The organism is Streptomyces sp. NPDC005533, from assembly GCF_042871845.1.
Lineage (GTDB): Bacteria > Actinomycetota > Actinomycetes > Streptomycetales > Streptomycetaceae > Streptomyces.
Genome location: NZ_JBIAJH010000015.1, coordinates 57,672 through 173,014, shown reverse-complemented (window position 1 = coordinate 173,014; position 115,343 = coordinate 57,672). Strand labels below are relative to the sequence as shown.

92 protein-coding genes and 4 tRNA genes (2 of these 96 cut by a window edge) are annotated in these 115,343 nt (G+C 72.2%); 51 read left to right on the top strand and 45 right to left on the bottom strand.

Annotated features, from left to right (window positions below; translation table 11 throughout):
• The 4 genes in view from iolC to ACFYP3_RS17915 are tightly spaced (at most 12 nt apart) and all read left to right on the top strand, a layout consistent with a single transcriptional unit that may run on beyond the window.
• Positions 1 to 174, top strand: partial view of a 5-dehydro-2-deoxygluconokinase gene (iolC, locus tag ACFYP3_RS17930; RefSeq protein ID WP_388833000.1) — the 3' end only. It extends 807 nt beyond the left edge of the window; the window shows 174 of its 981 coding nt (coding positions 808-981); its start codon lies beyond the left edge, outside the window; it ends in the stop codon at positions 172 to 174.
• Positions 175 to 181: 7 nt separating this feature from the next.
• The gene (gene iolB, locus ACFYP3_RS17925) at positions 182 to 1,093 is read left to right on the top strand and encodes a 5-deoxy-glucuronate isomerase (RefSeq protein WP_388833044.1); all 912 of its coding nucleotides are present in this window, start codon (positions 182 to 184) and stop codon (positions 1,091 to 1,093) included.
• Complete coding sequence (gene iolD, locus ACFYP3_RS17920; RefSeq protein ID WP_388832998.1) at positions 1,090 to 2,964, top strand: 3D-(3,5/4)-trihydroxycyclohexane-1,2-dione acylhydrolase (decyclizing); 1,875 nt, start codon at positions 1,090 to 1,092, stop codon at positions 2,962 to 2,964. The genes iolB and iolD overlap by 4 nt, the downstream gene beginning before the upstream one ends.
• A gap of 12 nt (positions 2,965 to 2,976) precedes the next feature.
• On the top strand, positions 2,977 to 4,476 hold the full coding sequence (locus ACFYP3_RS17915) for a CoA-acylating methylmalonate-semialdehyde dehydrogenase (protein WP_388832995.1): 1,500 nt from the start codon (positions 2,977 to 2,979) through the stop codon (positions 4,474 to 4,476).
• 120 nt (positions 4,477 to 4,596) lie between these two features.
• Here the strand turns inward: ACFYP3_RS17915 and ACFYP3_RS17910 are convergent, their stop codons facing one another.
• The 5 genes from ACFYP3_RS17910 to ACFYP3_RS17890 form a co-directional block, all read right to left on the bottom strand.
• Positions 4,597 to 5,787 (bottom strand): hypothetical protein, encoded by a 1,191-nt coding sequence (locus tag ACFYP3_RS17910; protein WP_388832992.1) that lies wholly within the window; start codon positions 5,785 to 5,787, stop codon positions 4,597 to 4,599.
• Positions 5,788 to 5,850: 63 nt separating this feature from the next.
• Positions 5,851 to 6,927 (bottom strand): WxL protein peptidoglycan domain-containing protein, encoded by a 1,077-nt coding sequence (locus tag ACFYP3_RS17905; protein ID WP_388832989.1) that lies wholly within the window; start codon positions 6,925 to 6,927, stop codon positions 5,851 to 5,853.
• Between the two features lie 85 nt (positions 6,928 to 7,012).
• Positions 7,013 to 8,305, bottom strand: a complete 1,293-nt coding sequence (locus ACFYP3_RS17900; RefSeq protein WP_388832986.1) for a hypothetical protein — start codon at positions 8,303 to 8,305, stop codon at positions 7,013 to 7,015.
• 232 nt (positions 8,306 to 8,537) lie between these two features.
• Entirely contained in the window at positions 8,538 to 9,803 is a 1,266-nt protein-coding gene (locus tag ACFYP3_RS17895) for a S8 family peptidase (RefSeq protein ID WP_388832983.1), read from the bottom strand.
• 78 nt (positions 9,804 to 9,881) lie between these two features.
• The gene (locus ACFYP3_RS17890; RefSeq protein ID WP_388832981.1) at positions 9,882 to 10,295 is read right to left on the bottom strand and encodes a GNAT family N-acetyltransferase; all 414 of its coding nucleotides are present in this window, start codon (positions 10,293 to 10,295) and stop codon (positions 9,882 to 9,884) included.
• 201 nt (positions 10,296 to 10,496) lie between these two features.
• Between ACFYP3_RS17890 and ACFYP3_RS17885 the strand changes: the two genes are divergently transcribed.
• Positions 10,497 to 11,267 carry an alpha/beta fold hydrolase gene (locus tag ACFYP3_RS17885; RefSeq protein ID WP_388832978.1) on the top strand — a complete coding sequence of 257 codons (771 nt, stop codon included), beginning with the start codon at positions 10,497 to 10,499 and terminating at the stop codon, positions 11,265 to 11,267.
• A gap of 46 nt (positions 11,268 to 11,313) precedes the next feature.
• Here the strand turns inward: ACFYP3_RS17885 and ACFYP3_RS17880 are convergent, their stop codons facing one another.
• A complete protein-coding gene (locus tag ACFYP3_RS17880; protein WP_388832975.1) occupies positions 11,314 to 11,796 on the bottom strand; it encodes a hypothetical protein in 483 nt (160 codons plus the stop codon).
• A 191-nt stretch (positions 11,797 to 11,987) separates the two neighbouring features.
• Here ACFYP3_RS17880 and ACFYP3_RS17875 point away from each other — a divergent pair, with 191 nt between their 5' ends.
• Positions 11,988 to 12,452 (top strand): phospholipase, encoded by a 465-nt coding sequence (locus ACFYP3_RS17875; RefSeq protein WP_388832972.1) that lies wholly within the window; start codon positions 11,988 to 11,990, stop codon positions 12,450 to 12,452.
• 229 nt (positions 12,453 to 12,681) lie between these two features.
• Here the strand turns inward: ACFYP3_RS17875 and ACFYP3_RS17870 are convergent, their stop codons facing one another.
• The 3 genes from ACFYP3_RS17870 to ACFYP3_RS17860 form a co-directional block, all read right to left on the bottom strand.
• Positions 12,682 to 13,998: a phosphoribosyltransferase family protein gene (locus ACFYP3_RS17870; protein WP_388833041.1), complete on the bottom strand. Its 1,317-nt coding sequence runs from the start codon at positions 13,996 to 13,998 to the stop codon at positions 12,682 to 12,684.
• Positions 13,999 to 14,146: 148 nt separating this feature from the next.
• Positions 14,147 to 14,222, bottom strand: a tRNA-Arg gene (locus ACFYP3_RS17865).
• 97 nt (positions 14,223 to 14,319) lie between these two features.
• On the bottom strand, positions 14,320 to 16,497 hold the full coding sequence (locus tag ACFYP3_RS17860) for a hypothetical protein (RefSeq protein WP_388832969.1): 2,178 nt from the start codon (positions 16,495 to 16,497) through the stop codon (positions 14,320 to 14,322).
• A gap of 657 nt (positions 16,498 to 17,154) precedes the next feature.
• Between ACFYP3_RS17860 and ACFYP3_RS17855 the strand changes: the two genes are divergently transcribed.
• From ACFYP3_RS17855 to ACFYP3_RS17840, 4 genes are all read left to right on the top strand, one after another.
• Positions 17,155 to 17,472 carry a helix-turn-helix transcriptional regulator gene (locus ACFYP3_RS17855; RefSeq protein ID WP_388832966.1) on the top strand — a complete coding sequence of 106 codons (318 nt, stop codon included), beginning with the start codon at positions 17,155 to 17,157 and terminating at the stop codon, positions 17,470 to 17,472.
• Positions 17,459 to 17,977 (top strand): ImmA/IrrE family metallo-endopeptidase, encoded by a 519-nt coding sequence (locus tag ACFYP3_RS17850; protein ID WP_388832963.1) that lies wholly within the window; start codon positions 17,459 to 17,461, stop codon positions 17,975 to 17,977. The genes ACFYP3_RS17855 and ACFYP3_RS17850 overlap by 14 nt, the downstream gene beginning before the upstream one ends.
• A gap of 639 nt (positions 17,978 to 18,616) precedes the next feature.
• Entirely contained in the window at positions 18,617 to 19,621 is a 1,005-nt protein-coding gene (locus ACFYP3_RS17845) for a cyclic GMP-AMP synthase DncV-like nucleotidyltransferase (RefSeq protein ID WP_388832959.1), read from the top strand.
• Positions 19,618 to 21,372, top strand: coding sequence for a ThiF family adenylyltransferase (locus ACFYP3_RS17840; protein ID WP_388832956.1), 1,755 nt, complete (start codon positions 19,618 to 19,620; stop codon positions 21,370 to 21,372). Before ACFYP3_RS17845 ends, ACFYP3_RS17840 begins: the two co-directional genes overlap by 4 nt.
• A 116-nt stretch (positions 21,373 to 21,488) precedes the next feature.
• On the opposite strand, the gene ACFYP3_RS17835 is transcribed toward ACFYP3_RS17840, so the two are convergent.
• Positions 21,489 to 22,622, bottom strand: a complete 1,134-nt coding sequence (locus tag ACFYP3_RS17835; RefSeq protein ID WP_388832953.1) for an SAVED domain-containing protein — start codon at positions 22,620 to 22,622, stop codon at positions 21,489 to 21,491.
• 129 nt (positions 22,623 to 22,751) lie between these two features.
• Entirely contained in the window at positions 22,752 to 23,777 is a 1,026-nt protein-coding gene (locus tag ACFYP3_RS17830; protein WP_388832950.1) for a tetratricopeptide repeat protein, read from the bottom strand.
• A gap of 564 nt (positions 23,778 to 24,341) precedes the next feature.
• Here ACFYP3_RS17830 and ACFYP3_RS17825 point away from each other — a divergent pair.
• From ACFYP3_RS17825 to ACFYP3_RS17805, 5 genes are all read left to right on the top strand, one after another.
• Positions 24,342 to 24,527 carry a hypothetical protein gene (locus ACFYP3_RS17825; RefSeq protein WP_388832947.1) on the top strand — a complete coding sequence of 62 codons (186 nt, stop codon included), beginning with the start codon at positions 24,342 to 24,344 and terminating at the stop codon, positions 24,525 to 24,527.
• A gap of 125 nt (positions 24,528 to 24,652) precedes the next feature.
• Positions 24,653 to 26,560, top strand: coding sequence for a nucleotidyltransferase domain-containing protein (locus ACFYP3_RS17820; RefSeq protein WP_388832944.1), 1,908 nt, complete (start codon positions 24,653 to 24,655; stop codon positions 26,558 to 26,560).
• Positions 26,557 to 27,681 (top strand): hypothetical protein, encoded by a 1,125-nt coding sequence (locus tag ACFYP3_RS17815; protein WP_388832941.1) that lies wholly within the window; start codon positions 26,557 to 26,559, stop codon positions 27,679 to 27,681. The genes ACFYP3_RS17820 and ACFYP3_RS17815 overlap by 4 nt, the downstream gene beginning before the upstream one ends.
• On the top strand, positions 27,662 to 28,453 hold the full coding sequence (locus ACFYP3_RS17810) for an SDR family NAD(P)-dependent oxidoreductase (RefSeq protein ID WP_388832938.1): 792 nt from the start codon (positions 27,662 to 27,664) through the stop codon (positions 28,451 to 28,453). Before ACFYP3_RS17815 ends, ACFYP3_RS17810 begins: the two co-directional genes overlap by 20 nt.
• Before the next feature lie 30 nt (positions 28,454 to 28,483).
• Positions 28,484 to 28,918 (top strand): NUDIX domain-containing protein, encoded by a 435-nt coding sequence (locus tag ACFYP3_RS17805; RefSeq protein WP_388832936.1) that lies wholly within the window; start codon positions 28,484 to 28,486, stop codon positions 28,916 to 28,918.
• A gap of 59 nt (positions 28,919 to 28,977) precedes the next feature.
• On the opposite strand, the gene ACFYP3_RS17800 is transcribed toward ACFYP3_RS17805, so the two are convergent.
• Entirely contained in the window at positions 28,978 to 30,018 is a 1,041-nt protein-coding gene (locus ACFYP3_RS17800) for a ParB N-terminal domain-containing protein (RefSeq protein ID WP_388832933.1), read from the bottom strand.
• A 2,103-nt stretch (positions 30,019 to 32,121) separates the two neighbouring features.
• Here ACFYP3_RS17800 and ACFYP3_RS17795 point away from each other — a divergent pair.
• On the top strand, positions 32,122 to 32,352 hold the full coding sequence (locus tag ACFYP3_RS17795) for a helix-turn-helix transcriptional regulator (protein ID WP_388832930.1): 231 nt from the start codon (positions 32,122 to 32,124) through the stop codon (positions 32,350 to 32,352).
• Positions 32,349 to 33,875 carry a tyrosine-type recombinase/integrase gene (locus ACFYP3_RS17790; RefSeq protein ID WP_388832927.1) on the top strand — a complete coding sequence of 509 codons (1,527 nt, stop codon included), beginning with the start codon at positions 32,349 to 32,351 and terminating at the stop codon, positions 33,873 to 33,875. Before ACFYP3_RS17795 ends, ACFYP3_RS17790 begins: the two co-directional genes overlap by 4 nt.
• Positions 33,876 to 33,937: 62 nt before the next feature.
• Here the strand turns inward: ACFYP3_RS17790 and ACFYP3_RS17785 are convergent.
• Positions 33,938 to 34,010 (bottom strand) — tRNA-Arg (locus ACFYP3_RS17785).
• A gap of 332 nt (positions 34,011 to 34,342) precedes the next feature.
• On the opposite strand from ACFYP3_RS17785, the gene ACFYP3_RS17780 reads away from it, so the two are divergent.
• The 8 genes from ACFYP3_RS17780 to ACFYP3_RS17745 all read left to right on the top strand — a co-directional run bounded on the left by ACFYP3_RS17780 (position 34,343) and on the right by ACFYP3_RS17745 (position 44,445).
• A complete protein-coding gene (locus ACFYP3_RS17780) occupies positions 34,343 to 35,959 on the top strand; it encodes a dynamin family protein (RefSeq protein WP_388832924.1) in 1,617 nt (538 codons plus the stop codon).
• A gap of 4 nt (positions 35,960 to 35,963) precedes the next feature.
• A complete protein-coding gene (locus ACFYP3_RS17775) occupies positions 35,964 to 37,844 on the top strand; it encodes a GTPase (protein WP_388832921.1) in 1,881 nt (626 codons plus the stop codon).
• A gap of 105 nt (positions 37,845 to 37,949) precedes the next feature.
• Positions 37,950 to 38,357 (top strand): single-stranded DNA-binding protein, encoded by a 408-nt coding sequence (locus ACFYP3_RS17770; protein ID WP_388832918.1) that lies wholly within the window; start codon positions 37,950 to 37,952, stop codon positions 38,355 to 38,357.
• A gap of 158 nt (positions 38,358 to 38,515) precedes the next feature.
• Positions 38,516 to 39,700 carry a thioester domain-containing protein gene (locus ACFYP3_RS17765; protein ID WP_388832916.1) on the top strand — a complete coding sequence of 395 codons (1,185 nt, stop codon included), beginning with the start codon at positions 38,516 to 38,518 and terminating at the stop codon, positions 39,698 to 39,700.
• A 128-nt stretch (positions 39,701 to 39,828) separates the two neighbouring features.
• Complete coding sequence (locus tag ACFYP3_RS17760; protein ID WP_388832913.1) at positions 39,829 to 41,316, top strand: bifunctional phosphatase PAP2/diacylglycerol kinase family protein; 1,488 nt, start codon at positions 39,829 to 39,831, stop codon at positions 41,314 to 41,316.
• 261 nt (positions 41,317 to 41,577) lie between these two features.
• The gene (ettA, locus tag ACFYP3_RS17755) at positions 41,578 to 43,242 is read left to right on the top strand and encodes an energy-dependent translational throttle protein EttA (protein ID WP_388832910.1); all 1,665 of its coding nucleotides are present in this window, start codon (positions 41,578 to 41,580) and stop codon (positions 43,240 to 43,242) included.
• A gap of 10 nt (positions 43,243 to 43,252) precedes the next feature.
• Positions 43,253 to 43,735 carry an acyl-CoA thioesterase gene (locus ACFYP3_RS17750; protein ID WP_388832907.1) on the top strand — a complete coding sequence of 161 codons (483 nt, stop codon included), beginning with the start codon at positions 43,253 to 43,255 and terminating at the stop codon, positions 43,733 to 43,735.
• Positions 43,732 to 44,445, top strand: a complete 714-nt coding sequence (locus tag ACFYP3_RS17745) for a hypothetical protein (protein WP_388832904.1) — start codon at positions 43,732 to 43,734, stop codon at positions 44,443 to 44,445. The genes ACFYP3_RS17750 and ACFYP3_RS17745 overlap by 4 nt, the downstream gene beginning before the upstream one ends.
• A gap of 45 nt (positions 44,446 to 44,490) precedes the next feature.
• Here the strand turns inward: ACFYP3_RS17745 and ACFYP3_RS17740 are convergent, their stop codons facing one another.
• Positions 44,491 to 44,895, bottom strand: a complete 405-nt coding sequence (locus ACFYP3_RS17740) for a globin (RefSeq protein WP_388832901.1) — start codon at positions 44,893 to 44,895, stop codon at positions 44,491 to 44,493.
• Positions 44,896 to 45,008: 113 nt separating this feature from the next.
• Here ACFYP3_RS17740 and ACFYP3_RS17735 point away from each other — a divergent pair, with 113 nt between their 5' ends.
• Positions 45,009 to 45,998, top strand: coding sequence for a methyltransferase domain-containing protein (locus tag ACFYP3_RS17735; RefSeq protein ID WP_388832898.1), 990 nt, complete (start codon positions 45,009 to 45,011; stop codon positions 45,996 to 45,998).
• On the opposite strand, the gene ACFYP3_RS17730 is transcribed toward ACFYP3_RS17735, so the two are convergent.
• The 14 genes from ACFYP3_RS17730 to ACFYP3_RS17665 all read right to left on the bottom strand — a co-directional run bounded on the left by ACFYP3_RS17730 (position 45,999) and on the right by ACFYP3_RS17665 (position 65,225).
• A complete protein-coding gene (locus ACFYP3_RS17730; protein WP_388832896.1) occupies positions 45,999 to 47,057 on the bottom strand; it encodes an FHA domain-containing protein in 1,059 nt (352 codons plus the stop codon).
• 44 nt (positions 47,058 to 47,101) lie between these two features.
• Complete coding sequence (locus ACFYP3_RS17725) at positions 47,102 to 48,427, bottom strand: VWA domain-containing protein (protein WP_388832893.1); 1,326 nt, start codon at positions 48,425 to 48,427, stop codon at positions 47,102 to 47,104.
• A gap of 33 nt (positions 48,428 to 48,460) precedes the next feature.
• Complete coding sequence (locus ACFYP3_RS17720; protein ID WP_388832890.1) at positions 48,461 to 49,915, bottom strand: protein phosphatase 2C domain-containing protein; 1,455 nt, start codon at positions 49,913 to 49,915, stop codon at positions 48,461 to 48,463.
• 132 nt (positions 49,916 to 50,047) lie between these two features.
• On the bottom strand, positions 50,048 to 53,137 hold the full coding sequence (locus ACFYP3_RS17715) for a tetratricopeptide repeat protein (protein ID WP_388832886.1): 3,090 nt from the start codon (positions 53,135 to 53,137) through the stop codon (positions 50,048 to 50,050).
• Positions 53,134 to 54,423: a hypothetical protein gene (locus tag ACFYP3_RS17710; RefSeq protein WP_388833038.1), complete on the bottom strand. Its 1,290-nt coding sequence runs from the start codon at positions 54,421 to 54,423 to the stop codon at positions 53,134 to 53,136. Before ACFYP3_RS17710 ends, ACFYP3_RS17715 begins: the two co-directional genes overlap by 4 nt.
• A gap of 125 nt (positions 54,424 to 54,548) precedes the next feature.
• Positions 54,549 to 55,661: a glutamate ABC transporter substrate-binding protein gene (locus ACFYP3_RS17705; RefSeq protein WP_388832883.1), complete on the bottom strand. Its 1,113-nt coding sequence runs from the start codon at positions 55,659 to 55,661 to the stop codon at positions 54,549 to 54,551.
• A gap of 5 nt (positions 55,662 to 55,666) precedes the next feature.
• Positions 55,667 to 57,076: a hypothetical protein gene (locus ACFYP3_RS17700; RefSeq protein WP_388832881.1), complete on the bottom strand. Its 1,410-nt coding sequence runs from the start codon at positions 57,074 to 57,076 to the stop codon at positions 55,667 to 55,669.
• Between the two features lie 207 nt (positions 57,077 to 57,283).
• Positions 57,284 to 58,279: an N-acetylglucosamine kinase gene (locus tag ACFYP3_RS17695; protein WP_388832878.1), complete on the bottom strand. Its 996-nt coding sequence runs from the start codon at positions 58,277 to 58,279 to the stop codon at positions 57,284 to 57,286.
• On the bottom strand, positions 58,270 to 59,535 hold the full coding sequence (locus ACFYP3_RS17690) for a 6-phospho-beta-glucosidase (protein WP_388832875.1): 1,266 nt from the start codon (positions 59,533 to 59,535) through the stop codon (positions 58,270 to 58,272). The genes ACFYP3_RS17695 and ACFYP3_RS17690 overlap by 10 nt, the downstream gene beginning before the upstream one ends.
• A gap of 5 nt (positions 59,536 to 59,540) precedes the next feature.
• On the bottom strand, positions 59,541 to 60,380 hold the full coding sequence (locus ACFYP3_RS17685; RefSeq protein WP_388832872.1) for a carbohydrate ABC transporter permease: 840 nt from the start codon (positions 60,378 to 60,380) through the stop codon (positions 59,541 to 59,543).
• A complete protein-coding gene (locus ACFYP3_RS17680; protein WP_388832869.1) occupies positions 60,377 to 61,327 on the bottom strand; it encodes a carbohydrate ABC transporter permease in 951 nt (316 codons plus the stop codon). The genes ACFYP3_RS17685 and ACFYP3_RS17680 overlap by 4 nt, the downstream gene beginning before the upstream one ends.
• 6 nt (positions 61,328 to 61,333) lie before the next feature.
• The gene (locus tag ACFYP3_RS17675; RefSeq protein WP_388832866.1) at positions 61,334 to 62,668 is read right to left on the bottom strand and encodes an ABC transporter substrate-binding protein; all 1,335 of its coding nucleotides are present in this window, start codon (positions 62,666 to 62,668) and stop codon (positions 61,334 to 61,336) included.
• Between the two features lie 102 nt (positions 62,669 to 62,770).
• Positions 62,771 to 64,006, bottom strand: coding sequence for an ROK family protein (locus ACFYP3_RS17670; RefSeq protein WP_388832863.1), 1,236 nt, complete (start codon positions 64,004 to 64,006; stop codon positions 62,771 to 62,773).
• A gap of 136 nt (positions 64,007 to 64,142) precedes the next feature.
• A complete protein-coding gene (locus ACFYP3_RS17665) occupies positions 64,143 to 65,225 on the bottom strand; it encodes a mechanosensitive ion channel family protein (protein WP_388832860.1) in 1,083 nt (360 codons plus the stop codon).
• A gap of 259 nt (positions 65,226 to 65,484) precedes the next feature.
• On the opposite strand from ACFYP3_RS17665, the gene ACFYP3_RS17660 reads away from it, so the two are divergent.
• Complete coding sequence (locus ACFYP3_RS17660; protein WP_030710765.1) at positions 65,485 to 66,021, top strand: HNH endonuclease; 537 nt, start codon at positions 65,485 to 65,487, stop codon at positions 66,019 to 66,021.
• A 45-nt stretch (positions 66,022 to 66,066) separates the two neighbouring features.
• Here the strand turns inward: ACFYP3_RS17660 and ACFYP3_RS17655 are convergent, their stop codons facing one another.
• Positions 66,067 to 69,090, bottom strand: a complete 3,024-nt coding sequence (locus tag ACFYP3_RS17655) for a beta-N-acetylglucosaminidase domain-containing protein (RefSeq protein ID WP_388832857.1) — start codon at positions 69,088 to 69,090, stop codon at positions 66,067 to 66,069.
• A 231-nt stretch (positions 69,091 to 69,321) separates the two neighbouring features.
• Here ACFYP3_RS17655 and ACFYP3_RS17650 point away from each other — a divergent pair, with 231 nt between their 5' ends.
• Both ACFYP3_RS17650 and ACFYP3_RS17645 read left to right on the top strand, forming a co-directional pair.
• Entirely contained in the window at positions 69,322 to 71,316 is a 1,995-nt protein-coding gene (locus tag ACFYP3_RS17650) for a 4-alpha-glucanotransferase (protein ID WP_388833035.1), read from the top strand.
• A gap of 20 nt (positions 71,317 to 71,336) precedes the next feature.
• Positions 71,337 to 71,576, top strand: a complete 240-nt coding sequence (locus tag ACFYP3_RS17645) for a hypothetical protein (RefSeq protein WP_388832854.1) — start codon at positions 71,337 to 71,339, stop codon at positions 71,574 to 71,576.
• Positions 71,577 to 71,700: 124 nt separating this feature from the next.
• On the opposite strand, the gene ACFYP3_RS17640 is transcribed toward ACFYP3_RS17645, so the two are convergent.
• Entirely contained in the window at positions 71,701 to 72,192 is a 492-nt protein-coding gene (locus tag ACFYP3_RS17640; RefSeq protein ID WP_388832850.1) for a MarR family winged helix-turn-helix transcriptional regulator, read from the bottom strand.
• 108 nt (positions 72,193 to 72,300) lie between these two features.
• On the opposite strand from ACFYP3_RS17640, the gene ACFYP3_RS17635 reads away from it, so the two are divergent.
• The 4 genes from ACFYP3_RS17635 to ACFYP3_RS17620 are packed head-to-tail and all read left to right on the top strand — an operon-like array spanning position 72,301 to position 76,481.
• Positions 72,301 to 73,620: an MFS transporter gene (locus tag ACFYP3_RS17635; protein ID WP_388832847.1), complete on the top strand. Its 1,320-nt coding sequence runs from the start codon at positions 72,301 to 72,303 to the stop codon at positions 73,618 to 73,620.
• A gap of 50 nt (positions 73,621 to 73,670) precedes the next feature.
• Positions 73,671 to 74,603, top strand: coding sequence for an EamA family transporter (locus ACFYP3_RS17630; RefSeq protein WP_388832844.1), 933 nt, complete (start codon positions 73,671 to 73,673; stop codon positions 74,601 to 74,603).
• Positions 74,604 to 74,644: 41 nt separating this feature from the next.
• On the top strand, positions 74,645 to 75,571 hold the full coding sequence (locus tag ACFYP3_RS17625) for a DMT family transporter (RefSeq protein WP_388832842.1): 927 nt from the start codon (positions 74,645 to 74,647) through the stop codon (positions 75,569 to 75,571).
• 10 nt (positions 75,572 to 75,581) lie between these two features.
• Positions 75,582 to 76,481, top strand: coding sequence for a LysR family transcriptional regulator (locus ACFYP3_RS17620; RefSeq protein ID WP_388832839.1), 900 nt, complete (start codon positions 75,582 to 75,584; stop codon positions 76,479 to 76,481).
• A 181-nt stretch (positions 76,482 to 76,662) separates the two neighbouring features.
• On the opposite strand, the gene pepN (ACFYP3_RS17615) is transcribed toward ACFYP3_RS17620, so the two are convergent.
• Both pepN (ACFYP3_RS17615) and ACFYP3_RS17610 read right to left on the bottom strand, forming a co-directional pair.
• Positions 76,663 to 79,251 (bottom strand): aminopeptidase N, encoded by a 2,589-nt coding sequence (gene pepN, locus ACFYP3_RS17615; RefSeq protein ID WP_388832836.1) that lies wholly within the window; start codon positions 79,249 to 79,251, stop codon positions 76,663 to 76,665.
• A gap of 164 nt (positions 79,252 to 79,415) precedes the next feature.
• Complete coding sequence (locus ACFYP3_RS17610) at positions 79,416 to 80,444, bottom strand: aspartate-semialdehyde dehydrogenase (RefSeq protein WP_388832833.1); 1,029 nt, start codon at positions 80,442 to 80,444, stop codon at positions 79,416 to 79,418.
• A gap of 261 nt (positions 80,445 to 80,705) precedes the next feature.
• On the opposite strand from ACFYP3_RS17610, the gene ACFYP3_RS17605 reads away from it, so the two are divergent.
• On the top strand, positions 80,706 to 82,199 hold the full coding sequence (locus tag ACFYP3_RS17605) for a M28 family metallopeptidase (RefSeq protein WP_388832830.1): 1,494 nt from the start codon (positions 80,706 to 80,708) through the stop codon (positions 82,197 to 82,199).
• Between the two features lie 93 nt (positions 82,200 to 82,292).
• Here ACFYP3_RS17605 and ACFYP3_RS17600 read toward each other — a convergent pair whose 3' ends face one another.
• Together ACFYP3_RS17600 and ACFYP3_RS17595 are read right to left on the bottom strand one after the other, a co-directional pair.
• Positions 82,293 to 85,616 carry a S8 family serine peptidase gene (locus ACFYP3_RS17600; protein ID WP_388832827.1) on the bottom strand — a complete coding sequence of 1,108 codons (3,324 nt, stop codon included), beginning with the start codon at positions 85,614 to 85,616 and terminating at the stop codon, positions 82,293 to 82,295.
• A gap of 262 nt (positions 85,617 to 85,878) precedes the next feature.
• Complete coding sequence (locus ACFYP3_RS17595) at positions 85,879 to 86,445, bottom strand: CGNR zinc finger domain-containing protein (protein WP_388832824.1); 567 nt, start codon at positions 86,443 to 86,445, stop codon at positions 85,879 to 85,881.
• Between the two features lie 130 nt (positions 86,446 to 86,575).
• Here ACFYP3_RS17595 and ACFYP3_RS17590 point away from each other — a divergent pair, with 130 nt between their 5' ends.
• Entirely contained in the window at positions 86,576 to 87,034 is a 459-nt protein-coding gene (locus ACFYP3_RS17590) for a VOC family protein (RefSeq protein WP_388832821.1), read from the top strand.
• 23 nt (positions 87,035 to 87,057) lie between these two features.
• Positions 87,058 to 87,942: a pyridoxamine 5'-phosphate oxidase family protein gene (locus tag ACFYP3_RS17585; protein WP_388832819.1), complete on the top strand. Its 885-nt coding sequence runs from the start codon at positions 87,058 to 87,060 to the stop codon at positions 87,940 to 87,942.
• On the opposite strand, the gene ACFYP3_RS17580 is transcribed toward ACFYP3_RS17585, so the two are convergent.
• Positions 87,918 to 88,880 (bottom strand): hypothetical protein, encoded by a 963-nt coding sequence (locus tag ACFYP3_RS17580; RefSeq protein WP_388832816.1) that lies wholly within the window; start codon positions 88,878 to 88,880, stop codon positions 87,918 to 87,920. The two genes, ACFYP3_RS17585 and ACFYP3_RS17580, sit on opposite strands and share 25 nt — an antisense overlap.
• A 166-nt stretch (positions 88,881 to 89,046) precedes the next feature.
• On the bottom strand, positions 89,047 to 91,602 hold the full coding sequence (pepN, locus tag ACFYP3_RS17575; RefSeq protein WP_388832813.1) for an aminopeptidase N: 2,556 nt from the start codon (positions 91,600 to 91,602) through the stop codon (positions 89,047 to 89,049).
• 139 nt (positions 91,603 to 91,741) lie between these two features.
• On the opposite strand from pepN (ACFYP3_RS17575), the gene ACFYP3_RS17570 reads away from it, so the two are divergent.
• Complete coding sequence (locus ACFYP3_RS17570; protein ID WP_388832810.1) at positions 91,742 to 92,386, top strand: DsbA family protein; 645 nt, start codon at positions 91,742 to 91,744, stop codon at positions 92,384 to 92,386.
• Between the two features lie 123 nt (positions 92,387 to 92,509).
• On the opposite strand, the gene ACFYP3_RS17565 is transcribed toward ACFYP3_RS17570, so the two are convergent.
• The 3 genes from ACFYP3_RS17565 to ACFYP3_RS17555 all read right to left on the bottom strand — a co-directional run bounded on the left by ACFYP3_RS17565 (position 92,510) and on the right by ACFYP3_RS17555 (position 96,429).
• Positions 92,510 to 93,166, bottom strand: a complete 657-nt coding sequence (locus tag ACFYP3_RS17565; protein WP_388832807.1) for a superoxide dismutase — start codon at positions 93,164 to 93,166, stop codon at positions 92,510 to 92,512.
• Positions 93,167 to 93,326: 160 nt separating this feature from the next.
• Complete coding sequence (locus ACFYP3_RS17560) at positions 93,327 to 94,742, bottom strand: amino acid permease (RefSeq protein ID WP_388832805.1); 1,416 nt, start codon at positions 94,740 to 94,742, stop codon at positions 93,327 to 93,329.
• A gap of 289 nt (positions 94,743 to 95,031) precedes the next feature.
• A complete protein-coding gene (locus tag ACFYP3_RS17555) occupies positions 95,032 to 96,429 on the bottom strand; it encodes an amino acid permease (protein ID WP_388832802.1) in 1,398 nt (465 codons plus the stop codon).
• A 287-nt stretch (positions 96,430 to 96,716) separates the two neighbouring features.
• Here ACFYP3_RS17555 and ACFYP3_RS17550 point away from each other — a divergent pair, with 287 nt between their 5' ends.
• Positions 96,717 to 97,301 (top strand): biotin transporter BioY, encoded by a 585-nt coding sequence (locus tag ACFYP3_RS17550; protein ID WP_388832800.1) that lies wholly within the window; start codon positions 96,717 to 96,719, stop codon positions 97,299 to 97,301.
• A 106-nt stretch (positions 97,302 to 97,407) separates the two neighbouring features.
• Here the strand turns inward: ACFYP3_RS17550 and ACFYP3_RS17545 are convergent, their stop codons facing one another.
• Positions 97,408 to 98,847, bottom strand: coding sequence for an amino acid permease (locus ACFYP3_RS17545; RefSeq protein WP_388832797.1), 1,440 nt, complete (start codon positions 98,845 to 98,847; stop codon positions 97,408 to 97,410).
• A gap of 219 nt (positions 98,848 to 99,066) precedes the next feature.
• Here ACFYP3_RS17545 and ACFYP3_RS17540 point away from each other — a divergent pair, with 219 nt between their 5' ends.
• On the top strand, positions 99,067 to 99,552 hold the full coding sequence (locus ACFYP3_RS17540) for a ribose-5-phosphate isomerase (protein ID WP_030710811.1): 486 nt from the start codon (positions 99,067 to 99,069) through the stop codon (positions 99,550 to 99,552).
• Positions 99,553 to 99,621: 69 nt separating this feature from the next.
• Positions 99,622 to 100,428 (top strand): Fpg/Nei family DNA glycosylase, encoded by an 807-nt coding sequence (locus ACFYP3_RS17535; RefSeq protein ID WP_388832794.1) that lies wholly within the window; start codon positions 99,622 to 99,624, stop codon positions 100,426 to 100,428.
• A 43-nt stretch (positions 100,429 to 100,471) separates the two neighbouring features.
• On the opposite strand, the gene ACFYP3_RS17530 is transcribed toward ACFYP3_RS17535, so the two are convergent.
• Complete coding sequence (locus ACFYP3_RS17530) at positions 100,472 to 101,707, bottom strand: GNAT family N-acetyltransferase (RefSeq protein WP_388832791.1); 1,236 nt, start codon at positions 101,705 to 101,707, stop codon at positions 100,472 to 100,474.
• 118 nt (positions 101,708 to 101,825) lie between these two features.
• Here ACFYP3_RS17530 and ACFYP3_RS17525 point away from each other — a divergent pair, with 118 nt between their 5' ends.
• Together ACFYP3_RS17525 and ACFYP3_RS17520 are read left to right on the top strand one after the other, a co-directional pair.
• Positions 101,826 to 102,968 carry a PP2C family protein-serine/threonine phosphatase gene (locus ACFYP3_RS17525; protein ID WP_388832789.1) on the top strand — a complete coding sequence of 381 codons (1,143 nt, stop codon included), beginning with the start codon at positions 101,826 to 101,828 and terminating at the stop codon, positions 102,966 to 102,968.
• Between the two features lie 113 nt (positions 102,969 to 103,081).
• A complete protein-coding gene (locus ACFYP3_RS17520; RefSeq protein ID WP_388832786.1) occupies positions 103,082 to 103,897 on the top strand; it encodes an ABC transporter ATP-binding protein in 816 nt (271 codons plus the stop codon).
• A 675-nt stretch (positions 103,898 to 104,572) separates the two neighbouring features.
• Here ACFYP3_RS17520 and ACFYP3_RS17515 read toward each other — a convergent pair.
• Positions 104,573 to 105,175 carry an AAA family ATPase gene (locus ACFYP3_RS17515; RefSeq protein WP_388833033.1) on the bottom strand — a complete coding sequence of 201 codons (603 nt, stop codon included), beginning with the start codon at positions 105,173 to 105,175 and terminating at the stop codon, positions 104,573 to 104,575.
• Positions 105,172 to 105,798, bottom strand: a complete 627-nt coding sequence (locus ACFYP3_RS17510; RefSeq protein ID WP_388832783.1) for a DUF4232 domain-containing protein — start codon at positions 105,796 to 105,798, stop codon at positions 105,172 to 105,174. The genes ACFYP3_RS17515 and ACFYP3_RS17510 overlap by 4 nt, the downstream gene beginning before the upstream one ends.
• Before the next feature lie 451 nt (positions 105,799 to 106,249).
• Here ACFYP3_RS17510 and ACFYP3_RS17505 point away from each other — a divergent pair, with 451 nt between their 5' ends.
• From ACFYP3_RS17505 to ACFYP3_RS17495, 3 genes are all read left to right on the top strand, one after another.
• The gene (locus ACFYP3_RS17505) at positions 106,250 to 107,662 is read left to right on the top strand and encodes a pyridoxal phosphate-dependent decarboxylase family protein (protein ID WP_388832781.1); all 1,413 of its coding nucleotides are present in this window, start codon (positions 106,250 to 106,252) and stop codon (positions 107,660 to 107,662) included.
• Positions 107,659 to 108,114, top strand: coding sequence for an HD domain-containing protein (locus ACFYP3_RS17500; protein ID WP_376620307.1), 456 nt, complete (start codon positions 107,659 to 107,661; stop codon positions 108,112 to 108,114). Before ACFYP3_RS17505 ends, ACFYP3_RS17500 begins: the two co-directional genes overlap by 4 nt.
• 176 nt (positions 108,115 to 108,290) lie before the next feature.
• On the top strand, positions 108,291 to 108,485 hold the full coding sequence (locus ACFYP3_RS17495; protein WP_030008564.1) for a membrane protein: 195 nt from the start codon (positions 108,291 to 108,293) through the stop codon (positions 108,483 to 108,485).
• Positions 108,486 to 108,826: 341 nt separating this feature from the next.
• Here the strand turns inward: ACFYP3_RS17495 and ACFYP3_RS17490 are convergent.
• Positions 108,827 to 108,897: transfer RNA gene (locus tag ACFYP3_RS17490), tRNA-Gly, on the bottom strand.
• Positions 108,898 to 109,065: 168 nt separating this feature from the next.
• On the opposite strand from ACFYP3_RS17490, the gene ACFYP3_RS17485 reads away from it, so the two are divergent.
• From ACFYP3_RS17485 to clpX, 5 genes are all read left to right on the top strand, one after another.
• Positions 109,066 to 109,142: transfer RNA gene (locus ACFYP3_RS17485), tRNA-Pro, on the top strand.
• A gap of 164 nt (positions 109,143 to 109,306) precedes the next feature.
• Positions 109,307 to 110,704, top strand: coding sequence for a trigger factor (tig, locus tag ACFYP3_RS17480; protein WP_388832777.1), 1,398 nt, complete (start codon positions 109,307 to 109,309; stop codon positions 110,702 to 110,704).
• Positions 110,705 to 111,003: 299 nt separating this feature from the next.
• Positions 111,004 to 111,621 carry an ATP-dependent Clp protease proteolytic subunit gene (locus ACFYP3_RS17475; RefSeq protein WP_030649990.1) on the top strand — a complete coding sequence of 206 codons (618 nt, stop codon included), beginning with the start codon at positions 111,004 to 111,006 and terminating at the stop codon, positions 111,619 to 111,621.
• Positions 111,622 to 111,675: 54 nt separating this feature from the next.
• Entirely contained in the window at positions 111,676 to 112,341 is a 666-nt protein-coding gene (locus tag ACFYP3_RS17470; RefSeq protein WP_030710839.1) for an ATP-dependent Clp protease proteolytic subunit, read from the top strand.
• Positions 112,342 to 112,494: 153 nt separating this feature from the next.
• Entirely contained in the window at positions 112,495 to 113,781 is a 1,287-nt protein-coding gene (gene clpX / locus ACFYP3_RS17465) for an ATP-dependent Clp protease ATP-binding subunit ClpX (RefSeq protein WP_030026955.1), read from the top strand.
• Positions 113,782 to 113,850: 69 nt separating this feature from the next.
• On the opposite strand, the gene ACFYP3_RS17460 is transcribed toward clpX, so the two are convergent.
• Positions 113,851 to 114,780, bottom strand: a complete 930-nt coding sequence (locus ACFYP3_RS17460; protein ID WP_388832774.1) for a hypothetical protein — start codon at positions 114,778 to 114,780, stop codon at positions 113,851 to 113,853.
• 140 nt (positions 114,781 to 114,920) lie between these two features.
• Here ACFYP3_RS17460 and ACFYP3_RS17455 point away from each other — a divergent pair, with 140 nt between their 5' ends.
• Positions 114,921 to 115,343, top strand: the start of a protein-coding gene (locus ACFYP3_RS17455; RefSeq protein WP_388832772.1) for a valine--tRNA ligase. The gene runs 2,199 nt beyond the window's last position; only the first 423 of its 2,622 coding nucleotides appear in the window; it begins with the start codon at positions 114,921 to 114,923; its stop codon lies off the right edge, out of view.

Sequence of the window (115,343 nt, the reverse complement as noted above, 5' to 3'; positions counted from 1 at the left end):
GACGCGTTCGGGGGCGCGCTGTGCCACGGGCTGTTGGCGGGATGGGAGCTGGGCCGCGTCGTGCGGTACGCGAACGCGGCGGGGGCGATCGTCGCCTCGCGGCTGGCGTGCTCGACCGCGATGCCGTTCCCGCGCGAGGTGGAGGAGGTGCTGGGGCGTGCCGGTGGTGTCTGAGTGGGGGATGGAGTGGACCCGGCTGCGGGTGCTGGCGCTTGAGCCGGGGGAGACGTACGGGTTCGCCTGCGGCGACGCGGAATGGATCGTGCTCCCGCTGTCGGGCGGCTGCGCGGTCCGGTGCTGGGGCGCCGCCCTGCCGGGTGGCGGTCAAGCGCGGCTCGCCCGGAGGGGACCGCGGCCGGATCCGGCCTCGCCGGCGTCGGAGGCGCGGGTCCGGGAAGAGCCCGGCGGCGAACCGCACGTCTTCGAACTGCGGGGGCGGCGCGGGGTTTTCGCCGGTCCGACCGACTTCGCCTACGTGCCCCGGGACGCGCACGTAGAGGTCTCCTCGGCGCACGGAGGACGGTTCGCACTCGCAGGGGCGCGGTGCCACAACCCGCTCCCCGCACGCTACGGCCGGGCCGCAGACGTACCCGTCGAGCTGCGCGGCGCCGGGCAGTGCTCCCGGCAGGTCAACAACTTCGCGGCGGCCGGGGCGTTCCCCGCCGACCGGCTGATCGCCGTCGAGGTGCTCACCCCCGGCGGGAACTGGTCCTCGTACCCGCCCCACAAGCACGACGAGCACCACCCCGGCGAGGAGTCCCGCCTGGAGGAGATCTACTACTTCGAGATCGCCCCGCACGGGGACACCCCCGGGCTCGGCTACCAGCGGGTCTCGCCTTCCCCCCGCGGGAAGACCGACGTCCTCGCCGAGGTGCGGACCGGGGACGCCGTGCTGATCCCCGACGGCTGGCACGGTCCGTCCATCGCCGCCCCCGGGCACGACATGTACTACCTGAACGTGATGGCCGGGCCGGACGAGACCCGGGAGTGGCTGATCCGGGACCACCCCGACCACGGCTGGATCCGCGGCAGCTGGGACGGTCAGGACATCGACCCCCGGCTCCCCTTCCCCTCCGAGGAGGCCACCCGGTGAGGCTCACCGTCGCCCAGGCGCTCGTCCGCTTCCTGGCCCGCCAGTACACCGAGCGCGACGGCCACAGGCAGCGCCTGATCGCCGCCACCTGGGGCATCTTCGGGCACGGGAACGTCGCCGGGATCGGGCAGGCCCTGCTGGAGGCCGGGCCGGCCGCCATGCCCTTCCTCCAGGGACGCAACGAGCAGGCCATGGTGCACGCCGCCGTCGGGTACGCCCGCCAGCGCGGCCGGCTCTCCGCGCACGCCGTCACCACCTCCATCGGACCCGGCGCCACCAACCTCGTCACCGGCGCCGCCCTCGCCACGATCAACCGGATCCCGGTGCTCCTGCTGCCCGGGGACACCTTCGCGACCCGGCCCGCCGACCCCGTGCTCCAGCAGCTGGAGGTCCCGTACGCGGGAGACCTGTCGGTCAACGACACCCTGCGGCCCGTGTCCCGGTACTTCGACCGGATCACCCGCCCCGAGGCCCTGATCCCGGCCGCCCTCCAGGCGGTGCGGGTGCTGACCGATCCCGTCCACACCGGCGCCGTCACCCTGGCGCTGCCGCAGGACGTGCAGGCGCAGGCCCACGACTGGCCCGAGGAGTTCTTCGCCGAGCGGGTGTGGGGCGTACGGCGGCCCCGGCCCGACCGCACGGAGCTCGCCGCGGCCGCAGCGGCCGTACGGGACTGCGCGCGCCCCCTGCTCGTCGCCGGCGGGGGGATCCGGCACAGCGGGGCCGAGGCGGCCCTCGCCGCCTTCGCCGACGCCACGGGCATCCCGGTGGCCGTCACCCAGGCGGGCAAGGGCGTGCTCCCGTACGACCACCCGGCCGAGGTGGGCGGGATCGGCCACACAGGTACCGCCACCGCCGACGAGCTGGCCCGGGAGGCCGATCTGGTGATCGCCGCCGGGACGCGGCTGACCGATTTCACCACCGCCTCCGCGACCCTCTTCCAGAATTCGGCCGTCCGGTTCATCGGCCTCAACCTGGACCCGTACGACGCCCACAAGCTCGCCGCCCGCCCGCTGGTCGCCGACGCGCGCGAGGGACTCGACGAGCTCCGGGAGGCGGTCGCCGGGTACCGGGTGGATCCCGCGTACGCGAGCGCGTACGGGGGGCGCAGGAGCGCGTGGGAGGGCCGCGTCGACGACGCGTACGCCGTGTCCGCGGCCGACGAGGACCTCCCGCCCACCCAGGCCCAGGTGCTCGGGCTGCTCGACGGGCTGGTCGACGGAACCGACATCCTGGTCAACGCGGCCGGATCGCTCCCCGGTGACCTCCACAAGCTGTGGCGGGCCCGGTCGGCGGACCAGTACCACGTGGAGTACGGCTACTCCTGCATGGGCTACGAGATCCCGGCCGCGATCGGGGTGGCGATGGCCGCGCCCGGCCGGCCGGTGTGGGCGCTGGTCGGCGACGGGACGTACCTGATGAACCCGACCGAGATCGTCACGGCCGTCCAGGAGGGCGTCCCGATCAAGCTGGTGATCCTCGACAACCACGGCTACGCGTCCATCGGCGGCCTGTCGGGGGCGGTCGGCGGTGAGGGCTTCGGCACCGCCTACCGCTTCCGGGCGCCCGACGCCTCGTACACGGCGGACCCCCTCCCGGTGGACCCGGCGGCCAACGCGGCCTCCCTCGGAATGGCCGTGATCCGCGCCCGCACCGTACGTGACCTGCGCGAAGCCCTCGCCGAGGCCCGCTCGGCGACGCGTCCCACATGTGTCTACACACAGACCCGAACGCCCGACACTGTGTCGGGCCCACCCCCGGCACAGGCGTGGTGGGATGTTCCTGTGGCCGAGACCGCGACCCGCAAGGCGGCGGCCCAGGCCCGTGAAGAGTACGACCGGCAAGCCGCGCAGCGACGTCGCCATCTGTGAAGGAGCAAGGCAATGAAGACCGTCAACCACTGGATCGGTGGCAAGACCGTCGAGGGCGCGTCGGGCAACTACGGCCCGGTCACCGACCCGGCCACCGGCGAGGTCACCACGCAGGTCGCGCTCGCCTCGGCCGAGGAGGTCGACGCGGCGGTACAGGTCGCCAAGGAGGCCTACCAGACCTGGGGCCAGTCCTCGCTGGCCGCCCGCACCAAGGTGCTGTTCGCCTACCGCGCCCTGCTGGACGCCAACCGCGACGCCATCGCCGAGCTGATCACCGCCGAGCACGGCAAGGTCCACTCCGACGCGCTGGGCGAGGTCGCGCGCGGCCTCGAGATCGTCGAGCTCGCCTGCGGGATCACCACCCAGCTCAAGGGTGAGCTGTCCACCTCGGTCTCCAACCGGGTCGACGTCTCCGCCATCCGCCAGCCGCTCGGCGTCGTCGCCGGCATCACCCCCTTCAACTTCCCGGCGATGGTGCCCATGTGGATGTTCCCACTGGCCGTGGCCTGCGGAAACACCTTCATCCTCAAGCCGAGCGAGAAGGACCCGTCGGCCTCCAACAAGCTGGCCGAGCTGGCGAGCGAGGCCGGTCTGCCGGCGGGCGTGCTGAACGTGGTCCACGGTGACAAGGTGGCCGTCGACGCGCTGCTGGCCCACCCCGACATCGCGGCCGTCTCCTTCGTCGGCTCCACCCCGATCGCCCACCACATCCACACCACCGCCTCCGCCAACGGCAAGCGCGTGCAGGCCCTGGGCGGTGCCAAGAACCACATGCTGGTGCTCCCGGACGCCGACCTGGACGCGGCCGCCGACGCGGCGGTCTCCGCCGCCTACGGCTCGGCCGGCGAGCGCTGCATGGCGATCTCCGCCGTCGTGGCCGTCGGTTCCATCGCCGACACCCTCGTCGACAAGATCCGCGAGCGCGCCGAGAAGATCAAGATCGGCCCCGGCAACGACCCGACCTCGGAGATGGGCCCGCTCATCACGGCCGCCCACCGCGACAAGGTCGCCTCGTACGTCAAGGGCGCGGCCGCCCAGGGCGCCGACGTGGTCCTGGACGGAACCGGCTACACGGTCGAGGGCAACGAGAACGGCCACTGGATCGGCCTCTCCCTGCTCGACAACGTGAAGACCGACTCCGACGCCTACCGCGACGAGATCTTCGGGCCGGTGCTGTGCGTGCTGCGCACGGAGACCTACGAGGAGGGCGTGGCGCTCATCAACGCCTCGCCGTTCGGCAACGGCACCGCGATCTTCACCCGCGACGGCGGCGCCGCGCGCCGCTTCCAGCTGGAGATCGAGGCCGGCATGGTCGGCGTCAACGTCCCGATCCCGGTGCCGGTGGGCTACCACTCCTTCGGTGGCTGGAAGGACTCGCTCTTCGGCGACCACCACATCTACGGGAACGACGGCATCCACTTCTACACCCGCGGCAAGGTCGTCACGACCCGCTGGCCGGACCCCTCGGACGCGCCGGCCGGCGTGGACCTGGGCTTCCCCCGCAACCACTGACCGCCGACGCCGCACGCTGCCCGCCGATGCCGATCGCCGATCGCTGATCGCTGATCGCGCGCAAGCGCCGTAGGCCCGGATCGCCCCCCGCGCACCTCACCGCGGGGGGCGAGCCGCGTTTCAGAGCAGCGACCAGACGTCCTTCGCCGCCCCCGTGCCCCAGACCGCGTCGCCGTGGCCGTAGCCCGGCACCACCGTGAAGGCGACGCGGTCGTTCCCGGCGGCGCGGATCAACTCCGCGCCGCGCGGGTGGTCACCGCGGCCCAGCCCGGCGTTGACCCAGACCACCTCGGCGCGGATCCGGTCCCAGGCGATCCGGTAGGACGTCCCGCCGTCCTCCTCGTCGTTGTCGTCGTCACCCGCCCAGATCGCGGCGAGGTCCCGCATCAGCGCGGTCGGCAGGAGCCCGCTCCCGAGGGCGGCGGTCGCCGCGTGCCAGGTGGCCAGCGGGGTGTGCGTCAGGGCGTACCGGTCCTCGGCCGGGGTGGCGCCGAAGACGTAGGTCCCGGCGCTGTGCCCCTGGGCGTAGATCCAGTTCGCCGGTCCCGGGAGGGCGGCGGTGCGGATCAGCGCGAAGTGGGCGAGCCCGGCGTGCGTGAAGCGCCGGGTCGGGTCCGGCGGCCAGGGCGCCGGGGAGACGCCGTCCGGATCGGCCACCGCCTTGGCGATCACGGCCGCGAGTCCCGGATCGACGATGTGGACGCCCTGCGCGAGCTGGGTGGCGTACGCGTCCCGCGTATCGGCCGCGCGCACCGCCAGGTCGCCGGTGTACGGACCGGTGGTGTCCAGGACCAGCACCCGGCGCAGCCGCGGCGAGGTGTCGTGCGAGGCCGCGTCCAGGGCGAGGGCGGCCCCGGCGGAGTGCCCGGCGTACTGGTAGGGCAGGCCCAGTACGGAGTCCAGCGCGTCCACCACCCGGGCCAGGTCCCGGCGGTGCGCCGCGAGCCCCCAGTCGGCGGTGATGTCGGCGGCGGCCGCCGCGTCCTCGCGCGGGGTGACCCCGACCACCAGCAGGCCGCGGCCGCGCAGTTCGTGCGCGAGGTTGTGGTCGCCCGGGCCGCCGGGGGTGAAGAACTCCGCCGCGAAGTTCAGCCCGCCGCCGGGCAGCAGGTACGCGATCCCGCGCGGCGCCCGTCCGGTGTCCGCGATCACGTCCACCGTGACGGGGGCCGGGCCGCCGTCGTCGAGCGGGAGGGTGAGCCGGATCCAGCCGTCGCCCGGGACGTAGACGGCGGTGCCCGTGCCCAGCGCGCGCTCGATGCGGGTCAGCAGACCCGTGCCCTTGGCCGCGTCGCCGTGCTGTCGTTCCATCGAAGGTGCCTCCCCGCCCCCGGGTGATGGCCGAATACCGTCACCCCGGGACACCTTCGCCGGTCAGCGCGCCTGAGCCAAGTCCGGGGCGAGTTCGACCTGTTCGTCCGCCGTGCGGCGCCGGCGGCGGAGCACCCACAGGGTGACCCCGGCGCCCGCCGCGACCAGGATCAGGCCCACGGCCGGCCAGGGGACGGCGACGAACTCGGTCTCGGACCGCGAGACCAGATCGGGGTGGGCGCTCGCGCCCGCCGTGATCCTGACGGTCACCCAGTCGGACTGGGGGGCGTCCGGCCAGGGTTCGGTCAGCTCGACGCGTTGCCCCGGCAGCAGGGTCAGCTTCAGCTCGCGGGCCGGCATGTCCAGCACCCGGCGTCCGAACAGGCCCTCGGCGGAGACCGCCACCTTGGGCTCGACGACCACGTTGCCGCGGTTGACCAGCGCGTACGAGACCGTGGCGCGGGCGTTTCGCACCCACGGCAGCAGCGGCGCCGACCGGCTGATCCGCACGTCCTCCACGCTCAGTCCCGCAGTCAAGGGCCCGGGCACCCGGAAGTACAGCCGGGCGCCCACCGACCGCTTCACCCCGACCTGGACCTTGCCGTCCTGCTGCACGCCCTCCACGGCGGTGTTCAGGGCGACGATCCCGCCGACGTGGTCACCGGGCGTCGCGTCCGCCGGGACCTTCACGGTGAACGGGATGTCCTTGCGGCCCTTGGCCGGCACGGTGACGGTGCCCGCGGTCTCCGGCGGCAGCGCGATCCACGCGCCGACGTCCTTGGGCCTGGTCTCCACCGGGAGCAGCGCGAAGGCGCCACCCGCCGGGGTGTTCATCGCGTCGGTGGCGAAGACCTGGAACGTCAGCTCCTTGTCGGAGGAGTTGAGGAGCGTCACGCTGTCGCCGAGGGTGGTCCCGGCCGCGCCCTGGTGGAAGAAGTACGCGCGGTCGGTCATCGGCGCACCGGCCGCGGGGGTGGGGAAGACCCCCCAGGTGCCGTTGTCCGCGGCGCTCGCCGCGCCGGCCGGGAGCAGGCCCGCGCCCAGGAGCAGCAGGCCGAGGAGCAGCCCGTGGAACAGGCCGTGGAACAGGCCGTGGAGAGGGGTGCGGGTGCGGCTACGCGTACGGCGGCGGGTGCGCATGGGCGGTCTCCAGTCGGCGCCGGAAGGGGAAGGGGTGGTGCGGCGCCGGAGCGCCGCACCACCCTGGTCGAGCGGGCCGTACGGGTCAGGCGATCGAGAAGGTCACGACCGTCTGGTAGGTGTCGGCGAACATGAACGGCGGGAGCTGGATCATCCCGGCGCCGCCCACGGCGAACTCACCGCCGGTCAGTTCGTCCCCGCCGGCGGCCTGGGAGGCCACCTTCATCGGCACGTCGGAGATGGCGCCGGGCGTGCCCGCGGTGCAGGTGCTCGGGCTGTCCGGGTTGGTCACGGTGCAGGACGGCTGGATGCCGATCTGCGCCTTCGCCATCGAGTGGCCGGTGGCCTGGTTCAGGAACGGCGTACGGGTCGCCGTCACGTCCCAGCCGAGCGAGCCGCCGCGGAAGTCCTGGACGGTCGCGGCGTTGAAGACGCCGACCACCGACTGGGCCTTGCCGTTGATGGTGACCGAGCCGAAGCTGACGGCCGGCTGGCCGTCCTTCGGGCCGAGGGCCAGCGGTCCGGGGAGGACCTCGACGTCGACCGGGTTCTTGACGCCGGCCTGCTCCTCCACGAACACGAACGGTTTGGAGGTGGTCGCACCGTCGATCTTGATGGTGTCGGCCTTCTTGGTGACCGTGAGGGTGCAGGTGGCCACACCGGCGGCGTCCGCGGTGCCGGTGCCGTTGTCACCCGTCGGCGTGCCCGCGAGCAGGGCGGAGCAGGTGACGGCGCCGGGCGGCATGTTGGCGCCGCTGACGACGACCTGCTGGCCCGCCGGACCGCTGTTGGGCGTCAGCTTCGTCGTGATCGGGTCCTTGGGCAGGGCCTCGACCGCGACCGAGCCGAGCGAGGCGCTCGGGCGGGGTGCCGGGGTGCAGGTGGTGGTGAAGACCGAACCGGAGAGGTCCGCGTCGGTCACCGCGAGGTCGAGCGCGACGTTGACCGTGGTGCCCTCGGTGCCGTCCGGGATCTTGATGGTTCCGGAGAAGGCCTTGGGGTCGAGCGGCTGCCCGGCCACGACGCTGACGGTCTCGGGCGGGCTGGTGACCACCTGGGTGGTCGTCCCGACCTTGAGGGTGATCTTGGAGGTGTTCACCGTGGTGACGGAGAACCCGGGGATCAGCGGGCTCGCGCCCGGGTCGATCGTGATGGGGACGACGTCGCCGGCCTTGGCCCCGTCGGGCAGGGTGACCGTCCAGTTCTGGTTGCCCGAGCCGTCCGGCTGCGGCGCCGGGGCGTCGCAGTTCTCGAAGACGGCGGTGGTCTTCGTCGCGGCCTGCGCGGAGCCTGCCAGGCCCACCACGCCGCCCGTCAGGGCCAGGGACAAGGCTCCCGCCCCGGCCAGCACTCTTCGTCTGAGCGTTCTCGTACTCACTGGGTCGCGACTCCTTCGTCATGACGAACCCCTCCCCCCCACCCGCTGTGTGGGGGAGGCCGAGCCGGTGCGGTGGCCGATATTGACGCGTCGCGGTGATGAGAAGTCAATGACTTGCTTTCGCCCGAAGCACTCAGAAATTGATGGGCCATCAGGGGAGGTCTGCTGGCCTAACGGATACCGACTGGTCGGGGTGCGCGCCGGCTGTGCCGGGTGGGCCGAAAGAGACGACCTAGCGCTCGGCGGGGAGGTGGAGCAGCCGGTTCGGGGTGCCGGCCGGGAGCGCGGTGATCCGGTCGGCCACGGCGTCGTGCAGCAGCGCCTCGGACACCTGGGCGGGAGTGCGTGCCGCACCCCGCGCCAGGAGGAGCGCGGCGACCCCCGCCACGTGCGGGGCGGCCATCGAGGTGCCGGAGGCGCGGGCGGTGGCGGTGGCGGAGTCCTTCCAGGCCGAGATGACGCCGACGCCCGGGGCCGAGAGGTCCACGCAGGGGCCGTGACTGGAGAACCGAGCGCGCCGGTCCGCGGCGTCGGTCGCGCCGACCGTGATCGCCTGCGGGACACGGGCGGGGGAGCCCACGCAGGCGTCCTTGCCGTCGTTGCCCGCGGCCACGGTGAAGGTGATGCCGGCGGCCACGGCCCGGATCACCGCCGCGTCGAGGGCGCGGCTGGGGGTGCCGCCCATGCTCATGTTGGCCACCGCCGGGGTGCCCGGGGCCTTCGCCGCGTCCTTCACCACCCAGTCGAGGCCTTTGAGGATGGCCGAGAGGCTCCCGGAACCGCGGCAGTCGGCCACCTTGACCCCGACGAGCGAGACCCCCTTCGCGACCCCGTACGTCTCCCCGCCCACGGTCGCCGCGACGTGCGTGCCGTGCCCGTTGCAGTCGCGGGAGCTCCCGAGGAACACCGCGTTGTAACCGAACCGGGCGCGGCCGCCGAACTCCCGGTGGAGGGTGTTGATCCCGGTGTCGACGATGTAGACGGTGACGCCCGCGGCCCGGGTGGGGTACGTGTACGAGCCGTCGAGCGGGAGCTCGCGCTGGTCGATGCGGTCCAGCGGCCAGGGCGCGGACGTCTGGGCCTGCGGCTGCGCGCCGAGGGCGGCAGGGATGCCGGTGGTGCTGGCGGCGCCGGTGGTGCTGGCGGCGCCGGAGTTGATGGTGGAGTTGGTGTGGAATTCCGCGTCCGGCTCCACGGAGGCCACCCGGGGGTCGGCGGCCAGGACGGCGGCCCGGGCGGCGGTGGTGCGGACGGCGAAACCGTTGAGGGCGGCCTCGTAGACCGGCCCGACCTCGTCGCCGGAGTCCGCGGCCTCGGCGGCCAGGGCGCGGGTCGGGGCGCGCGAGCTGGTGTCCTTGAGGACGACGACGTAGGGGGCGACGGCGGTTTCGGCGAAGGCGGAGGCGGCTGAGGCGGGGTGCGGCGGCAGGGCGGCGGCCGTGGTGGCCGCCGCGAGGAGCGCGGCGGCGGCGGGGAGGAGCGGGACGAATGCGGTCATGCGGCCGATGCTCGGCGAGCGGCGGCGCGGGCGCGCGGAGGGTGCGCCGAGTGGGCGCACGACACGCCGCCGCGCGGGCTACGGGGTGAGGGGCCAGCCGCGCATCGCGAAGACGCCCTCGTCGCGGGCGCCGGCGGCGTCGTAGGTGGCCAGGGCGGCCTCGTTGTCGGTGTCGACCCCCACCCACATGCCGTAACAGCCGCGGGTCCTCGCCTCGTCGGCGAGGGCCAGGGTCAGGGCGCGGCCGATCCCGCGGCGGCGGTACCCCTCGTCCACGGACAGCTCGTACAGACACATCTCGGTGCCCTTGTCGGGGTGGCTCATCTCGATGCCGGAGACCATTCCCGCAGGCACGCCGTCGACGTAGGCGATGAGCATCACGTGCCCCGGCGCGGCGAGGAACCGCTCCGACCACTCCTCGCGGGTCGGCCCGTCGAGGAGGGATTCTGCGGCGGAGAGCTCGGCGGGGGTGAGGGCCCGGCGGATGTCCATGCCGGCCACGATAATGCGCCCGTGACGGATGGTGAGCCCACGTCCGGCGCGGCGCGGCGGGCGGCCGGAAACTCCCGACCGGACGGCCGCAGGACCCGCCGGCGCCGGGCCCGGTGGGCCGTCCCCGTCACGGGGCCCGGAAGGGGACAGCCGTTAGCGTGGCCCTTCCGTCGGACCGTCGGACAACTGAGGGGGAGCCTCGTGAGAAGTGCCGTCGTCACTCCGGAAGAGGACCGGATCCGCTGGGTCGAGCTGCCGGGGGAGGAGCCGGCCCGGGTGTACGTGCACGGGCTCGGGGCCACCTCGCCCGCCTACTTCGCGGCGAGCGCCACGCATCCGCTGCTGTCGGGGAGGCGCTCCCTGTTGGTCGATCTGCTGGGCCACGGGCACAGCGACCGGCCCGAGGGGTTCGCGTACACCCTCGAAGCGCATGCCGACGCCCTCGCGGCCGCCCTCGTCGGAGCCGGTGTGGAAGGCGCCGAGCTGATCGCGCACAGCATGGGCGGATCCGTGGCCATCGTGCTCGCCGACCGCCATCCCCAGCTGGTGTCCCGGCTGGTGCTCGTCGACGCCAACCTCGACCCCCTGCCGCGCGTCCCGGGCACGGCCGGCAGCAGCGGGATCGCCGCCTACACCGAGGAGGAGTTCCTGAACGGCGGCTGGGCGGAGGTACGGGACCGGGTCGGCGCGCACTGGTGGTCCACGATGCGGCTCGCGGACCGGACGGCCCTCCACCGCACGGCCGTCCACCTCGTCGCCGGCACCACGCCGACCATGCGCGAGACGCTGCTGGAGCTGAAGATCCCGCGCAGCTACCTGCTGCCCCAGGCGGACGGTCCACTGCCGGGCGCCGAGGCCCTGGAGGCGGCGGGCGTGGCGGTGGTACCGGTCCCCGACTGCGGGCACAACATCATGCTGGACAACCCCGAAGGCTTCGCCCGCGCCACCGCGACCGCGCTGACCCGCGGATAGGCCGCCGGGCCCCCTCCCGCACCCGTGAAGTCCGGCCGGACGGCGCCTAGTTCCTGCCGGCCGGGGACGGGGTGCCGTCGGTCCAGGCGTAGACGCGCTTGCCGCGCACCGCGACCTGGTACTGGTGGGCGTCGCGGCACTCGGAGCGCACCTCGGCCCGGAGACTGCCCGGCCACCACTTGGCGTGCAGGTCCGGGGCGCTCAGCTGCTTCGGCGAGCCCGCGCTGCACTGCGGGCCGTCGAGCGGCGTCGCGCCCAGGGTGAAGCGGATCATCCGCGCCTCGCCGTTGGTGCGCATCCGTATGCGGACGTCGGTGGCGTCCTTGGGTATCCAGGACGGCAGCGCGAACCCGGACTTGGTGCGCGGGGACGCGTCGGCGACGGTCGCGAAACGCCGGCCCTTCTCCTTGTACACCCGCTGGTCGATCGTGTCGGTGACGGGGTTGGGCGGCAGGTTGGGCAGGGCGAAGGCCGCGGTGGCGAGGACTCCCACCGTGGCGGCGGCGACGACGAGCGGGCGGCGTTTCATACGGTCCAGTCTCTGACGGGGGGCGCACTTCGCGCGTCCCTCCGCAGGACGAACCGCGCGTGGGCCGGAAGTCTTATCCGGTCTCATACCTGGGAGGGGCACGGTTTAGGGCCGCACGGCGGGCAGTAACCGGGCGGCACCCGCGGGAGTTGGCGGAGGTGATCCGTCCGCCCCGGCCCCGAGGACCTTCCATGCGCCGTCGCCGCCTCGTCCCCGCCCTCGCCACCGCCGCCGCCACCGCGGTGCTCGCCCTCGCACCGGCCGCCTGGGCCGCGCCGGCGGTGCCGGCCGACAAACCGCTGGTGCTGAGCCACTGGACCCAGCCCAGCGCCGCCAGTTACCACGCGTGGGCCGACGCGCGCGAGCACCGGGACGCGTGGGCGGCGTACGGCTTCGACTGGTCGACCGACCAGTGCACGACCTCGCCGGACAACCCGTTCGGCTTCCCCTTCGCCGCGGCCTGCGCCCGTCACGACTTCGGCTACCGCAACCACCGGGCGGCAGGGCTGTTTCCGGCCGCCAAGGCCCGGCTGGACCAGGCGTTTTACGCGGACATGAAGCGGGTGTGCGCCCAGTACTCGGGCGGCCGCAAGAGCTCCTGCGAGGGCACCGCGTGGACGTACTACCAGGCGGTCAGGCTCCTCGGAATCTCGTAGCGGTCTCCGGGGGCGCACGGCCGGCCACCGCCCTGATCGGCCCCTCGGGCTGCGGCACGTCCACCATCCCGCGGACCCGGTGCATCGGCCGTTCCCTCCCGGTCCGCCCCGGACCCTGCTGACGGACGAACCCTGCTCCACCCCGGCCCTGTTCACCACCCCATCCGACCCCCGCACGGCGAACCACGTCGAGGGCCGCATCGGCTGACGCTGCCCCGATCGGCTGGGCCTACCGGACCAGGTGCCGGGCGAACCAGTCCCCGGCCAGGGCGGCCACCTCGTCCAGGGCGCCCGGTTCCTCGAAGAGGTGGGTGGCTCCGGGGACGATCTCCAGCCGGTTCTCGCAGCGCAGGGCGCGCTGGGCCGCGCGGTTGAGGTCGAGCACCGTCGTGTCCCGGCTCCCGACGACGAGGAGGGTGGGGGCCCGTACGGCGGCCAGCCGGGGGCCGGCGAGGTCGGGCCGGCCGCCGCGGGAGACCACGGCGCCGATCCCGTCCCCGTCACCGTGCGGGGCCTGCGCGGCCTCTGCGGCCTCCGCGGCCGCCCACAGCGCCGCCGCGGCCCCGGTGCTCGCCCCGAAGTAGCCGATCGGCAGGGGCACACGGCGCCGTAGCCAGCGGGTGGCCTCCGCGAGCCGGCCGGCCAGCGGCTCGATGGCGAATACGTTGGCCCGGTCGGCCTCCTCCGCGGGGGTGAGCAGGTCGAAGAGCAGGGTGCCGAGCCGCGCCCGGTTCAACTCCGCCGCCACCGCGCGGTTGCGCGGGCTGCGGCGGCTGCTGCCCGAGCCGTGGGCGAACACCACGACCGCCCCGGCTCCCTCCGGCAGGGCGAGGTCCCCGGCCAGGGCGAGGCCGCCGGCGTCCACCTCGACCGCGGTGGCCCGGACGTCCGCGCCGGGCCCGGCCGCGGGGCCGGCCGCCGCCTGCGCCAGCAGGGCGACGACCTCCTCGTCGGGGGTCTGGGAGAAGTCCTCGTACCACTCGCCGACGGCGCGGAAGGCGTGCGGTGCGGACAGGCACACCACTTCGTCGGCCGCGGTGCGCAGCCGCGCGACGGCGTCCGGCGGCGCCACGGGAACGGCAACCACCACCCGCGCCGCCCCCTGCGCCCGTACGACCTCGCAGGCGGCCGCAGCCGTGGCCCCGGTGGCGATCCCGTCGTCCACCACGACCACCGTGCGGCCCGCGAGGGCCACCCGCGGCCGCTCGCCGCGGAACCTCCGCGCCTGCCGCGCCAGCTCCGCCTCCTCGGCGTGCTCGACCGCGGCGAGGTCCTCCGGCCGGACGCGGCTGCTGCGGACGATGTCCTCGCTGATGACGCGTACGCCGCCCTCCCCGATCGCACCGAAGCCCAGCTCGCGGTGGTGCGGGACGCCGAGCTTGCGGACCACGATCACGTCGAGGGGGGCGCCGAGCGCCCGCGCCACCCGGAAGGCCACCGGCACTCCGCCGCGGGGCAGTCCCAGGACGACGGGGTCTTCCGCCCGCAGGTGACGGAGCGCCTCGGCGAGACGCTCACCCGCATCCGTGCGATGGAGGAACAGCACCGGGTTCACCCCCGAACGAGGGGAGACGACGACCACGCCACGCATTCCACGCTACTCCGCCGCGAGCCGCGATCGGCCCCGGCGAACCACCTCGACCCGCAAGAAAGCCCTCCGCGGAGGGAGGGCTCGGGTGGTGCGGAAAGAGTGCCCCCGGCAGGACTCGAACCTGCGGCCAAGTGCTTAGAAGGCACCTGGTCCATGTCGCGACGATGTGCCCCTGACCTGCACGAACCGCTGGCGGTACAAGACCAGTCACCGCGCCGTTCCGCCGTTCTCGGGAAACCTCCGTCCGGTCCCGCGGCCTCCACCTGCACTGCCTTATCAGCTTGTGCCGCCACGGCCCGAGACGCTGGTGGCACCCCTTCTCGTGGAGCTTCCGGTGATCCCCCGCTGGCCGGGTAGCACCAACGGTGAGTCAGGGAAAGCCTCAGGGAAGGTAGCCACGCGCGCCCGAGACAAGCTGATCACGGCCATGACTACGGCTGTCAGGACGACGGCAGCGAGTGGCCCCCCAGGGGCTGTCGCCCAACCAGGTGCATGCTGACCGACAGGCCCGCCGGAAGTTAGGGCAGGCAACGCGGCCAACAGCGCTGCACCTGCGGCCCACCGCCGCTTGACCCGATAGCCGGAACACGCAGCAGCAGCCAAGGCCGCGAGCAGAATTGAGGCGAGTAGTGGCGCTCCAGGTGAGCGGACATGCCATGCCGGGTGCAGATCCGACAGCATTCGCAGCCACAGCGCTCCGTAGAAGGCGAGCACGGCGCCGACCGCCAATGACATGGAAGTAGTTGTCCGAAACTCGGGCGGAACGATCCTCACAGGCGGGTCGGCAGGTGGTTCGCCTCCCAGCTCGGCGTCGAGGAGAGCTACCATCTCCCGGTGGCTTCGCCGACCGCGCCAGGTGAACATAGCGCTCAGTACCACCGTCGTCACCCCGAGCGGCAGCCATCCTCCGAGGACCGCCTCGACCAGGGTCTCGCCGCGCGCCATGCGGGGCACCAGAACAGCGAATGCCACCCATAGCATGAGGACCGCTTGAAAGCAGCGACGTCGGTCGTGCTGCTTGCGCAAGGCCTGCTCGTAGCGGGCGACGGTCTCCACCCACCTCCGTCCTCCAAAGCGCTCGCGCGTTGCGGATTCGACGTCCGTAAGCAGCTTGGCCGTCATGTGGCGTGTGAGCAGTCCGTCGCTGTCGAAGTACTTGGTGTGGTCGTGCAGCGGGTGTCCCAGTACCGGCGTGGCCTCCTGTTCCACTCCCGGAGGGAGCGTGGGCAGCAGCATCCTGCCCACCATGTCGTGCTGGCTGCTGTACTCATGCCACTCCAGCGCCTTCGCACCCTTGGGTGTCGGCAGGACGAAAGGTGCCTTCGCGCCGGGCACGATTCGGAACTTGACGATCAACCCGCACCCGATGGTCAACGCCGCGCTTACCGCGATAGCTGCCCACCGCTCCCAGGACATGTCGCCCACGAGGAGCATGCCTGACTGAATCCGCTCCAACGACTCAGCCATGGCTTGCATCATGGTCGTACCGAACTCGGGGGGCTGCGCGGCCAGTGGAAGTGCCAACGATGACGTGGTCGTCGTCAGCTGCATCAGCATGCCCGCCGCGACCTCCGAGCTGCTCGGCTCGATGAGCGGTGAGGTCCCCCAAGCCAAGCAGATGGATGCGAGTGGCAATACCCAGGCCGCGGCTGCGACAAATGGTCGTCTGGCCTGCTGAAGAATCCAGATGGGCTTGAGCCCTGATCCAACCCCCACCAGCCGAATTACCTTCCGCTGGTTACGCCCTCCTTGGCGAGCCATGAGCTGGTGGGCAAGGAAACCGCCTTGGGAGTGAGCGACGACCACGATCTTGTCGCAGTGCTCCCGCATCCAACACAGTCGATCTTCTAGATAGTCGAGCAGCTTCTCGCGTTCCTTGTCCCTAACGGCTGCCATGATCACGTGATCGGCGACATTCAGGCGGGTACTCAGCAGAACCACGAGTGCGGCGGCGCCACCGCTGGCGACCCAGGGATGCTTCGAGAGAAGCGCCATGAATGCGGCCAGGAGCACGAGCGAAGTGAGAAACCGCCAACCCATGCGCCCCATGTGGCGCATGTCCGGACTGGTGAGGAAGCCGATAGGCCACAGTCCATCGCGGATCGAACGCAGCAAGGTGCTCTTGAAGGAGGCCTCAGTTGACACCCAGACAGAGCGGTCGCGGCGATCGGGCCCGACCAGCAGAAGCACCGCGGGCAGACTTCTCACAAGGTAGATCACTGTCAGCAGCCATCGGAGGTACCACGAGGGCCGACGAAAGCGGTCCGACCACACCGCCTCCGCGATGAGTACAGTTGCTGCCCGATGCCCCGGAACGGTGATGCGGGCGGTCGCATGGGCGGGAGCCCCGAACGGCCACTCGGCGGAGCTCTCCCTGCACTCTGGGGTCTCCGTCCAGATAACCGACGACGCGCCGTGGGCCTTGGCGAGTGGGTCCACGATGGTCTTGCCCATGTGGCGAAGGACAGAGCGCTCGGAGCCGACGTGTCGATGTTGGTTGCCGACTCCGTGCACAACGAGGTATCCGACGCGCGGCCCGCGGATGCCCTGCCTGTGGGCCTTTTGCTCGAGGGCGCCTTCCTCAGATAACGCCTTGCGCCGAGCCGCTCCTGCCTGGGCCTGGCCGCGACGCTTTTGTGAACGCTTCATTGTGCTCCTTGCCGATGGTGCCGAGCCATGAGCGATCATCCGGCACGGCAGCAATCAGCCGCATCCGTACAGATACTCAATGTGGTCTCGCTGTTGGGAGGGAGAGCCCCTGATGGACAGTCGTAAGCACCGTCTACGACTGGCGCATCGGACATACCTGCGATTTCCCCGGCTACCTGCGGCCTATCGCAAGGCTCCCCGGCCGGTGGTACTGAGGTTTTGGTGCCCGCGGTTCACCTGGATGGAGCCGGCGGGGGAGTGGTTATCGCGGTGAATGTTCGAGGGGGGCAGAATGATTCGCCGCCGTGCCGATCCCTCACTGGCCTGCCTGCGCTGTGATTGGCCGCGTGGTGAGCGCAGGCCAGTAGGTGTCCGGACGTGTTCCTTGCTCGGACGGGGGCCTGGTAGTGCTGCACGTAGCGCACTAGGTTGTCAGCGAGGCTGGCGTTTCTTGGGGGCGATGTGGAGGAGCAGGCGTTCAACAGGGCTGTGGCTGGGCTCATCCGAGACGCGCGAAGGCGCGCGGGGGTGACACAGGCGTTTTTGGGGCGCCAAGCGGGGCTGTCGCGTGGTTCGATCGCGAACATCGAGGCGGGGACGCAGGCGCCGCCGCTGTATCGGCTCGCTCTCATCGCTGCCGCACTGAACCTGCAGCCGGCGGAATTGCTGCCCCCTCTTCGCCCTGACGAGGCGGCCGGTCTGCCGGACCGACATGCTGCTGACGTCGCCGCGGTGTGGGCGCAGGCGGCCAAGATGAGGGGCGGTCATGGCGAAGGCTGATGTCGCGGCACGTGCGCTGCTGCGTGAGTTTTGCATCGAGGAGCCGCCGATCAGCCCGTTCGACCTAGCCCGGGAACTCCACATCCTCGTCGTCCCTCAGCGCATGGATGACGATGTCTCAGGCATGCTCCTGCGGAAAGACGGCAGCTGTGTCATCGGTGTCAATGAGGCCCATTCTCGCGAACGACAGCGCTTCACGGTGGCGCACGAGCTGGGGCACCTGCGCCTGCACGAGGGGCGTCCGCTCATTTTGGACACCGACGCACGCGTGAACTATCGCAACGCGGTGTCGAGCATGGCCACTGACCGCGAGGAGATCGACGCCAATCGCTTCGCCGCGGCGCTGCTCGCCCCGGAGGAGTTGGTCCGCCGGGCGGCCCAGCACATCAGTTTCCGGACGACGGATGATCTCGTCCGCGCGCTGGCCCAGCAGTTCCTGCTGAGCGAGATGGCTATGACGTACCGCCTGATGAACCTCGGCATCGTCTCGGGTCCCGCGCACTGACAGGGCGCTCAGGCCACCAGTAGGTGGCCTGCCCGTCGGCTGCTCCGAGCGGGACCGCCGCTGAACTTTGCGTGCATTTAGCCAAGCCGGCATGGCGCCTGTGATCTCCGCCAGTGCGTCAGCGAGGCTGACGCTCAAAAAGTGTCTTGCGCGAGTGTTGCTCTATGTGGTGCACTGGTTACAGCAGAGAGTAAATGCTGTCTCTGGTGCATGAGGTGAGCCCTGCTCGGCCTGAGGCTGAGAAGAGCCCGCCCGCACGCGTCACGGGCGTACCGCGTACACGTGCCTGGCCTTGATGGCCTCGGCACCACTGACCGGACGGCACCGAACTTCACACGATGGCCACCGTCGCGAGCAGCCATCGCTGATGCCGCAAAGCGGCAGGCGCTCCGCAAAGTGCCGCCGCCGATCTACCCGCGCGTCCGCACCCGGGATCCTCGCCCTTGCACGACAACCCATACAAGTCCGGGCGTACCCACCCGATGAGTGCGTTCGCGTGTCCTCGCACCCCCACCCATCTCCGTGATCCATGCCGTCGTACCCGTCGGCATGGATCCGACGCACCCGCGTGGCCCGGTCTCGCGCAGACAACCGCCCTCCGAGCCGCTTCCGGACCCGCCACAGAAAGGAAACACCGCCATGCACCACATCAAGGGCTTCGAGGCGTTCCTCCGGGACACCGTGAACCTCAGTCAGGGCAAGCTCGATCTCCTCGCCACCCGCGTCGAGGCCATCTACAACGCCCTCAAGGCTGATCCCGACCTCGGACCGCTGGTTCTAGGGAAGAAGCCGCAAGGGTCGTGGGCGCAGCGCACGATCATCAACCCCGTCGGCCTTAGCGAGTTCGACGCCGACTTCATGCTTCACCTCGCCGAGGTCATCGAATGGGCCGACAGCCCAAAGACATACATCGACAAGGTCTACGCTGCGCTCCACCGGCACAGCGTCTACGGAGACATGCCGCACACCCGCAAGTGCCGCTGTGTGCAGCTGAGCTACGCCAACTCCATGCACGTCGACATCGTTCCCTACCTCCACCTGGAAGACGGCCGCGAGGTGATCGTGAACCGCGACGCCAACGTCTGGGAGAGGACCAACCCAGCCGGCTTCACCACCTGGATGCAGGAGAAGGACAGCATCGCCAACGGCAACCTGCGCAAGGTCATCCGCCTGGTGAAATACCTGCGCAACCACCGGAACTCCTTCACCGGCACCCGCTCCATCATCCTCACCACCCTGCTCGGTGAACGCGTCGGCGAGACCAGGGCCCTCAGCGAGCCCGGCTGCTACAGCAACGTGCCCATCGCACTGCTCACCATCATCGAAGACCTCGACACGTGGCTGCAGGACCGGCCCGTCAGGCCTTCCATCCCGGACCCGTCAGGGTCGGGCGTCACCTTCGACCACCGCTGGAACCAGGAGACCTACGCCTACTTCCGTGAACGCATTCACACCCACGCCCGCCAGATCCGCGAGGCCTGCGAGGAGCCGGACTACGAGACGAGCGTGCGGCTGTGGCGGAACCTGTTCGGCGACGCCTTCCCCGATCTGCCGCGCCCCACCGCGTCCGTCACTCCGGCAACGCCCAAGTTCCCCACACCACTAGTGATCGCCACCACCTCGCGGGCCGGGAGGGCCGGATGACCAAGCGCAAGATCCCCCGGGCTCGCCCAAACCCGTGGCAGCAAGGGCTGCTGCGCCAGCTCACGGCGCTCACGGCCGGGCACCGCCAAGATCTATGTGTCACCGGCAGCCCTCGTACTGATCCCGGCAGTCTGGTCGCCGTCCCCATCCGCGTTCGCACTGGCGACATGCCGCACTCTTCGGGTGGCCTTGCTCTGGGGGAGACCGAGGACTTCATCCTTTGCCTCCCTGCCATCCCCACGATCCCGCCCTGGGTGAAGACCACGCACACCAGGTTCGCCGGCACCCCCCACGTCCTGCAGGGCCACCGGCTGTGCCTCTACCTCGACCCCGCCCGTGAATGGGACCCCGCCGCGGGAATCATCCCGGTCATGAACCGACTGTGGGAGTGGCTCACCGACGCAGCGGCCAGCCGATTCGACCCCGACATCGCCCTCTACCACCCCGTCGGCGGCATCCTCCACCACACACCTGGCACTCCCACCGTTGTCGTACGCGAACCTGTCCCGCACCACAGCCCTGGCACAGGCTGGCTCACGCAGCGCACCGCCGACCGAGTCGATTTGACCGTCCAGCGTCCGGACGACGAGCCCAGTCACCGCACTCCGATCCTTGCCGTGAACCACTCCCTGCCCCTCGGCGCCGGTGGCACTCTGGCCGAGCTGATGTCACACATCGACTCCACCGCAGCCGACGCACCCGGCTCCACTCCGCAGCCGGACGCCGCGTCGCAGGCGCTGCTGACTGCACTCGCCGCCGCTGCTCTGCGCAATCCCGATGAAACCGCCCAGCACTTCGTCCTGGCCGTCCGGCACCCCAACACCCCACAAGCAGCCCCCTTCCTGCTCGCCGGCAGACTGTGCCCCGACCACAGCGACGCGCTGCGAGAGCTCGCCCGCCGAAGAACACCAAGGCGCCTGGGCACCCTTCCCGAGGGACTGCTCCAGGCCGCCATCGAATGGTGCTACCTCTCCGACGAGCGCCCTGAGGTCACCACACGCCGGGACACACAGCGTCCCGTCCACGCCTTCCACGGCGCCCACGTCCACATCTGGGGATGCGGCGGCATCGGCTCCTGGGCAGCCGAGCTGGTAATCCGCGCCGGAGCCTCGCGGGTCACCCTCAGCGATCCCGGCCGTATAACCGGCGGGCTCCTCGTTCGGCAGAACTACACCGAGTCCCACATCGGAATGAATAAGGCAACCGCCTTGGCCCAGCGCCTGCGCACCATCCGGGACGATGTCACCATCGATGTTGCCGACTCTGACCGTCTGGAGGCCGCCGACCACGCGGACCTCATCATCGACGCCAGCGTCAGCATGGCCGCCGGACGATTCCTCGACGTCCTTGCCCAGCGCTCCCACCGTAAAGCCGTCCTTGCCCAGATGGCCACGGACAGTCTTTCCGCCAGCCTGGGGATCCTCACCATCGCCGCCCCCGGCAACCCCACCAGCCTCTCTACCATCGACCACTCCAGCGGTTGTCACGCCCTGGCCGCCGCGAGCCTCGAGCCCTACCACCGCCTTTGGGCGGAACCGGCCTCAGGCGACGAAGTACGCCCGACCCGTGGCTGTTCCGTGCCCACCTTCCACGGCTCTGCCGCCGACCTGATGACAACCACCGCCACCCTGGTCAACCTCCTGGCCATCCAGATGCGCCACCCCGTGTCAGGAACCCATCTGTGTGCCCAGCCCTACACCGGCACCACCCCGGCGCACCACTTCATCGCCTTCGCGGGCTCGGACCGATAGACGGGCCCCACATGCTGCCACGGCGTGTCCCGGCGATACATGCGTAGCAGGACGGCATTGAGGGTGCCAACAATCGCTCGCACGTGCCCGGCACGGAGGTGCCGCCTGCCGCTGTGTCAGCTGGTGGCGGGTCCCACCTCAAGCGTGGGCACGTAGCTCCCTGCCAACCGCTCGTAGATCACCAGTTGCGGATGAACCTGCGGATGATGAGCGCGGCCCAGCCCTACCGCCGCGGACAAGGGGATAGCAGGCAGAACGTGCAGCCGTTTCAGCGTCTTTGCTTCGGTCTCCAACCGTGCAAGGAAGTCTCGAAGCGTGTTCTCCAGGTGCTGCAGGGACGCATGCTGGCGCAGTATGTCCGGGCAGGTCGCCGCGCCGATTGGTCCGATCTCGTAGTGCCGCAAATCCGCGAGCTCCTGGGGGACCTCGGAAGTGCCGATCGACCCTGAAATATTCATGATCAACACGGCTTCGTCGCTGACCGGCCTAACCCCAGCCGCACGCACTGTGAACTCCGTGCCCGGGCCGGTCTCAGCCGGCCATACCCAGGACTGCTCGGGCCGATGACGCTGATAGACATCCGTCGGCACAGTGTCGTCCAGCCGAGACCCCAAGTACACCAGCAGTGGTAGGCGCGCGAACCCGAACACACTGACGTGCTGTACGGAGCCCCGCTCAACGCCCGGCCGCAGCCGATTCTTGATCACCCCATCGATGACCTGCACCGCCTGCCGGTAGTAGCTGCGGCTCGCGGCCGCTGCGGACAGAGCGTTCCCGGACGCCGTTTCCTCCTCTCCAGGCGTGTGCTGCAGATCGATCTCCACCCCGTGGCGGGAGTAGGACTCCAAGAACAGCGGAAATCGGTGCCGCGCTGTCACAGCCCTCGCGGCGGTCTGCTGCGAAAGCTCCACGGCCTTGCCGTGTACCGGCCCCACCATCCGCACCACCGTAGTGGCGCGGCTGGGACCCAGCCCGGTCACGTGCCTGATGCGGTCCTCATGCTTCTGCTTCAACTCACGTAGCCACGTTACGGTGAACACGTCCTGCGTCGCCTTGGCGTCGATCTCGGTGTGTTCCTGAGCGCACAGCAGCATCAGGTTGTCCGCCTCGTCCCGGAGCTCCTCGTCCAACGGATCCGCCCCCCGTGGTGATCGCTCATGCGTGCTCTGTCCGACGATGTGCGCAATCTCGCCCAGGCGCACTGTCCGCCCCGACATCGGGCCGTCCATCAGATAGGCATTGCACAGCACACAGCGGCCCCCACTACGAACCCACACCTCCATGGCCACCTGATGCGCAGACCGGCCCCCTTTGCGAGCCCTGCCGCGCCCGTTTATCGCTGCCACTTCGTTTGCCCTTGTCCTTTTTTGGATCCGACGCTAGGCCGTAATGCGGGCTGCCTGCTCCCGAAGATCTTGAGCTTCTGGGACGCCGTGGTACCTGCGGAGGCGCACGCGCAGGTCCTGGAGGGCGGCCTGGACCTTGACCGAGCGGATGCCGTCTGCGCAGTCGAGGAAGTCGCGCCAGGTGGCCATGGCTCCGTCGACGTCGCCTTGGCGTAGGCGGACGCCGCCGAGGTCGGCGAGGACGATGGCGCGGGTGCGGCGGCGGTCGAGGCCGTGGATGTCCAGGGCGAGGTGGAGGTGCTCCTCGGCGGCGTCGAGGTCGCCGAGGCGGGAGAGGATCATGCCGGACTCGTGGGCCCAGCGGCCGGGGGAGTAGTGCGCGGCCCAGGAGTCTCCGCCCGCGGCCGCCGGCTTGCCGATGGCCTTCTCGGACATGGCGAGGTGCTTGGTGGCCATGCGGCGGTCGTCGTCCTGGGCGGCGGCGTTGGCGAGGGTGGCCTCGTAGTAGGCGACGGCGCGCGGGTTGTCGAGGTTGCGGCCGTACTCCACGCAGGCTTCGCCGAGCTGGACGGCCTCGGCCCGGTAGCCGAGGTCTACGCACTGGACGGCCAGGCCTCGGAGTGCCGTGGCGGACAGCTCGGGGTCTCCGGCCTCGGCGGCCAGGCGGAAGGAGTGGGCGTAGTAGCGCTGGGCGAGGCCGCGAAGTTCGGGAGTGTCGCCTTCGTCCTGGGCCATCCAGCCGGCGAGGTGGACGAGCTGGGAGGTCGCGGCGAATAGGTCGCGTCTGGTGGCCTCGGTGAAGCGGCCTTCCAGCCAGGGGGCGACGTCCTGGGTGAGGTAGCGGACGGCCAGGTGGCGGGCGTGGCCTCCGCCGAGTTCGGAGGCCGAGTCGCCGAGGGACTTCACCATGTGGCGCACAGCGGCCACCTCGCCCTGGCCGACTCGGACGGCTCCGGGCGTAGCGGTCTTGGTCCGGCGGGTGATGCTGTCCATGTCGGGCAGGCCGAGTGCGGACAGCGCGTATCCGCTGGAGGCGAGGATGAACTCCCGACGTTCCACGTCGCTCCTTCCCAGGTGCAGGACTGATGCAACGGTATCTGCGTGGGGTGCCGCAGGCATGGGCTCCGGAAGGTTGATCGCCTCGGGGTCCAGCCCCAGCACCTGTGCGATGTAGGGCCACCAGTGGTCGGGAGTCCGCTCTCCCTCGATCCACCGCCGGGCGTGCTGGCGCTGTAGGCGCCTCGGATCACCGCTTTCCGCCAGGCCAAGGGCACGTGCCAACTCCGATGGGCCCCAGCCTCGTTCCTGGCATGCCTGCTTGATCAGATCCGCGACGGCCGGGTTCCTCGGCACCCCGTCACCCTCCCCACCTGGATTACGCGGGATTACGCAGGACTACATCGTGAGCCCTGTCCCGGGAGGGCGGACCGCCGTTGACTGAACATCACCCCGCAGATCTCCGATTGGCTCGAACAGTCACTGTTCAGGGCCTGTTGGAGCCTGCCCGGACCGGTGAGAGGAACTGATGGTGGGGATGACCGCTGACAGCGCATGGACCCGCACGAGCCCGCCTTCCCGAGTGGTCGGCGCCGCCCGGCACCCCGCCGTCCGGGAGGCGGGGCGGTGAGCCGGGCTCCGTTATCCGACCCGCTGGGGACGGTCCTGAGCTGGGTGTGGGCGCTCGGCACGGCTGCCGGACTCGCGGTGGTCGGAGTCATGGCCCAGGCCGAGTACGCGTCCGCGCAGACGCCGTTGGCGCATTCGACGCTCAGCGCCGACGACATCCCTCCGGCCGACAGCGCCGGATAGACCCTCCGGCCCTGGCCTGTTCTCCCCGGCCAGGGTCGGAGCCCAGCCGCTCTCCCGCCGGCACGCAGGCCCTTCGGACTGCCTCGTCGGCGTACGTGCTCCGCACCACCAGTGAAGGGAAGCCGATGTCCAGCCAGCACAGCAGCGACGCGCACCCCCTCCTCACGTCGGTCGCGTTCAGCGGTCCCGACAACACGGGGAAGACCAAGCAGATCGGAATCCTCGCCCGGCGTATGGGCCCGGCCGCCACGTCTGCAGGCCCGCTCGACCACTACAACCCGCGCTGGGCGACGATCAAGGCCGAGGGCATGGCCCGCTGGTGGTTCGAGACCGGCACGGTTCAGGAGGTCGCCGACGTCCTTGCCACCTCCTACTTGGAGCGTTCCCGGCACCCGTTCTCCGCGCCGGTACGCCTGTTGGACCGGGGCATCCCCATGCTGGAGGCATCCCTCGCCGCGACGGTCGCCGTACGGGAGGGCCTCGGCCCCGCCCAGGCCGCGGACCGTGCCCGGCTTCTGCTGGCCCCGTACGAGGCCGACCTGCGGGCCGCCGAGGAGGGCGAGTACGCCCTCGTCCTCCTGCACTGCGACGACCGCGAGGAAGGCACCCGCCGGAGCCTCGCCCACGAGGCGACCGTCACCGACACCTACACGGCCTACCAGCGCCATCTGCACGAGCAGGTCGGTCGGCTCGTCGCCGACGGTCACTTCCCGATGTCGATCCGCATCGGTGACCGGCCGACCATCGCCATCCAGGACGAAGTCCGCCAGCTCCTGGCGCCCCTGCATCCGAGCGTGCCCAGCCGGGCTCTGTCCGGCGTACACATCACCGCGCTGGGCGGCATGTCGGAGAGCGGCAAGAGCACGGCCGGCGAGTACCTGCGCACCCACCACGGTTACGCCCGCCTCAAGATCGGTCACCTCATCGAGGACGCGGCCAGCCGGGCGGGCATCTCCGACCCCTACCGGCTGGGCTCCGTCGTGCAGGCCGAGCTGGTCGTGGACGCGCTGGACCGCTACTGCCAAGCCCATCACTTCCTCGACTCCGTCACCATCGAGTCGCTGCACGACTTCGACTCGACCGTCGAACTCGCCCGGATGCTCGGATCCCAGCTCACCATCGCCTACCTCGACGCCTCCGAGACCACGCGCACACGGCGGAGCCTCGCCGGGGCCCAGGACGTCGCCGACCGCGACCTCGTCAAGAGCGCACGCGGCGCAGACAAGATCGCCTCCATCGCCCACGAGGTCATCGGCAACGACGGGCCGCGGCTGGAACTGGAACGTCGCCTGGACCGCATCGCCCTCGACCGCCGCTGGCCGGAGCACCAGCCCAGCACCATGCCGGTCAACGCGCTCGGACTCCCCGTGCACCTGGAGTCGTACCTGGCCGCCTTCCTCGACCGCACCACCGGCCCGCAGCCGCTGATCGACCTGCTGGCCGTCACCGGCAGTGGCGCCCGGGGAAAGTACCAGCACGGCTGGAGCGACCTCGACGTGTTCGTCGTCGCGGATGCTTCCTCCCTCGACGGGATGCGCCAGATCCTTGCGGAGCTGGAAGCCGAACTCGGCGGGGTGAAGCTCGGCCTGACCGTGCTGACCCGGGCCGAGTGCCGGGCCGGCGCCGTGACCTCCCGCCTCCTCCACGTCCTCGCGCTCATCGGCAGCGGAGCCTTGGTCCCGCTCTGGTCCGCCCCCGGCTTGACCCTGCCCGCGCCGGACGCCGCCATCGACGTCGACGTGAGCCTCCGCGACGGCATCCAGGCCGCCATCGAAATCCGGCGCCAGCTCCTCAGGGGGGCACCCGAACTCCGCGACCTCTACAAGGTCACCGCGCTGCTCGCGAAGATCCAGCTCCGCTTCAGCGGGATCGAGTGCTCCTCCGACGGTGACGCCCTCACGGTGCTCCTCGACGCCAAGCGGCATGACACGACCCTCGTCACCACCGCCCGCACCGAGCCCTGCGACGCCGAGACGCTCGCGGCCCTGGTCCTCCAGAGCTGGCTGGACACGCTCCCGGGGACGGCCCAGTGAGCGGGGGCGGCCGGTTGCCCCCGGCCCCAGCAGCCACCTTCCACAAGGCGGCGGCAAGCCGCGAGCAGGCCGCCATCGAGGTGAAGGGGTGGGCCCAGCTCGCTCCCCGCATCCCGGTTCCGGCCCTTCACCGGCAGGTCCTGCTGCCGGACAGGCAGCTCCTCGCCTACGAGGACGTCTTCGCCAGCGGCCGGTGCGAACTGCTGATGGGCGACGTCATCGCCTTGGCCGACCGGGACTCGGCCGTGCTGCCCCGCCTGAACCGCCTGGTGGACGGCGCCTGCGCCGACCTGCGGGCAGCGGCCGAGGAGACCGGGAAGCGCGTGCCGCTGGCCGACTGCGTACCGGACCTCTACCTCGACAGAATCCGGCCTGGCGGACGCCTCGACCGCTGGTACCTGCAACGGGACCTGCCCATCGCCCTGCCCCACACCGAGGTGGTCCTCACCCTCAGCGAGCTGGCCGGCCACACCGTCACGGCCAACGGGCGGGCGCTCACCCTGGACGTCGCCGCCGTTATCGACAGCGTTCGCCAGGTCCTGGCCCCGGACCGGCGCTGGCTGGCGGGCCTGACCCAGGGCGACCCGACCGAGCCCAACATCGCCGACCCGCTGTGCTGGCTCGACTTCGAGTTCGCCGGCCGCAACACCTCCGCGGGCGAAGCCGCGAACCTGCTCTGGTACCTGATGGCCCTGGGCGGCTGGCTCGTCCCCTGCTACCAGAACGACGTCTTCGCCCGCACCCTTCGCCTAGCCCTGCCGGCCCAGACCCGGCCGCACATCGACCACCTCGAACTCCACCAGAAGGCACGGCACATCGAGGTCCGGTACTCCTGGAACGTCGGCTCAGGCCGGCGAGCGGCCATCACCGGAGCCCAGTCCGGACTCTGCGGCAGTGACAACGGCGGCATAGGCATGGACGAACTCCATGCCTTCCTGGCCCTGCGCATCCTCGGCGTCATCCCACCCACCCGGCTGACCGGACACGACCTCCTGCTCGTCCTCATCAAGCTCGCCGAGAGCCAGGACCCCGCAACCAGCCTCGGCACGTTCTTCTCCACCGCACCGGATCCACAGCCCGGCCTCGTCGAACGGAGTCACGATGTCCCTGCCCCTGGTTGAAACCCCTCTCCAGGCCCGTCCCCTCCAGGGCCGCACCGCCCTCGTCACCGGCGGCGCCACCGGCATCGGCGCCGAGATCGGACGTGCCCTCGCCGCTGCCGGAGCCACGGTCGCCGTCAACCACTCCGGCCAGGACCGAGACGCCCACGCCCTCCTCGCCGCCTTCGAGCGCGACGGCAGCCCCGGCATCGCGGTGAACGCCGACCTGACCGACCCCACTGCCGTGCAGACCATGGCCGATCTCGTCCGCGCCGAGATCGGCCCCATCGACATCCTCGTGAACAACGCCGGCTCCTACCCCCGCGTCCCCTGGCAGGACACCGACGAAGCAGCCTGGAACTACTCCCTCGACGTCAACCTCACCGCCCACTACCGCACCTGCCACGCCCTGACCCCCGGCATGATCGAACGCCGTTGGGGCCGGATCGTGAACATCGGCAGCGTCAACGCCCGCGCCGGCCGCACCAACCTCGTCGCCTACAGCACCGCCAAGGCCGGCCTCCTGGGCCTGACTCGCTCCCTGGCCCGCGAGCTCGGCCCGTACGGCATCTGCGTCAACACTGTCCTGCCCGGCGCCATCGAGGTGGCAGCGGAATCCGCCATACCCGCCCATCACCGAGCCCGCCCGGAAGACCAGATCAACCGCCAGTGCGTTCCTCGCCGCGGACGCCCCGAAGACGTGGCGGCCCTGGTGGCGTTCCTTGTCGGCCCGTCCGCGTCGTTCATCACTGGGCAATCCGTCCACGTCGACGGCGGCTGGCTGTTGCACTGAGACTGCCAACAAGCAAGGAGACAGAGCGAAATGATCGAACGAGTCCGAGCCGTCCTCGTCACCGCGGACGACACGATGCTGGTCATCCGCCGCACCAAGCCTGGAGTCCCCGTGTACTGGGTGCTGCCCGGTGGCGGGGTCGAGGCGAGCGACGATTCCCGGGAGGCCGCCCTCCACCGGGAGATCCACGAGGAGATCGCGGGGAAGGCGGACGTCGTCCGCCTCCTCCACACGATGGAGTCCGACGACGAGCGCCAGCTCTTCTACCTTGCGCGCGTCGAGACGTGGAACTTCGCCGACCGAACCGGCCCCGAGTTCAGCGCCGAGGGCCGGGGTGAGTACGCGCTGAAGGAGATCCCGCTGACGGGGGAGGGGCTCGACCGCATCAACCTCAAGCCGGAGGAGATCGCCTACGTTCTACGCGGCGCTCTCGACACCGGGACCCTCAAGTTCACCCAGGTGTAGGCCTGGTCATACCGTCGGGGCCGGCGCTGGAGAGCGCCGGCCCCGACGGAATCCATGGGTCAGGCAGATTCGGTCAGGCGCGCGGCGATGGCACGTGCAGTGGGGCTCAGAGCGGCGAGGACTTCCCTCGCGTACGGGGTGCCCAGGCGGTCTGCCAGGCTCTCGATGTCGGGCCAGTGGGTCGCCAGCTCTTCGAGGACCTGCCGGGTGCGGTGGATGGCCTCTTGCCGCTGGGAGCGGCGTTCCTCCGCCAGCCGGTGCGCCTCGTGCCAGGTGAGTTCGCCTTGCTGGGCACGCTGGGTGAGCTGGGGAGCGGCGTCCCTGTCGGCCTGGAGCAGGGCGTCCACCGCTACGACGAGCGGGCGCAGTCGCGCGTCTTCGAGCCGCTGGTCGAGGACGCCGGTGGCCTCGTCGAGGCTGAGTAGGCCTTCGGAGACTTGCTCGGCGAGGTCGGGAGCGTGCTGACGCAGCTGCTCGTACCGGGCGTTCACCTCGGCAGCTTCTGCCTTGGCCCGCCGCACGGTCTCGTAGGCGGCGTCGAGCCGGACGGTACCGATGCGGACTTGTTCGGCGAGGTCGGGTGCGTGGTTCAGGACGGTGGTGGCGTTGGAGAGCCGGGTCAGGCTGATGGCGTGGAGCTTGGCTTGGCTGCGCAGGGAGTGTTCCGAAACGGAACAGGCCATCGCGAGGATCATCGCCCTTTGGCCCTTGCTGAGGTTCCGGCGCAAGGCGTTCGCGGAGAAGACCACGCGGGCGTGATCATTGCCGTCGTATGTGGTGAAGCGGGGTTGGATCCCCGCGAGCTCGCATGCGGCGAGACGGTTGCGACCGTCGAGGAGGAGGCCGTCAGGGGTGAGGAGGATGGGCTTGCGGAGGCCTTCGGCCCTGATGGACTCGGCGAGGTCGTGAAGCTCTTCCTCGTCCAGCATCGGGAAGACGGCAGTACAGGGGTGGATCTTCAGGATGGGCTCCTTGTCGGGGTGGGGTACGCGGATCAGCGCGTGGGGTGTTGGAGGGCGGGACGGGCTGCTCGTGCCGGAGGTGCCGTGGGGATGGGCAGGGTGCAGCGGCAGCTCGGCGAGGTGACGCAGCCTCCACACCAGGACTTCGCTGATGGATGTGACGGTGCCGAGTTCTCGCTGGCCTGTGGCCTTCGCGAGCAGGGCGCCGGGATCGTAGCCGTGGGCTTCGGTATCGGCGAGTGCCGGTCAGCACGGCTCGGCCAAGACCTGCTGGGAGTGTTCCGAGACTGAACGCCGAAGGGGTGGCGGTGTGCCGGTGGAGCACGGGCTGCGCGGGAGGCGTGGCGCGAGGACGCCCAAAGTGGTAGCTCCGTCTTCACCCCGGCCCAGGGCCGGACCGGCGTGGTCTTGGGCTGGCGCAGGCCCGTCTTCTCACACGGCTGTCGTGGGCGCGGGCGGGCGCGATCGGCGCGGATACGGCGGCTGCGGCGCTCGGACTGCGTCTCTTCCTGCTCTGGCTTCGATCCGCCCTCGGCCGAAGCCTCACGGACCTGCGCCCCCCGGTGCAGGTCCTCCCCGGCCCTCTCGGGGGCAGGATCGACGGAAGCTACGCTTCCGTCCCAACTTGCTCCGCTGTGGGCTGGGGTTGTGGATGCTTGCTGCTCACCGGGCAGATTAACGAGGTTGTCCTGGTCGTGCACGTGGCGTCCTTCTCTTGGGCAGGCACCGTTGGCTGTGCGGCGCGGTGGATGGTGTCGGGTTTGTGCGGTACGACTGGGTCCGTGGGGTCGTGACGGCTTGGGCGCGGTGGGTTCTGGGTCTCCGAGGTGTGCCAGCGATACGGCTGGTGTGGGGTTCAGGCGGCTGCCCCTTCGGAGGCTGGTCCCCGACGTGCTCCTGGGCTCCCGATTTGGTCCCCAACGGGTCCCCGGCGCCAACGGGGCCTCGGTCCCCAGCCGGTCCCCGGTCCCCCGCCCCCATCCCCGGTCCCGGTCCCGGTCCCGGTCCCCGAGCACGGTCCCCAACCGGTCCCCAAGCGCGGTCCCCCAACGTGTCCCCGGCCCTCGGTCCCGAGCACGGTCCGCAACTCGGGGTGTCTCCTGCTCGGTCCCGTTCCCGCGTCCCCGGTCCCCGGCCGTCAACGGGAACAGAAGTGGACGAGGCCTGGCTGCTTCGGTCTATGAGGCCGCCCACCAGCGGTCCCAAGGGCATCGCGGTCGATCGGGGACCAGGTTCGCACGTCTCAGGGGACCGGTCCCCGAGCCTGCAGCGGGGACCGAATCGATGGGGCCGCCCTGCGGGACCGAGCGCGAACTCTTGGGGCCGGGGGCGCTGCCGGTCCCTCTGCCTTGGGGAGAGCCCGACGTGCTGGCATGACCGGCCACCCGGGACCGGGGGCAGCCGCCGACCTTCCGTATGGTCCGGGACCATCCTGCGAGAGGCTGGTCCGCCCACAGCTGTTTTCGGGACGGCGGGCTCGGAGGCTCTGTCAGCTGGGACGGTCCGCGGGAATCGCGGAGTTTCCCGCTTGTCGCTCGCGGGGAAACGCCGCCAGCGGCGATCTAGCGCCCGAACGAGGCGCTTCGGTCTCCTCGCTTGAGGAGTGAACCGAAAGGCCGTTGGGTGCCCGACAGGGCCGCCCTGAAGGGCGATAGCGGCTAGTCGGCGTGGTGGATGTTCATAACTGTAGGTCCAAAACCCCGGTCGCCGAAAGGACGCAGCTTCCGGCCGGTCGCCGAATGCGTTGCTGATTCGGAGAGGGCGAGCGGCGCTGGCGCTTGGCGCCCCGTAAGGAATGATCCAGGATCCAAGATCCTAGATCCAGACGCCTCATCCTCGCGAGGGCTCGTCGAGCCCTCGTCGAATCCCTTCTGACCTGGTCTTTCTTTCTGTCCTGCTGGAAGGAGCGCCAGTGGCGGGCGAATGGCGCCCACCAGCACCGCACTTCGTCGGATGGGAGGGCCGGGAGTTCTGGGAGATCGGGCAATTGGGACGATCGAACCCTCGATGCATCCTCGCGAGCCCTCGGCGAGGGGATCGCGAATCGCTTCCATCGGCCGTGCGCTGCGCGGTATACCAGGCAATCCCCGGTCAGCCAAACCGGGGATTCTCCGGATCGTTGTGGGAGTTACCTCCGACTGCCTGTGGTGGAGCAGTCGGATTTTCTCTCCCTGCGTGCGCGCCCTCGTGCGCACGCCGAAAGGAACGTCCCCGTTGCACCGATCCCCGATATCCCCTGGCTTGGGGCGCCGAGCCGAGAGCGGCATCCGCACGGCGCCCGCCTCCCGTCGGCCCGGCGACAAGCTGACCGTCGACGAGCTCTGCTCCGAACTGCGCATCGCACGATCGACGTTCTACGACTGGCGCCAGAAGGGCCGCGCGCCGCGCTGCATACGGCTCCCCAACGGAGCCCTGCGCATCCGCCGCGGCGACCTGGAGAACTGGCTCGCCGACTGCGAGGACCACGCGTGACGCAACGGTCCTTCAAGGTCCGCATCTACGACATGGAGGTCTATAAGGGCAAGCGAGGCGCCACCTACACCGTCCGCTGGTCCGTGGACGGGAAGAGGCGAGGCGAGACCTACAAGACGCGCGCCCTCGCCGATTCCTTCCGTGCCTCTCTCCTCACTGCCGCGAACAACGGCGAGCCCTTCGATCACGGCACCGGACGGCCCGTGTCCCATGCCCCGCCGACGGCCGAGGTCAGCTGGTACGAGTTCGCGCTCCAATACGTCGACATGAAGTGGCCCCGCATTTCAGCGAACAACCGCAAGAGCACGGCGAAGGCCCTGACCAAAGTCACCCTTGTGCTCCTGCGTGCCGAGGTGCCGGACCAGTTCGATCCGGTCGAGGTCCGGACGGCGCTCCGGGAGTACGCCTTCAACAAAGGGCGCCGCGACCAGGCCCCACCGGAAGTGCGAACCATCCTGTCCTGGGTTCGGCGGAATTCCCTACCCATGTCCTCCTGGGAGGATGTCCAGCACGTCGACTGCGTCATGCAAGCGCTGAGCGCGCGCCTCGACGGCTCGCCGACCGCCGCCACTTCGGTCAACCGAGACCGGCGGATCATGAACGTCGTCATGAAGTACGCGATTCGCCAGAAGATTCTCCAGATCAACCCGCTGCCCAAGGGGAGGGAGGAGGGCGCTGCGCCCAAGGAGGCGGACGCCGTCGACAAGCGCTCCCTGCTCAACCCCGACCAGGTCGCCCGACTCCTCGTCTGGATCGGTGGGCGTCCCCGCACCGGATACCGGCTCCGCGCCTTCTTCGCCACCCTCTACTACGCGGGCCTGCGACCGGAGGAGGCCGTCGCCCTGCGCGTCGCCGATGCGACGCTGCCGGAAATGGGCTGGGGCGAACTGCTTGCTCATAGGGCGGAGCCCGAGGTTGGCAGTCAGTGGACGGACGACGGCAAGGTCCACGAGAGCCGTCAGCTGAAGGGCCGGGCCGTTGGCGATACCCGTCCGGTGCCCGCCCACCCGGCGCTCGCCGCGATCCTGCGCGAGCTCGTAGCGCGTGACGATCTCAAGCCCGGCGACCTCCTGTTCTCCGGGGAGAAGGGCGGGCTGCTCGCCGGATCCGTCTTCCGGCGCGTCTGGAGCAAGGCGCGGCAGGCCGTGCTCGACGAACACGAGTACGCCTCGCCCGTCGGCAAACGCGTGTACGACCTCCGGCACACCTGTCTGACGACCTGGCTGAACAATGGAGTTCCGCCGGCCCAGGTGGCCGCTTGGGCGGGCAACAGCGTCCCTGTCCTGCTCGCTACTTACGCTCGATGTGTGACCGGCCAGCTGGCCGATCTTCAGAAGCGCATCGAGGGCCCGCAGGAGCTGCCCGCCTTGGTCTCGCCGCCGGACCGGTCGGGGCGGAACTTCGGGAAGTTTTCGGGAAGAACAGCCGCCAGGAGCCGTCCGAAGCCGGTTTCAGTCGGACTGCCGCCGCCGACATCAGGGTCCCCGAGCGGGCTTACGTCACCGCAACGGCGCTCACGCTAAAGTGCCTCTGACCTGCGCGAAAGCCCTCCCCGGAGGGAGGGCTCGAGGTGGCGCGAAGAGAGTGCCCCCGGCAGGACTCGAACCTGCGGCCAAGTGCTTAGAAGGCACCTGCTCTATCCACTGAGCTACGGGGGCCGGAAGGTGGCCGTGGTGGGCCTGGAGCCCCTGGTGGGGGTGGGACTGCGGTCCGTGCCGGGTCAAGGATAGGGCTCCGGCCGCCTTGTCCCGGTTGCTTCACTCGCGGGCCACGATGTGGAGGTTCCGTGAAGCGGTCCCGATAATCGCAGGCAGGTGCGATTCTCGCATCGCTTTTGCGCCGCGGCGCCCTTGGTGTTGTGCACTCGTTATGCCTGCGCCCCACTCGTCCGTCGTGCCCAGAATGTCCCACTGGAGTCGCGGTCGGCGCGCAGAGGACGTATAAGCTTCAAAAATGGTCCTAAATTGGGCATTCTTCGCATGTGGTGACCTTGGATGTTCGGCCTCAGCTGCTCGATGCCCTGTCCGCCCTGCGCGACCGGGTCGCGTCCGTGCGTCTGCCGCTGCCCCTGCCCGGCGCCCCGCGCGCCCGCCAGACCAGAGCCGAGCTGCTCGCGCAGCTCGACGACTACCTCGTACCCCGGCTGAAGGCGCCCGAGGCGCCGATGCTCGCCGTCGTCGGCGGGTCCACCGGGGCCGGTAAGTCCACCCTCGTCAACTCCCTCGTGGGACGACAGGTCAGCGAAGCCGGGGTGCTGCGCCCGACCACGCGCACGCCGGTGCTCGTCTGCCATCCGGACGACCATCACTGGTTCGCCGGAATGCGCGTGTTGCCCGACCTGATGCGCGTCTGGGTGCCCCACGAAGAGGACGAGCCACCGGCCACGTCGCGGGCCCGGCCCCGCGACCGCGGCCACGGCCACACCCACGCCACCCGCGAGATGCGCATCGAGACCGTCACCAGCCTGCCCCGCGGACTCGCCATCCTCGACGCCCCCGACATCGACTCCCTCGTGGTCGAGAACCGGACGCTCGCCGCCGAACTCATCTGCGCCGCCGACGTCTGGGTGATGGTCACCACCGCCTCGCGGTACGCCGACGCCGTCCCCTGGCACCTGCTGCGCACCGCCAAGCAGTACAAGGCCACCCTCGTCACCGTCCTCGACCGGGTCCCGCACCAGGTGCTCGCCGAGGTGTCCCGGCAGTACGGGGCCCTGCTCACCAAGGCCGGGCTGGGCGACGTGCCGCGCTTCACCGTGCCGGAACTGCCCGAATCGGCCGGCGGGGGCGGGCTGCTGCCGGCCAGCGCCGTCGCCCCGCTGTACGCCTGGCTCGCCCACCACGCCCAGGACCCGGCCGCCCGGCAGTACGCCGTCGGGCGCACGGCGCTCGGCGCGCTGGACTCCCTCGGCCGGCGGATGCCGGAACTCGCCTCCGCCGTCGCCGCCCAGCACGCCGCCGCCGTACGGCTGACCTCGGCCGTCGAGGACGCGTACCGGCGCGAGGGCAAAAGGGTCCGCGGCCGCCTCGACCACGGCGCCGTACTGGCCGGGGACGCGCTGACCCGGTGGCGCGGCTACCCGCTCGACACGAGCGCCGACGAACTCCTCGACTCCCTCGCGGAGTCCCTCGCCGCACTGCTCCAGTGCGCCGTCGCCGCCGCCGACGAGCGGATCGCCGAGGCCTGGCGGCGCGAACCCGCCGCCGGCGCGGTGACCCTGCCCGCGCCCGACCGCGAAGCGGGGGAACGCATCGGCGTGGCCGTGCGGCGCTGGCGGCGCGAACTCGAGGAACTCGCCGAGGAGGAGGTCGCCAAGCTCGACAAGCAGCCCGCCCCCGACCCCGACGCCGTCGCGGCCCTGCTCGTCGCCGCCCTGCTCGGCGGCAGACGGGCCCGCCCCGCGGGGGAGAAGCTCGCCGAACGCATCGGCGCCCAGGCCGCCCTGCGGCTGCGTGACCGGGGCGGCGAGCTCGTCGGCGACCACCTCGACCAGGTGCTGCGCGCCGAGCGCGACCGCAGGCTCGCCCCGCTCGAAGCGCTCGAAGTGAGCCCGGAACCCCAGGCCGAGCTGATCGCCGCGCTGTCCGTACTGCAGAAGGAGAGGTGACGCGGTGACCGCCCTGACCGACCGCACCGACGACCGCTGGGACGACGGACTCATCGCGCGCTCGCGCCCCCGGGCCACCGGCGGGACCGAGGGGGACGGAGTCCCGGGAGCCGACGGGGCCAAGGGGGCCGACGGGTCCGAAGAGGACGGCATCGGCGACGACGCGCTCGTACGGGCCGTCTCCGGCGCCGGCAACGACGGCGGCAAGTCGCCCACGCCCCCGCTCAGCCCCGAGGCGCAGGCCCTGCGCCTGCGCCTCGACGCGCTGCGCCAGCTCGTCGGGCTGTCCCGGACCAGACTCGACGGCAAGACCCTCGCCGAGGCCGGGCGGGTCCTCGACGAGGCGGCGGCGCGCCGCGGACTCTCCGCGCAGCACACGGTCGTCGCCATCGCCGGAGCCACCGGAAGCGGCAAGTCCACACTCTTCAATTCACTCGCCGGGGTGCAGATCTCCGAGACCGGGCTGCGCCGCCCGACCACCGCGGCGCCCATCGCGTGCAGCTGGTCGGACGGGGCCGCCGGGCTGCTGGACCGCCTGGAGATCCCGGGCCGGCTGCGCCGCCGCCCCCGCGAGACCGCGGAGGCGGAGGCCCTGCGCGGGATGGTCCTCGTCGACCTGCCCGACCTGGACTCGGCGGTCGGCGCGCACCGGGACCACGTGGACCGCGTCCTGGCGCTGGTCGACGCCGTGGTCTGGGTGGTGGACCCGGAGAAGTACGCGGACGCCGTCCTGCACGAGCGGTACCTGCGGCCGCTGGCCGGGCACGCGGAGGTGACCTTCGTCGTGCTCAACCAGGTGGACCGGCTGCCCGGCGAGGCCGCCGACCTCGTCCTGGACGACCTGCGCCGGCTCCTCGACGACGACGGCATCGCGCTCGGCGAGCACGGCGAGCCCGGCGCCACCGTCCTCGGACTCTCCGCGCTGACCGGGGAAGGCGTCGGGGAACTGCGCGAACTCCTCGGACAGTTCACCCAGGAGAGGGGCGCCGCCACGCGGCGGATCTCCGCCGACCTCGACCGCGCGGCCGTGCGCCTGCAGCCGCTCTACGTCGCCGACGGGCACTCCGGGCCCGAGATCGGCGAGGCGGCGCGCGCCGAGTTCGAGGACCGCCTCGCCGAGGCGGTCGGGGCGTACGCGGCCGGACTCGCCGCCGAGCGCGCCTGGCGGCGCAACGCGGGCAAGGCCTGCGGGACGCCCTGGCTGCGGCTGTGGCGGTGGTACGAGAGCCGGCGGTCCCCGCGCTCCCTGGCGGGTCTGGCCGCGCTGGCGGCGATCGGCAGCCGCGGCCAGACGGTCGCGCAGCCCCCGGTCGAGGAGGAGGTGACCGCGCGTCAGCGGGTGGAACAGGCCGTGCGGGCGGTCGCCGACGAGGCGGTCGCCGGCCTGCCCGAACCCTGGGCCCAGGCGGTCCGGGAAACCGCGGTGCGCGGCGCCGAACGGCTCCCGGAGGCGCTCGACGAGATCGCGGTGACGCTCGGAGCAGCGGTCGCGGTGCCCACCGCCAAACCGCCGCGGCCCACGTGGTGGCCGGCCGCCGTGCTGGGCCAGGCGGCCATGACGCTCGTGCAGATCTACGGCGGGCTGTGGCTGGTCGGACAGATCGTCGGGGTCCTGGAGCCGAAACTGCTGCCGCCCGTGCTGCTGATGGTGGCGGGCATCATCGGCGGGCCCCTCGTGGAATGGGCCTGCTCGATCGCCGCCCGCGGCCCGGCGCGCCGGTACGGGCAGGACGCGGAGCGCAAGCTGCGCCAGGCGGCGGCCGGATGCGGCCGGGCCCGGGTGCTGGAACCGGTGGCGGCGGAGCTGCTGCGCTACCGGGAGGTGCGCGAGCAGTACGCCACGGTCGCCTCAGGGGGGAGCCGGTTGTCCACAACCCGCCAGTAATCCACAGGCCGGAGCGGGGATCCGCGGCCTGCCCCAGCATGGCTCGTAGCTCGTACGGATGGACCGTACGGGCACGGGCACGGACGACGGGGGAGGACGACCGGGATGAACGACACCCAGGTGACGCTGGTGGGCTGCGTGGCCACGCAGGTCGACTACAAGGAGACGGTGAACGGTCCGTCGGCGCGCTTCCGCTTCGCGGTGACGCCGAGGTACTTCGACCGGCGCAAGGAGGTCTGGACCGACGGGGCCACCAGCTTCTACACGGTGTGGGCGCGGCGCGTCCTCGCCGTCAATCTCGCCGGTTCCGTATCGGTCGGCGAACCGCTGGTGGTGCACGGGCGGCTGCGGGTGCGGGAGGACCCGCCCGACACGGACGGCAAGCGGTGGGTGTCCGCGGAGATCGACGCGACCGCCATCGGGCACGACCTGAACCGCGGCACGGCGGCCTTCCGACGCGTGGTGCGAACGGACACACCACTGATGGCCACTCAGAAGGCGGCGGTGGTCTGAGTGTTCGAGGCGGATAGGATTCCCCGGTACTCACGGGCACCTGGGTCTTTGGCCCGAAGGGGAAGACTGTGTCGATTGCCGTTCCCGCATCCTCCGCTCCTGAACCCGCCGGCGCCGCGCCTCGCGCCGATGCCGGATCCGCGCCTGCCTCCGCAGCCGTGCCCGCTCCCCTCGAACCTCCCGCCGCGGTACGGGGCTCCGCGCGCCGGCCACTGGCGGTGGCCCTGCTGGCCGCGGCCCTCGCCACCGCACCCGCCGCCCGGGCCGCCGCCGACTCCGACCCGGTGGCGCCCCGCGCGCCGGAGGGCGCGAGCGCCGTGCTCGACGGACTCAAGACGTACGGGCAGGCGGTCCTGCGCTCCGGGGACGGATCGGTCCGGCAGATCCCGGCCGGGCTCTACGAGATGCGGGTCGACGGCGGCGGGATGCTCCAGACGTACGGGGTCGGCGTGGCGGGCAACGCCCAGCCGCAGTCCCGTTACACCGAGAGCCCGTGGGCCGGCAGCCCGCTCGCCGGCAACGGGGAGGCGGGCCGGATCCGCTGGGTCCTGGAGCACTCCTACCCGCAGCTGAACGATCTGGCCGGGCTCGCCAAGGCGGCCGGCGCCGGGGCGCTCACCGCGGAGAGCGCGGCGGCCGGCACCCAGGTGGCGATCTGGCGGCTGGCGGACGGGGTCCAGGTCGAAGCCGCCGACCCGGCGGCGGAGAAGCTGGCCGACTACCTCCAGCGGGCGGCCGGGCAGCTGCCGGAGCCGCCGGCCTCGCTGGGGCTGGACCCCGGCGACGTGTCGGGGCCGGTCGGCACCCGGCTCGGCCCGGTGACCGTGCGGACCGGGGCGCGGAGCGTGTCGGTCGTCCCGGACGCGGCGGCCGTCGCGATGGGTGTGCGGGTGGTGGACGCCGAGGGGGCGCCCGTGGACTCCGCCGTCAACGGGAGCCGGCTGTACTTCGAGGTGCCCGCGGGCACCCCCGACGGCACGGCCTCGGTCACCGTCCACGGCGCGACCAAGGTGCCGGTCGGGCGGGTCTTCACCGGCGAGGTGCCCGCACAGGCGCAGATCGTGGCGGGCTCCAGCGAGTCCGCGGCCGCCGCCACGGCCACGGCGCTGTGGCCGGCCCCGGTGGCCGAGGCGGGCACCGCCTCCGGTTCGGACGCGGTGGCGCTCGGCGCGCCGGCGGCGGCCGTCGCGACGACCTCCCCGGACGAGGAGCGGCTGGCGACCAGCGGCAGTTCGGCGGCCACCCCGGTCATCGCCTCCTTGGCGGTGGGCCTGGTGGTCCTGGGCGGTCTGGTGGTCCTGCTGCTGCGCAAGCGTCCGCTGGACGAGGAGGACGGGGCGTAGGCCGCGGTGGGCCTCGGGCCGGGGCGGCTGCCGGCGCGGCGGGCGGCGGGCCTGCCGGGCCGTTGGGTCGTTGGGCCGGGTGGCCGCCGGGGTCGATTCGGATCCGGCGCCCCGGGTAGGGGGATGAGATGGCTGATCAGGAACTGACTTGGCAGGGTGCCGTGGCCCGGTGGGACCGGCAGTTGTTCGACGCGGTGGCCCGGCGGCACTGGCCCGGGGCCGACCGGGTGCTGCCCCGGCTCGGGCGGGCCGCGAACCACGGCGTGCTGTGGGGCGGGGCCGCCGCCGCGATCACCGTCTTCGGCTCGGCCAAGGGCCGCAAGGCGGCCGGGCGCGCCGTCGCCTCGCTCGCGCTGGCCTCCGCGACCATCAACACCGTCGGCAAGTGGTCCGTACGCCGGCAGCGGCCGCGGCTGGACGGGGTGCCCGCCGTGCGGCAGCTGGCGACGCAGCCGCAGACCACCTCCTTCCCGTCCGGGCACTCGGCATCGGCCTTCGCCTTTACCGCGGGGCTGGCGCTGGAGTCCCCGGGCTGGGCGGCGGCGCTGGCCCCGGTGGCCGCCTCCGTGGCGTTCTCCCGCGTCTACACGGGCGTGCACTACCCCTCCGACGTGGTCGCGGGCGCGGCGCTGGGCGTGGCCGCGGCCGCAGTCGTACGCCGCCTCGCGCGGGACGTCCAGGAGGCGCGGGTCGTGCCGGGCGACGAACGGACGGCCGCCGGGGCGCCCGCGCTGCCCGACGGGGCCGGGCTGATCGTGGTGGTCAACACCGGGTCGGGAACGGCCGCCGAGGCGGGGCTCAACCTCCTGCACACCCGGCTCCCCAAGGCCGAGGTGATCGAGTGCACGGGCGACGAACTGGCAGGCGCCCTGACGGATGCGGCCGGGCGGGCCACCGTGCTGGGGGTCTGCGGGGGCGACGGCACGATCAACGCGGCCGCCACCGCCGCCCTGCGCGCCGGGGTACCGCTGGCCGTGTTCCCCGGCGGCACCCTCAACCACTTCGCGATGGACCTCGGCCTCAACGGCAGCGAGGACACCTGCCGCGCCGTGGCCGACGGGCACGCCGTCCGCGTCGGCGTGGGCCGCTTCTCCCCCGGCCCCGGGAAGGGCCCGGCGGCGGAGCCCGGCTACTTCCTGAACAACTTCAGCATCGGCGCCTACCCGGAGCTGCTCGGCCACCGGCTGCGCTGGGGCCCGCGCATCGGCGGCGGCCCCGCCGCGCTGCTGGCGTCCTGGCGGGTACTGCGCTCCCAGCGGCCCGTACGGCTGCGGCTCGCCGGGCGCCCCCGCAGCGTGTGGCTGCTCTTCGCGGGCAACGGCACCTACCACGGCACCGGCCCCACCCCCCGCCGCCGCGACAACCTCGGCGAGGGCCTGCTCGACCTCCGCATCGTCTACGGCGGCGGCCGTCCCGGCCCCCGCCTCCTGGCCGCCGCCCTCGCGGGCCCCCTCAGCCGCTCCCCGGTCCACACCGCCACCCGCCTGCGCAGCCTCCGCATCGGCGACATCCCCCCGGGCACCCCGTTCGCCTACGACGGCGAATACGCCGAAGCCCCCACCGCAATGGTCCTCGACGCACTCCCGGAAGCCCTCACGGTCTACCGCCCCCGCTGACCCCGCCGCTGCCCCCGCCCCCGGTCCGACCTCCGCCGGGCCGGCCGCCGGCGGCGGCATCCCGACGCCGGCCCGCACGGCCCCGCGCAGGACCTGCCCCGGTGGCACCGGTCAGCGCGTCGCCCCGCGACGGCCACCGCGCGCCGACCCCGGGCGGTCGCGCCCCGGCCCCGGGGTCTGACCTACCCATTCGCCCGCGGGTATGGACGTACGGCAAGATGGGGTGTATCTGCCCACCATCGATCTGCCGGACGGTTTCTCTTGGCTGAGTTCATCTACACCATGCGCAAGACGCGCAAGGCGCACGGCGACAAGGTGATTCTTGATGACGTCACCCTGAACTTCCTGCCCGGCGCGAAGATCGGTGTGGTCGGCCCGAACGGTGCCGGTAAGTCCACCGTTCTGAAGATCATGGCGGGCCTGGAGCAGCCGTCCAACGGCGATGCCTTCATCTCGCCCGGCTTCACCGTCGGCATCCTCATGCAGGAGCCCAAGCTCGACGAGTCGAAGACCGTCCTGGAGAACGTCCAGGACGGCGCCGCCGAGGTCATGGGCAAGCTCAAGCGCTTCAACGAGGTCGCCGAGCTGATGGCGACCGACTACACCGACGCGCTCATGGACGAGATGGGCAAGCTCCAGGAGGACCTGGACCACGCCAACGCCTGGGACCTCGACGCCCAGCTGGAGCAGGCCATGGACGCCCTGGGCTGCCCGCCCGGCGACTGGCCCGTCACCAACCTCTCCGGTGGTGAGAAGCGCCGCGTCGCGCTCTGCAAGCTGCTGATCGAGGCCCCGGACCTGCTCCTCCTCGACGAGCCCACCAACCACCTCGACGCCGAGTCGGTGAACTGGCTGGAGCAGCACCTCTCCCAGTACAAGGGCGCCGTCGTGGCCGTGACCCACGACCGTTACTTCCTCAACAACGTCGCCGAGTGGATCCTCGAGCTCGACCGCGGCCGCGCGCACCCGTACGAGGGCAACTACTCCACCTACCTGGAGAAGAAGGCCACCCGCCTCAAGGTCGAGGGCCGCAAGGACGAGAAGCGCCAGAAGCGCCTCAAGGAAGAGCTGGAGTGGGTGCGGTCCAACGCCAAGGGGCGTCAGACCAAGTCCAAGGCCCGTCTGGCCCGCTACGAGGAGATGGCGGCCGAGGCGGACAAGATGCGGAAGCTGGACTTCGAGGAGATCCAGATCCCGCCGGGCCCGCGCCTCGGTTCCATCGTCGTCGAGGTCAACAACCTCTCCAAGGCCTTCGGCGACAAGGTGCTGATCGACGACCTGTCCTTCACCCTCCCGCGCAACGGCATCGTGGGCATCATCGGCCCCAACGGCGCCGGCAAGACCACGCTCTTCAAGATGATCCAGGGTCTGGAGGCGCCGGACTCCGGCTCCGTCAAGATCGGCGAGACCGTCAAGATCTCGTACGTCGACCAGTCCCGCGCCAACATCGACCCCAAGAAGACCCTCTGGGCGGTCGTGTCGGACGAGCTGGACTACATCAACGTGGGCCAGGTCGAGATGCCGTCCCGCGCGTACGTCAGCGCCTTCGGCTTCAAGGGCCCGGACCAGCAGAAGCCGGCCGGTGTCCTCTCCGGTGGTGAGCGCAACCGCCTCAACCTGGCGCTGACGCTCAAGGAGGGCGGCAACCTGCTGCTCCTCGACGAGCCCACCAACGACCTCGACGTCGAGACGCTCTCCTCCCTGGAGAACGCCCTGCTCGAGTTCCCCGGTGCCGCCGTGGTCATCTCCCACGACCGCTGGTTCCTCGACCGGGTCGCCACGCACATCCTGGCGTACGAGGGCGAGTCCAAGTGGTACTGGTTCGAGGGCAACTTCGAGTCGTACGAGAAGAACAAGGTCGAGCGTCTCGGTGCGGACGCCACCCGCCCGCACCGTGCCACCTACAAGAAGCTCACCCGAGGCTGAGGCAGCGGTCATGGCCAGACACCACTACCGGTGCCCCCTGCGCTGGGCGGACATGGACGCCTTCGGGCACGTCAACAACGTCGTCTTCCTCCGTTACCTGGAGGAGGCGCGGATCGACTTCATGTTCCGCCTCGCGCCGGGGGAGGGCAGCGAATCCTTCACGGGCGGCTCCGTCGTGGCCCGTCACGAGATCGACTACAAGCTGCCCCTCGTGCACCGTCACGAGCCGGTCCTCATCGAGTCCTGGGTGACCCGGATAGGCGCCGCGTCCCTGACCATCCGCTACGAGGTCAAGGACGAGGCGACCGAGGACGCGCCCGAGACGGTCTACGTGCGCGCCGAGACCGTGGTCGTGCCCTACGACCTCGCCGCGGGGCGGCCCCGCCGCATCACGGCCGAGGAGAGGCGCTTCCTGGAGGAGTACCTCGACGAGCCCGTGGCCGCGTCCGCCTCCGCTTCCGGTAACCGCCGGGAAGGACGCCTCGCGGCATGAACGAGCAGTTGCGCTTCGCCGACTCCGGGGAGGCGGCGGACCTCGCCGCCTTCCTGGGCCGGCTGGTGCACTACGACCGCGCCGCCGCCGTCCGCCTCCAGGCGGGCGGCGGCGCGCTCGGCGTCTTCGGACGGCCGCCGTCCTTCGAGGTCCTGGCCATCCGTACGGTGCGGCTCGCCGTGCCCGTCGCCACCCCGCTCGACCTGACCGTGTCCGCCGGCGAGCTCCTGGAGTCCGTGGACGAGGCCTCGGCCGCGGCCACCGTGCCGGGGCCGGTCACCGGACCGCCCTGGACCGGGGTGCTCCCGCCCCGCGGCGGCTGGCGGCAGCTGCCGGGCCTGCCCGGCCCCCGGGAGATGGGCGAGGCCGTGGCGGCCGCCGTCGCCGAGTTCCGCGCCCGCGACGAAGCCCTGCCCGCGCAGCACCGGACCCGGTCCGAGCGCGACCGCATCGGCCGCGAGATCTGGTCCCGCACCCTGGGCGACACCGAACTCCCGCTGCGCGTCGTCCACGCCGCGCAGTCCCTGGGCTTCCTGCGGCCGGTACGGGCCGCCGTGCCCGCCGCCGCCCCCGCGCCCGCCGCCGCCGACCCCGTGGCGCTGCTCGCCGCCGGGAGCTGGCTGCGGTTGCGCACCCCGTACGGCTCCGTCGCCACCCGCCGCCCCGGTGCCACCGGCGGCCTGGGCGCCCTCCAGGTCCGCCCGCTCTGATCGTCCGGCCCGCGGCCCCGGCCGGGCCCCGGGCCGCCTCAGGCCCTAACCGGCCGTGTTGATCATCGAGGCGGCGGCGTACGTCAGGTACTTCCACAGCTGCGCCTCGTGCTCCGGCGCCAGGCCCAGCTCGTCCAGTGCGACCCGCATGTGCTTCAGCCAGGCGTCGTGCGCCGCCGCGTCCACCTGGAACGGCGCGTGCCGCATCCGCAGGCGCGGGTGCCCGCGGTGCTGGCTGTAGGTGGTCGGCCCGCCCCAGTACTGCATCAGGAACAGCGTGAACCGTTCCTCGGCGGGGCCCAGGTCCTCCTCCGGGTACATCGGGCGCAGCAGCGGGTCCTGCGCGACCCCCTCGTAGAAGCGCCGGACGAGGCGGCGGAAGGTGTCCTCACCGCCCACCTGCTCGTAAAAGGTCTGCTCCTGCACCGTGCCCCGCGAAATCTCATTCACCCGACCATCGTCTCAGACACCCGGACGGAGGACCGGGGTCCCGGGACTCTTCCACGGGGGCCGGCAGGGGCCGCGCGTTCGCACGCGAAGCCTGTGCGCAGGACAGTGGAGGCATGGGCGCACACACCGCACGCACCGAGACGCGCGATCTGCGGGAGACCGCGCACGCCGCCCAGGTGCGGGAGCTGACCGCCGCCGGGGTGCTGGAGGACCCGCTCTGGCGGGCGGCGTTCGCCGCCGTACCCCGGCACGTCTTCGTCCCCTACTTCTGGACCGGCCGCGGCGCCGGCCACGAGCGGCTCTGGGCCGAGGACCCCGACCCCGAACGCCGGGCCCGCTGGCTGCGCGGCGTCTACGTCGACACCCCGCTGGCGACCCGGCTGCGCGACGGCCGGCTGGTCTCCTCCAGCAGCCAGCCCTCCCTGATGGCGAAGATGCTGCACGCCCTGGAGGTGCGCGACGGCGACGACGTCCTGGAGATCGGCGCGGGCACCGGCTACAACGCCGCCCTGCTCTGCCACCGGCTCGGCGACGAGCACGTCACCACCGTGGACCTGGACGAGGAGATCACCGACTCCGCGCGGGCGCACCTGGCCCGGCTCGGCTACCATCCGGCCGTGGTCACCGGTGACGGCGCGCGCGGCTGCCCCTCCCGGGCCCCGTTCGACCGGATCATGGTGACCTGCACCCTGCCGCTGATCCCGCACGCCTGGCTCGGCCAGTGCCGGCCGGGCGCGCGGATCCTCGCCCCGCTGTCGACCGGGCTGATCGCGCTCACGGTGCGCGACGCCGGTTTCGCGGAGGGCCGCTTCCTGCACACCTCGGCGTACTTCGTCCCGCTGCGCGGAGCCACGGCCTCCGCGCCGCCCGATCCGGACGGGACGGCGTACGGGCTGCCCTACGAGCTGGTGGAGAACGAGCGGTTCCAGTTCATGCTCGTGCTGACCGCGGGCGTCCTGCACCCCCGCGAGGCCCTGGACCTGTGGCGCAGCGAGGGCCGGCCGGCCCGCGAGCGCTTCGGGGTCACGGTCGCTCCCGAGGGCCAGTGGTCCTGGCTCGACGATCCCCAGGGGCCCTATGTGTGGCCCCTGGGGGAGGCGTGATCAGTCGCGGCGGATGGTGATCGTGGTCCAGGCGCCCACGTGGACGCGGTCGCCGTCGGTGAGCGGGACCGGGACGTAGGGCTGGATCGGTTCCTCGCCGCCGTTGATGGTGGTGCCGTTGGTGGAGTTCTGGTCCACCACCGCCCAGCTGAGGTCGGGCTGCTGGACGAGGACCGCGTGCTGGTGGGAGACGCCCGGGTCCTCCGGGGGCACCGACAGGTCGATGTCGGGGGACTCGCCCGTGGAGGCGCGGCGGCGGCCGATGGTGATCTGGCCGCCGGAGAGCGGAAGATGCTGCTCCGGGGAGTAGGCGGGCAGGTTGAGCCCGGCCGCCTCGGGGCCGCTGCGCTGCATCATCGCCATGAAGTACGAGCGGTCGGGGCCGACCGTCGCGGACCAGGCGCCGCCCTGGGGCGCGAACGGCTGGTGCTGCTGCGGCGGAGGCTGCTGCTGGTACTGCTGCTGCGGCGGAGCCTGCTGCTGGTACTCCTGCTGGTACTCCCGCTGCTGCGGCGGGGGCTGCTGCTGGTACTGGGGCTGCGGGGGCTGCTGGTACTCCCGCTGCTGCTCGTGCGCGGGCGGCGGCAGCAGCCAGTCGTCCTCGCGCTGGAGCGGCTCGGCCGGCCGGTTGACCCGGGACGGCCGCGAGCCCTGGTACTCGAAGTGGTCCTGGGAGTAGTTCCCGGGAGCGGGCACGGGCGGCGGAGGCGTGCCACCGGGGCCGGGACCCGAACCCGAACCCGGGCCGGGACCGGGACCGGGAACGGCGCCCCCACCCGTCGGCTGCGGGCCCGCGTCCGGCGCCGGCGGCGCGTACGAGGTCGCCGAACGGGTCAGGAAGTTGTACCGGCACTCCTCGCAGAACGGGGCCATGGCCTCGCGCGGGGTCCGGCACTGGGGGCAGAGCTCGGCCTGGGCGGTCGGCTCACCGGCGGTCGGGGGGAAACCGTAGCCGTAGGAGGGCACCGGGGGAGGCCCCTCCGGGGCACCCATGCGGTGGCCGCAGACCTCGCACCAGTCGTCGGAGGCGGACTGGTGCCCGTTCGGGCAGGTCGGCATGGCGGCGCTTCCCCCTTCTTCTCCCTGCGTCTTCACGTCAGGTCTCAGGACTTCTTCACTCGGACGGTCTGAGTCGATCGCGTTTCAAGAGTCATCTCGTCGGCATCGGCGACCCGGGCTTTCAGCCGCACAGTACCCGCCACGGCGTCCACGACATCCACCACCTTCGCCAGGAGCTTGGCTGTGTCGGCGTTCCCGGAGGCGCTCGCCAGTTGTACGGCGCGTCCCAGTTTGGCCGTGGCCCCATCGACATCGCCCAGTTTGCGGGCTTCCAGGCCCTGTTGGATGGCCTGCGCCAGCTCCGCCTGCCCGGTGTAGTGGGCGACCTGCGGGCTGATCGCGGTGGACGCGGCCAGATCGGTCGTCCACACCGCGCGCACCAGGCCCTGGGCGAGAACGGTCTCGGACCCGCCCGCGGCCCCCGGCAGGACGAGCGTGGCGCGGGCGGCGAGCATCTCCTGGCCGACGGCCGCGCCCGGGACGCGCACGCACACGTGGTACTCGCGGGACTCGTCGCCCCACGAGCCGGTCGGGTAGTCACCCGCGCGCGGCCCCGCCGCGACGCGGCGCCCGGTCAGGTCCTGCACGGCGGGCGCGACCTGCTTCACGTACTGGATCTCCGCGCCGACCGGGGTCCACAGGCGCAGGGCGACGTCCGCGACCTCCTTGCCCATGACGTTCTCCATCATGCGCGTGAAGTCCTCGGTGAGGTGCGCCGGGTCGGCCACGATGTCGGCGGAGCCGAGCAGCGCGTTCGCGATGCCCGTGACCTCCTTGACCTCCCAGTCGGTGCCCACCCCGCGGGCGTCGCACGTGAAGCGGCCCGCGCAGGCGTCGAGGGTGGCCCGGAGCACGGCCGGCTCCTCGTGCTCGTTGCGGCCGTCGGTCAGCAGGACGCCGTGCCGGATGACGGCCGCCGAGCCGCGCAGCAGGCCGTCGGCGAGGCGCAGCCAGGTGCCGATGGCGGTGCCGCCGCCGGCGCTGAGCCCGCGCAGGGCCTCCTTGGCCTCGGCCCGGGTCGTCGCGTCGGCCACGGCGAGACGGCCCCGGCCCGGGTAGACCTCCTTGGCCACGTGCGTCCCGGCGATCACGGCGAAGGAGGTGCCGTCGCGCAGGGTGTCGACGGCCGCCGCCGTGGCCTCGCGGGCGCCCCGCATCTTCTCCGGCGGGTACTCCATGGACCCCGAGCAGTCGACCATGATCACGACGGCGGCCGTGCCGTCGGCGGCGGCCGCCCGGGTGGCCGCGGCGCCACCGGTGGCGGTGACCGTGACGATCGCGTGGACGTCCCGCCCGCCCTCGGGGAGGAACTCGTTCTGGTACACCTCCACGGTGAAGCGCGGGGCGCTCGGCTTGGCGAAATTCGCCATCGGTGGGACTCCTAGGTGGCTCGGGCAGGCGGGTCAGACCTGCGGGCGCGCTTCCGGTTCCGGTCGTGCTGCCGGGCCCGGCTCCGCATCGGGTCCCGGTTGCTGCTCGGGGTGCGTGGCGAACGGCACCACGGCCACGGTGACGTTGTCGTGTCCGCCGCCGTCGAGGGCGTGCCCCACCAGGACCTGCGCGCTGTGCAGCGGGCGGGTCGCGGCGTCGGCGGGCAGCACCTGGGCCATCTCCCGTGCGGACTCCGCGTAGTTCCACAGTCCGTCGGTGCAGACCACCACCACCCCGGGGTGGTCGGGCTTGAAGGTCGCGGTGTGCGGTTCGAGGTCGTACGCGTCGGCCCCCAACCAGCCGGTGATGGCGTGCGCGCGGACGTCCGCGTAGGCCTCCGCCTCGCCCATCAGGCCGGCGGAGACCATCTGCGCGGCCCACGAGTCGTCCTCGGTGAGCCGGCGCGGCAGCGCGGCACGGTCGTCGGGCACCCAGTACGCACGGCTGTCGCCCACCCAGCCGATGGTCAGCAGGCCGCCGCTGACGACCGCGCCCACCAGGGTGCAGGCGGGCGCGTTCTGGGCGCCGGGGGTCTCCGGGGCCAGGGCGTTCACCGCGGCCGCGGCGGCCAGGATCGCCTCGTGCATGGCCTCCTGCGGGTGGGCGCCGCGCGGCAGCGCCTCCAGCAGCGCCTCGTTGGCGGCGCCGGCCGCGGCGGCCGAGGCCTCGTCGGGGCGGCTCGCGGAGGAGACGCCGTCGCAGACGATGGCCACCGTGGCGGCCGATCCGTCGGGCAGGGCGGTGGCCGCCACCGCGAAGGAGTCCTCGTTGCGGTGGTGGCGCAGCCCCCGGTCGCTGACGGCGGCGACGCTCCCGAGCTCCTCTTCGAGGTGGTCGCGCTCCCGGGGCTGCGCGTGCCCGCAGTGCTCGCAGTACCCGTCGGTGTCCACGTGCCCGGCCCGGCAGGCGACGCAGGTCTTGCCGCCGCCCGCCGCACCCGGCTGGGACGCGTTCTCGTACGGGGCCGGCTCGTACGGAGCCGTCTCGTACGGGGCTTCGCCCGGGCCCCAGGGCGCCTCGTCCGGGCGCGAGCCGGGGCCGCCGCCGGGCCGGTCGTGGCGGGTCTCGCCTCCGTCCGCGGCGCTGCCGCGGGGCCGGCCGACGTACCCCTGCTCCGGGGCGGACCCGGGGGCGGACGGACCGTCGCCCGAGCCCCGCGCGGCCCCCTCCGGGGGCGTGCCGGTGCCGTACGGGCCCTCGTGGCCCGGCCTCCCGTACGCGGCCTCGGCCGGCCCCGGGTGCGGCAGGACCCCCGGCTCCGCCGCGGCGGCGCTCCAGCCGGCCGGCTCGTCGACGAGCGTCGGCGCGGCCGCGGCCACACTGCCCCAGCCGGGCGCCGGTTCGGCCGCGCCGTCGTGGTGCGCGCCGGGCGCCGAAGTCCCGTGACCGCCCGCGGGGGAGGCCGGCGGGGCCGGTGGGATGGGCATGGTCGGATGGTCCGCGGACGCAGCCGGGGGAGGGGCGGTCACGGCGTAGCCGCAGACGCCGCAGAAACGGTCACCCTCCTCCAGGGGTTCCGCGCAGCTGGGGCAGCCCGACAGCCGATGCATCGACATCACTCACACCCACGTCCGGGGACGGAAACGGTTTGCCCGCTCCACCAGTTCGATCCTCTCCTCGCCACGCCGCGCGAGCCGTGCGAGGACGCGGTACGAGCGCTCCAGTCCGAAGCGCAGGCCCCGCTCGTCCAGTTGACTGCCGAGCAGCGAGGTCCGGCCGGGGTCGGAACCCCGGCTACCCGACAGTACCCAGTCCAGGGCCGAGCCCAGAACCTCCGTCGCAAGTCGCTCCTGCCGCTCCGGGTCCAGCCCGAACCGCCGCAGGGCCTCCACCTGGTCGGCTGCCGCCGCCAGGTCGGCCAGCAGCGGCTCCTGCGGGGACCGGTCGTGCAGACGTGCGCGTACCGCCGCCACCCGGGCGGCGGTGTAGTGGATGGACGCCTCCGGTACGGACTCCAGCGTCCGCACGGCTGCGTCCCGGTCACCGGCGGCCAACTGGACCCGGGCCAGCCCGAAGGCCGCGCTCACGAACCCCGGGTCGGTGATCCACACGAGCCGGTAGTACTCGGCGGCGTTGTCCAGCTGGCCCAGCACCTCCGCGCACAGCCCGAGGGCCAGCTTCGGCGCGGGCTCGCCCGGGAAGGCGTCGTAGATGGCGTCGAAGGACAGCGCCGCGATCTCGTTGTCCCCGGTGGCCAGTGAGGCGATGCCGCGGGCCCACACCACCCGCCAGTCGTCCGGATGCCGGACCTCCAGCTCCGCCAGGGTGCGCCCGGCCGAGGACAGCTCGCCCAGCTCCAGCCGGGCCCGCAGCTCGCGCAGCCGCAGCTCCGCCGAGTCGGCGGGCGCCGAGGCCAGCGCGCCCAGCAGGTCGGCCGGCGCGGAGGCCAGCAGACCCGTCAGGAAACCCGCGTTCGGGTCGCCCGCGTCCACCAGCGGCACGGGCAGCGCCAGCGCGGTGTCGCGGGCGTCCAGCGTGGTCGCTCCCGCCGGGGCCGCCGGGGCCGCCGCGGCCGGGGACACCGGGGCCGGTACGGGCCCCTGGCCCGGCGCCTGCCGGGCCCGCGGCACGGCCGCCCCGGCCACGTGCGTGGCGGTGGTCCCGAGCGCGGGGACCGGGGCCCCGGCCGGCCCGGCCGCGGGCGCCCCGGCCGCGGGCGCCCCGGCCGCGGGGGCCCCGCCGAAGGGCGAGGCCGCCCACGGGCCGGCCGCCCCGGCGGACGACGGTGAAGCCGGGCCGCCCACCGCTGCGGGCGCCTCCGACCCCGTACCGGCCGGGCCGCCGGTGGCCGCGGGCACGCCGACGTGCGGCTGCCCCCACGGTCCTCCGGCCCCGGCCGGGACGCCTCCCGGCGGGGTAGCCGGCAGCCCGGCTCGGCTGCCCGGCGGCACGGCCGCCCCGCTGGGCGCGGGCCCCCACGGGCCGGAGGCCCCGGCGGGCGCCGCCCCGGGCAGGGGCGTCCCGCCCGGCGGCGTGCCACCGCCGAGCGCGAGGCCCTGCGGGCCGGAGGCCCCGGCGGGCCGGGCCGCGCCGCCCGGCGCGTGTGCTCCCGAGGGGCGGGCCGGGCCGCGGCCGAGCACCCCGAACAGCCCGCCACCCCGCCGGGAGGCGAGCGGGCGGTGACCCAGCCGGGACACGACGGTGCCCGGGGCGTCGGCGAACAGCTGAGTGTCCGGAACGCGCAGCTCCGGGCCGAAGAGGGTCGACAGCTGGGGCCGCGGCCGGCCCGTCTGGAGCGCCACCACCTCGCGCAGCACGCCCGTCAGCTGGTCCGCCATCTCCTGCGCCGAGGAGAACCGCCGCCCCGGGTCGGGGTCGGTCGCCCGGACGAGCAGCCGGTAGAAGGACTCGTACCGTCTGAACACCTCGATGTGCTCGGGGTCCGGCAGCGAATCCGCGAACACGTTGGTGTAGCCCTGGAAGTCGAAGGTCAGGACCGCCAGGGTCCGCGCCACCGTGTAGAGGTCGGAGGCCACCGACGGGCCCAGCTCCGCGACCTCCGGCGCCTGGTAGCCCACCGTGCCGTAGATGGCCGACTCCTCGTCGTCCATCCGGCGCACCGCGCCCATGTCGATCAGCTTCAGCTGGTCCTGCTGCTGGATCGCGTTGTCGACCTTGAAGTCGCAGTAGAGGAGGTTCCTGCTGTGCAGGTGGCCCAGCGCCTCCAGCGCCTCGATCCCGTACGCGCACGCCTGCTCCACCGGCAGCGGATCGCGCCGCCCGTCCGGCCGCCGCCGCTCGTTCGCGATCTCCTTGAGCGACTTGCCGCCGACGTACTCCATGACGATGTACCCGTCCAGCGAACCGGTCCGCTGGTCCAGGTGCTCCACGAAGTTGTAGATCCGCACGATGTTGGAGTGCTCGATCTCCGCAAGGAAGCGCCGCTCCGATATCGCGGCCTCCATCGCGTCCTGGTCGCCCGTGTCGAGCAGGCCCTTCAGGACCACCCAGCGGTCCGCGACCGCCCGGTCCACCGCCAGGTACACCCAGCCGAGACCGCCGTGCGCGAGGCAGCCCGCCACCTCGTACTGGCCGCGCACCACGTCGCCCGGGTTCAGCTTGGGCACGAAGGAGTACGGGTGCCCGCACTTCGTGCAGAACCCTTCCGTCCGGCCCGGCCGGTCCCCGCGGGAGCGGCCCACCGGGGCCCCGCAGTCCGAGCGCGAGCAGAACCGCTTGCGCTCCGGCACCTCCGGGTTCTCCAGGACCGCCGCCGAAGGATCCGGACGCGGCACCTCCGGTACGTTGACCAGCCCCGCTCCCAGCCGGCTGCGCCCCGAGGACGCCGCCGAGCCCGAACTGCGCACCGACACCGACCGGGTGGACGCCGTCCCCGTCAGGGACCGCGACAGCCGGCCCGACACCGAGCGACGGGAGGACGAGGACCGGGAGGAGCGGGCCGAGGCCGAGGACCGCGCCGAGCCGTGCGAACCGTGCGAGCCCATCGACCCGCGGGACCCGCCGGATCCCAGCGAGCCCCGGGCCGCGCTCGTCATCCCCGTCGGGGGCGACACCAGTTCGTCCGCGCCCGCCGCGACCGAGCCGATCGGCGCCAGCCCGCAGGTGTCGCAGTACAGCTCGCCGCCGCCCATGTCCTCGTACGTCCCCGGGCAGCCGGGGCGAACGCACGCGGTTCCGACCAGACTCATGCGTCCTCCTTCCCCGGCCCCTCGGGCCGGAACTGCTCGGGTCGATGATCTTCGTGCCGCGCCTGCTGCGGCACCAGCGACTCCGCCGCCGCCTGCTGATAGCGCAGGACGGCCTGCTCGGCGGCCCGCAGATCGCAGGGCGCGCTCCACAGCATCCGGCGGGCCGCGTCGTACCGCTCGACCAGCACCGGATCCTCCGCCATGCCGTGGCGGGCCACCTTCGCCTTGTACGCGTCGAGCCGCCCCCGCAGCTCGGCCCGCACCGCCAGTGGCGCCGTCACAGCGGTCAACGATTCACGGGCCCGTCGCAGTTCCTCCTCGGCCCGCACCTCCAGGGATTCCAGCAGCGGCGAGAGGCGGTGCCAGCGCGACTGACGCCGGTGCTCGGCCGCCGCCGCCAGCTGCTCCTGCAGCACCGTCGGCGGCCCGCTCACCGCCGGCACCTCGGACGCGGCGATCTTCGCCAGCACCTCGCCGCGCGCCGTCCGCGCCTCCGCCAGCGTCCGGTCGGCCCGCGAGAGCACGTCCCGCAGGTTGATCAGCCGCTGCTCGGCGTCCTGCCGCACGTCCAGCACCGCCTCGACCTCGCGGCGTACGTCCTCCAGCGCGAGCGCCGCCCGGTCGTAGCGCCGGGTGTCCGGCCGGCCGCCGCCCGGCGCCGCGCTGCCCGCCGCCGGCAGCCAGAACGCCAGCGGGTCCGAGATCACCTGCGCCCGGAGCTGCGTCAGCTCGGCCGTGATGTCCTCCAGGTCGTCCCCCGACGGGTGTTCGCCCGGGCGCACCCCCACCGAGTGGGCGAGCGAGCGCGTGCGGTGCAGCTCGGCGGCCAGCAGGTCGATCCGGGCGGGCAGCGCCGACCACACCGCGTCGGCGGCGACCACCACGTCCAGCGAACGCGCGTACAGGTCGTTCATCCGCGCCACCAGCTCCGCGAGCGAGAGCCGCTCCGCCAGCGCGACCCCCTCCGCCGCCCCCCCGGCGATCAGCACCCCGGGCCCGAGCAGCCGCTCCGTCAGCTCGATCAGGTCCTCGCGGTTGGGCCAGCGGCGCCGCTCCCGGACCTCCCGGGCGGCCGTCAGGGCCCCGCTGTAGGCGTCGAAGTACGTCCACAGCCGGGTGATGTCCGCGTCGGCGGCCGTCCACCGGTCCTTGGTGACCCCGGTCAGCGCGGCGCCCTCCAGCAGCCGGCGTCCCGCGTGGTCCTGGAGGGCGAGCAACGAGGTCTCGACGGCCTCGTGCTCCGCGCCCAGCCTGGCCAGGGCACGGTCGACGCCGTCCCGGTCCATCACTGCCGAACCCGCCTCCACCGACTGTGCCTCCGCTTCCGCTGCCGCCTCCGTGTCCCGCTCCGTGTCCGCGCGCTCCGCGTCCGGTCCCGTGCCCGGTCCCGTGCCCGAAACCGCCACCGGCCTCAGCCGTCCCGGTACTTGGGAGCGGGCGGCGCGGACACGCCGGGCAGCACCGGCTGGAGGTGCTTGAGGTACGCCTTCATCCAGGGGCTGTCACTGCCGCCCGCGCGGTAGCCCTCCAGCACCTTGTTGACCCGGCGGACCAGGTCCGAGGCGTCCTTGTTCATCGCCACCCCGTAGAACTCCCGGGTGAAGGGCGAGCCCACCAGCTGCACCGAGGGGTCCTGCGCGGCCTGCCCGGCCGCGAGGGCGTTGTCCGTGATGATGCCGTCGACCTCGCCCAGCTGGAGCCGGACCAGGCAGTCCAACTGGTTGGCCACGGTGACCGGGACCGAGCCGTACGACTGCGACTTCAGCGCCGCCTCCGCCGTGGAACCGGCCGCGAAGCAGATCCGCTTGTCCTTCAGCGAGGTGTCGTACCCGGTGATCGCCGAACCCTTCGGGGCCAGCACCTGCTGCCCGGCCTCGAAGTAGGCCGTCGAGAAGGCCACGTCCTCCAGCCGCTTGCAGTTGATCGTCATGGTCCGCACGACGATGTCGACACGGCCCTCCTGGAGGGCCGGGATGCGCTGACTCGTCGGGATGGCCCGGTAGATCACGGCGTTCTCGTCGCCCAGGATGTCCCGGGCGATGGCCTTGACCAGGTCGATGTCGAACCCGTCGAGGCGGCTGCCCTCCGCGGTCTGGTTGCGGTAGCCCCAGCGGAAGCTGTTCTGGTCGACGCCGGCGACGAGCTTGCCCGCCGCCTTGATCCGCGCGATGGCCGCGCCGTCCACGTCGGACGGGCGCAGGCTCGCCTCCGGGTCCTGGCAGGTGTCGGTCAGGGACCACGGCGCGGCCGGGGCCACCGCCATCGAGGCGGGCCCCCGGCTCGGCGGCCCGCCGGTCTCGGGCGTCGCGTGGGCCAGCGGCAGCAGCACGACCGCGGCCGTCACCGCACAGGCGACGGCCATCGCGCTCACCCCGCCCCAGCCGCGCAGCCGGCCCGCGGCCCGCCTCGGCCGCGTGCCGGACGCGGCACCGCCCGCGGATCCGGGGCCCTCGTGCGCCGCCCGGCCCCCGTGGCTCCCGTACCCCTCGTGACCTTCGGCGGCCCGCCTCGCTCGTATCCGCATCGCCTTCACCTGTACTCCGAAAGCCTGCGCCCGATACCGAGCACCGCCGCCGCCGCGCCGATGAGCACCAGGGCCGCCGCGCCCGTCACCAGACCGCCGAGCGCGCCGAGCCCGTCCCGCGCGGCCCGGGTGAACTCCCGCTGCTCGTGCGCCACGGCCTGGTCCAGGGAGGCGTCCACCGTGTCGAAGGCGGCCCCGCTGCTCTCCTTGTGCTTCTCGTCCCCGACGACCTGGGGCAGCGCGGCCTCGTAGTCGCCCTTCAAGTCCGCCTCCCGGGCCGCCGCGTGCCGCTGCTTCCACTGCTCCACGCCGTCCACCGCGCGGCTCACCGGGCTCCGGCCGGCCTCGTCGTCGGCCAGCCGCAGCGCGGTCGCCAGCCCGGCGTCCAACTGCTTCATGTTGTTCGTGAAGTCCACGTCGTACTTGTCGGACTTCTTGTCCTCCGCCAGGACGGCGCCCCGGGCGATCAGGGTCAGGTTCTCACCGGCCCGCGCCTGCAAGGAGGCGATCCGCGCGTCGTTGAGCACCTTCATCGACTCCTGCCCGTCCCCCCGCGCTTCACTCAGCGAGGACCGCGCCACCGTGTGGCCGACGGCCAGCCACAGCAGCACCACCACCGACGCGGCCGTCGCGGCCAGCAGCCCGTGGTTGAAGACCCGGTTCGTGTGCCGGTAGTTGCGCCGCTGCGCCCACACCAGGCCCGCCACCGCGAGCAGGCCCGCGCCGAGCGAGGCCAGCGGCCAGGACCGGGCGTCGTGGTAGTCCTCGTAGAGCCGGCCGGTCTCCGCCTCGTACAGCCGCTGCGCGGCGGGCAGCAGCTGGGTGGTCATCTGCTCGTTGGCGTACCGGAGGTAGGCGCCGCCCAGCGGCAGCCCCTGCCGGTTGGTGGCCCGGGCCTGCTCGATCAGGCCCGTGTAGCGCGGCAACTGCTCGCTCAGCAGGGCGATCTGCTCGCGGGAGTCCTCGTTGCCGCCGGTGTTGGCGGCCGCGCTCACCAGCAGCTTCGAGGCGTTGGCGATGTCCCTCTCGTACCGCTGGCGGACCTCGCGCGGCTCCTGGGCGCCCAGCAGGAAGCCGCTGGAGGAGGTCGTGTCGGCGTCGGCCAGGGAACGGTAGATGCTCGCCGCGTCCGCGCTCAGCGGCTGGCTGCGGCCCACCACGTCGTCGGCGGCCGTGGTCCGCGCGGAGATCTCCCACACGCTCACCGTGCCGAACAGCACGATCAGGGCGGCCAGCGCGGCGCCGATGATCCGCAGCCGGCCCGGCTCGGTCGTCGCCGCCTCGCGCAGCCGCTCCACGCCCTCGGCCCAGGCGGTGCTCCGCCCGGGCGGCCCGTCGGGCGGCGGAGCCGACGCCCCGGCGGGCGGCACGGCAACACCGCCCCCGGGCGCGGGCGCGCGTGATGTGATCGCCACCGTGACCTCCCCCTCGGTCCTGTCGTCCCCCGGCCAACGGCGGGAGGCACCCCCTGCGCAGCAGTATGGACGTAGTGCTGGTCGACCACAGCACCCGGTGCTGCATCAGGCACGATCCCTCCCCACGGGCGCCCTCCGCCACCCCTTCACCGTCAATACGCCCGCACGGGCGCCACGGTTCCAGACCGGCGGCCTTCCGGGGCGGGTTCACCCGAAATGGGCACGGAGTTTTCCGTAGGCGAGGGGCGGGGAGCCGAGGGCGTCGAGGCCCAGGAGGGCGGCGCCCAGGACCGGGCGGGCCGTGACCACGTGGACGCGGGCGTGCGGGGCGCGTTCGGCGAGGCGCTCCGTGATCCGGTCGTTCAGCTGCAGGTGCCGGGCCGCCAGGACGCTGCCGCCCAGGACCACCGGCACCTCCTCGTGCAGCAGGCCCAGGCGGCTCAGGGCCACCGAGGCCATCGCCACGATCTCGTCCGCCTGCCGGTGCACCAGCGAGAGGGCGACCGGGTCCCCGGCGGCCGCCACCGCGAACAGCACCGGGGTCAGCTCGTGCCGCCGCCCCGCCGGGATCCGGCCCAGGTGCAGCGCCTCGATCAGCGCGGCCATCGAGTCCCGGCCCAGATGCGCGGGCAGCGCCCGGGCCAGTTCCGTCGGCTCGCCCCGCCCGTCCTCGGCCCGGGCCGCGAACCACATGGCCTCCTCGGCCAGTCCGCCCCCGCCGCCCCAGTCGCCGGAGATCCGCCCGATCGCGGGGAAACGCGCGGTCCGCCCGTCCGGGGTCATCCCGACGCAGTTGATGCCGGCCCCGCACACCACCGCGACGCCGCGCGGTTCGGCGCCCACGGGCAGGCCGGCGCGCAGCAGGGCGAAGGTGTCGTTGTGCACCTCCGTCACGCGCCCCCAGTTGCGGCGCTTGATCTCGCGCGCCAGCTGCCACTCCTCCAGCGGGAAGTCCGCGTTGGCCAGGCAGGCCGACACGTGTTCGGCGCAGGGCCCGAGGCCGCGCCCTTCCCGGTAGTCCAGGCCGGCGTCGGCCATCGCCTCGGCCAGTACGTCGACGGCCGCGGCCACCCCCGAACGGGACGGCTGGAAGCCACCGGCCTGCCCGGAGCACAGCACCGAGCCGTCCGGGCCGAGCAGGGCCACGTCCGTCTTGCTGTTGCCCGCGTCGATCGCGAGGACGGAACAGAGGCTCACGCCCATGCCAGATGCTCCTTGTTGTGCGCGAGGAGCCGGTCGGTCAGTTGCCCGGCCAGGTCGTACCGGCCGACCAGCGGGTGGGCGAGCAGGGCCCTGAAGACCCGCTCGCGCCCGCCGCGCAGCGCCGCGTCCAGCGCGAGGTCCTCGTACGCCGTCACGTGGGAGACCAGCCCGGCGTAGAGCGGGTCCAGCCGCGGGGCGGCCAGCGGCCGCGGGCCCGAGGCGTCGACGCGCGCCTGCACCTCGACGACCGCGTCGTCGGGGAGGAAGGGCAGGGTGCCGTTGTTGTACGTGTTGACGACCTGGAGGGCCGGGCCGCCGTCGCCCAGCAGCGAGGCGGCCAGGTCCACGGCGGCCTCCGAGTAGAAGGCGCCGCCCCGCCGGGCCAGCAGCGCCGGCTTCTCGTCCAGCGCGGGGTCCCCGTACAGGGCGAGCAGTTCCCGTTCCATGGCGGCGACCTCGGCGGCCCGCGAGGGCTTCGTGCCGAGTTCCCGTACGACCTCGTCGTGGGCGTAGAAGTAGCGCAGGTAGTACGAGGGCACGACGCCGAGCCGGTCCAGCAGGGCCCGCGGCAGGCGCAGGTCCCCGGCGATCGCCTCGCCGTGCCCGGCGAGCAGGCCGGGCAGCAGGTCCTCGCCGTCCGGGCCGCCGCGCCGCACGCCCAGTTCCCAGGTCAGGTGGTTGAGGCCCACGTGGTCCAGGTGGATGTCGCCGGGGGCCAGGTCCAGCAGGGCCGCGAACTTGCGCTGGAGGCCGATGGCGACGTTGCACAGTCCGACGGCCTTGTGCCCGGCCTGCAGGAGGGCGCGGGTGACGATCCCGACCGGGTTGGTGAAGTCGATGATCCACGCGTCCGGGTTGGCCCGCCGGACCCGCTCGGCGATGTCGAGGACCACCGGGACCGTGCGCAGCGCCTTGGCGAGGCCGCCCGCGCCGGTGGTCTCCTGGCCGACGCAGCCGCATTCCAGGGGCCAGGTCTCGTCCTGGAGCCGGGCGGCCTGGCCGCCGACGCGCAGCTGGAGCAGGACGGCGTCGGCTCCGTCGACTCCTGCGTCGAGGTCGGCGGTGGTGGTGACCAGGCCCGGGTGCCCCTGCCGGGCGAGGATCCGCCGGGCGAGGCCGCCGATGAGTTCGAGGCGGTCGGTGGCCGGGTCGATCAGGACGAGTTCGGTGACCGGCAGGGTGTCGCGCAGCCGGGCGAAGCCGTCGATCAGTTCGGGGGTGTAGGTGGAACCGCCGCCCACCACTGCGAGTTTCATTGCCGTCAGCCTTTCACGCCGGTCAGGGTGACTCCCTCGACGAACGCCTTCTGGGCGAAGAAGAAGAGGACGATCACCGGGGCCATGACCAGCACGGTCGCGGCCATGGTCAGGTTCCAGTTGGTGTGGTGCGCGCCCTTGAAGGACTCCAGTCCGTAACTGAGGGTCCAGGCGGCCGGGTTGTCGGAGGCGTAGATCTGGGGGCCGAAGTAGTCGTTCCAGGCGTAGAAGAACTGGAAGAGCGCGACGGCGGCGATGGCGGGCTTGGCCATCGGCAGCACCACGCGCAGCAGGGTGCGCACCTCGCCGCAGCCGTCGACGCGGGCCGCGTCCAGGTACTCGTCGGGGATGGTCAGCAGGAACTGGCGGAGCAGGAAGACGGAGAAGGCGTCCCCGAAGGCCATGGGGACGATCAGCGGCCACAGGGTCCCGGACAGGTCGAGCTGTTTGGCCCAGAAGAGGTACATGGGGATCACGACGACCTGCGGTGGCAGCATCATCATGGCGATCACGAGCAGCAGCGTCAGCCGCCGCCCGCGGAAGCGGAACTTGGCGAGGGCGTAGGCGACGGGCACGGAGGAGACCACCGTCAACAGGGTGCCGAGTCCGGCGTACAGGAGGGTGTTGCGCCACCAGGTCAGGAAGCCGGGCGTGTTCCACACGGTGGCGTAGTTGTCCCATTCCCAGTGGTCGGGCCACAGGTCGCGGGTGAGTGCCTGGCGGTCGCCCATCAGGGAGGTGAGCAGGAGGAAGACGAAGGGGAGGACGAAGAAGAGGGCCGCGGCCACGGCCAGCGAGTGGACCGCGATCCAGTGCAGTACGCCCTTGCGTGCGTGCGCGTTCACTCGCCTGCTCCGATCAGTCCGCCACGGCGCCGCATCAGGAGCGCGGTGAAGGTCATGGAGAGGGCGAACAGGACGAGCGCGACGACACACGCCGTGCCGTAGTCGAAGCGCTGGAATCCGAGGTTGTAGACGAGCTGCGGCAGGGTGAGGGTGGACTTGTCGGGGTAGCCCGGTTCGAACTGCTGGCCGGAGCCGCCGATCACCCCGGCCGCGACCTTGCCGGCGACCAGCGGCTGGGCGTAGTACTGCATGGCCTGGATGACGCCGGTGACCACCGCGAAGGCGATGATCGGCGAGATGTTGGGCAGGGTGATGTGCCGGAACCGCGCCCATGCCCCGGCCCCGTCGAGTTCGGCGGCCTCGTACTGCTCCTTCGGTACGTCGAGCAGTGCGGCCATGAAGATGACCATCAGGTCGCCCACCCCCCACAGGGCGAGGGCGGTGAGCGCGGGCTTGGACCAGTCGGCGTCGGTGAACCAGCCAGGGGTGGGCAGCCCCACGGCGTCCAGCAGGGTGTTGGCGGGACCGGTGCCGGGGTTGAGCAGGAAGACGAAGGCCAGGGTCGCGGCGACGGGCGGGGCCAGGTAGGGGAGGTAGAACAGGGTCCGGAAGATCCCGACGCCCGTCTTGATCTTCGTGACGAGCAGACCGACGCCGAGGCCGAAGAGGACCCGGCAGGTCACCATCACCACCACGAGCCACAGGGTGTTGCGCATGGCGGGCCAGAAGAGCGGATAGTCGGTGAAGACGTAGCTCCAGTTGTCCGTGCCGTTGAGGGCGGGCGGGCGGAAGCCGTCGTACTTGGTGAAGGAGAAGTAGAGGGTGGACAGCAGGGGGTAGGCGAAGAAGACCGCGAACCCGATGAGCCAGGGGGACATGAAGGCCGCGGTCCGCAGGGCGGAGCGGCGGCTCTTCGACCGCAGCGTGGGGGTGGTCGTCCGGGTCATCCGGGGCTACTTCGCCTTCGCGATGTCCGTGTCGATCTGCTGGTCGGCCTTGGCGAGGCCGGCGGGGATGTCGGTGACGTCGCCCTTCTCGACCGCGTACGCGAGGTCCTGGAAGGTCAGCTGGTAGGTGCCGCCGTCGGCCTGGGCCGGGGTGGTGCCGGACTTGGGGTGCCGGGCGATGTCGAGGAAGGTCTTGAACTCCGGGGTCACCTGGAGGTTCGGGGACTCCAGGGCGGCGAGGGTGGACGGCACGTTGTGGATGGCGTTGGCGAAGGACACCACCGCCTCGGTGTCGGTGGTCATGTACTTGACCAGTTCCCAGGCGGCGTTCTGCTTCCTGCTGCCGGCGGCGATGCCCATGACCGTGCCGGAGAGGTAGCCCTTGCCGTAGTCGGCGGCCTGCTCGTCGGGCACGGGCAGCGGCGCGGTGCCGATCTCGAACGCGACCCCGGCCTCCTTCGCCATGGAGACCCGCCATTCGCCGTCGATCTGCATGGCCACCTGGCCGGTGTGGAAGGGGTGTTCGGCGCTCCACTCGTCGCCGAAGGTGCTGCGGAACCGTTCCAGCTTCTCGTAGCCGCCGAGCTTGTCCACCAGGTCCTTCTGCGCGGTCAGCATCTTGCCGAAGCCGGGGTCCTTGGCCAGGCCGGACTTGCCGTCCGCGCCGAAGTAGGCGGGGCTCCACTGCGCGGCGAGCCGCACCGGGGTGGTCTCGTAGCCGTGGAAGGTGGGCATCAGGCCGACCTGCTCGTACGAGTCCCCCTTGGGTTTGGTGAGCTTCTGCGCGACCTCGGTGAACCGGCTCCACGTCCTGGGGGGTTCGGTGATCCCGGCGGCCTCGAAGGCGGTCTTGTTGTAGACGAGGCCGTACGCGTCGTGCAGCAGGGGCAGCGTGCACTGGTTGCCGTCGAACTGGGTGTACTCCAGCAGGGTCTTGGGGAAGACCTTCGTCTTGTCGACCCCGGACTTGCGCAGGAAGGGGTTGAGGTCGGCGAAGGCGCGGGAGTTGCAGAACTTGCCGACGCTGTCGGTGGTGAAGGAGGACACCACGTCGGGGGCCTTGTCCCCGCCCGCCCGCAGGGCCTGGTTGATCTTGTCGTCGGTCATGTTGCCGGTGACCTTGACCTTGATGTTCGGGTGCGCCTGCTCGAAGCGGGCGATGTTGTCCTCGATCGCCTTGGCCTCGCTCGGTGCGGACCAGCCGTGCCAGAAGGTGAGGGTGACGTCCGCCTTGGGGTCGTCGGAGGCGGTGTCGGTGCCCTGGCCGGTACAGGCCGTGGCGAGTGCGGATATCGCGACGAGGAGGGCTGCTGCGGTGGTCAGGCGTCCGGTTCCGGGCATGGCGGGGCTCGCTCTCTGCGGGAGACGAAACTTCCGGTGGGGGTGGGGGTGGGGGTGGGGGTGGCGGTGGGGGTGGGGTGGAGGGGGACGGGCGGGGCGGTGTCAGCGGGAGGTGTCGAACACCGCGTCCCGGGTGGCGGCCAGCGCGCTCTCCAGCGCGCCGTGCAGGACCGGCCGTCCCCGTACCTCGCCGGGGACCAGCCGGGGCCGGGAGGGGGCCAGTTCGGCGAGCTCGGCCTCCAGCAGCGCGCGCAGCGGTTCGCCGCCCGCGCTGATCGCGGCCCCGGACAGGACCACGATCTCCGGGTCCAGCACGGCGACGAGCGAGGCCAGACCGGTGGCGAGCGCGGTGGCGTACGACTGGAGGAAGCTCAGGTGCGCGCCCTCGGGCGCGGCCGCGGCCTGCGCGAGCAGGGCGACGGCGGCGGCGACCTCCGGGCTGTGCGGGGCGTCCGGGCCGTGCGGGGTGCCGGCGGCGGGACCGGGCGCGGCCGCCACGCCCAGTTCCGCGGCGAGCCGGGGCAGTCCCTCCACGCCGGCCAGTTCCTGGTAGCCGCCGGCGTTGGCCCGGGTGACCTGGCGGACCAGGGGGCGGCCGGGTACGGGCAGGAAGCCCACCTCGCCCGCGCCGCCGGTCCAGCCGCGGTGCAGCCGGCCGCCGAGCACCAGGGCGGCGCCGAGGCCCTCCTCGTTCCAGAGCAGGACGAAGTCCTCGTGGCCGCGGGCCGCGCCGAGGCGCTGTTCGGCGACGGCGGCGAGGTTGACGTCGTTCTCGTACTCCACGGGCATCGGCAGGGCCGCCGCCAGGTCCTCGAGCAGGGTGGGGGAGTGCCAGCCGGGCAGGTGGCTGGCGTAGCGCAGCCGGCCGGTCTGCGGGTCGAAGGCGCCCGGGGTGGCGATGACCACGCGGTGCAGATCGCTGCGGTGCAGACCGGCGGCCTTGACGGCCCCGCCGAGGGCCTCGGTCACCTGGTCCACGGCCTGGGCGCCCTCGGTGTACGGGACCTCGTGGGAGGCGATCACCGTGCCGGTGAGGTCCGCGACGGCCGCCAGGACGCGCCCCGGGGTGACGTCGAGTCCGCCGACGTACGCGGCCCGGGGGTTGAGCGCGTACAGCTGGGCGCTGGGGCCGGGGCGGCCGCCGTCGGTGCCGGTGGCCAGGACGAGACCGGCGGCCTCCAGGCGGGCCAGCAGCTGGGAGGCGGTGGGCTTGGACAGTCCGGTCAGGTGCCCGATGCGGGTCCGGGAGAGCGGGCCGTGCGTCAGCAGCAGTTCGAGCGCGGCCCGGTCGTTCATGGCGCGCAACAGGCTGGGCGTTCCGGGCGTGGAGGCGGGCATGGAGCGGTCTCTCCCTCACCGAGGCGATCTGTTAGGTAAGTTTCCTATCACCGTTTGACCCGTGTCAATGCCGCTGCCCCGCAGGTCATTCGCGAATGACCTGCGGGGCAGCGGGGGCGCGGCGGCGCCGGGGCGGCTACTTGGTGATCCGCGGGCCGGCCGGCGGCGGGATCGGGGCCGTGGCCAGCGACTGCGGCGAGGCCGGGTTCGCCAGTGCGGACGGCGCGGCGACGGAGGCCGACGGGTCCGCCGGGGCCTCGTCCTCCTCGTCCGCAGCCGGCACGCCGCCGATGATCCGGATGCCCGCGGCGTCGAAGGCCTCCTTGATCCGCCAGCGCAGCTCCCGCTCCACGGCGAACTGCTGGCCCGGCATGGTCTTCGCCGACACCTTCACCGTCATCGAGGCGAGCAGCACCTCGTCCAGGCCGAGGACCTCCACCGGACCCCACAGGCGCTCGTCCCACGGGGACTCCTTCGCCAGGGTGTCGGCGACCTGCTGGACCACCTCGCGGATCCGCGACAGGCTCTCCGAGGGCTTGACCTGGACGTCCACGCCCGCGGTCGCCCAGCCCTGGCTGAGGTTGCCGATCCGCTTGATCTCGCCGTTGCGCACGTACCAGATCTCGCCGTTGTCCCCGCGCAGCTTGGTCACGCGCAGCCCGACCTCGATGACCTCGCCCGAGGCCACGCCCGCGTCGATCTTGTCGCCGACCCCGTACTGGTCCTCCATGATCATGAAGACGCCGGACAGGAAGTCCGTGACCAGGTTCCGGGCGCCGAAACCGATGGCCACACCGGCCACACCGGCACTCGCCAGGAGCGGGGCCAGATCGATCTTCAACGCGGCCAGGACCATCAGCGCGGCCGTGCCGAGGATCAGGAACGAGGCCACCGAGCGCAGGACCGAGCCGATCGCCTCCGAACGCTGGCGCCGCCGCTCCGCATTGACCAGCAGCCCGCCGAGCGCCGTGCCCTCGACCGCCTCGGCGCTGGTGTTCATCCGGGTTATGAGCTTGGTCAGCGCCTTGCGGACCGCCGAGCGTATGACCGCGGCGATCACCACGATCAGCAGGATCCGCAGGCCGATGCTCAGCCAGGTGGCCCAGTTCTGCTCGATGAAGCTGGCGGCCTCGGTGACGCTGGCCTGCGCCTCCTTGACCGAGGCGGGCGCGTCCGGAACGTCGGCTGCCAACGGCAGCAGGGCGGCGGGCCAGGGCACGACGGGAACCTCCAGGTGTAGCGGTCTGCCTGCGGAACGGTTGTAGGGGCAGACCAACCACACTAACGGGGCAATGCCTTCACCTTGGTGCCGTGTTCGAGGGAGAGACCAGACTCACCTGGGGATGACTGACTGTGGTTGAAAACACCTCGGACCCGTTACGGGCGCGTGGTGGCGCTTCGACCAGCCGTAAGGAGAGACTGGAGAGCAGATCGTCCCGGCGCGAGCCACGCGCCGCCGGCGTACAAGGAGGCAGTCCGTGCCGCACGTCCTGGTCCTCAATGCGTCGTACGAGCCCCTCGGCGTCGTACCGCTCCGCCGCGCGCTCGTCCTCGTCCTGGAGAACAAAGCGGTCTCCCTGGAGGAATCCGGCGCCTATCTGCACAGCGCGACAAGGGCCGTCCCCGCTCCCAGCGTGGTACGGCTCAAGCGCTTCGTGCGGGTCCCCTACCGGGGGCCCGTTCCACTCACCCGGCGCGCCCTGTTCGCGCGGGACGGCGGCCGCTGCATGTACTGCGGGGCCGTCGCCACCAGCGTCGACCACGTCATCCCGCGCAGCCGGGGCGGGCAGCACGCGTGGGACAACGTCGTCGCCGCGTGCCGGCGCTGCAACCACGTCAAGGCGGACCGGCACCTGCTGGAGCTCGGCTGGCGCCTGCGCCACCAGCCGGCGCCGCCGTCCGGGCTGGCGTGGCGGATCATCGGGACGGGGCACCGGGATCCCCGCTGGATGCCCTACCTCCAGCCGTACGGGGCCGAGGACGCGCTGGAGCGCATCGGGGTCGCGGCGTCGTAGCCGCCCCCGGCCCCACCCGCTACGGCGCGACGGCGTACGCCGACCCTACGGCGTGACGGCGTACGCCTCCGCCGACCAGAGGGAGCAGCCGTAGCGGGTGGCGCGGCGGTCGCACGTGACGCGGAGGAAGCGGGTGTCGGGCGCGTCCAGGCGCAGGGACTCACGGCCGCCACCGGAGGCCGCGACCGTCGCCGCCGGACGCCAGGTGACCCCGTCCGCCGAGGTCTCCACGCGGTAGGCGGACGGGTACGCGTCCTGCCAGTGCAGCTCCAGCCGGCCGATCCGGGCCGGGGCGGGCAGCTGCGCCTGCCACCAGGCCCCGTCCACCGGCGGTGAGGACCAGCGGGTGGTCGGGGAGCCGTCCACGGCCGCCGAGGCCGGGAAGCCGCGGGTCTCGTCCGCCGAGGAGGTGGCCCGCGCGGTGCGCAGCAGGTCCGGTCCGCCGGTGCGGGGCACGGCCCGTACCGTCAGCGTCCGCGTCTCGCCGTCGAAGGTCACCGGGACCTCGTAGCTGCCGGGCGCGGTGCCCGGCGCCACCACGACCTCCACCGGGATCGACACCTGCCCGCCGCGCGGCACCACCGCGACCCCCGGGAGGCGCACCTCTATGCCCGCCGGCGGCCGCGCCGACAGCGGTCCGCGCACCTCGGCGGGGCCCGGCGCGGACAGCTGCGCCGACACCCGCCCCGGGGCGCCGCCGATCTCGGCGTCGGTCGCGGCCCCGGCCGCCAGCTCGAAGCGGGCCCGCGGCCCGTCCCCGAACCACGGCACCACCTGGTGCACCGTGGGCGCGGTGCCCGTCCCGGCCCAGGTCAGCCGTACCGCGTCCGCACTCAGCCCGGCCGTGTCCACCTGGGTCCAGCCCGAGGGCGAGGCGTCGGCGAGCTTGCGCCAGCCCTCGCCGGGTACGTGCGCCTCCACGGCCGCGCCCCGCGCCCCCGCCGGGAAGGGCTCCGTCATCACCGTCACCGCCGACAGCGGGCGCGCGGCGGCCAGCCGGACCGTCCAGGACTCCGGCTCCTTCGTCACCGTGCCCGTGGTACGGGCGGCGCCTGTCCAGGCGTCCGCCTCCGCCACCGCCTTCTTCAGGAAGGGCTCCAGGACGGCCTCGTCCACCCGGGCTGTCCCCGGTTCCGCCAGCTCCTCGCGGACCTCGGCCAGGGCCCGGGAGGCCTGCCAGGCGGCGGCCCCGTCCCCGCGGGCCTGCGCCTGGAGGACGTCCACGGCCAGCTCGCCGGCCGTTCCGTAGCGCGCCAGCCGCTCCAGCCAGGGGCCCGCCTCGTCCGACAGGACCGGCAGCCGGCCGGGGGCCTCGCGCAGGACCGTGAACGCCTTGCGCAGCTCGGCCCCCGCCGCCGGGTCGCCCGCGGCGCGGGCCTTCCAGAACTGCTCGACCAGCGGCTTCAGATACGCCGACTCCTCCTGCTTCAGCCCCGACGACGCGGTGTTCCCGGCGAGGGCCGCCACCGCCGCGCGCTCCCGCGGGTCGGAGCCCGCGAGATCGCGCACCGCCGCCTGCCAGGACTCCCCGGCCCGGTAGCCGCGCGGGTTCCAGGCGAAGTCCGCCGCCGTGAAGAGCGGGATCCGCGACAGGATGGGCTGCTGCATCGCGTTGGCCAGCAGCGCCGCCGATCCGCCCGCCACCGCGGGATCGCGGCCCGCGTACGGGCCGAGGAAGATGCGGCCCGGATCCCAGTCGTTGACCGGGTAGTTGTCCATGGTGACCAGGGGCTGCTGCCCCAGGGCGGAGCGCGCCCCGGCCAGTTCCCCGCCCGTGATCGTGCGCGGCACCACGCCGACGCCCGTCCAGGCCACCTCCACCCGCGCGTCGAGCGCGCCCGCCAGCGCCGTCCGGTAGGAGGTGGAGCCCTCCTGGTAGTACTCCGTCGGCAGCAGCGACAGGGCGGGCGCGCCCGGATACCGGGAGGCCAGGTGCGCGGCCAGCTCGTTCGCGACCTCCGCGTGCGCCTTCGCGGCCGCCGCCGGCCCCTTCCCGTACCGCTCCCGGTCCGCGCGGCAGCCCCATTCCGAGTAGCTGACGTCCTGGAACTGCACCTGGAAGGCGCGGAAGCCGAGGTCCCACATCGAGTCGAGCTTGCGCGCGAGCGCCGCCCGGTCGGCGGCCGAGGACAGGCACATCGACTGACCGGGGGTGACCGCCCAGGCCAGGACCACCCGGTTGGCGCGGGCCCGCTCGGCCAGCGCGCGGAACTCCTCCTGCTGCGCCTGCGGGTAGTCCGTGCGCCAGCCGGTCGTCCGGTACTGGTCGTTCCCGGGCGCGACCAGTAGCCGGTTCTGCTTCGTGCGGCCCATGAAGTCCACTTGCGCCAGGCGCTGTTCGTTGGTCCACGGCTGCCCGTAGAACCCCTCGGTGATGCCGCGCACCGGGGCGATCGGCCAGTCCCGCACCAGTACCCCGGGCACCTTCCCGCCGCCCGCCGCGAGCAGTTGGCGCAGCGTCTGCGCCGCGTGGAACAGCCCCGCGTCCCCCACGCCGGCGAGCGCGACCGTGTCCCGGCCGCCGGGCCGCCCCACCGCCAGCCGGTAGCCCCCCTCCGGCAGGTCCTTCGCCGCGGCCGCGCCCAGCGCCCGCAGCGCCTGCTCGGCACCCGCGTCGTCGAGGCGCACGACGGTGCCCCGCTCGGGCACCGGCGCCCCCGGGGCCGGCTCGTGCAGGGTCTTCACGCCCGCCTTGCGCAGGGCCTCGCGCACCACCTGGAGCGCGTACGGGTCGGTGTCGGCCGGGGCGACCAGTACGGCCTCCGGGCCCAGCGGCACCTCGCGCCCCGGATCGGCAGTCATCGACTGCGGCCGGGGCCACACCGCGGGCCCCTCGGAGGCGGCCCGGGGGGTGTCGGCGCCGGGGTCGAGCACGGGGCCGACGGCGCCGTTGGCGCCGGCCGCAGCCCCTGCCGCGGCGGCGGCTCCCCCCGGTGCGGGGGTCGGCGCGTCCGGGACGGAGGGAGCCGTCAGGGTGCCGGGCGGCGCGGCGGCCACGGCGCCGCCGAGCAGCGACCCGATCACCGCGATGGCGGCGGCCGTCGACCGTTTCCTGCCCCTGAGCTGCACAGAACCTCCTCGTCCCGAGACGTCCCCCACTCGTACGAATGAGCCCGAGCCCACCACTCGTGCGGCTGGGGTGTCAATGCGGGTGGGTGATCTGACCCGGATATGACAGGAATGCGGTCCCTCCGAGTGGGTATGGCTGGCGTGTTCCCCCGCGGTGTCCCGCCCTTCTGCACCACGCTTCTGACCCACCCTCACGCCCTCGTGCCCGCACGCAAGAAGGAGCGCCCGTTGATGGACGACCTGGCCAGGCTCGCTGCCCTGCACGGCATCGCCACCGCCTACCAGCCCGCCCCGGACGTCACCGTCCAGGTGCCGGAGACCACCGTCAAGGCCGTGCTCGGCCGGCTCGGGGTGGTCACGGACGACGCCGAGAGCATCCGGGTGTCCGCCGAGGAGCAGTCCCGGGCGGCGGCCGGGCGGCTCCTGCCGCCGACGGTGGTGCTCTGGCAGGGGGAGCCCGTGCCGCCGCGGCCCGCCGCCCTCCCGCCGGGCACCCGGGTCCGCGTGGTGGCCGAGGAGACGGGGGAGGAGCTCGCGTGGGGCCCCGGACTGCCCCCGGGCGTCCACCGGCTCACCGCCCGGGCGTCCGACGGGCGGACCGCCGAGGCCGCCCTGATCGTGGCCCCGGAGCGGGCCCCGGCCGCGCCCGAGCGGGCCCACGGGCTGCTCGTCCAGCTCTACTCCCTGCTCTCCGAGCGCTCCTGGGGCATGGGCGACCTCGGCGACCTCGCGGCGCTCGCCCGCTGGGCCGGCCGCACCCACGGCGCCGGCTTCATCCAGGTCAACCCGCTGCACGCGGCCGTACCCGGCACCCCGACCGACCCCTCCCCGTACCGGCCCTCCTCGCGCCGCTTCCCGGACCCCGTCCACCTGCGGATCGAGGACGTCCCGGAGTACGCCGACTGCCCCGACCGCGCGGCCCTCGCCGAGCTCGCCGCGCGCGGCGGCGAGCTGCGCCGCCAGGTCCTGGAGAAGGGCGGGCTGATCGACCGCGACGCCGTCTGGGAGCTCAAGCGGGCGGCGCTGGAGCTGCTGTACGCCGTGCCGCGCGCACCCGAACGCGAAGCCGCCTACCGGGCGTTCTGCGCCGAACAGGGCGCACCGCTGGACGTGCACGCCGCCTGGTGCGCCGACCACGCGGGGGAGGACCCGAAGGAGCGCGGCGATTTCCACCGCTGGCTGGTCTGGCTGACGGACGGCCAGCTCGCCGCCGCCCAGCGGGCCGCCCGCGAGGCCGGCATGAGCGTCGGCATCGTCCACGACCTCGCCGTCGGGGTGCACCCGCAGGGCTCCGACGTCTCCGGGTCGTCCTGCTACGCCCGGCACATCTCGGTCGGCGCGCCGCCGGACGCCTTCAACGCGCGCGGCCAGGACTGGGGGCTGCCGCCGTGGCGCCCCGACGTGCTCGCCGCCACCGCCTACGCCCCCTTCCGCTCGCTGCTGCGCGGGGTGTTCAGCTACGCCGGCGCGCTGCGGATCGACCACGTGATGGGCCTGTTCCGGCTGTGGTGGATCCCGCAGGGGACCCCGCCCGCCGAGGGCACGTACGTGGGCTACGACGGGGAGGCCATGCTGGCGGTCCTGGTCCTGGAGGCGCACCGGGCGGGCGCCCTCGTCATCGGCGAGGACCTCGGGACGGTGGAGCCGCGGGTGCGGCGGGAGCTGGCCCGGCGCGGGGTGCTCGGCACCTCCGTGCTGTGGTTCGAGCGGGACTGGGCCGGCTCCGGGAGCCCGCTCCCGCCGCAGGCCTGGCGGGCCGACTGCCTGGCCACCGCCACCACCCACGACCTGCCGCCCACGGCCGCGAAACTCGCCGGCTCGCATGTGGAACTGCGCGACCGGCTCGGCCTGCTGACCCGCCCGGCCGCGCAGGAGCGGGCCGAGGACGCCGCCGACACCGCCGAGTGGCTGGAGCTGCTGGACGGGCTCGGCCTGGAGACCAAGGGCGAGGAGGCGGCCGTACGGTCCCTGTACGCGTTCCTGCTGCGCACCCCGGCCCGGCTGGTCGGCGTCTGGCTGCCCGACGCGGTGGGGGACCGGCGGCCGCAGAACCTGCCCGGCACCTGGGACCAGTACCCCAATTGGCGGCTTCCGGTCGCCGATGCCGGGGGGCGGCCGCTGACGCTGGAGGAACTGCTCGCCTCGCCCCGGGCGAACGCCCTGCTGGGGGCGCTGGCGGAGGGCGCGCGACCTCGTACGGCACCCCCGGGCGCGCGCCCCGTTTAGGTGTTCGCTACGTTTGCACCGTGGACAAGAAGAACGCTCTGCGCGCCGGCGCCGTCACGGCCGGAACGACGCTGATGATGCTGCTGATGACGTCTCCCGCCCTCGCGCTGACCCGCGACGACGGCGACGACCCGGGCCCGGGCCTGAGCATTGGCGAGACGCTCGGCCTGTACGTGGCCCTGCCGATCGTGCTGTTCCTGGTCATCGCGGGTCTCGTGATGGTCCTCGACAAGTCGGACAGGCCGCGGAAGCAGGCCTGAGCAGGTCCGGCCCCACGGGGTCGGGACCGCTGGACTTCCCGGGCGCCGGGGGTCCGCACCGCCGATTCACCTCGGCCGTGCGGCGACCCCCGGCGCTTTGTCGTGTCCGCGGACCGGTCCCGCCTCAGATGCCGGCCAGCAGCTTGCGGAGCAGGCCGGTGAGGACGCCGACCTCCTCGTCGCTCAGCCCGGTCAGCGCGGCGCGCTGCACCTCCAGGCCGGCGGCGACCGCCTCGTCGATGAGCGCGAGGCCGCGGTCGGTGATCGTCACCTGGAGCCCCCGCCGGTCGTGCGGATCGGGCTTGCGGCAGAGCAGCCCGGCCTTCTCCAGCTTGTCCAACCGCCCGGTCATGCCGCCCGTGGTGAGCATGAGCGTCGCCGAGAGCTGGCGGGGCGAGAGCGTGTACGGGGCGCCCGAACGGCGCAGCGTGGCGACGACGTCGAACTCCCCGCGCGAGATGCCGAAGCGCGCGTAGCACTCTTCCATCGCGTCGCCCATGGCCCTGGCGATCCGGTAGATGCGTCCGAAGACGGCCATGGGGGCCGTGTCCAAGTCGGGGCGCACGGCGAACCACTGGGCCGTTATCGCGTCGACGGCGTCCTTGTCGTCACTCATGAGTGCAGTATTCCGCTTCCCTGAGATCGTTCGCAAGAAAGTTGCTTGACGGAAAGTAGCTTAGCGGTAAGCTACTTACCAGCAACCGAATCTGGGGGAGAGGCCGTCATGGCAGTGTTCAGGAGCAAGAGCGCCGGCACCGGGGAGGCGAAGGTCGCGGGGGAGCGGTCGCTTCTCCTCGGCATCGGCATCAGCGCGGTCGGGATCGGCATGTACGTCCCGTTCTCGCTGGTCTTCTTCCACCACGTCACCGGCCTCTCCCTCACCCTCGTCGGCCTGGTCATGACGGTCACCGGCCTGGCCGGGCTGGCGTTCATGCCCCTGGCCGGCTCGGCCGTCGACCGGTTCGGCGCCAAGAGGGTCAACCTGGTGCTCTACGGGATACGGGCGCTCGGCTTCGCCCTCTACCCCTTCGCGAGCTCCCTGCCCGCCTTCGGGGCCGTCGCCCTCGTCACCGCGCTCGCCGACCGCTCGTTCGGCGTCGTACAGCAGTCCCTGATCGGCGAGGTGGCGCGGGGCGCCGCCCGCGACCGGCTCCAGGCCTCCACCCGGGCCCTGCAGAACGCCGGGATGGGCGCGGGCGCCCTGCTCGTCTCCGGCGTGCTGGCGCTGTGGGGCACCGGCGGGTTCACGTACACCGCCTGGGGCAACTCCCTCGCCTTCGCCCTCGCCGGACTGCTCGTCAGCCGGGTCCGCCCGGTCCGCGCCGCCGCGGCGGGCTCCGCGCGGCGGGCTCCCGCCGGATACCGGATGGTCCTGCGCGACCGCCCCTTCCTCGGCCTCACCGCCGCCAACTTCCTCACCGCGCTGGGCTACTCCGCCCTCTCCGTCCTCTTCCCGCTCTACCTCTCCACCTGGCTGGCGGCCCCCGACTCCCTCGCCGGCGCCGCCTTCACCGTCAACACCGTCCTGTGCGCCGGGATCGGCGTGCTGATCGCAGGCCGGGTCCGCCGCTCCGGAGCCCGCCGCACCCGCTCGGCCGCCCTCGGCGCCCTGCTCTTCGCCGCCGCCTTCGTCGGACAGATCGTGCTCGGCACGCTGCGCCCCGGCCAGAGCGTGACCCTGGTCGCCCTGCTGGCCATCGTCGTCGTCTACACCCTCGGCGAACTGGTGCACAGCCCCTCCGGCGGCGCCCTGTCGGTCTCCGCCGCCCCCGAGGCCGTCCGCGGCCGCTACCTCGCCACCTACCAGCTGTCCTACTCGCTGGCCAGCGCGCTCGCCCCCTCCCTCTTCACCGCCCTGCTCGCCGTCGACGGCCGCCTGCCCTGGGCCGCCCTCGCCGTCGCCGCACTCGGCGCCGCCCTCGCACTGGTCCGGCTGGAGCCGCACCTGCCGGCCGGAGCCGTCCACGTCGAGCAGCCGGCCGCCGCCGTCGCCCCCGGCGAGGCGACGGCCCCGGAGCGCCGGCCGGCCGCCGTCGCCGCCTGAACCACCCCGCCCGGTCCCGCCTTCCTCACCCGACAGGGGAGCCACCCGCCATGAAGCGCCTCGCCACCGTCGCCCTGACCGCCCTCGCCCCCATCTCCTGGGGCTCCACCTACGCCGTGGCCACCGAACTGCTGCCGCCCGACCGGCCGCTGTTCACCGGGGTCATGCGGGCCCTGCCCGCCGGCCTGCTGCTGACCGCCCTGGCCCGCACCCTGCCCAAGGGCGCGTGGTGGTGGAAGTCCGCCGTCCTCGGCATCCTCAACATCGGCGCCTTCTTCCCGCTCCTCTTCCTCTCCGCCTACCGGCTCCCCGGCGGTGTCGCGGCCGTACTGGGCGCCGCCGGCCCGCTGTTCGTCGTCGGACTCGCCGCCCTCCTCCTCGGCGAGCGGGCGAGCCTGCGCACCGTACTCGCCGCCGTCGTGGGGGCGTTCGGCGTGAGCATGGTCGTCCTGACCGCCGAGGCGAAGCTCGACCTCGTCGGCGTCGTCGCCGGTGTGATCTCCTCCGCCTCCATGGGCGCCGGCACCGTCATGACCAAGCGCTGGGGCCGCCCCGAGGGCGTCGGCCCGCTGGCGATGACCGGCTGGCAGCTCACCGCCGGCGGGCTGTTCATCATCCCGGTGGCCGCCCTCGTCGAGGGAGCCCCGCCCGCGCTCGACGGCAGCGCCTTCCTCGGCTACGGCTACATGATGCTGATCAACACCGGGATCGCGTACTGGCTCTGGTTCCGCGGCATCGGACAGCTCACCGCCACCTCGGTCACCCTGCTCGGCCCGCTCTCCCCGCTCACCGCCGCCGTCATCGGCTGGGCCGCCCTCGGCCAGGCGCTCTCGCCCGTGCAGCTCGTCGGGATGGCGATCGCCTTCGGGGCCACCGTCGCCGGTCAGCTGGCGGCCGCCCGCACCACCCCATCATTCAGTTCTCCTGAAAAGAACGATCAGAACATTTCGATGGACCTGACGGATGAAGGGGTGCGACGGTAGGGCACGCGCACCACCCGCCGACTCCGAGGAGCAGACCCACAGTGGCCGTCATGGACCGCGTCCGTACCGTCTCGCAGGCCGAGCCCGGCACCACCGGCCGAAAGGGTGCCGCCGGGCTCGGCGTGCTCCTCGCGCTGCTCGCGACGGTCGTCTGGTCCGGCAGCTTCGTCGCCACCCGGGGCATGGCCGAGACCGTCCCGCCCGTCCAGGCGGTCTTCTGGCGCTGGATCATCGCCCTCGTCGCCGTGGCCCCCTTCGCCGCCCGCCAGGCATGGCAGCAGCGGGCACTGATCCGGCGGCACTTCGGCTACGTCGCCCTCGCCTCGCTGTTCGGCGTCGCCCTCTACAACACCCTCGTGCACCAGGCCGGACTGACCACCTCCGCCTCCAACATGGGCATGATCATGGCGGCCTCGCCCGTCATCATGGCGCTCTACGCCCGCCTCGGCGGCGAACGGCTCGGCAAGCGACGGACCTTCGGCATGCTGCTCGCCGCCTTCGGCGTGCTGCTCCTCGTCGGGGACGGCTCCCTCGGCTTCGACTTCGGCGCCGGCGACCTGTGGATGTTCGCCGCCGCCCTCTCCTTCGCCACGTACAGCGCCCTGCTCAAGCGCAAGCCCGCCGAACTGGGCGGACTGGCCTTCCTGATCACCACCTTCGTCCTCGGCGCGCTGATGCTGGCCCCCGTCTACGCTGTCTCCGTCTCCGTCCAGGGCGGCTTCGAGATCACCACCGGGACGGTCGGACCGCTGCTGTACGTCGGCGTCTTCTCCTCGGCCGTCGCCTTCTTCGCCTGGAACAAGGCGATCACGATCATCGGGGCGGCCCGCGCCGGAGTCGTCTACTACCTCCAGCCGGTGTGCGTGGCGGGGCTCGGCTTCCTGCTCCTGGGCGAGCACACGGGACCGGCGCAACTGCTCTGCATGGCGCTGATCCTGGGCGGTGTCGGGCTCGGTGCGCGGAGGTAGGTTCGGGCCCATGACCGAGTGGGACATCAAGAAGCTGCGGATCCTGCGGGCCCTCGCCGAACAGGGCACCGTGACCGCGACGGCCGAGGCGCTGCACATGACGCCCTCGGCCGTTTCGCAGCAGCTCACGAACCTCGCCCGGCAGCTGGGGGTGACCCTGCTGGAGGCCGAGGGCCGACGGGTCCGCCTCACCGACGCGGCCCACCTCGTACTGCGGCACGCGGAGGCGGTGTTCGCGCAGCTGGAGGCGGCCGACGCGGAGCTGGCCGGATACCTGGCCGGGGACGCCGGCGAGGTCCGGGTCGCCGCCTTCTCGACGGCCGTACCGGCGCTCGTGGTCCCGGCGGTGGCGGCCCTGCGCACGACCCGTCCGGGGGTGGAGGTACGGGTCCGGGAGGCCGAGGCGGCGCAGTCGTACGAGCTCCTGTCGGCCGGGGGCGTGGACCTGGCCCTGTCGCTGGCCGCGCACGCGCCGACCGCGCGGGACGCCCGGTTCACCCGGGTGACGCTCCTGGAGGACCCGCTGGACGTGGCACTCCCGCCGGGGCATCCGCTGGCGGGCGCGGCGGGGCTCCGGCTGGCGGACCTGTCCGGCGACCGGTGGATCTACGGGGGCAGCGGCCCCTGGTCGGAGATCACCCGCGGCGCGTGCGAGGCGGCGGGCTTCGTCCCGGAACAGGCGCACTCGGCGTCCGGTTGGACGGCGATCCTGGCCATGGTGGAGGCGGGGATGGGGGTGGCGCTGGTCCCGCGCATGGTGTCGAGCCGGGCGTCGGGCGTGGCCGTACGGGTGCTGTCGCGGGACCGGCCGACGCGGCACGTGATCGCCGCGGTCCGGCGGGGCGGCGAGTCCGCTCCCGCGGTGGCCCACGTCCTGGCTGCCCTGCGCGCCGTCGCCGCCGAACGCTGACCGCCGCTGCGCGGAGCCGTCTCCCCGCCCCGCCCTTTCACCGTGTCCCGGGGCTTCGCCCCGGACCCCGTAGGTGCGCCGCCCGCCCGTGCGCTCAAACGCCGGGCGGGCTGGAACGAACAGCCTCGCCGGCGTTTGAGGCGCGGGGTCCGGGGCGGAGCCCCAGCGGGGGCGCGGCCCGCTAGACCTGAGCGGCAGCGGCGGCGTCGGCCGCCTGGGCCTTCAGCGCGCGCTCGACGCCCGCGCGGGACTCCGAGACGAGGCGGCGCAGCGCGGCGTTCGGCTCGGCCGCGGTGAGCCAGGCGTCCGTCGCGTCCAGCGTGTCCGCGGAGACCTGGAGCGTCGGGTACAGCCCCACCGCGATCTGCTGGGCGATCTCGTGGCTGCGGGTGTCCCAGACCTCCTTGACCGCCGCGAAGTACTTCGCGGTGTACGGGGCCAGCAGCTCGCGCTGGTCGGTCTGGACGAAGCCGCCGATCACGGCCTCCTGCACCGCGTTGGGGAGGTCCGCGGACTCCACCACCGACGCCCACGCCTGAGCCTTGGCCTCGGCCGTCGGGCGGGCCGCCCGCGCGGTCGCCGCGTGGCGCTCACCGGCCGCGGTGGGGTCCCGCTCCAGCTCCGCCGCAATGGCCGCCTCGTCGGCGACGCCCGTCGCGGCGAGCCGCTCCAGGAACGTCCAGCGCAGCTCGGTGTCGACGGCCAGGCCCTCGATCTCCGCCGTGCCGTCCAGCAGCGCCGACAGGTGGGTGAGCTGCTCCTCGGTGCGGGCCGTGGCCGCGAAGGCGCGGGCCCAGGCGAGCTGGTGGTCGCTGCCGGGCGCCGCCGCACGCAGGTGCTCCAGCGTGGCCTCGGTCCAGGCCGCCAGGCCCTGCTCCCGCCACGCCGGGTCGGCGTACAGGTCGACGGCCAGCTTCACCTGGCGGTGGAGCGACTGCACGACGCCGATGTCGGACTCCTTGCCGATGCCCGAGAGGACCAGCGCGAGGTAGTCGCGGGTGGCGAGCTCGCCGTCCCGCGTCATGTCCCAGGCGGAGGCCCAGCAGAGGGCGCGCGGCAGGGACTCGACGAAGTCGCCGATGTGCGCCGTGACCGTGGCGAGGGACTCCTCGTCGAGGCGGACCTTCGCGTACGACAGGTCGTCGTCGTTCAGCAGGACGACCGCCGGGCGGGCCCGGCCGGCGAGCTCCGGCACCGTGGTGAGCGCGCCGTCGATGTCCAGCTCGATCCGGTCGGTGCGCACGAGGGCGCCGTCCTGGAGCTCGTACAGGCCGACCGCGATGCGGTGCGGGCGCAGGGTGGACTCGCCCTTGGCGCCGGCGGGCAGCGCGGGCGCCTCCTGGCGGATGCCGAAGGTGGTGATCAGGCCGTCCGCGTCGGTGGTGATCTCCGGGCGCAGGATGTTGATGCCGGCCGTCTCCAGCCACGCCTTCGACCAGGCGGTCAGGTCGCGGCCGGAGGTCTCCTCCAGGGCACCCAGCAGGTCGGAGAGGCGCGTGTTCCCGAAGGCGTGCGCCTTGAAGTACGCCTGCACGCCCTTGAAGAAGGCGTCCTGGCCGACGTAGGCGACGAGCTGCTTGAGCACCGAGGCGCCCTTGGCGTACGTGATGCCGTCGAAGTTGACGAGGACGTCGTCCAGGTCACGGATGTCGGCCATGATCGGGTGCGTGGAGGGCAGCTGGTCCTGCCGGTACGCCCACGTCTTCATGGAGTTGGCGAAGGTGGTCCACGCGTGCGGCCACTTCGAGCCCTCGGCGTACGCCTGGCAGGCGATCGAGGTGTAGGTGGCGAACGACTCGTTCAGCCACAGGTCGTTCCACCACTCCATGGTGACCAGGTCGCCGAACCACATGTGCGCGAGCTCGTGGAGGATCGTCTCCGCGCGCACCTCGTACGCCGCGTCCGTCACCTTCGAGCGGAAGACGTACTGGTCACGGATGGTGACCGCGCCCGCGTTCTCCATCGCGCCCGCGTTGAACTCCGGGACGAAGAGCTGGTCGTACTTGGCGAAGGGGTAGTCGTAGGCGAACTTCTCCTGGAACCAGTCGAAGCCCTGCCGGGTCACGTCGAAGATCGCGTCCGCGTCGAGGAACTCGGCGAGCGAGGGACGGCAGTAGATGCCGAGCGGTACGGACTGGCCGTCCTTGCCCTCGTACGAGCTGTGCACCGCGTGGTACGGGCCGACAATGAGCGCCGTGATGTACGTGGAGATGCGCGGCGTCGGCTCGAAGCGCCAGACGTTGTCCTTGACGTCGGTGGCCTCCGGCGTCGGGGAGTTCGAGATGACCGTCCAGCCCTCGGGGGCCGTCACGGTGAACTGGAACGTGGCCTTCAGGTCGGGCTGCTCGAAGCTGGCGAAGACCCGCCGCGCGTCCGGCACCTCGAACTGGGTGTAGAGGTAGGCCTGCTGGTCGACCGGGTCCACGAAGCGGTGGAGGCCCTCACCGGTGTTGGTGTAGGCGCAGTCCGCGACGACGCGGAGCTCGTTGGCCCCGGCCGCCAGGTGGTCCAGGGCGATGCGGGAGTCCCGGAAGACCGCCGCGACGTCCAGCGACCGGCCGTTGAGGACGACCTCGTGCACGGCCGGTGCGACCAGGTCGATGAAGGTCTCGGCCCCGGCCTCGGCCGACTGGAAGCGCACGGTGGTCACGGACGGGTAGGTGCCACCTTCCTGCGCTCCACTGAGATCGAGTGCGATCTCGTAGGAGTCGACGGTGAGCAGCTTTGCCCGCTGCTGAGCCTCTTCACGGGTGAGATTCGTGCCTGGCACGCGGTCATCTCCTTTGATGGTGACGTTGCCCCGTCATCCTTCCACGAGGGGGGCGTCACCGGCGCGGAGTAATCCACCGGCGAACACGGGGGCGGAAACCGTCCGGATACGGCGAAAGGGGAGGAAGCCGCACGGGCTTCCTCCCCTTCGTGGCACGGGCGGCGTCAGCCGCGGAGCTCCTCCGCGACGAGCTCGGCGATCTGGACCGCGTTCAGGGCCGCGCCCTTGCGGAGGTTGTCGTTCGAGAGGAACAGCGCGAGGCCGTTATCCACCGTCTCGTCGACGCGGATGCGGCCCACGTACGAAGCGTCCTTGCCGGCGGCCTGCAGGGGGGTCGGGATCTCCGACAGCTCGACGCCCGGGGCGTCGCCCAGGAGCTCGTAGGCGCGCTCGACGCTGATCGGGCGGTCGAAGCGGGCGTTGATCTGGAGGGAGTGGCCGGCGAAGACCGGCACGCGCACGCAGGTGCCCGAGACCTTGAGCTCCGGGATCTCCAGGATCTTGCGGGACTCGTTGCGGAGCTTCTGCTCCTCGTCGGTCTCGAAGGAACCGTCGTCGACGATCGAGCCCGCGAGCGGGACGACGTTGTAGGCGATGGGGCGCTTGTAGACGGTCGGCTCCGGGAAGTCCACCGCGCCGCCGTCGAAGGTCAGCTGGTCGGCGGCCTCGGAGACCGCGCAGGCCTGGGTGCGCAGCTCGGCGACGCCGGCCAGGCCCGAGCCGGACACGGCCTGGTAGGTGGTGGCGATCAGCGCGGACAGGCCGGCCTCGTCGTGCAGCGGGCGCAGCACCGGCATCGCGGCCATGGTGGTGCAGTTCGGGTTCGCGATGATGCCCTTGGGGCGGTTCTTGATCGCGTGCGGGTTGACCTCGGAGACGACGAGGGGGACCTCGGGGTCCTTGCGCCAGGCGGAGGAGTTGTCGATCACGACGGCGCCCTGCGCGGCGACCTTCTCGGCCAGGGCCTTGGAGGTGGCGCCGCCGGCGGAGAAGAGCACGATGTCCAGGCCCGCGTAGTCGGCCGTGGAGGCGTCCTCGATGGTGATCTCCCGGCCCTCCCATTCGAGGGTGGAGCCCGCGGAACGGGCCGAGGCGAACAGCCGCAGCTCGTCCACCGGGAACTTCCGCTCGGCGAGGATGCTGCGCATGACTCCGCCGACCTGTCCGGTGGCTCCGACGATTCCGACCCTCACGGTGACTCCTTTTGGTACGTACGACGCGGGCGCGCGTGGAGCCATCATGCGTTCGACCCCACGAGCCTTGTCCAATCCATTGTCCGAGGAACGGACGGTGTCCTGAACGTGAACGCGTGTGACGAGTCCGTGGCGGCCGTGTTGCAGGGCCCCTGAACATCCGTTTTGCCAGGTCGGAGCCGATTAGCGTCCGATCGGTCATGCCCCGGATTCCGGACATGACCGACCGCAGAACGAACATCCGACTCGGGGAGATCCACCGTGCGCGCCATCCGCCACCGCCGCCGGTCCATACCGGCGCTCGCCGCCCTCGCGGCCGCCGCCGTCGCCGCACCCGTCCTGCTCACCGCCACTCCGGCGGCCGCCCACCCGCGGGAGGGCAGGCTCGCCAAGGAGCTGGTGGAGGAGGTCACCGCCCGCGGCGCCTACCGCCACCTGGCGCGGTTCCAGCAGATCGCCGACGCCAACGGCGGCAACCGCGCCGCCGGCACGCCCGGCCACGCGGCCTCCGCCGCCTACGTGCACGACACCCTGAAGAAGGCCGGGTACCAGGTCGCGTACCAGGACTTCGACATTTACGAGGCGCACACGAAGACGGAGAAGACCTTCGTCCTCGGCGGGGCCGACGGCGCCGGGGGCCGCGAGGTGGCCACCGCCGCCTTCACCTTCACCACGTCCACCCCGACCGGCGGCCTGGCCGCCCCGCTCGCCCTCGCACGGGTCGACGAGACCCCCGGCTGCACGGCGGACGACTACCCGGCGGGCGCCTTCACCGGGAAGATCGCCCTGGTCAAGCGCGGCGCCTGCACCTTCGTGGAGAAGCAGCGGGCGGCCGCCGCGGCCGGCGCCGTCGGCGTCATCGTCTACAACCACAGCGGCACCACCCCGGTGCGGGGCGGGTTCTCCTCGCCCGACGAGGGGATCATCCCGAGCGCCGGCATCACGCTGGCCGACGGCGAGGCACTGACCGGGGCCGCCGCCCGGGGCGAGGTGAGCGTACGCCTGGACCTGGACCAGGAGCACGTGCGGAAGACCACCCGCAACGTGATCGCCGAGACCCGCGGCGGGCGTTCCGACCGCGTGGTGAGCGTCGGCGCGCACCTGGACTCGGTCCCCGAGGGCCCGGGCATCAACGACAACGGTTCCGGCTCGGCCGGTCTGCTGGAGGTGGCGCTGAAGCTGGCCGAAGAGGGCGCCAACAAGAAGGGCAAGGGGCCGGCCAACAAGGTCCGCTTCGCCTGGTGGTCGGCGGAGGAGCTGGGCCTGCTGGGCTCGGAGCACTACGTCGCGCAGCTGTCGGCGCAGCAGAGGAAGGACATCGCGCTCTACCTCAACTTCGACATGATCGCCTCGCCGAACCCGGTGCAGTTCGTCTACGACGGCGACGACTCCGACAGGACGGGCGCGGGCGCCGGCCCGGCGGGCTCGGCGCAGATCGAGGCGCTGATCAACGGCTTCCTCGACAAGAAGGGCAAGCCGCACGAGGGCAGTGACTTCGACGGCCGCTCCGACTACGGCCCCTTCATCGCGAACGGCATCCCGGCCGGCGGCACCTTCACCGGGGCCGAGGGCGTCAAGACCGCCGAGCAGGCCCGGCGCCACGGCGGCACCGCGGGGGCCCCGTACGACCCGAACTACCACGGCGCGGGCGACGACCTGAGGAACCTGGACCTCAAGGCCTTCGACACCAACCTGGACGTGATCGCCCACGCGGTCGGCACCTACGCCGAGTCGCTGCGCTCGCTGGGCGCGTAGGGCGCGTAGGCGCGCGGCGCGGCCGGGGGGAAACAGGCGGGGGCGGTGCTCGTACGAGCACCGCCCCCGCTGTCGTCCCGGGTGCCTACCGGGTTACGGCAGGACCTTCTCGATCTGCACGCTGCCGGTGCCGGCGGCGGTGCCGCGGGCGTTGAGCAGCTGGACCTGGCCGAAGAACTGCCGGCCCTCGGGGGCCGCGCTGTTGACCAGGACGTTCGCCGAGACGGACGCGGAGGCGCCGTTGGCGAGGTTCACCGCGGCGCTCTCGTCGACCTGGACGGAGCCCAGGGCGGCCGAGAAGAACACGTCGCGGTAGTCGTACGTGGTGGTGCCGGCCGGGACCGCGTAGCCGATGACCTTGACGGTGTAGGTGCCCGCGGCGGGGTTGACCAGGCTCACGGCCTCCTCGGAGTCGCCGTCGGCGGAGGAGCCGACCTTGACGCCGTTCCGGTAGACCTCGAGGTCGAGGTCCGCACCGGTGTCGGAGACCTTGCCGATGGCGACGTCGAGGCGGGAGACGCCCTCGCCGATGGTGACCTCGGAGGTCTGGGTCTCACCGTTCGCGATGGTCGGCTTGGCGACCTTCGCGGAGCCGAGCGGGCCGCCCTTGAGCTTGCCGCCGGAGATGGCCGCGGCGTCGTTCTTGACGGTCCACTGGACCGGCGCCGGGGTGCCCTGCTTGACCTCGGGGAGGACCTTGACCGCCGGGTCGAAGCCCGCGCCGAGGACGGAGACGTCCAGCTTGAACGGGTTGTCGAGCAGCGGCGACGTACGGCGCGACTCGACCTCGATCTCCCAGACGCCCGGCTGCGGTTCGGCGTACGAACGCAGGTCGGGGCGGCAGGCGTTGGCCGGGTTGTCGTAGTTCGGGTAGCACTGGGTGGTCGCGCTGTCCTCGACGCCCACACCGTACGGGTGGATCGAGATGAAGCGCGTCTGGCTGCCCGGCTGGAGACCGCCGAGGGCGACCTCCAGCGTCTTCGCGCCCTGCGGCACGGTGACGAAGTACGACTTGTGGCTGTTGCGCTGCACCGAGGAGGTGTCCGAGAACGTGAACGACGGCTTCGCCAGCGGGGCGGAGGCGACGACGGTCGTCAGGATCTGCTTGTCGATGCCCTCGGTGGTCTCGTCGTCCAGCTGCAGGATGCCGCTGTGGACGCCGGCCGACTTGACGTTGGCCTCGACCTTGATGGTGACGGGCTTGTTCAGCGGCAGGGTGACGTAGTCGTAGCCGCCGACGACCTTGAAGGTGCCGTCGTTGTTGCGCCAGGTCAGGTCGTGCCGGGTGCCGTACTTGACGCCCGTGGTGCGGGTGACGACGACGTCGTAGACCTTCTTCTGGCCGACCTTGAGGCCGCCCTCGCGGTCGTAGAGGCCGGTGCCGAAGCCCGGGGTCTTCAGGAACTGGTCGATCGCGGTGTCGACCGGCGCCTTGACGGTGAACTCGTTCGCCTTCGCGTCGCGCTGGATGGACTCCCACGCGCCGGGGACGTTGATCAGGCCGGCGCCCTGGGCGTGCGCCGGGACGTCGTCGATCTTCTTCGCGGTGCTGGTGAGCGCCACGCGCAGGCTCGCCGGGGTCAGCTTGATGTTCTGCTGCTTGGCGGCCGAGATCAGCAGGGCGCCGGCGCCCGCCGCCTGCGGCGAGGACATCGAGGTGCCCTGGAGCATGCCGTAGCCGGCCGGCAGGGTGTAGCCGGCCTCCTTCACGGGCGCGCCCGGCAGCCAGGTCTGGATGGTGTTGATGGCCGCGCCGGGGGCGGTGATGGTCGGCGTGAACCCGCCGTCCTCACGCGGACCGCGCGAGGAGAAGGGGAACATGTTGTACTTCTTGGTCACGCCGGAGCCGTAGTTGGCGGCCCAGGTCTCCTTGGAGACCGCGGCACCCACGGAGATGACCTTGTCCGCGAGACCGGGGTCGCCGATGGTGTTGACACCGGGGCCCTCGTTGCCCGCCGAGATGACGAGCTGGACACCGTAGGTGTCGATGAGGTTCTTGTAGAGCTCCGAGCGGGCGTTGTTGCCGTCGTTCAGCGCCGGCAGACCGCCGATGGACATGTTGACGATGTCCACGCCGCGGTTGACGACCAGGTCGATCATGCCCTCGGTCAGCGCGATGTTGGTGCAGCCGCCGGACCAGGAGCAGGCGCGCGAGGAGACGAGCTTCGCGCCGGGCGCCTCGCCGTTCATCGCGCCGCCGAAGAGGCCGTTGGCGGAGGTGATGCCGGCGACGTGCGTGCCGTGCTCGGACTCGATGATGCCGACGTTGACGAAGTCGGCCTTCTTGCCGACCCAGTCACCGCCCAGCGGGTCCATCGGGACGTCCTTGCGGATCTCGATCACGAACGGGATGCGCTCGGCGACCTCGGTCGCCGGGTTGTCCGTGCCGAAATAGCCGATCTGGTAGCCGTCCTTGTACGGCTTCATCGGCTCGTTGTTCGTGAAGTCGCCGTCCTGGTCGGTGTCGACGCGGACGGTGCCGGCGGCGACGTCGTAGAGCAGGCCGAACCGGTCGGTGGTGTCCCCGTCCCGGTTGACGTCGCCCTTCATGTCACCGGAGGCGGTGATCGACTCGCTGAACCGGCTCCACTGGAAGGCGCCCTCGGGGGCCTTCCAGCTCTGGCCGCCCGCGGTGAAGGTGCCGCCGGAGGAGGTGACCGGGGTGATCTGGGCGCGCCAGGTGGCGTCCCCGTCGGTGATCGGGTCGGTGGCCGTGACCCAGTCGACGATCTTGCGCTCGCCGGTGGTGGTCTTCTGCAGGGCCGGGTGGCCGAGGTCGACGCCCGAGTCCATGATGCCGATGGTCACGCCACGGCCGTCGGCCTGCGGGTTCTGCTTGACGAAGTCGACCGCGCCCGTCTCGAAGGACGGGTTGTACGGGTTCTTCGCCGGGGTGTTCTTGTCCGGCGCCGGGTACGTCTCGGCGGCGGTCTTCCGGACCGCGCCCGACTCGCCCTTGGCGTCGGGACGCGGGTCCGGCAGCTGGATCTCGTGACGCAGGTCGATTCCGTGCACCGAGGACAGCTTGGCGGCCGCCTTCAGCGCGGCCTCCGCCTTGCCGGTGGGCACGGTGGCCCGCACGTAACCGAGGTTGTCGTACGTCCGGCCCACCGAGGCGCCCTGGACGGCGCCCAGCTGGTCGGAGACCTGCTTGGTTTGCCCGGGGGCGGTCGCGACCATGACGGTGACGTTCGCGTCACCCTTGGCCTTGGCCTCCTGGAGCAGCTCCGCGTCGGCCGAACCGAGCTTCTGGTCGGCGGACTTGACCGCGGGCGTGGCGCCCGGGGTGTCCGCGCCGGTCGCCGCGAACGCGGGCGCGGCGCCGGTGGCCGCGAGGGCGGCGACCAGGCCGGCCGCGGCCGCGACGCGTGCGACGCGTCTGGCCCCGGGTATGGAACTGGGGGATTCGAGGGTCATCAGCATCCCTGGTAAGTGAAAGATACGGTCCGGATTTCGGTGCCGGATGACCGGTCAGCTTTCCTCACGCGACAGCTCTTTGGGGAGAGTTGTCATTGACCGAGACCTGTCATGGCGGACTCTCGCCAGTGCGGAGTATCCGCCAGCGCGGCCTTACCGGGGCACAGCGGGGCGAACCAGGGTTGCTGAAGAGTTGATTTGTAGACTTTCCCGCCTTGCCGTGATGAACGGTCTCAGAGCGGGTGTGACAGATTCGGGGTGCTCAGCGCTCGCGCGTGCGCGCGTAGTGGCGCGAGGCCTTCGCCCGGTTTCCGCAGACGGCCATCGAGCACCAGCGCCGGGTGCCGTTGCGCGAGGTGTCGTGGAAGTGCAGGACGCAGGTCCCGGACGCGCACCTGCGGATCCGGCCGGGTGTGCCGGCGAGCAGTTCCAGGTAGTCCCGGGCCGCGGTCCAGGCCGGCCCCCAGGTCGGGTCCTCGAACTCGGTGCGCTCGCCCGGGCCCTCGGCGGTCAGGGTGGCGCGGATCCGTCCGTGTTCCAGCACGGCGTCGATCAGCGTACGGGCGCTCTCGTCGGCCGGGTCCGCGACCGCGCGGGCCAGTGCCTCGCGCGCGGTCAGCAGGTGGACGAGGGTGGCCGCGTCGGCGCGGAAGCGATCGGCCAGGCCGTTGCTGCGCAGCCAGATCGCGAGCCCCTCGACCCGGGTCAGCCCGAAGGCGCCGGCGAAGAGGTCGGCCACCTCGCCGTCCTTCATCCAGCGCGTGTTCAGCAGGTCCACTGAGACCGGCTCGCCCGTCAGGGGGCGGGGATCCGACGCCGCCAGTGCCATGTCGCCACTCCTCCGCGCGCTCTCGCTAACCCCTCAAGAGTACGTGACCGGTTGACACTCTCAACTCTAACTCCTAACGTGAATTTAGAAGGTTAGAGATGAGTCGTGGAACCGATGAAAGGGGGCAGCCGTGACGGCTGTCATCAGCAAGCTGCGTACCGGGCACGTGGGTCTGAACGTCACCGACCTCGCCCGTTCCCTCGCCTTCTACCGGGACGCCCTCGGCTTCGAGCCGCTGGGCGAGGGCGAAGAGGCGGACCGCCGTTTCGCCTTCCTCGGGCAGGACGGCGAGCTCGTCCTCACGCTGTGGCAGCAGGCCGACGGCGCGTACGCCCCGGCGGCCGCGGGACTGCACCACTTGGCGCTCTCCGCCGCCACCCTGGACGAGGTCCGGGCGTACGAGGAGCGACTGCGCGGGCTGGGCGTCCAGTTCGCCTACGACGGCGTCGTCGCCCACGGCGAGGGCAGGGCCTCCGGCGGCATCTTCTTCCACGACCCCGACGGCACCCGCCTGGAGATCTCCGCACCGGCCGGCGCCGAGAAGGCACCCGCCCCCGTCCCGGGGGCTCCGACCTGCGGGTTCTTCTAGGCACTCGGTCGGGAGGCGGCATCATGGACCGGTACCACCAGGGCTCACTGACCGTGCAGGAACGCGTGGGGGTGCGCGAGCTCGCCGAGCACGTCGGCCGTTCGATCGGCGCGGGCATCAAGGACGTGGCCGCGGCCTTCCTGGAGCTGCAGCCGCACCTGGTCGTCGGCGCCGCGGACGGGGTCGGACGCATGTGGGCCTCGCTGCTCACCGGCCCGCCCGGTTTCGTCCGGGCCACGGGTCCGGACAGGATGGCGGTCGCCGCGGGGGTGCCGGCCGGGGACCCCCTCGCCGAGGCGCTCGCCACGTCGGGCACCCGGGTCGGGACCATCTCCCTCGACCCGCGCACCCGGCGCCGGATGCGGTTGAACGGGACCCTGGAGCCGACCCCCCGCGGGTTCGCGGTCCGGGCCGAGCAGGTCTTCGCCAACTGCCCCAAGTACCTCCAGCGGCGGCAGCCCCTGGAGCTCGTCGCGCGAGGAGCCGGTGTCGTGCGGCGCGGGCACGCGCTCACCCCCGAGCAGGAACGGGCCGTCCGCGCCGCCGACACCTTCTTCATCGCCACCACCGCCGAGGCGGACGGGGTCGACGCCAGCCACCGGGGCGGACTGCCCGGCTTCGTCGAGGTGCTCTCGCCGACCGAGCTGGCCTGGCCGGACTACGCGGGCAACGCCATGTTCCTGACCCTGGGGAACCTGACGGTCGACCCCCGGGCGGGGCTGCTCTTCCCGGACTGGGAGAGCGGGGCGGTCCTCCAGCTGAGCGGCCGGGCCGAGACGGAGTTCGGGGCCGACGGGAGCCGCCGCACCCGGTTCCGGGTGGAATCGGTGGTGGAGGGTCTGCATCCGGGGCGGCTGCTGTGGAGCACCCCGGAGTACTCGCCTCACCTGGGGAGCACCACCAGGTAGGCGGCGGGTTCGCGGTCGCCGGACGCCGTCAGGGCGGTGCGGACCACCGCGGCCTGCTGCTCGGGCCAGTCGCGGAGCTTGCGCGGGGTGATGTGGATGACGGTCACCCCGAGCCGCTCCAGCGTCTCCCGCTTGCGGACGGACTCCGACCACTCCTCGTCCTCGCCCTGGCGCGGGGCGCGCGTGTCGATCTCCAGGGCCACGGACTGCTCGGGCCAGAACGCGTCGACCCCGCCGAGGTGCGGGCCGCCGGGCAGCCGCAGGTCCACGTTCCACACGGGCTCGGGCAGCTCGTAGCCGCGTACGAGGTGGTACAGCCGGTCCTCGGCGATGGCGCGGCCCTCGGCGAGGAGCGACTCGACCGCGTCGACCACGTGCGGCCGGTTCAGCAGCCGGGCCACCGTCAGCTCCCGTACGACGGCCGCCGGTTCGCAGTGCCCGCCGCGCACGGCCTCGCTGAGCAGGCGGCGTACGGTGCCGGCGTCGGAGAGCTGGCCGACCGCGTCGGCGACGGCCCGCGCGACGGGCGCCACCGGCAGGCCGGTCACCTCCTGCGAACGCGGCGGGGTGTGCGTCCGCACGATCCGCACGTCCCCGGTGGAGCGCAGCCGCCGGGTCCCGGGCACCAGTACGTCGATGTGCGAGACGGCGAGCAGCGCGGGCGCGGAGGCGAACCGGTACAGGGCGAGCGCCGCCAGCCCGGTGATCATCGCCTCGCCCGCGCCGCGCCGTCCCGCGTACAGCAGCGCGGCGTGCAGCCGCTCCTCGCTGGTCGCGGGCCCGGAGTGGAGCAGGAACACCCCCGGCAGGATCTGCTGCCAGGGGCGCTCGGCGGCGTCGGAGGCGGTGACGCCGTGCTCGCGCAGCTGGGCGAGGGTCAGCACGCGGGGGCGGCTGCCGGTGAGGTGGGCGAGGGGGAGGGGTGCGTTGTGGTTCATGACGCGGTGATTCCCTCAGGCCATGGCCTTGCTAACCCCTGTTACACGCTCGTCGACAAATCCGGACAAGCTGGGGCTAAAGTACGGGCGTTCGATGGCCGATAGGCTGCCCCGCCGACGTTCGAGGCGCGGGGGTCCGGGGGCGTGCCCCGAACCCCCGGCAGGGTCAGCCGGCGGCGGCGTCGCAGGCCTGGGCGCGCAGGGCCCGGGCCAGGTCGTCGCGGGACTCCAGCACCAGGCGGCGCAGGGCCGGAGCCGCGTCGGCGTGCGCGGCGAGCCACGCGTCGGTGGCGTCGAGCGTGGCCGAGTCGCCCTGCAGCGACGGGTACAGACCCCTCACCACGTCCATCGCGATCTGGATCGAACGGTCCGTCCACACCCGCTCGATCACCTCGAAGTAGCGCCCCGCGTAGGCCGCCAGCAGGCCCCGCTGCGAGGACTGCTGCATGCCCGCGATCGTCGCCTCCACCAGCGCGTTGGACAGCGCGTCCGATTCGACGACCGCCGCCCACGCCTGGTCCTTCACGGCCTCCGACGGCCGCGCCGCCAGGCACCGCACCTGGTGGCGCTTGCCCGACGCCGTGTCGTCGCGCGCCAGTTCGGCGGTGAGCACGGCCTCGTCCACCGCCCCGTGCGCGGCGAGCGGCAGCAGGAAGTCCCAGCGCAGCTCCTGGTCCACGTCCAGCCCGTCGATCCGCGCCGAGCCCTCCAGCAGCCCCAGCAGCAGCTGGAAGTCGCCCTCGGTGGCCGCACTCGCGGCGAAGAAGCGGGCCCAGGTCAGCTGGTGCTCCGACCCCGGCGCCGCCAGCCGCAGCTCGTGCAGCGCGCCCGCCGCCAGGTCCCGGCCGCCCTGCTCGCGCCCGTCCGGTGCCGCGTAGTGGGTGACCGAGGTCAGGGCCTGCGTGTGCAGCATCTGCAGGACGCCGACATCGCTCTCGCGGCCCGCGTGCGCGAGGACCAGCGAGACGAAGTCCCGGGCCGGCATCAGGCCGTCGCGGGTCAGGTTCCACAGCGCCGACCAGCACAGGGCCCGCGCGAGCGGGTCCGTCAGATCGCCGAGGTGCGCCCGCAGGGTCTCCAGCGAGCCCTCGTCGAAGCGGATCTTGCAGTAGGTGAGGTCCTCGTCGTTGACCAGGACCAGGTCCGGGCGCTGCGTGCCCGCCAGCTCCGTGACGACCGTCCGCGCACCCGACACGTCCGCGTCGGCCCGCGCGTAGCGGACCAGGGACCCGTCGGACTCCAGCCGGTACAGGCCCACCGCGACCCGGTGCGGGCGCAGCTCGTCGCCCTCCTGCACGACGGCCAGTTCCGTCACCCGGCCGCCCGCGTCGTAGGTGATCACCGGGGTCAGCGCGTTCACGCCGGCGGTCTGCAGCCACGCCCGCGACCACTGCGCCATGTCCCGACCGGAGACCTCCGCGAGCACCGACAGCAGGTCGTCCAGCGTCGTGTTCCCGTACGCGTTGGCCTTGAAGTAGCGCCGGGCGCCCTCCAGGAACGCCTCCCGTCCCACGTAGGCGACGAGCTGCTTGAGCACCGACGCGCCCTTGGCGTAGGTGATGCCGTCGAAGTTCAGCTTCGCGTCCTCCAGGTCACGGATGTCGGCCGTGATCGGGTGGGTGGACGGCAGCTGGTCGGCCCGGTAGGCCCACGACTTGCGGCGGTTGGCGAAGGTGATCCACGCCTGCTTGAAGCGGGTGGCCTCGACGAGCCCGAACGAGCCCATGAAGTCGGCGAAGGACTCCTTCAGCCACAGGTCGTCCCACCACTTCATGGTGACCAGGTCGCCGAACCACATGTGCGCCATCTCGTGCAGGATGACGTTCGCGCGCGCTTCGTACGAGGCCTGCGTGACCTTGCCGCGGAAGATGTACTCCTCGCGGAAGGTCACCAGCCCCGGGTTCTCCATCGCGCCCAGGTTGTACTCCGGGACGAAGGCCTGGTCGTACTTCCCGAAGGGGTACGGGTAGTCGAAGATCTCGTGGAAGAGGTCGAAGCCCTGCTTGGTGACCAGGAAGACGTCGTCCGTGTCGAAGTGCTTCGCCAGCCCCTTGCGGCACATCGCGCCCAGCGGGATGGTCAGGTCGCCGCGCGTGTAGGTGTCCGTGACGTAGTGGTAGGGGCCCGCCACCACGCACGTGATGTAGGTGGAGATCGGCTGGGTCTCGGCGAAGCGCCAGACCCCGCCCTCGCGCGACTCCTCCGCGCCGTTGCTCCACACCTGCCAGCCCTCGGGGGCGGCCACCTCGAAGCGGTAGGGCGCCTTCAGGTCCGGCTGTTCGAAGTTCGCGTACACCCGGCGGGCGTCGGCCGGTTCGTACTGGGTGTAGAGGTAGACCTCGCCGTCCTCCGGGTCCACGAAGCGGTGCAGGCCCTCGCCGGTCCGGCTGTACGCGCAGTTCGCGTCGACCACCAGGACGTTCTCGGCGGCCAGGCCGTCCAGGGCGATCCGCGCCCCGTCGAAGACGGTGGCCACGTCCAGCGCCCGCCCGTTCAGGGTGACGGCGTTCACCGAGGGGGCGATCAGGTCCGCGAAGGTGGAGCTGCCGGTGGCCGCGGCCCGGAAGCGGATCGTCGTGACCGAACGGAAGGTCCGTGGGCCCTCGGCCGGTTCGGCCTCGTCCACCGCGGACGTGAGGTCGAGGACCACCTCGTACCCGTCGACGGACAGCAGTTCGGCCCGCTCACGGGCCTCGTCGCGGGACAGATTCTCACCGGGCACGTGCACTCCTTCGTGCGTGATCGCGTTCTTGGGTCGAATCCTCGCACGAGGGGAATGCGTGCGGCGGCGTCCTGGTTGGCCACGGAGAACATGCGCCAGTGATGCCCTTTTTCCGACTGAGACGAGACCGAGGAGAGACATGACCGAGACCCAGGTGCGCGAGAAGACCCCGGTCGACTTCTGGTTCGACCCGCTCTGCCCTTGGGCCTGGATGACGTCCCGCTGGATGGTCGAGGTCGAGAAGGTCCGCGACGTCGAGGTCCGCTGGCACGTGATGAGCCTTGCCGTCCTCAACGAGAACAAGCTCGACGAGCTGCCGGAGACCTACCGCGAGCTGCTCGGCCCCAAGGGCTGGGCTCCCGTGCGCGTGGTCATAGCCGCCCAGCAGAAGCACGGCGAGGAGATCACCGGCAAGCTCTACACCGCGCTCGGCACCCGTATCCACAACGACGAGAAGGGCCCGACCCGCGAGGTGATCGCCGAGGCGCTCGCCGAGGTCGGCCTGCCGGCCGAGCTGCTCGCGTACGCCGACTCGGACGAGTACGACGAGGTGCTGCGGGCCTCCCACAACGACGGCATCGACCGCGTGGGCCAGGAGGTCGGCACCCCGGTGATCTCCGTTCCGGGCGCCGAGGGAGACGTGGCCTTCTTCGGCCCGGTCGTCACCCCGACCCCGCGCGGCGACGCGGCCGCCCGGCTGTGGGACGGCACCCTGCTCGTCGCCTCCACGCCCGGCTTCTACGAGATCAAGCGCACCCGCACCAAGGGCCCGTCCTTCGAGTAGGACCTGCCGCTACGCACAGAAGACCCCCGTGAGTCACGTCCTCACGGGGGTCTTCCGCTCTACGCGCCCGCACGTGAAAGGTGAGAAGACGATCACGAGGCGGACGGGCTCTGCGGTGTGCGATCAGCCCTTGGCGGGGATCAGCAGCGGGGTGTTCGCCTTGGCGTCGGCGTAGCGGCGGGCCACGTCCTGCCAGTTGACGACGTTCCACATGGCCTCGATGAAGTCCACCTTCTGGTTCTTGTACTGCAGGTAGAAGGCGTGCTCCCAGGCGTCGAAGACCAGGATCGGAGTGCTGGCCACGCCCACGTTGCCCTGGTGGTCGTAGACCTGCTCGACGATTAGGCGGCCGCTGACGGGCTCGTAGGCGAGCACGCCCCAGCCGGAGCCCTGGGTGGCGGAGGAGGCGAAGGTCAGCTGCTTCTTGAACTTCGCGAAGGAGCCGAAGGACTCGGTGATCGCGTCGGTCAGGTCGCCCAGGCCGTCGGCCGCGCTGGGCTCGCCGCCGCCCTCACCGGTCTTCGGGCTGGCCATGTTGTGCCAGTAGATGCTGTGCAGGATGTGGCCGGAGAGGTGGAACGCGAGGTTCTTCTCCAGGCCGTTGAGAGCGCCCCAGTTCTCCTTGTCGCGGGCTTCCGCCAGCTGCTCCAGCGTGTTGTTCGCGCCGGTGACGTAGGCCGCGTGGTGCTTGTCGTGGTGCAGCTCGATGATCTGCGGGTTGATCACCGGCTCCAGCGCCGCGTAGTCGTACGGAAGCTCAGGAAGCGTGTAGATGGCCATGCGTGTTATCCGGTCCCCTCGGCGTGCCAACTGCTTATTGCAATCAATGCGCAACTGCACGCTAGCAGTATCTATTCCACCTCACACGTAAGGGTCGCCTCTGTACGACGCAGGTCGGCCCCGTGCGCACGCACGGGGCCGACCTGGGGTGGAGCGGGTGTCAGCGGGCGGCCGGGGCCCGGCGCCGCTCGGCCCGGTGCTGCACGACCCGGCCGGCCACCGCGAGGGCGACGGTCAGCCCGCCGGTGAAGACCACCTGCACCCTGGTGTCCTCGCCCAGGGCCATCAGGACCAGCACCCCGGCCACCCCGGCCAGGGACGCCCAGGTGAGGTACGGGAAGCCCCACATCTTCACGACGAGCTTCTCGGGGGCCTCCCGCTCCAGCCGCCGGCGCAGCACGAACTGCGAGACCGCGATGAAGCCCCACACGATGAGGATGACCCCGCCGACCATGTTCAGCAGCCAGGCGAACAGGGTCTGCGGGTACCAGTACGACAGCAGCACGGTGACGAAGCCGAAGCCGCAGGAGGCGAGCACCGCCCGGCGGGGCACCCCGCCGGAGACCCTGCCCAGCGCCTTCGGGCCCTGGCCGCGGGAGACGAGGGAGTGGGCCATGCGCGAGGAGCCGTAGATGTTGGCGTTCATCGCGGACATCAGGGCGATCAGGATGACCACGTTCATGATCTCGCCCGCGGCCGGGATGCCCAGGTGGTCCAGGGTGGCGGCGTACGGGCCGGCCGCGGTGACGGCCGCGTCGTTCCACGGCAGCAGGGTGACGATGACCAGCATGGAGCCGACGTAGACGATCGCGATCCGCCACATGGTGGTCCGCACGGCCCTGGCCACGCCCGCCACGGGGTCCTCGGACTCGGCGGCCGCGATGGTCACCGTCTCCAGTCCGCCGTACGCCACCACCGAGGCCAGCAGTCCGACGAGCAGGCCGTCCACACCGTGGGGCAGCAGACCGCCGTCGTGGAGCAGGTTGGCGGCGCCGGGGGAGGAGGTGCCGGGCAGCAGGCCGAGCACGGCCAGGACGCCCAGGCCCAGGAAGAGCCCGATCGCGCCGATCTTGAGGGCGGCGAACCAGAACTCGAACTCGCCGAAGTTCGAGACGGCGGCCAGGTTGGTGCCGCAGAACAGCGCCATGAAGGCCAGCACCCACATCCAGGAGGGGGTGCCCGGGAACCAGCCCGTCATGATGTGCGCCGCGCCGATGGCCTCGATGGCCACGCCCACGCACAGCAGGATCCAGAACATCCAGCCGGCCGTGAACCCCGCCCAGGGGCCGATCGCCCGCTCCGCGTGGACCGAGAAGGACCCGGAGGCGGGGTTGGCGGCGGACATCTCGCCGAGCATCCGCATCACGAACATGACGAGCAGCCCGGACGCGGCGTACGCGAGCACGATCGAGGGGCCGGCGGCGGCGATGCCGGCCCCGGAGCCGACGAAGAGCCCGGCGCCGATGACCCCGCCGAGGGCGATCATCGAGAGGTGGCGCTGCTTGAGCCCGTTGCCGAGCGGGGATCCGGCATCGGTCCGCGGCGGTTCGGGGGGTGTCAGGGTGCTCTGGCTCATGGGGGTGTGCCTGTCCGGTGTGCGGGGAGACGTGACGAGGTGCCCCAGTCTCACCGCTGTCCGATCTTCGGATGGTCTGCGTCCGATATGCGGACAGCCGGATGACCGGCCGTGATCATCCCCGTACGCTGCCGGCACGCGCCGACCGGCAGGAGGCCCGGCTCGACGTCAACGGAGCCTCGTAGCTGCGCACCTGACGCGCGACGGCCCCCCGCGCCGGGTGCGCGGGGGGCCGTCGCATGGGTGGCGGGCCGTGGGTCGGGGGCGTCGGCGGCGGGCCGTCGGCCGGTCAGGACTTCGGGGTGCGCCGCTCCCGTACGAAGGCCACCACGAGGACGAGGACCGCCGCGCCCGTGGACCACAGGAGCTGCGGCCGGGCCGAGTCGTCGAACAGCATCAGGACCAGCACCGCCGCCATCCCGATCAGCGCCGCCCAGGTCGCGTACGGGAACAGCCACATCGGCAGGGTCAGCCGCTCCGGCATGTCCCGCTCGATGATCCGGCGCAGCCTCAGCTGGGAGACCGCGATCAGCGCCCACACGAACAGCAGCACCGCGCCGACCGCGTTGAGCATGTAGAGGAAGATCGTGTCCGGCCACAGCAGGTTCAGCACCACCGACACGAAGCCGAAGGCCACCGACGCGAACACCGCGCGCCGCGGCACGCCCCCGCCCGACACCTTCAGCAGCGACTTCGGCGCCTCGCCGCGCTCGGCCAGCGAGAACACCATGCGCGAGGACCCGTACAGGTTCGCGTTCAGCGCCGACAGCAGGGCCACGAACACCACGACGTTCATGATCTGCCCGGCCCCCGGGATGCCGATCGAGTCGAGGACGGCCACGTACGGGCTCTGGCCGGGCTCCAGCGAGTCCCACGGCAACAGGGTCACGATGACCAGCATCGAGCCGACGTAGAAGAAGAGGATGCGCCACACCGCGCTGCGCACCGCCCGGGACACCGAGCGCGCCGGGTCGTCCGACTCGGCGGCGGCGATGGTGACGACCTCCAGGCCGCCGAAGGCGAAGATGACGGCGAGCATGCCGGCGACCACTCCGCCGAAGCCCGCGGGGAAGAAGCCGCCGTGGCCGGTGAGGTTGGCCATGCCGACCGGCTCCGTGTCCGGGAGGACACCGAAGATCGCGAGAGTGGCGAGGACGAGGAAGAGGACGATCGCGCCGACCTTGAGGGCCGCGAACCAGAACTCGAACTCGCCGAAGTTCTTCACCGCGGCCAGGTTGCTCACGGTGAAGACCACCATGAAGAGCAGCACCCAGATCCACTGGTCGACGGCGGGCACCCAGCCGTTGGCGATCTTCGCCGCGCCGGTGGCCTCCACGGCCAGCACCACGACCAGCAGGAACCAGTACAGCCAGCCCGCCGAGAAGCCGGCCCAGCGGCCGAGCGCCTTCTCCGCGTAGACCGAGAAGGAGCCGGAGGCGGGCATCGCGGCCGACATCTCGCCCAGCGCCCGCATGACGAGCATCGCGAGGACGCCCGCGAGCAGGTACGAGCAGATGATCGCGGGGCCGGCGATGCCGATGCCGGCTCCGGAGCCGACGAAGAGACCGGCGCCGATCACGCCGCCCAGACCCAGCATGGTCAGGTGGCGCTGCTTGAGGCTGTGGCTCAGTGGTTCCGCGGGCAGGTCGCCCGTCGTGGGAGGTGCTTCGTGCAGGGGCTCACGCATGAGGGGGTGCTCGTACTCTCGTTCGGCCCAGCGGTGGTGGGGGCTCCGCAACTGGATTGGCGGGACCCTACAGTCTCACTGAGCGGCTGCCGTCCGTGCAAAACGGACGTGTTGTCAGATGTTCCTCGTGACGAGGATCACGCCGGCGGACTGGAGGGGGGCGAGCTTTGTGTGATCCCCACCAATCGAGGGAGTGGGGCTTTGTCCCGGGCAGCGGTGGGGCGGCGCGGGGCCGCGGACTAACGTCGGTGATCGTCCCGCCCCCGTCCCCTCCCGCGGAGCCCCTCATGACCACTGCTTCCCTCTCCCCGCGGCCCGGCGCCGTCCTCGCCGACCTGCTGCCCGCGAGCCGCGTCCGCGACATCGCGCTCGTCGCCGGCGGCGCCGCGCTGACCGGGCTGGCCGCCCAGATCTCCGTCCACGTCGACGGCCTGGCCGCCCCGATCACGGGCCAGACCTTCGCCGCGCTGCTCGTCGGCACCGCGCTCGGCGCCGGCCGCGGCTTCCTCTCGCTCGCCCTCTACACCCTGGTCGGCATGGCGGGCGTGCCGTGGTTCGCGGACGGCGCCTCCGGCGCGGGCGGCGCGACCTTCGGGTACGTCCTCGGCATGCTGCTGGCCTCCACCGTCGTCGGCGCCCTCGCCCGGCGCGGCGCCGACCGCTCGGTCCTGCGCACGGCCGGCGCGATGGTGCTGGGCTCCGCCGTGATCTACGCGGTGGGCGTGCCGTACCTGATGGCCGCCACCGGGATGTCCCTCGGCGTCGCCGTCGCCAAGGGCCTGGTGCCGTTCCTGGTCGGCGACGCCCTCAAGGCCGCGCTGGCCATGGGCGTCCTGCCGGCCGCCTGGAAGCTGGTCGGCCGCCGCGGCTGACCGCTCTGCGGCCGGGTGGTCCCCGGCCGAGCGGCCCCCGAACGCGCCGGAGCCCGGCCCACCCGTGAGGGCGGGCCGGGCTCCGGCGTACGGAGGGGCCAAGGGGTCAGCCCTGCACGGCCGCCCGCTTGCGGCGGAAGTCCAGGACCACACCGACGAGCACGACGACACCGGCGACCAGCGTCGACAGGGTGACGACCTCGCGGTTGGCGTCGTCCACGAACATGTAGCCGATCACGAACATGATCAGGGCGGCGGTGGCCCAGGTCAGCCACGGGAAGAACCACATCTTGACGGTCAGCTTCTCCGGGGCCTCGCGGACCAGGATCCCGCGCATCCGCAGCTGGGTGAAGCAGATCACCAGCCACACGAAGAGCGCGATGGCGCCCGACGAGTTCAGCAGGAAGTTGAAGACCGTGTCCTTGAAGGCGTAGTTGAAGTAGACGGCGACGAAGCCGAAGACCGTGGAGCCCAGGATCGCGGCCACCGGGACGCCCCGGGAGTTGACCTTCGCGAACGCCTTGGGGGCGTCGCCGCGCTCACCGAGCGAGAAGGCCATGCGGGAGGCGGTGTAGAGGCCCGAGTTCAGGCAGGACAGCACGGCGGTCAGGACGATGACCTCCATGATCGTGCCGGCGTGCGCGATGCCGATCGAGTCCAGGGCCGCGACGTACGAACCCTTCTCGGTGATCGACTTGTCGTTCCACGGGAGCAGGGTCAGCACGATGAAGATCGAGCCCAGGTAGAAGACGCCGATCCGCCAGATGACGGAGTTGGTGGCCTGGGTGACCGCCTTGCGGGGGTTCTCCGACTCGCCGGCCGCCAGGGTGACGATCTCGCTGCCCATGAAGGAGAAGACGACCATCAGCACACCGGTGAGGACCGCGCCGTAGCCGTTGGGGAAGAAACCACCCGCGTCGGTCAGGTGCGCGAAGCCCGTGCCCGGGTTGTCCGAGCCCGGCAGCACGCCGAAGACGGCCAGCATGCCGACGATCACGAAGGCGCCGATGGCGACGACCTTGATGCCCGCGAACCAGAACTCGAACTCACCGTAGGAGGCGACCGAGCCGAGGTTGGTGGCGGTCAGGACCGCCATCACGATCAGCGCCCAGCCCCACTGCGGGACGGCCGGGATCCAGCTCTCCAGGATGGAGGCACCGGCGGTGGCCTCGACGGCGAGCACGACGACCCAGAAGAACCAGTAGAGCCAGCCGATGGAGAAGCCGGCCCAGCGGCCGAGCGCGCGGTCGGCGTAGGCGGAGAAGGAGCCCGAGTTCGGACGGGCGGCGGCCATCTCGCCCAGCATCCGCATCACGAAGACGACCATCGCGCCGACCAGCGCGTAGGAGATCAGGATGGCGGGACCGGCCTTGGCGATACCGCCACCGGAGCCGACGAAGAGACCGGCGCCGATGACGCCGCCGATGGCGATCATGGACAGGTGGCGGTTCTTGAGACCGGCCTTCAGACCGTCGGAGGGCTGGCCCTCACCGGAGTTGCCGGTGGGGTCGTTGCCTTCCTTCTGGAGGGTCGTCGTGGAGCTCATGGACGGATCCTTAGGTTCTCGGGTTGCGAGCCCCGGCATTCAAACCTGAGATGAACGCAGGACGGAAGACCTCAATCCGGATCGTTGCGTTTGGACGAACCTCCCGGACCGCGGTTCTGCCGTGTCCCATCTGCGCTCTTTGGGTTTACTTGAGCTTTAGAAGTGACTTACGCGACACCCCCTGCGGGCCGTCGGACCCCTTCGTGCCACACTCGTCCCATGCGCGTGTACCTCGGATCCGACCATGCCGGCTTTGAGCTCAAGAACCACCTGGTGGACTGGCTCAAGGACAACGGCCACGAGCCCGTCGACTGCGGGCCCCACATCTACGACGAGGTCGACGACTACCCGCCGTTCTGCCTGCGTGCCGCCGAGCGGACCGCCGCGGACGAGGGCAGCCTCGGCATCGTGATCGGCGGCTCCGGCAACGGCGAGCAGATCGCCGCCAACAAGGTCAAGGGCATCCGCGCCATCCTCGCGTGGAGCGTCCAGACCGCAGAACTGGGACGCGAGCACAACAACGCCAACGTCATCTCCGTCGGCGGCCGCATGCACACCCAGGACGAGGTCGTCAGCTTCATCGACACCTTCCTGAAGACGCCGTACTCCGGCGCGGAGCGGCACACCCGCCGCATCGACATGCTCACCGCCTACGAGCAGACCGGCGAGCTCCCCCCCATCCCGGCCCACCACCCGCAGGGCTGATCCCGCTTCCGGCCGTGCCGTTCCCCGCGGGGACGGCACGGCCGTTTCCATTCCTCCCAGGAGTACGCCGTGCCCGAGGGGCATACGATCCACCGCCTCGCCCAGGACCACACCGAGCGGTTCGCCGCCCGCCCGGTCCGCGTAAGCAGCCCCCAGGGCCGCTTCGCCGAGAGCGCTGCCCTGCTCGACGGGCGGGCACTGGAGGGCGCGGAGGCGCACGGCAAGCACCTCTTCCTCGAACTGGGCGACGCCTGGATCCACATCCACCTCGGACTCTTCGGCAAGCTCGGCTTCGGCCCCGCCCCGGCCCCGCCCGCCACCGACACGGTCCGGCTGCGCCTGCTGAACGAGGAGCACTACGCCGACCTGCGCGGACCCACCGCCTGCGCGCTGATCGGCGAGGGCGAGAAGAAGGCGATACACGCACGGCTCGGCCCCGACCCGCTGCGCCCGGACGACGACCCCGAGCGGGCCTGGAAGCGGATCTCCCGCTCCCGCACCACCGTCGCCGCCCTGCTGATGGACCAGAAGATCGTCGCGGGCGTCGGCAACGTCTACCGCGCCGAGGTCCTCTTCCGGCACGGCATCGACCCCTACCGGCTCGGCAAGGACCTCACCCGCGCCGAATGGGACGCCATGTGGGCCGACCTGGCCGCCCTGATGCGCGAAGGCGTACGGAACAACCGCATCGACACCGTCCGCGACGAGCACCTGCCCGAAGCGATGGGCCGGCCGCCGCGGGTCGACGACCACGGCGGCGAGGTGTACGTCTACCGCAGGGCCGACCTGCCCTGTCACATCTGCGGCGGCGAGATCCGCACCGCCGACCTCGCAGCCCGCAACCTCTTCTGGTGCCCGACCTGCCAGCAGCGCTAGACCGGCCCCGCCCCGGGAGCCGGTACGGGGACCGGAACCGGTGCTAGAAGCCGTGCGGGAGCCAGGGAGCCACGTCCCCCGCGAAGGCGCGCGAGGCCTCCGTCAGCGCGCCCGGCCGCAGCTCGCGGACGAGGCCGGCCGCGGCGAGCGAGGCGAGGGTCAACCCGCCCAGGTACGCCGACCCGAGCTCCCGGACCGACAGCTCCAGGTCCGCCGGCTCCTCGGTCCGCGTGCACCGGGCGGCTCCCTTGGCGTCGGCGACCAGCCGCCACCGCCCCGCGTTCCACGGGCAGAAGGCGTCCCCGACCTCCAGGACCACGTCCGTCGGAGCCCCGTACGTCCGCGCCTCCAGCGCCGCCGCCAGATCCACCAGCCGCAGGTGCAGCGAGTCCCGGACCCGCGGCTGCGACCGCCGCACGTCCGTGACCAGGTGCAGCACCGGATCGTCCACCGGCCGCCGGGACGCCCGTACGCTCCAGGTCAGGTCGATCGAGAAGAGGTAGCGCCACAGCGCCGCGCACGCCGCCGGGTCCAGCGCGTCGAGGTCGCTCACCTCGACCTTGCCGTCCGAGCCGGACCGGCCCCAGTCGGCCTTCACCCGGTAGCGCGCGTACCCGACCACCTCGCCGTCCGCCCGCTCGGCGACCACGCACTTCAGCGGTGACGCGCCGGAACGCGACCCGGCCGGATCCAGCAGCGGCTGCCGCTCCCAGCCCGGCTGCCGGGCCGGCATGCCCGGCCGCCGCGGGACCAGCGCCGCGTACACCCGCTCGCAGTCGGCCAGCGCCGCCGACGGGTCGACGAGGCGCAGGCGCACCTCGTCCGTGCCCGGCGGCACCGAGAGCCGTACCCGGGTCGTGTCGATCTCTACGTCCAGGGCGTACGTCGCGGTGCCGTAGCCGAAGCGCCCGTAGATCGCCGGATCCGAGGCCGTCAGCACGGCGATCGGTTCGCCACCCGCCCGGATGTCGTCCAGTTGCCGCCGCATCAGGGAGCTGAGCACCCCGCGCCTGCGGTGGGTGGGGGAGACGCCCACCATCGTGACCCCGGCCGCGGGAACGACCGCCCCGCCCGGCACCGAGACGCGGAAACTCAAGGCACCGGCCGAGCCGACGCACGTGGCGCCGTCCCAGACACCGAGCGAGCGCTCCGCTTCCGTCAGCGACCTGTAGAGGGTCCGCTCTTCGGGGGACTCGGGCACACCACCGAACGCCAGTTCCAGGTGGTCGTACCAGACATCCCACTCATCAGCCTGTAATACGCGCATCTCAAGAGCCATACGGTCATCCCTATCAGGGCATTCCGTCCCGGGGCGAAGTGTTTTCAGGCGCTGCCGGGCCCCGGGTCCGGGGGTACCCCTGCGCATCCACAGCCAGGATGGATAGGGTCCCGAAGCAATGGCCGGAGCACGCGTGGAATCCCTCATGGCCCGGATGCGCATGCTGTCGCACCGGGGCCGCACCGCCCTGCGCAAATCCGCGGTCGACTACTTCCGCGGCGACGCCTCCGACTGGCTCGCCTTCGCCGGGCTGCTCGTGACCGTCCCCGCCATCGCCTGCGGCACGATGATGCTGCCCGTCTGGTTCTCGCCCTCGGCGCTCGTCCTGCCGATCGTGGCCGGCGGCCTGCTGCTTCGCCCCGCCAGCCTGCTCGGCCTGTACGCCGCCTCCGCGGCCGCCCTGATCGTCGAGGCCCTCGTGCTCGGCCCCTACACCCAGGGCCCGGCCCGCGTCACCCCCGGAACCGTCCTCGTCGTCGCCGCCTGCGGGTTCTTCGGACTGGTCATCGCCCAGTTCCGCAGCCGCGTCGGCGTGCCCTGGCGGCGCGGCGGCACCATGCTCTTCGACCTGCGCGAGCGGATCCGCGTCCAGAGCAAACTGCCCAACCTGCCGCGCGGCTGGCACCGCGAGATGGCCCTGCGCCCGGCCGGCGGCCAGTCCTTCTCCGGCGACTTCGTCGTCGCGGCCCGCACCAACGGCGGCCGCACCCTGGAGATCGTCCTGACCGACGTCTCCGGCAAGGGCATGGAAGCGGGCTCCCGGGCCCTGCTGCTCTCCGGCGCCTTCGGCGGACTCCTCGGCGCCCTGCCCCCGCACGGCTTCCTGCCCGCCGCCAACGGCTACCTCCTCCGCCAGGACTGGGACGAGGGCTTCGCCACCTCCATCCACCTCGTCCTCGACCTGGAGACCGGCGACTACGAACTCCTCTCCGCCGGCCACCTCCCCGCCCTCCAGCTCTGCGCGGGCACCGGCCGCTGGCAGGAGAAGTCCGGCGAGGGCCCGCTGCTCGGCGTCTACGACGGCGCCGCCTTCACCCCCGCCCGCGGCAACCTCCGCCCCGGCGACGTCCTGATGCTCTTCACCGACGGCCTCGTCGAGACCTCCGACCGCGAGCTCAGCGAGGGCATCGACCGCCTCACCGGCGAGGCCGACCGCTACGTCGCCGCCGGCTGGGAAGGCGCCGCCTGGCACCTCATCGAGAAGGTCGCCAAGGACGTCAACGACGACCGCGCCCTGCTCCTCATCCGGCGCTCCGCCTGAACGGGGTGGGGTCTGCCCCACCACCGTTGCGCCGGGCCGCGCCATGGCCGGCCGGCCCTCGTGATCCGTAGCGTCGCAACCACGATCAAGGCCACGGCGAAAGGCGGCACACCATGGGGCTCCGACGGAGCGGGCGGCGGCGGCACGAGGACACCGAGAACGCTCCGGCGACCGGGGACCCCCACGGCGCACCGGCCGTGGAACTGCGCGGCGTACGGCGCGCCTACGGGCGCGGCGCCACCACCGTGCACGCCCTGCGCGGGATCGACCTCAGCCTGCCGCGCGGCAGCTTCACCGCCGTGATGGGCCCCTCCGGCTCCGGCAAGTCCACCTTCCTGCAGTGCGCCGCCGGACTCGACCTGCCCACCGCGGGCTCCGTCCGCCTCGGCGGCACCGAGATCACCGGCATGAACGAGAACGAGCTCACCGAGCTCCGCCGCAGCCGCCTCGGCTTCGTCTTCCAGGCCTTCAACCTGCTGCCGTCGCTGACCGTCGAACAGAACGTGCTGCTCCCGACGCGCCTCGCCGGCGGCCGGTCCGCGCACCAGGGCCGGGCCCGCGCCGCCGACCTGCTCGCCCGCGTCGGCCTGGAGGGCAAGGGCGGCCGGCGCCCCGCCGAACTGTCCGGCGGCCAGCAGCAGCGCGTGGCCCTCGCCCGGGCCCTGGTCACCCGGCCCGACGTGGTCTTCGCCGACGAACCCACCGGCGCCCTCGACACCACCACCGCGGCCGAGGTCCTCGGGCTGCTCCGCGACGCCGTGGACGCGCTGGGCGCCACCGTCGTCATGGTCACCCACGACCCGGCCGCCGCCGCCCACGCCGACCAGGTGCTCTTCCTGGCCGACGGCCTGATAGCGGCCCGCCTCCCCCGCACCCCCGCCCCCACCATCGCCGCCCGCATGACCACTCTCACCCGGGCGGCGGCATAGCCGATCGGCTGCGCCGCGCTTGGGCGGGGCCGGGGTGGGGGCCGGTTGGGGTGGGGGCGGGCGCGCTTTGGCTGCGCCGCTTGGGTGGGTCGGCGGTGGGGGCCGGTTGGGGTGGGGGCGGGCGCGCGCCGGGGCGTCTCCTCGGGCGCCGAACGTGACGAGGGGTCGGACACCTCGGCGGCAGTGCGTTCGACGCCCTGCGGGGATCACCCCGACACACACCCACCCCCACCCCAACCGACCCGCCTGCTACCCAGTGCCGACGCACCCTCCAGCCCGGCCGCAACCCCTTCGACTACGCCGCACCCATTCAGCCTGGCCGCACCCTCTCAGTTACGCCGCGCAAATTCAGCCCCGCCGGCGTTTGAGGCGCGGGGTCCGGGGCGGAGCCCCGATCTGTAAGCCGCACCCTCCAGCTGCGCCGCGCCCATTCAGCCTCGCCGGCGTTTGAGGCGCGGGGTGCGGGGCGGAGCCCCGGTCTTTGAGCCGCACCCTCCCGCGGCGCCGCACCATCCGGCCTTGCACGCCTTCCGGCTGGGCCGCACAAATCCAGCCCCGCCGGCGTTTGAGGCGCGGGGTGCGGGGCGGAGCCCCGGCCATGAGCCGCACCCTCCCGCACCTCCGGCATCAGAGGAGCAGACGGGAAACGCACCGCCGGCAAGATCCACAGACGACCTAGTCGAAGCGGATGTGCCGCACACCGATCAGCGCGCCCCGAATCCGGCCCCGCAAAACGCCATCCGTGTTCGGAGCCAGCTCCAGCCCCGCCGAGGCCGCCACCCGATCGGCGACCTCGGACACGCTCAGCCGGTCCGTGGTCACGTGCTGCGCGAACTCGGGCGCGCGCAGCGCCTCCAGGCACCCGTCCAGCCGGGCCACCGCGAAGCCGTCCCGCTTCAGCCCACGGCCCAGCCCGCGTTCCCGCAGCCGCCGCAGCACCGTCTCCCGCTGTGCCAGCAGCGCGAAATGCCGTACGTCGTGCCCCTGTTCGCGCAGCCGTCCCACGGTCTGCGCGAAATACGCCGGCTCCGTGACCGTCATCGGCACCAGCACCACCCCCGGATGCCGCCGCACCGCGAGGTCCAGCACCTCGAACACCCCCTCGCGCCACGCCTGAAGGTCCTGGAAGTCGCCGCGCAGCGCAGGCGGCAGCATCCGGTGCAGCCCGAACCCGACGTGCTCGGGATCGCACACGACGCTTCCCGGCAGCCGCCGGTGCACCTCGTACGCCGTCTGCGTCTTGCCGCCCCCGAAGGGCCCGTTGAGCCAGACGATCACCGGGTCACCGCCGTCCACGGACCGATCCCCAGCTTCCCGGTGTTCCCGAGGTCGAACGGCCGGGCCAGCCGCATCCACAGCCGGGGCGCTCCGGGGCGGGGTGCGATCTCCAGCACCGGCACCGTCGTGGCCGTCACCGTCGGGTCGGTGACGAGGTTGCGCCACACCACCGACCACGCCGCGGCCTGTCCCGGCGCCAGCGTCACCCGCTGCGGGGCCGCCTCGATGTTCGGCACGCCCGTGGTGAACCCCTGCGCGCCGTGCTCCACCGTGACCGCGAGCGGATCATTGCGGCCGTCCCGCAGCGACACCTCCGGGTAGCCCTCCAGCACGTACGGCTCCGTACCGCAGTTGACCAACTGGAAGCCCTCCACCCGCAGCCCCATCGCCGCGTCCCCGCCCGTCTCGACGAGCCGGACCCCGCCCTCGGGGCACGTACCGTCAGGCGTGGGCACCGGGGCGGGCGCGTTCCGGGTCGTGGTCGGCTTCGCCTCCGTGCCCTGCTGCGTGGGCCTGAGCTGCGGTCCGGGCGCGGCCGGCGGCGCCGGCGGCGTACTGCACCCCGCCACCCCGACCAGCACCCCCACGACGAGAACGCCGCCCATCCACCGCTTAGCGATCATCCACCGAGCCTACCGGCGGCCGGTCCCGCCGAGTTCGAGCACGCCAAGCCACCCCCCGCAGGGCCCGAAACGCCCCCCCGGCCTGCGGCCCCCGGCCTGCGGCCCCCGGCCTGCGGCCCCCGGCCTGCGGCCCCCGGCCTGCGGCCTGCCCGGCCTGCGGCCCGTGCTGTACGGCTGTCCGCAGCGCTGGTGCTATCCCGCATTGCCCGGATCACCCGAACCGCCCGCGCCATTCGTGGTCCCGCCCCGCCCGCGCCTGCCGTCCCGCCCCCACCAACGCCGCCCGCCCCGTCGACGCCGGCCGCGCCGCCCGCGCCGCCCGCGCCGCCCGCGCCAGGGCCCGGCGGCCCGCCGTTCCTCGTGGGCCGGCCGGATCACCGTTTGCGGCGCGCGGGCCAATTCGTGGGGATTGGCCCGCCCGTCCCGCCGCGGCCACGCCTACCGTGCCCCCATGGACCGTACGCTCGCCGCCGACCTCGCCCGGCTCCCCGACCTGCTCGACGCCACCCGCCGCGCCGCCGCCGAGGCCCTCGCGTCCTTGGACGAGCGGCCCGTCGTACCGCCCCCCGGCCAGCCCCTCCACCCCGGATCCGCCCCAGGGTCCGAACCCGAGCCCCTCCCCGAGCACGGCACGGGCACCGACGCCGCCCTCGCCGCCTTCCGCGCGCGCTGGGAGCCGCGGCTCTCGGCCTCCGCCGGCCCCCGCTACCTCGGCTTCGTCACCGGCGGAGCCACCCCGGCCGCCCTCGCCGGGGACTGGCTCACCGCCGTCCACGACCAGAACTCCAACTCCGCCCTCGACGGCGCCGGCCAGGACCTCGAACGCGAGACCGTCGGCTGGCTGCGCGAGCTCTTCCACCTCTCCGACGCCCACACCGGCACCTTCGTCAGCGGCGCCACCATGTCCAACACCACCGGCCTCGCCGTCGCCCGCGAATGGCTCGGCGAGCGCCTCGGCGTCTCCCCGGCCGAGGACGGCGTCGCCGCCCTCGGCCCGGTCCGCGTGCTCTCCGGCGCCCCGCACTCCTCGATCGGCAAGGCCCTCTCGGTCCTCGGCCTGGGCCGGGGCTCCCTCCTCACCGTCCCGACCCTGCCCGGCCGCGAGGCCGTGGATCCGGCCGCCCTGGACCGCGCGCTCGCCGACACCCCCGGCCCCGCCGTGGTCGTCGCCAACGCGGGCACCGTCAACACCGTCGACTTCGACGACCTCCCCGCCATCGCCGCCCTGCGCGAACGCCACGACTTCTGGCTGCACACCGACGCCGCGTTCGGCGCCTTCGCCGCCCTCTCCCCGGACCACGCGCACCTCGCCGCCGGCCTCGACGCCTCCGACTCCCTCTGCGTCGACCTGCACAAGTGGCTCAACGTCCCCTACGACAGCGCCGTCCAGTTCACCCGCCGCCAAGACCTCCAGGCCCGCGTCTTCCAGAACTCCGCCGCCTACCTCGGCCCGCTCGGCGAGCACCCCGACCTCGTCCACCTCACCCCGGAGAACTCCCATCGGCTGCGCGCGCTCGCCGCCTGGTTCACGCTCCGCGCGTACGGCCGCCACGGCCACCGCGAGATCGTCGAACGCGACATCGCCTGCGCCCGCGCCCTGGGCGCCGCGCTGGACGGGGACCCCGCCTTCACCCTCCTCGCCCCGGTCCGTCTCAACGTCGTCTGCTTCACCCTCGCCACCGATCCCACCCCCGCCCGGCTGACCGCCCTGCGCGAGGCCGCGGCCGCCGAGGTCTTCGTCACCCCGACCGTCTACGGTGGAACCCCCGCCCTGCGCGCCGCGTTCTCCAACTGGCGTACCACGCAGGCCGACGTACGCCGGGCCGCCGAGGCCCTCCGCGCAGCAGCGAGGGAGATCGCATGACCAGCCGTCCCCTGACACTCGTGGAGGTCGAGGCCCTGGCGCGCACGGCGCACGAGGGCCAGACCGACAAGGCCGGCCGGCCGTACGCCGAGCACCTCGCGGCCGTGGCCGAGGGCGTCCGCCTGCGCGGTGGCAGCCCCGAACAGCAGGCGGCGGCCTGGCTCCACGACGCGATCGAGGACGAGGCCCTCAGCCTCACCTGGCTGGATTCCGCCGCCTTGCCGCAGCACGTGAAGGACATGGTCCTCGCGGTCACCAAGCGCCCCGGCGAACCGGTCGAGCAGTACACGGCCCGCATCCTCGCCACCCCCGGCGCCCTCCTCGTCAAGGAGGCCGACCTGGCGCACAACGCCGACCCCGTACGCCTCTCCGTACTGGACGGCCCCACGCGCGAACGGCTGTCCGCGAAGTACGCGTATGTCCGGTCCCTGCTCGGTCTCACCGCCCCTTGACCCGGGACCCGCGCCCGAAACATGCCCGGCGCACATGTGGTTGGCGGAAACGGAACCACGGCGATTCGTCACGGGACGGATAGCCGGGCCCCGTTGGTGGGAGGATGGTCCATGTGGGGGTGTGCCTGGCCGTGCGCCCCGGGCCGACCAGGGGACGACCGAAGGTGTGATCAGTAGTGGCCATTTCGCTGTCAGTGGTGGTTCTGTTGGCGGTCATCCTGGTGGTGCTGATCCGCGGCAACCACATCAAGACGGGCCCCGCCATCGTCGCGGCCCTCTTCGGTTTCTTCCTGGCGTCCAGCTCGATCGCGGACGATGTGAACCGTTTCCTCAATTCCCTCGCGACGATGATCGCCAACATCAAGCTCTGAGCCGCCGGCCACCGCGCTGCCGCTCGCCGTGGGGGACCGACCGGGCGTGTCCGCGACCTGAGCGGCGCCGCGTCGAGAACCCCCACCGCGGCACCGGCAACCGCGCGCGCACTCCGCCTGTCGGATGAAGGCCGATCGACAGGTAGAGCGAATCGCGCGTGTGCTCGAACGCGTCGATGGTCGATCTGCGACGCAACTCGTCTCAATGCCCCGGCACTTGGCCGCACCGACGATCGGGCCGACGCCACCACCCCGGGGCCGGCCCTCGACGCCGTCCGCACCGGGAACGACGAAGGGCCAGGTCGAGGAGAACTCCTCTGACCTGGCCCTTCGTGCTTCAGAGCGGGTGACGGGAATCGAACCCGCGTAGCTAGTTTGGAAGACTAGTGCTCTACCATTGAGCTACACCCGCAGCGCGCGTGCCGATGGTACGGGACCGCGGCACGGACAGCATCCTAGCGGGTCGCGCAGGGGGAGCGCACACCACATTTCGCGCCCGCGCGCCGGACGAGCCCGAAACGCATCGGGAAACCCCGCACATCAGAGGGTCTCCGGGCATGTACCCTACGTGTCGCACCGACGGGGTGTGGCGCAGCTTGGTAGCGCGTCCGCTTTGGGAGCGGAAGGTCGTCGGTTCGAATCCGGCCACCCCGACCAACAGCAGGGTCTCCACAAGATCGCGTTGTGGGCTGATTGCCGCTTGCGGCTACTATGCAAGCTGCGTGCCCGTGTGTCTGATGTACCGGGCCGAAGTCCGCTGAACCGCTGAATCGCAGCGAGACGGCAGATCCCCCAGAAGTCAGCCACAAGGAGACCGAACCGTGAAGAGCGCCGTGGAGACCCTGAACCCGACTCGGGTTCGGCTCACTGTTGAGGTGCCCTTCGAGGAGCTCAAGGACAGCCTCGACGCGGCGTACAAGAAGATCAACCAGCAGGTCACGGTGAAGGGCTTCCGCAAGGGCAAGATCCCGGCCCGCGTCATCGACCAGCGCTTCGGCCGCGGTGCGGTGCTGGAGGAGGCCGTCAACGACGCCCTCCCGAAGTTCTACACCGAGGCCGTCAACGAGGCCGACCTGAACCCGCTGGGCCAGCCCGATGTGGACATCACGGAGCTGAAGGACGGCGAGCTGCTGGCCTTCACCGCCGAGGTCGACGTCCGTCCCGAGATCGAGATCCCGGACTACTCCGGCATCGAGGTCGAGGTCGACGCCATCGAGGTCTCCGACGAGGACGTCGAGAAGTCGGTCGAGCAGCTGCGCGGCCGTTTCGGCTCCACCAAGGACGTCGAGCGCGCCGCCGCCGACGGTGACGTCGTCACCATCGACCTGGAGGCCAAGGTCGACGGCGAGGTGCTGCCCGACGGCGTCGCCTCCGACGTCTCGTACACCATCGGCTCGGGCGAGCTCCTCGAGGGCATCGACGAGGCCGTCACGGGCCTGGAGGCCGGTGGCGAGGCCACCTTCACCTCCCAGCTGAAGGGCGGCTCCGCCGAGGGCAAGGACGCCGAGGTCACCGTCAAGGTCACCAAGGTCTCCGCCAAGGAGCTCCCGGAGCTGGACGACGAGTTCGCGCAGATGGCGAGCGAGTTCGACACCCTTGAGGACCTCAAGGCGGACAGCCGCAAGCGCCTCGAGAACATGAAGCAGTACGACCAGGCCACGCAGGCCCAGGAGCGCGTCCTGGAGAAGCTGCTGGAGCTCGTCGAGGTCCCGATCCCCGAGAAGCTCCTCGCGGACGAGGTCCAGACCCGCAAGCACAACCTGGAGCACCACCAGCTCGGCCAGATGGGTCTGACCCTCGAGAAGTACCTGGAGTTCCAGGGCAAGACGGTCGAGGAGTTCGACGCCGAGACCTCCGAGCAGGCGATCAAGGGCATCAAGACCCAGTTCGTCCTCGACGCGCTGGTCAACAAGGAGAAGCTGGGCGTCAACCAGGAGGAGCTCACCGAGCACCTCATGCGCCGTGCCCAGTCCTCCGGCATGTCCCCCGACCAGTTCGCCCAGGCGGTCGTCGAGGGTGGCCAGGTTCCGATGCTCGTCGGCGAGGTCGCCCGCGGCAAGGCCCTCGCGGTCGTCGTCGAGGCCGCCAAGGTCGTCGACACCAACGGTGACGTCGTGGACCTGTCCGACGAGGACGAGGAGACGGATGCCGAGGGCGCCGAGACCGTCGAGTCCGCCGCCGACGGTGACGACGAGGTCAAGGCCGACGAGGCCAAGTAACACCCCGGGCGAAGCCCGCTGAGCAGTGCCCCGAAGGGCCCGTACGCAGCCGCGTCCGGGCCCTTCGGCATGGCGCCCGTACGGCCTCGGGACCGGCGCCCGAAGGGCCCCCGGACCTTGCGCTCCGAGCGAACAGTTCGGGAAGCGGGATGGCGTTGTCCGACCTGCGCGTTAGGGTCCATGAATACGAGGGCACGTGAGTACCCGGGCGACGGCGGACTCGTCCGCACCGGCCGGACCGCGCCCCAGAACGAGACGCTGAGACGGCACATGGCCGTCGGAGACGAGCAGGTGGATACGTGACGAATCTGAAGCCTTACGCCGCGGGTGAGCCGTCCATCGGTGGCGGCCTCGGCGACCATGTCTACAACCGGCTGCTCGGCGAGCGCATCATCTTCCTCGGCCAGCAGGTTGACGACGACATCGCGAACAAGATCACCGCACAGCTCCTCCTCCTGGCCGCCGAGCCGGAGAAGGACATCTACCTCTACATCAACAGCCCCGGTGGCTCCGTGACGGCCGGCATGGCCGTCTACGACACCATGCAGTACATCCCCAACGACGTCGTGACCATCGGCATGGGCATGGCGGCCTCGATGGGGCAGTTCCTGCTCACCGGTGGCGCCAAGGGCAAGCGCTTCGCCCTGCCGAACACCGACATCCTGATGCACCAGGGCTCCGCCGGCATCGGTGGCACCGCGTCGGACATCAAGATCCAGGCCCAGTACCTGCTGCGCACCAAGCAGCGGATGGCCGAGATCACCGCGTTCCACTCGGGCCAGACCGTCGAGGCGATCATCCGCGACGGCGACCGTGACCGCTGGTTCACCTCCGAGGAGGCCAAGGAGTACGGCCTCATCGACGAGATCATCTCGGCCGCGTCCAACGTTCCGGGCGGCGGCGGCACCGGGGCCTGATCCCGGCACCACCGTCAGTACCCAGCAGTCGACAGCCCGCAGAACGCCACCAGGATGGTGAACACCCAGATGCAGAACAACTTCTCCGCGAGCGGCCTCTACACCGGCCCGCAGGTGGACAACCGCTACGTCATCCCGCGCTTCGTCGAGCGCACCTCGCAGGGCGTGCGCGAGTACGACCCGTACGCGAAGCTCTTCGAGGAGCGCGTGATCTTCCTCGGCGTGCAGATCGACGACGCGTCCGCCAACGACGTCATGGCGCAGCTGCTGTGCCTGGAGTCGATGGACCCGGACCGCGACATCTCGATCTACATCAACAGCCCCGGTGGCTCCTTCACCGCGCTGACGGCGATCTACGACACGATGCAGTTCGTGAAGCCGGACATCCAGACGGTCTGCATGGGCCAGGCGGCCTCCGCCGCCGCGGTCCTGCTCGCCGCCGGCACCCCCGGCAAGCGCATGGCCCTGCCGAACGCCCGTGTGCTGATCCACCAGCCCTCCGGCGGCACCGGCCGTGAGCAGCTCTCGGACCTCGAGATCGCGGCCAACGAGATCCTGCGCATGCGCGACCAGCTGGAGACCATGCTGGCCAAGCACTCGACGACGCCGATCGAGAAGATCCGCGACGACATCGAGCGCGACAAGATCCTGACGGCCGAGGACGCGCTCGCGTACGGCCTGATCGACCAGATCATCTCCACCCGCAAGAGTTCGCACTGATCCTTGCCGCCAGTTGGCGTGGAACCGCCGCCGGATTCGGCGATGTGAACCACGTCAAGGGGGCCCCGCACGGGGCCCCCGGCAAGGTACCGTCGGATATGAGGCACCAGGAGCGCTGAACCAGGCGTCTCCCAGGCGAAGGGGAAGCACCTCGTGGCACGCATCGGTGACGGCGGCGACCTGCTCAAGTGCTCGTTCTGCGGAAAGAGCCAGAAGCAGGTGAAGAAGCTCATCGCAGGACCCGGTGTGTACATCTGCGACGAGTGCATCGACCTCTGCAACGAGATCATCGAAGAAGAGCTCGCGGAGACCTCCGAGGTCCGGTGGGAGGAACTCCCCAAGCCCCGTGAGATCTACGAGTTCCTGGAGAGCTACGTCGTCGGCCAGGAGCCGGCGAAGAAGGCGCTCTCCGTAGCGGTCTACAACCACTACAAGCGCGTCCAGGCCGGCGAGAACGGCGGCGCGCAGGGCCGGGACGACGCGATCGAGCTCGCGAAGTCCAACATCCTGCTGCTGGGCCCCACGGGTTCCGGCAAGACGCTGCTCGCGCAGACCCTCGCCCGCATGCTGAACGTCCCGTTCGCCATCGCCGACGCGACGGCGCTGACGGAGGCCGGGTACGTCGGCGAGGACGTCGAGAACATCCTGCTGAAGCTGATCCAGGCCGCCGACTACGACGTCAAGAAGGCCGAGACCGGGATCATCTACATCGACGAGATCGACAAGGTGGCCCGCAAGAGCGAGAACCCGTCGATCACGCGCGACGTGAGCGGTGAGGGCGTGCAGCAGGCCCTCCTGAAGATCCTGGAGGGCACGACCGCCTCCGTCCCGCCGCAGGGCGGCCGGAAGCACCCGCACCAGGAGTTCATCCAGATCGACACGACCAACGTGCTCTTCATCGTGGGCGGCGCCTTCGCCGGCCTGGAGAAGATCATCGAGTCGCGTGCGGGCGCCAAGGGCATCGGCTTCGGGGCGACGATCCGCTCGAAGCGCGAGATCGAGGCCAGCGACCAGTTCCAGGAGGTCATGCCGGAGGACCTGGTGAAGTTCGGGATGATCCCCGAGTTCATCGGCCGCCTCCCCGTCCTGACCTCCGTGCACAACCTGGACCGCGAGGCCCTGCTCCAGATCCTGATCGAGCCGCGCAACGCCCTGGTGAAGCAGTACCAGCGGCTGTTCGAACTCGACGGCGTCGAGCTGGACTTCGAGCGCGAGGCCCTGGAGGCCATCGCCGACCAGGCGATCCTCCGCCAGACCGGCGCGCGCGGCCTGCGCGCCATCATGGAAGAGGTCCTCATGTCGGTGATGTACGAGGTCCCGTCCCGCAAGGACGTGGCCCGCGTGGTCATCACCGCGGACGTGGTCCGCTCCAACGTCAACCCGACGCTGGTCCCGCGCATCGTCCCGAAGGACCAGGGCCCGCACGAGAAGTCGGCGTAGCCCGCAGAACGGCAAGCAGAAGGGGCGCCCCCGGCCGGGGGCGCCCCTTCTGCATGTCCTGCCGTGCCGCTACTTCTTGACGCGGGAGGTGTTGTAGAGCTTCGCGGCGAGCTCCGCGGCCTGCTCCTGGGTGTAGCCCGGCTTGCCGGCGAGGATGGACGCCACGTCCGAGGCGCTGACCATGGCCAGGGTGCTGTAGTCACCCCAGACGCAGAGCGGCAGCGTGGCCTCCTTGGGCCCCTTGGTGCTGGTGTCCTTCGAGGTGAACTTGAGGTCCTGGCACTTCATGACGGCGCCCTTGAACCCCGCGGGGTTCATCGTCTTGGGGCTGCCGACGAGTTGCACCTCCGACTTGCCCTCCTTGGAGGCGTTCAGCTGGGCCATGGCGAAGTACGCGTCCACCGCCTTCTCCGGGTCGCTGACCTCGCCGTAGATACCGGAGAAGTTGAGGCCCTTGGCCGACAGCGGGTTCTTCGGGTCGCCGGCCTGGTAGTTCATGCCCACCTGGGTGGCGTTCTTGACGCCCACCCCCTCGGCTTCCTTCTTGTCCTTGTCGGTGAAGTCCTTGTCCTTGTACTTCGGGTCCTTCTTGAAGTCGTCCACCGACTCCGGGGCGACCAGCTTGTAGCCCTTGGTGTCGGACGCGATGGCGCCGCCCGCGCCGCCGCCCTCCGTGAAGTACCAGCCGGCGCCCGCGACGACCGCGACCGCGACGACCACGGCGATGATCACCCCGGCCTTGGACTTCTTCGGGGGCTGGCCGCCGTACGGGGGCTGCTGCTGCGGGTAGCCGTAGGCCGGAGTCGGCGGCTGCTGCGGGTAGCCCTGCGGGGGGACGCCCGGCTGCTGGGGGTAGCCGTAGCCGGGCTGCGGGGCGGGCTGGCCGTAGGGCCCGGGCTGCGGGGCGGGCTGGCCGTACGGACCCGGCTGCGGCTGCTGCCCGTACGGTCCCGGCTGCTGCGGCTGCTGCCCGTAGGGCCCTGGCTGGTTGTAACTCATCCCGCGTCCCCCAATGAGGTTGGCTATCCGTTTTGCTTATCCGATCCACACATCCTGGCGGAAGCGGATGGCGCCCGGGGCGGCGGGCCCCCTCATTACCGGTTTCATGACTGGACTGTTACGGCCGTAAACTGTGGCCCGTGACCGAGAACACGCAGACACCCAGCAGCCCCAACTCCGAATTGCCGACCGCGTACACGCCGGCCGAGGTAGAGGGGAAGCTCTACGAGCGCTGGGTAGAGCGTGGGTATTTCGAGGCCGACGCGAAGAGCGAGAAGCCGCCGTACACCATCGTCATCCCGCCGCCGAACGTCACGGGCTCGCTGCACCTGGGCCACGCCTTCGAGCACACCCTCATCGACGCCCTGACCCGCCGCAAGCGCATGCAGGGCTTCGAGACGCTGTGGCAGCCCGGCATGGACCACGCGGGCATCGCCACCCAGAACGTCGTCGAGCGCGAGCTCGCCAAGGAGGGCAAGTCCCGCCACGACCTGGGCCGGGAGGCGTTCGTCGAGCGCGTCTGGCAGTGGAAGGGCGAGTCCGGCGGGCAGATCTCCGGCCAG

Excerpts from the sequence above, each read along its gene's own strand:
- ACFYP3_RS17525 (WP_388832789.1), top strand. The coding sequence starts at position 101,826 with ATGGCCGGAGCACGCGTGGAATCCCTCATGGCCCGGATGCGCATGCTG.
- ACFYP3_RS17875 (WP_388832972.1), top strand. The coding sequence starts at position 11,988 with ATGCGCCGTCGCCGCCTCGTCCCCGCCCTCGCCACCGCCGCCGCCACC.
- ACFYP3_RS17630 (WP_388832844.1), top strand. The coding sequence starts at position 73,671 with ATGAAGCGCCTCGCCACCGTCGCCCTGACCGCCCTCGCCCCCATCTCC.
- ACFYP3_RS17770 (WP_388832918.1), top strand. The coding sequence starts at position 37,950 with ATGAACGACACCCAGGTGACGCTGGTGGGCTGCGTGGCCACGCAGGTC.
- ACFYP3_RS17530 (WP_388832791.1), bottom strand. The coding sequence starts at position 101,707 with ATGGCTCTTGAGATGCGCGTATTACAGGCTGATGAGTGGGATGTCTGG.
- ACFYP3_RS17520 (WP_388832786.1), top strand. The coding sequence starts at position 103,082 with ATGGGGCTCCGACGGAGCGGGCGGCGGCGGCACGAGGACACCGAGAAC.
- ACFYP3_RS17560 (WP_388832805.1), bottom strand. The coding sequence starts at position 94,742 with ATGAGCCAGAGCACCCTGACACCCCCCGAACCGCCGCGGACCGATGCC.
- ACFYP3_RS17730 (WP_388832896.1), bottom strand. The coding sequence starts at position 47,057 with ATGCCGACCTGCCCGAACGGGCACCAGTCCGCCTCCGACGACTGGTGC.
- ACFYP3_RS17735 (WP_388832898.1), top strand. The coding sequence starts at position 45,009 with ATGGGCGCACACACCGCACGCACCGAGACGCGCGATCTGCGGGAGACC.
- ACFYP3_RS17760 (WP_388832913.1), top strand. The coding sequence starts at position 39,829 with ATGGCTGATCAGGAACTGACTTGGCAGGGTGCCGTGGCCCGGTGGGAC.
- ACFYP3_RS17805 (WP_388832936.1), top strand. The coding sequence starts at position 28,484 with ATGATCGAACGAGTCCGAGCCGTCCTCGTCACCGCGGACGACACGATG.
- ACFYP3_RS17850 (WP_388832963.1), top strand. The coding sequence starts at position 17,459 with ATGGCGAAGGCTGATGTCGCGGCACGTGCGCTGCTGCGTGAGTTTTGC.
- ACFYP3_RS17670 (WP_388832863.1), bottom strand. The coding sequence starts at position 64,006 with ATGCCCGCCTCCACGCCCGGAACGCCCAGCCTGTTGCGCGCCATGAAC.
- ACFYP3_RS17910 (WP_388832992.1), bottom strand. The coding sequence starts at position 5,787 with ATGGAACGACAGCACGGCGACGCGGCCAAGGGCACGGGTCTGCTGACC.
- ACFYP3_RS17695 (WP_388832878.1), bottom strand. The coding sequence starts at position 58,279 with ATGGGCGTGAGCCTCTGTTCCGTCCTCGCGATCGACGCGGGCAACAGC.
- ACFYP3_RS17545 (WP_388832797.1), bottom strand. The coding sequence starts at position 98,847 with ATGAGCTCCACGACGACCCTCCAGAAGGAAGGCAACGACCCCACCGGC.
- ACFYP3_RS17890 (WP_388832981.1), bottom strand. The coding sequence starts at position 10,295 with ATGGACATCCGCCGGGCCCTCACCCCCGCCGAGCTCTCCGCCGCAGAA.
- ACFYP3_RS17500 (WP_376620307.1), top strand. The coding sequence starts at position 107,659 with ATGACCAGCCGTCCCCTGACACTCGTGGAGGTCGAGGCCCTGGCGCGC.
- ACFYP3_RS17595 (WP_388832824.1), bottom strand. The coding sequence starts at position 86,445 with ATGGCACTGGCGGCGTCGGATCCCCGCCCCCTGACGGGCGAGCCGGTC.
- ACFYP3_RS17895 (WP_388832983.1), bottom strand. The coding sequence starts at position 9,803 with ATGACCGCATTCGTCCCGCTCCTCCCCGCCGCCGCCGCGCTCCTCGCG.
- ACFYP3_RS17880 (WP_388832975.1), bottom strand. The coding sequence starts at position 11,796 with ATGAAACGCCGCCCGCTCGTCGTCGCCGCCGCCACGGTGGGAGTCCTC.
- ACFYP3_RS17600 (WP_388832827.1), bottom strand. The coding sequence starts at position 85,616 with ATGACCCTCGAATCCCCCAGTTCCATACCCGGGGCCAGACGCGTCGCA.
- ACFYP3_RS17750 (WP_388832907.1), top strand. The coding sequence starts at position 43,253 with ATGGCCAGACACCACTACCGGTGCCCCCTGCGCTGGGCGGACATGGAC.
- ACFYP3_RS17710 (WP_388833038.1), bottom strand. The coding sequence starts at position 54,423 with ATGGACCGGGACGGCGTCGACCGTGCCCTGGCCAGGCTGGGCGCGGAG.
- ACFYP3_RS17635 (WP_388832847.1), top strand. The coding sequence starts at position 72,301 with ATGGCAGTGTTCAGGAGCAAGAGCGCCGGCACCGGGGAGGCGAAGGTC.
- ACFYP3_RS17680 (WP_388832869.1), bottom strand. The coding sequence starts at position 61,327 with ATGACCCGGACGACCACCCCCACGCTGCGGTCGAAGAGCCGCCGCTCC.
- ACFYP3_RS17580 (WP_388832816.1), bottom strand. The coding sequence starts at position 88,880 with ATGAACCACAACGCACCCCTCCCCCTCGCCCACCTCACCGGCAGCCGC.
- ACFYP3_RS17690 (WP_388832875.1), bottom strand. The coding sequence starts at position 59,535 with ATGAAACTCGCAGTGGTGGGCGGCGGTTCCACCTACACCCCCGAACTG.
- ACFYP3_RS17675 (WP_388832866.1), bottom strand. The coding sequence starts at position 62,668 with ATGCCCGGAACCGGACGCCTGACCACCGCAGCAGCCCTCCTCGTCGCG.
- ACFYP3_RS17905 (WP_388832989.1), bottom strand. The coding sequence starts at position 6,927 with ATGCGCACCCGCCGCCGTACGCGTAGCCGCACCCGCACCCCTCTCCAC.
- ACFYP3_RS17810 (WP_388832938.1), top strand. The coding sequence starts at position 27,662 with ATGTCCCTGCCCCTGGTTGAAACCCCTCTCCAGGCCCGTCCCCTCCAG.
- ACFYP3_RS17565 (WP_388832807.1), bottom strand. The coding sequence starts at position 93,166 with ATGGCCATCTACACGCTTCCTGAGCTTCCGTACGACTACGCGGCGCTG.
- ACFYP3_RS17555 (WP_388832802.1), bottom strand. The coding sequence starts at position 96,429 with ATGCGTGAGCCCCTGCACGAAGCACCTCCCACGACGGGCGACCTGCCC.
- ACFYP3_RS17845 (WP_388832959.1), top strand. The coding sequence starts at position 18,617 with ATGCACCACATCAAGGGCTTCGAGGCGTTCCTCCGGGACACCGTGAAC.
- ACFYP3_RS17720 (WP_388832890.1), bottom strand. The coding sequence starts at position 49,915 with ATGCCCATCCCACCGGCCCCGCCGGCCTCCCCCGCGGGCGGTCACGGG.
- ACFYP3_RS17540 (WP_030710811.1), top strand. The coding sequence starts at position 99,067 with ATGCGCGTGTACCTCGGATCCGACCATGCCGGCTTTGAGCTCAAGAAC.
- ACFYP3_RS17460 (WP_388832774.1), bottom strand. The coding sequence starts at position 114,780 with ATGAGTTACAACCAGCCAGGGCCCTACGGGCAGCAGCCGCAGCAGCCG.
- ACFYP3_RS17820 (WP_388832944.1), top strand. The coding sequence starts at position 24,653 with ATGTCCAGCCAGCACAGCAGCGACGCGCACCCCCTCCTCACGTCGGTC.
- iolB (WP_388833044.1), top strand. The coding sequence starts at position 182 with ATGGAGTGGACCCGGCTGCGGGTGCTGGCGCTTGAGCCGGGGGAGACG.
- ACFYP3_RS17550 (WP_388832800.1), top strand. The coding sequence starts at position 96,717 with ATGACCACTGCTTCCCTCTCCCCGCGGCCCGGCGCCGTCCTCGCCGAC.
- ACFYP3_RS17915 (WP_388832995.1), top strand. The coding sequence starts at position 2,977 with ATGAAGACCGTCAACCACTGGATCGGTGGCAAGACCGTCGAGGGCGCG.
- ACFYP3_RS17510 (WP_388832783.1), bottom strand. The coding sequence starts at position 105,798 with ATGATCGCTAAGCGGTGGATGGGCGGCGTTCTCGTCGTGGGGGTGCTG.
- ACFYP3_RS17860 (WP_388832969.1), bottom strand. The coding sequence starts at position 16,497 with ATGGGCAAGACCATCGTGGACCCACTCGCCAAGGCCCACGGCGCGTCG.
- ACFYP3_RS17650 (WP_388833035.1), top strand. The coding sequence starts at position 69,322 with ATGGACGACCTGGCCAGGCTCGCTGCCCTGCACGGCATCGCCACCGCC.
- ACFYP3_RS17570 (WP_388832810.1), top strand. The coding sequence starts at position 91,742 with ATGACCGAGACCCAGGTGCGCGAGAAGACCCCGGTCGACTTCTGGTTC.
- ACFYP3_RS17705 (WP_388832883.1), bottom strand. The coding sequence starts at position 55,661 with ATGCGGATACGAGCGAGGCGGGCCGCCGAAGGTCACGAGGGGTACGGG.
- ACFYP3_RS17585 (WP_388832819.1), top strand. The coding sequence starts at position 87,058 with ATGGACCGGTACCACCAGGGCTCACTGACCGTGCAGGAACGCGTGGGG.
- ACFYP3_RS17640 (WP_388832850.1), bottom strand. The coding sequence starts at position 72,192 with ATGAGTGACGACAAGGACGCCGTCGACGCGATAACGGCCCAGTGGTTC.
- ACFYP3_RS17470 (WP_030710839.1), top strand. The coding sequence starts at position 111,676 with ATGGTGAACACCCAGATGCAGAACAACTTCTCCGCGAGCGGCCTCTAC.
- ACFYP3_RS17840 (WP_388832956.1), top strand. The coding sequence starts at position 19,618 with ATGACCAAGCGCAAGATCCCCCGGGCTCGCCCAAACCCGTGGCAGCAA.
- ACFYP3_RS17715 (WP_388832886.1), bottom strand. The coding sequence starts at position 53,137 with ATGAGTCTGGTCGGAACCGCGTGCGTTCGCCCCGGCTGCCCGGGGACG.
- ACFYP3_RS17745 (WP_388832904.1), top strand. The coding sequence starts at position 43,732 with ATGAACGAGCAGTTGCGCTTCGCCGACTCCGGGGAGGCGGCGGACCTC.
- ACFYP3_RS17620 (WP_388832839.1), top strand. The coding sequence starts at position 75,582 with ATGACCGAGTGGGACATCAAGAAGCTGCGGATCCTGCGGGCCCTCGCC.
- ACFYP3_RS17725 (WP_388832893.1), bottom strand. The coding sequence starts at position 48,427 with ATGGCGAATTTCGCCAAGCCGAGCGCCCCGCGCTTCACCGTGGAGGTG.
- ACFYP3_RS17505 (WP_388832781.1), top strand. The coding sequence starts at position 106,250 with ATGGACCGTACGCTCGCCGCCGACCTCGCCCGGCTCCCCGACCTGCTC.